This window comes from Sulfitobacter sp. G21635-S1 (genome assembly GCF_027213915.1).
In the GTDB taxonomy this organism is placed as follows: Bacteria; Pseudomonadota; Alphaproteobacteria; order Rhodobacterales; family Rhodobacteraceae; genus Sulfitobacter.
In genome coordinates this window covers 1-113488 of record NZ_JAPWGV010000005.1, presented here as the reverse complement: position 1 = coordinate 113488, position 113488 = coordinate 1, and the positions used below count along the sequence as shown (strand labels likewise).

110 protein-coding genes and 1 tRNA gene (1 of these 111 cut by a window edge) are annotated in these 113488 nt (G+C 60.7%); 57 read left to right on the top strand and 54 right to left on the bottom strand.

What is annotated here, in order from left to right:
• Positions 1-23, bottom strand: the 5' end (the start) of a protein-coding gene (locus tag O4H53_RS07400; protein ID WP_269362580.1) for a MarR family winged helix-turn-helix transcriptional regulator. 415 nt of this gene lie to the left of the window's left edge; only the first 23 of its 438 coding nucleotides appear in the window; the start codon lies at positions 21-23; its stop codon lies beyond the left edge, outside the window.
• Between the two features lie 102 nt (positions 24-125).
• Here O4H53_RS07400 and O4H53_RS07395 point away from each other — a divergent pair, with 102 nt between their 5' ends.
• Positions 126-494, top strand: coding sequence for an antibiotic biosynthesis monooxygenase family protein (locus tag O4H53_RS07395; RefSeq protein WP_269362578.1), 369 nt, complete (start codon positions 126-128; stop codon positions 492-494).
• 55 nt (positions 495-549) lie between these two features.
• Here the strand turns inward: O4H53_RS07395 and O4H53_RS07390 are convergent, their stop codons facing one another.
• From O4H53_RS07390 to ade, 3 genes are all read right to left on the bottom strand, one after another.
• The gene (locus O4H53_RS07390) at positions 550-840 is read right to left on the bottom strand and encodes an HU family DNA-binding protein (protein ID WP_067297928.1); all 291 of its coding nucleotides are present in this window, start codon (positions 838-840) and stop codon (positions 550-552) included.
• A 129-nt stretch (positions 841-969) separates the two neighbouring features.
• Positions 970-2430, bottom strand: coding sequence for an AMP nucleosidase (locus O4H53_RS07385; protein ID WP_269362577.1), 1461 nt, complete (start codon positions 2428-2430; stop codon positions 970-972).
• A gap of 66 nt (positions 2431-2496) precedes the next feature.
• Positions 2497-4293 (bottom strand): adenine deaminase, encoded by a 1797-nt coding sequence (ade, locus tag O4H53_RS07380; RefSeq protein WP_269362576.1) that lies wholly within the window; start codon positions 4291-4293, stop codon positions 2497-2499.
• Between the two features lie 87 nt (positions 4294-4380).
• Here ade and arsC point away from each other — a divergent pair, with 87 nt between their 5' ends.
• The 4 genes from arsC to O4H53_RS07360 all read left to right on the top strand — a co-directional run bounded on the left by arsC (position 4381) and on the right by O4H53_RS07360 (position 7469).
• Entirely contained in the window at positions 4381-4800 is a 420-nt protein-coding gene (gene arsC / locus O4H53_RS07375) for an arsenate reductase (glutaredoxin) (protein ID WP_269362573.1), read from the top strand.
• A gap of 29 nt (positions 4801-4829) precedes the next feature.
• Entirely contained in the window at positions 4830-5252 is a 423-nt protein-coding gene (locus O4H53_RS07370) for a VOC family protein (protein ID WP_269362571.1), read from the top strand.
• A 109-nt stretch (positions 5253-5361) separates the two neighbouring features.
• Positions 5362-6117, top strand: coding sequence for a class II aldolase and adducin N-terminal domain-containing protein (locus tag O4H53_RS07365; RefSeq protein WP_269362569.1), 756 nt, complete (start codon positions 5362-5364; stop codon positions 6115-6117).
• Positions 6118-6212: 95 nt separating this feature from the next.
• On the top strand, positions 6213-7469 hold the full coding sequence (locus tag O4H53_RS07360) for a glycosyltransferase family 4 protein (protein ID WP_269362568.1): 1257 nt from the start codon (positions 6213-6215) through the stop codon (positions 7467-7469).
• A gap of 1 nt (position 7470) precedes the next feature.
• On the opposite strand, the gene O4H53_RS07355 is transcribed toward O4H53_RS07360, so the two are convergent.
• Positions 7471-8097, bottom strand: a complete 627-nt coding sequence (locus O4H53_RS07355) for a class I SAM-dependent DNA methyltransferase (protein ID WP_269362566.1) — start codon at positions 8095-8097, stop codon at positions 7471-7473.
• 21 nt (positions 8098-8118) lie between these two features.
• Positions 8119-8637 carry a glutathione peroxidase gene (locus tag O4H53_RS07350; RefSeq protein WP_443069520.1) on the bottom strand — a complete coding sequence of 173 codons (519 nt, stop codon included), beginning with the start codon at positions 8635-8637 and terminating at the stop codon, positions 8119-8121.
• A 133-nt stretch (positions 8638-8770) separates the two neighbouring features.
• Between O4H53_RS07350 and msrB the strand changes: the two genes are divergently transcribed.
• Together msrB and msrA are read left to right on the top strand one after the other, a co-directional pair.
• Positions 8771-9214 (top strand): peptide-methionine (R)-S-oxide reductase MsrB, encoded by a 444-nt coding sequence (gene msrB, locus O4H53_RS07345; protein ID WP_269362562.1) that lies wholly within the window; start codon positions 8771-8773, stop codon positions 9212-9214.
• Positions 9211-9720, top strand: a complete 510-nt coding sequence (gene msrA / locus O4H53_RS07340) for a peptide-methionine (S)-S-oxide reductase MsrA (protein ID WP_269362561.1) — start codon at positions 9211-9213, stop codon at positions 9718-9720. Before msrB ends, msrA begins: the two co-directional genes overlap by 4 nt.
• Before the next feature lie 83 nt (positions 9721-9803).
• Here the strand turns inward: msrA and O4H53_RS07335 are convergent, their stop codons facing one another.
• The 14 genes from O4H53_RS07335 to O4H53_RS07270 form a co-directional block, all read right to left on the bottom strand.
• Entirely contained in the window at positions 9804-11066 is a 1263-nt protein-coding gene (locus tag O4H53_RS07335) for a SulP family inorganic anion transporter (RefSeq protein ID WP_269362559.1), read from the bottom strand.
• 87 nt (positions 11067-11153) lie between these two features.
• Positions 11154-13160, bottom strand: coding sequence for a hydantoinase/oxoprolinase family protein (locus O4H53_RS07330; protein WP_269362556.1), 2007 nt, complete (start codon positions 13158-13160; stop codon positions 11154-11156).
• A gap of 81 nt (positions 13161-13241) precedes the next feature.
• Complete coding sequence (gene queG / locus O4H53_RS07325; RefSeq protein WP_269362555.1) at positions 13242-14270, bottom strand: tRNA epoxyqueuosine(34) reductase QueG; 1029 nt, start codon at positions 14268-14270, stop codon at positions 13242-13244.
• Positions 14271-14332: 62 nt separating this feature from the next.
• Positions 14333-14998, bottom strand: a complete 666-nt coding sequence (fzlA, locus tag O4H53_RS07320; RefSeq protein ID WP_114273884.1) for an FtsZ-binding protein FzlA — start codon at positions 14996-14998, stop codon at positions 14333-14335.
• A gap of 58 nt (positions 14999-15056) precedes the next feature.
• Positions 15057-15788, bottom strand: coding sequence for a monofunctional biosynthetic peptidoglycan transglycosylase (gene mtgA, locus O4H53_RS07315; RefSeq protein ID WP_269362554.1), 732 nt, complete (start codon positions 15786-15788; stop codon positions 15057-15059).
• A 19-nt stretch (positions 15789-15807) separates the two neighbouring features.
• Positions 15808-16509: an SGNH/GDSL hydrolase family protein gene (locus O4H53_RS07310; protein ID WP_269362553.1), complete on the bottom strand. Its 702-nt coding sequence runs from the start codon at positions 16507-16509 to the stop codon at positions 15808-15810.
• A gap of 50 nt (positions 16510-16559) precedes the next feature.
• Positions 16560-17474, bottom strand: coding sequence for a Hint domain-containing protein (locus O4H53_RS07305; protein WP_269362551.1), 915 nt, complete (start codon positions 17472-17474; stop codon positions 16560-16562).
• 138 nt (positions 17475-17612) lie between these two features.
• The gene (gene gltB / locus O4H53_RS07300) at positions 17613-22142 is read right to left on the bottom strand and encodes a glutamate synthase large subunit (protein WP_269362549.1); all 4530 of its coding nucleotides are present in this window, start codon (positions 22140-22142) and stop codon (positions 17613-17615) included.
• A 14-nt stretch (positions 22143-22156) separates the two neighbouring features.
• Complete coding sequence (locus O4H53_RS07295; RefSeq protein WP_269362548.1) at positions 22157-22828, bottom strand: hypothetical protein; 672 nt, start codon at positions 22826-22828, stop codon at positions 22157-22159.
• Entirely contained in the window at positions 22825-23241 is a 417-nt protein-coding gene (locus O4H53_RS07290; protein WP_269362547.1) for a GFA family protein, read from the bottom strand. The genes O4H53_RS07295 and O4H53_RS07290 overlap by 4 nt, the downstream gene beginning before the upstream one ends.
• A complete protein-coding gene (locus O4H53_RS07285; protein WP_269362546.1) occupies positions 23234-23680 on the bottom strand; it encodes a GFA family protein in 447 nt (148 codons plus the stop codon). Before O4H53_RS07285 ends, O4H53_RS07290 begins: the two co-directional genes overlap by 8 nt.
• A 110-nt stretch (positions 23681-23790) precedes the next feature.
• A complete protein-coding gene (locus O4H53_RS07280; protein ID WP_269362544.1) occupies positions 23791-25227 on the bottom strand; it encodes an NAD(P)-dependent oxidoreductase in 1437 nt (478 codons plus the stop codon).
• A gap of 157 nt (positions 25228-25384) precedes the next feature.
• Positions 25385-26185 (bottom strand): undecaprenyl-diphosphate phosphatase, encoded by an 801-nt coding sequence (locus tag O4H53_RS07275; RefSeq protein WP_269362543.1) that lies wholly within the window; start codon positions 26183-26185, stop codon positions 25385-25387.
• Entirely contained in the window at positions 26185-27171 is a 987-nt protein-coding gene (locus O4H53_RS07270) for a complex I NDUFA9 subunit family protein (protein ID WP_269362541.1), read from the bottom strand. Before O4H53_RS07270 ends, O4H53_RS07275 begins: the two co-directional genes overlap by 1 nt.
• 172 nt (positions 27172-27343) lie before the next feature.
• Between O4H53_RS07270 and O4H53_RS07265 the strand changes: the two genes are divergently transcribed.
• Positions 27344-27429: transfer RNA gene (locus tag O4H53_RS07265), tRNA-Leu, on the top strand.
• 121 nt (positions 27430-27550) lie between these two features.
• Here the strand turns inward: O4H53_RS07265 and O4H53_RS07260 are convergent.
• Both O4H53_RS07260 and O4H53_RS07255 read right to left on the bottom strand, forming a co-directional pair.
• Positions 27551-28150, bottom strand: a complete 600-nt coding sequence (locus tag O4H53_RS07260; protein ID WP_269362539.1) for a PIN domain-containing protein — start codon at positions 28148-28150, stop codon at positions 27551-27553.
• On the bottom strand, positions 28147-28662 hold the full coding sequence (locus tag O4H53_RS07255; protein WP_269362537.1) for a helix-turn-helix domain-containing protein: 516 nt from the start codon (positions 28660-28662) through the stop codon (positions 28147-28149). The genes O4H53_RS07260 and O4H53_RS07255 overlap by 4 nt, the downstream gene beginning before the upstream one ends.
• Before the next feature lie 405 nt (positions 28663-29067).
• Here O4H53_RS07255 and O4H53_RS07250 point away from each other — a divergent pair, with 405 nt between their 5' ends.
• The 7 genes from O4H53_RS07250 (at position 29068) to O4H53_RS07220 (ending at position 35361) form a co-directional block, all read left to right on the top strand.
• The gene (locus tag O4H53_RS07250; protein ID WP_269362535.1) at positions 29068-30198 is read left to right on the top strand and encodes a patatin-like phospholipase family protein; all 1131 of its coding nucleotides are present in this window, start codon (positions 29068-29070) and stop codon (positions 30196-30198) included.
• Positions 30195-30938, top strand: coding sequence for an acetoacetate decarboxylase (locus tag O4H53_RS07245; RefSeq protein ID WP_269362532.1), 744 nt, complete (start codon positions 30195-30197; stop codon positions 30936-30938). Before O4H53_RS07250 ends, O4H53_RS07245 begins: the two co-directional genes overlap by 4 nt.
• A 32-nt stretch (positions 30939-30970) precedes the next feature.
• A complete protein-coding gene (locus O4H53_RS07240; protein ID WP_269362530.1) occupies positions 30971-31333 on the top strand; it encodes an STAS/SEC14 domain-containing protein in 363 nt (120 codons plus the stop codon).
• A gap of 28 nt (positions 31334-31361) precedes the next feature.
• Positions 31362-32144 carry a 3-hydroxybutyrate dehydrogenase gene (locus O4H53_RS07235; protein ID WP_269362528.1) on the top strand — a complete coding sequence of 261 codons (783 nt, stop codon included), beginning with the start codon at positions 31362-31364 and terminating at the stop codon, positions 32142-32144.
• Between the two features lie 85 nt (positions 32145-32229).
• Positions 32230-32751, top strand: coding sequence for a DUF1269 domain-containing protein (locus tag O4H53_RS07230; RefSeq protein WP_269362526.1), 522 nt, complete (start codon positions 32230-32232; stop codon positions 32749-32751).
• A 76-nt stretch (positions 32752-32827) separates the two neighbouring features.
• A complete protein-coding gene (locus tag O4H53_RS07225) occupies positions 32828-33832 on the top strand; it encodes an HlyD family secretion protein (protein ID WP_269362524.1) in 1005 nt (334 codons plus the stop codon).
• Positions 33829-35361 carry a DHA2 family efflux MFS transporter permease subunit gene (locus tag O4H53_RS07220; protein ID WP_269362522.1) on the top strand — a complete coding sequence of 511 codons (1533 nt, stop codon included), beginning with the start codon at positions 33829-33831 and terminating at the stop codon, positions 35359-35361. The genes O4H53_RS07225 and O4H53_RS07220 overlap by 4 nt, the downstream gene beginning before the upstream one ends.
• A gap of 49 nt (positions 35362-35410) precedes the next feature.
• Here O4H53_RS07220 and O4H53_RS07215 read toward each other — a convergent pair whose 3' ends face one another.
• On the bottom strand, positions 35411-36778 hold the full coding sequence (locus O4H53_RS07215) for a sensor histidine kinase (protein ID WP_269362519.1): 1368 nt from the start codon (positions 36776-36778) through the stop codon (positions 35411-35413).
• A complete protein-coding gene (locus O4H53_RS07210) occupies positions 36765-37442 on the bottom strand; it encodes a response regulator transcription factor (protein WP_269362517.1) in 678 nt (225 codons plus the stop codon). The genes O4H53_RS07215 and O4H53_RS07210 overlap by 14 nt, the downstream gene beginning before the upstream one ends.
• A gap of 201 nt (positions 37443-37643) precedes the next feature.
• Here O4H53_RS07210 and O4H53_RS07205 point away from each other — a divergent pair, with 201 nt between their 5' ends.
• Positions 37644-38207 (top strand): HdeD family acid-resistance protein, encoded by a 564-nt coding sequence (locus O4H53_RS07205; protein ID WP_269362516.1) that lies wholly within the window; start codon positions 37644-37646, stop codon positions 38205-38207.
• A gap of 56 nt (positions 38208-38263) precedes the next feature.
• Here O4H53_RS07205 and O4H53_RS07200 read toward each other — a convergent pair whose 3' ends face one another.
• Both O4H53_RS07200 and O4H53_RS07195 read right to left on the bottom strand, forming a co-directional pair.
• Positions 38264-38767, bottom strand: coding sequence for an A24 family peptidase (locus O4H53_RS07200; protein ID WP_269362514.1), 504 nt, complete (start codon positions 38765-38767; stop codon positions 38264-38266).
• On the bottom strand, positions 38764-39348 hold the full coding sequence (locus O4H53_RS07195; RefSeq protein ID WP_269362512.1) for a helix-turn-helix transcriptional regulator: 585 nt from the start codon (positions 39346-39348) through the stop codon (positions 38764-38766). Before O4H53_RS07195 ends, O4H53_RS07200 begins: the two co-directional genes overlap by 4 nt.
• A gap of 604 nt (positions 39349-39952) precedes the next feature.
• Between O4H53_RS07195 and O4H53_RS07190 the strand changes: the two genes are divergently transcribed.
• From O4H53_RS07190 to O4H53_RS07155, 8 genes are all read left to right on the top strand, one after another.
• Positions 39953-40147, top strand: a complete 195-nt coding sequence (locus O4H53_RS07190; protein WP_269362510.1) for a Flp family type IVb pilin — start codon at positions 39953-39955, stop codon at positions 40145-40147.
• 125 nt (positions 40148-40272) lie between these two features.
• Complete coding sequence (locus tag O4H53_RS07185; protein ID WP_269362508.1) at positions 40273-41733, top strand: pilus assembly protein TadG-related protein; 1461 nt, start codon at positions 40273-40275, stop codon at positions 41731-41733.
• Complete coding sequence (locus O4H53_RS07180) at positions 41730-42215, top strand: TadE/TadG family type IV pilus assembly protein (RefSeq protein ID WP_269362507.1); 486 nt, start codon at positions 41730-41732, stop codon at positions 42213-42215. The genes O4H53_RS07185 and O4H53_RS07180 overlap by 4 nt, the downstream gene beginning before the upstream one ends.
• Positions 42212-42838, top strand: coding sequence for a TadE/TadG family type IV pilus assembly protein (locus O4H53_RS07175; RefSeq protein WP_269362506.1), 627 nt, complete (start codon positions 42212-42214; stop codon positions 42836-42838). The genes O4H53_RS07180 and O4H53_RS07175 overlap by 4 nt, the downstream gene beginning before the upstream one ends.
• 10 nt (positions 42839-42848) lie before the next feature.
• Positions 42849-44129: an AAA family ATPase gene (locus O4H53_RS07170; RefSeq protein ID WP_269362505.1), complete on the top strand. Its 1281-nt coding sequence runs from the start codon at positions 42849-42851 to the stop codon at positions 44127-44129.
• 4 nt (positions 44130-44133) lie between these two features.
• Positions 44134-45525 (top strand): CpaF family protein, encoded by a 1392-nt coding sequence (locus O4H53_RS07165; protein ID WP_269362503.1) that lies wholly within the window; start codon positions 44134-44136, stop codon positions 45523-45525.
• The gene (locus O4H53_RS07160; RefSeq protein WP_269362501.1) at positions 45525-46487 is read left to right on the top strand and encodes a type II secretion system F family protein; all 963 of its coding nucleotides are present in this window, start codon (positions 45525-45527) and stop codon (positions 46485-46487) included. The genes O4H53_RS07165 and O4H53_RS07160 overlap by 1 nt, the downstream gene beginning before the upstream one ends.
• Positions 46488-46495: 8 nt before the next feature.
• On the top strand, positions 46496-47479 hold the full coding sequence (locus O4H53_RS07155) for a type II secretion system F family protein (RefSeq protein ID WP_269362499.1): 984 nt from the start codon (positions 46496-46498) through the stop codon (positions 47477-47479).
• A gap of 48 nt (positions 47480-47527) precedes the next feature.
• Here the strand turns inward: O4H53_RS07155 and O4H53_RS07150 are convergent, their stop codons facing one another.
• The 4 genes from O4H53_RS07150 to O4H53_RS07135 are packed head-to-tail and all read right to left on the bottom strand — an operon-like array spanning position 47528 to position 51802.
• Entirely contained in the window at positions 47528-48094 is a 567-nt protein-coding gene (locus O4H53_RS07150; protein ID WP_269362498.1) for a PqiC family protein, read from the bottom strand.
• A gap of 3 nt (positions 48095-48097) precedes the next feature.
• On the bottom strand, positions 48098-50563 hold the full coding sequence (locus O4H53_RS07145; RefSeq protein ID WP_443069519.1) for a PqiB family protein: 2466 nt from the start codon (positions 50561-50563) through the stop codon (positions 48098-48100).
• Positions 50538-51197: a paraquat-inducible protein A gene (locus tag O4H53_RS07140; protein WP_269362494.1), complete on the bottom strand. Its 660-nt coding sequence runs from the start codon at positions 51195-51197 to the stop codon at positions 50538-50540. The genes O4H53_RS07145 and O4H53_RS07140 overlap by 26 nt, the downstream gene beginning before the upstream one ends.
• Entirely contained in the window at positions 51140-51802 is a 663-nt protein-coding gene (locus O4H53_RS07135) for a paraquat-inducible protein A (protein WP_269362493.1), read from the bottom strand. The genes O4H53_RS07140 and O4H53_RS07135 overlap by 58 nt, the downstream gene beginning before the upstream one ends.
• A gap of 154 nt (positions 51803-51956) precedes the next feature.
• Between O4H53_RS07135 and O4H53_RS07130 the strand changes: the two genes are divergently transcribed.
• Positions 51957-52517 (top strand): type 1 glutamine amidotransferase domain-containing protein, encoded by a 561-nt coding sequence (locus O4H53_RS07130; protein WP_269362491.1) that lies wholly within the window; start codon positions 51957-51959, stop codon positions 52515-52517.
• Positions 52518-52642: 125 nt separating this feature from the next.
• Here O4H53_RS07130 and O4H53_RS07125 read toward each other — a convergent pair whose 3' ends face one another.
• The 6 genes from O4H53_RS07125 to O4H53_RS07100 form a co-directional block, all read right to left on the bottom strand.
• A complete protein-coding gene (locus O4H53_RS07125) occupies positions 52643-53614 on the bottom strand; it encodes a C45 family autoproteolytic acyltransferase/hydolase (RefSeq protein ID WP_114273915.1) in 972 nt (323 codons plus the stop codon).
• 27 nt (positions 53615-53641) lie between these two features.
• Positions 53642-55099, bottom strand: a complete 1458-nt coding sequence (locus tag O4H53_RS07120) for a biotin carboxylase (RefSeq protein ID WP_114273916.1) — start codon at positions 55097-55099, stop codon at positions 53642-53644.
• A gap of 17 nt (positions 55100-55116) precedes the next feature.
• On the bottom strand, positions 55117-57855 hold the full coding sequence (locus tag O4H53_RS07115; protein ID WP_269362490.1) for an aminotransferase class I/II-fold pyridoxal phosphate-dependent enzyme: 2739 nt from the start codon (positions 57853-57855) through the stop codon (positions 55117-55119).
• A 76-nt stretch (positions 57856-57931) separates the two neighbouring features.
• Positions 57932-59044 carry a carbon-nitrogen hydrolase family protein gene (locus O4H53_RS07110; RefSeq protein ID WP_269362489.1) on the bottom strand — a complete coding sequence of 371 codons (1113 nt, stop codon included), beginning with the start codon at positions 59042-59044 and terminating at the stop codon, positions 57932-57934.
• A gap of 163 nt (positions 59045-59207) precedes the next feature.
• On the bottom strand, positions 59208-61958 hold the full coding sequence (locus O4H53_RS07105; RefSeq protein WP_269362488.1) for a TRAP transporter permease: 2751 nt from the start codon (positions 61956-61958) through the stop codon (positions 59208-59210).
• A gap of 113 nt (positions 61959-62071) precedes the next feature.
• Positions 62072-63031: a TAXI family TRAP transporter solute-binding subunit gene (locus O4H53_RS07100; RefSeq protein WP_269362487.1), complete on the bottom strand. Its 960-nt coding sequence runs from the start codon at positions 63029-63031 to the stop codon at positions 62072-62074.
• A gap of 408 nt (positions 63032-63439) precedes the next feature.
• On the opposite strand from O4H53_RS07100, the gene O4H53_RS07095 reads away from it, so the two are divergent.
• Positions 63440-65056, top strand: a complete 1617-nt coding sequence (locus O4H53_RS07095) for an FMN-binding glutamate synthase family protein (protein WP_269362486.1) — start codon at positions 63440-63442, stop codon at positions 65054-65056.
• Positions 65057-65155: 99 nt separating this feature from the next.
• On the opposite strand, the gene gabT is transcribed toward O4H53_RS07095, so the two are convergent.
• Entirely contained in the window at positions 65156-66568 is a 1413-nt protein-coding gene (gene gabT, locus O4H53_RS07090) for a 4-aminobutyrate--2-oxoglutarate transaminase (protein WP_114273922.1), read from the bottom strand.
• A gap of 192 nt (positions 66569-66760) precedes the next feature.
• On the opposite strand from gabT, the gene O4H53_RS07085 reads away from it, so the two are divergent.
• Positions 66761-67312 carry a cupin domain-containing protein gene (locus tag O4H53_RS07085; RefSeq protein ID WP_269362485.1) on the top strand — a complete coding sequence of 184 codons (552 nt, stop codon included), beginning with the start codon at positions 66761-66763 and terminating at the stop codon, positions 67310-67312.
• A 75-nt stretch (positions 67313-67387) separates the two neighbouring features.
• Here O4H53_RS07085 and O4H53_RS07080 read toward each other — a convergent pair whose 3' ends face one another.
• The 4 genes from O4H53_RS07080 to O4H53_RS07065 all read right to left on the bottom strand — a co-directional run bounded on the left by O4H53_RS07080 (position 67388) and on the right by O4H53_RS07065 (position 70069).
• A complete protein-coding gene (locus O4H53_RS07080; protein WP_269362484.1) occupies positions 67388-67525 on the bottom strand; it encodes a hypothetical protein in 138 nt (45 codons plus the stop codon).
• Positions 67526-67633: 108 nt separating this feature from the next.
• Positions 67634-69352 carry a sensor histidine kinase gene (locus O4H53_RS07075; RefSeq protein WP_269362483.1) on the bottom strand — a complete coding sequence of 573 codons (1719 nt, stop codon included), beginning with the start codon at positions 69350-69352 and terminating at the stop codon, positions 67634-67636.
• Positions 69353-69354: 2 nt separating this feature from the next.
• Entirely contained in the window at positions 69355-69912 is a 558-nt protein-coding gene (locus O4H53_RS07070) for an RNA polymerase sigma factor (RefSeq protein ID WP_114273925.1), read from the bottom strand.
• Entirely contained in the window at positions 69905-70069 is a 165-nt protein-coding gene (locus O4H53_RS07065) for a NepR family anti-sigma factor (RefSeq protein ID WP_205388149.1), read from the bottom strand. Before O4H53_RS07065 ends, O4H53_RS07070 begins: the two co-directional genes overlap by 8 nt.
• Positions 70070-70176: 107 nt before the next feature.
• On the opposite strand from O4H53_RS07065, the gene O4H53_RS07060 reads away from it, so the two are divergent.
• The 3 genes from O4H53_RS07060 (at position 70177) to O4H53_RS07050 (ending at position 71801) form a co-directional block, all read left to right on the top strand.
• On the top strand, positions 70177-70986 hold the full coding sequence (locus O4H53_RS07060) for a response regulator (RefSeq protein ID WP_269362482.1): 810 nt from the start codon (positions 70177-70179) through the stop codon (positions 70984-70986).
• Positions 70987-71117: 131 nt separating this feature from the next.
• A complete protein-coding gene (locus O4H53_RS07055; RefSeq protein WP_269362481.1) occupies positions 71118-71432 on the top strand; it encodes a DUF883 family protein in 315 nt (104 codons plus the stop codon).
• On the top strand, positions 71433-71801 hold the full coding sequence (locus O4H53_RS07050; RefSeq protein WP_269362480.1) for a phage holin family protein: 369 nt from the start codon (positions 71433-71435) through the stop codon (positions 71799-71801). It abuts the gene before it with no gap.
• On the opposite strand, the gene O4H53_RS07045 is transcribed toward O4H53_RS07050, so the two are convergent.
• Positions 71758-72132, bottom strand: coding sequence for a hypothetical protein (locus O4H53_RS07045; RefSeq protein ID WP_269362479.1), 375 nt, complete (start codon positions 72130-72132; stop codon positions 71758-71760). The genes O4H53_RS07050 and O4H53_RS07045 overlap by 44 nt on opposite strands.
• Positions 72133-72220: 88 nt before the next feature.
• On the opposite strand from O4H53_RS07045, the gene O4H53_RS07040 reads away from it, so the two are divergent.
• On the top strand, positions 72221-72949 hold the full coding sequence (locus O4H53_RS07040; protein ID WP_269362478.1) for a Crp/Fnr family transcriptional regulator: 729 nt from the start codon (positions 72221-72223) through the stop codon (positions 72947-72949).
• Positions 72950-72977: 28 nt separating this feature from the next.
• Here O4H53_RS07040 and O4H53_RS07035 read toward each other — a convergent pair whose 3' ends face one another.
• Both O4H53_RS07035 and O4H53_RS07030 read right to left on the bottom strand, forming a co-directional pair.
• Complete coding sequence (locus O4H53_RS07035; RefSeq protein ID WP_269362477.1) at positions 72978-73904, bottom strand: YihY/virulence factor BrkB family protein; 927 nt, start codon at positions 73902-73904, stop codon at positions 72978-72980.
• Positions 73905-73907: 3 nt separating this feature from the next.
• Complete coding sequence (locus O4H53_RS07030; RefSeq protein ID WP_269362476.1) at positions 73908-74753, bottom strand: formate/nitrite transporter family protein; 846 nt, start codon at positions 74751-74753, stop codon at positions 73908-73910.
• A 133-nt stretch (positions 74754-74886) separates the two neighbouring features.
• Between O4H53_RS07030 and O4H53_RS07025 the strand changes: the two genes are divergently transcribed.
• Together O4H53_RS07025 and O4H53_RS07020 are read left to right on the top strand one after the other, a co-directional pair.
• On the top strand, positions 74887-76158 hold the full coding sequence (locus tag O4H53_RS07025) for an aminotransferase class V-fold PLP-dependent enzyme (RefSeq protein ID WP_269362475.1): 1272 nt from the start codon (positions 74887-74889) through the stop codon (positions 76156-76158).
• Between the two features lie 11 nt (positions 76159-76169).
• Positions 76170-77447 carry an acetylornithine deacetylase/succinyl-diaminopimelate desuccinylase family protein gene (locus tag O4H53_RS07020; RefSeq protein ID WP_269362474.1) on the top strand — a complete coding sequence of 426 codons (1278 nt, stop codon included), beginning with the start codon at positions 76170-76172 and terminating at the stop codon, positions 77445-77447.
• On the opposite strand, the gene O4H53_RS07015 is transcribed toward O4H53_RS07020, so the two are convergent.
• A complete protein-coding gene (locus tag O4H53_RS07015) occupies positions 77444-78700 on the bottom strand; it encodes an Hsp70 family protein (RefSeq protein ID WP_269362473.1) in 1257 nt (418 codons plus the stop codon). The two genes, O4H53_RS07020 and O4H53_RS07015, sit on opposite strands and share 4 nt — an antisense overlap.
• A 134-nt stretch (positions 78701-78834) precedes the next feature.
• On the opposite strand from O4H53_RS07015, the gene O4H53_RS07010 reads away from it, so the two are divergent.
• Positions 78835-80313 (top strand): ABC transporter substrate-binding protein, encoded by a 1479-nt coding sequence (locus tag O4H53_RS07010; RefSeq protein WP_269362472.1) that lies wholly within the window; start codon positions 78835-78837, stop codon positions 80311-80313.
• A 77-nt stretch (positions 80314-80390) separates the two neighbouring features.
• Here the strand turns inward: O4H53_RS07010 and O4H53_RS07005 are convergent, their stop codons facing one another.
• From O4H53_RS07005 to ubiE, 3 genes are read right to left on the bottom strand one after another with little or no spacing between them, the layout of a single operon-like run.
• Positions 80391-81281 (bottom strand): cation diffusion facilitator family transporter, encoded by an 891-nt coding sequence (locus O4H53_RS07005; protein WP_269362471.1) that lies wholly within the window; start codon positions 81279-81281, stop codon positions 80391-80393.
• A gap of 41 nt (positions 81282-81322) precedes the next feature.
• Entirely contained in the window at positions 81323-82855 is a 1533-nt protein-coding gene (gene ubiB / locus O4H53_RS07000) for a 2-polyprenylphenol 6-hydroxylase (RefSeq protein WP_269362470.1), read from the bottom strand.
• Positions 82856-83599: a bifunctional demethylmenaquinone methyltransferase/2-methoxy-6-polyprenyl-1,4-benzoquinol methylase UbiE gene (gene ubiE, locus O4H53_RS06995; protein WP_269362469.1), complete on the bottom strand. Its 744-nt coding sequence runs from the start codon at positions 83597-83599 to the stop codon at positions 82856-82858.
• A gap of 102 nt (positions 83600-83701) precedes the next feature.
• Here ubiE and mutM point away from each other — a divergent pair, with 102 nt between their 5' ends.
• From mutM to O4H53_RS06880, 23 genes are all read left to right on the top strand, one after another.
• The gene (gene mutM, locus O4H53_RS06990) at positions 83702-84553 is read left to right on the top strand and encodes a bifunctional DNA-formamidopyrimidine glycosylase/DNA-(apurinic or apyrimidinic site) lyase (RefSeq protein ID WP_269362468.1); all 852 of its coding nucleotides are present in this window, start codon (positions 83702-83704) and stop codon (positions 84551-84553) included.
• 64 nt (positions 84554-84617) lie between these two features.
• Positions 84618-85394 (top strand): enoyl-CoA hydratase, encoded by a 777-nt coding sequence (locus O4H53_RS06985; protein WP_114273940.1) that lies wholly within the window; start codon positions 84618-84620, stop codon positions 85392-85394.
• 239 nt (positions 85395-85633) lie between these two features.
• Positions 85634-85897, top strand: coding sequence for a 30S ribosomal protein S20 (gene rpsT, locus O4H53_RS06980; protein ID WP_269362465.1), 264 nt, complete (start codon positions 85634-85636; stop codon positions 85895-85897).
• A gap of 517 nt (positions 85898-86414) precedes the next feature.
• On the top strand, positions 86415-87776 hold the full coding sequence (gene dnaA, locus O4H53_RS06975) for a chromosomal replication initiator protein DnaA (protein ID WP_114273942.1): 1362 nt from the start codon (positions 86415-86417) through the stop codon (positions 87774-87776).
• Between the two features lie 146 nt (positions 87777-87922).
• On the top strand, positions 87923-89041 hold the full coding sequence (dnaN, locus tag O4H53_RS06970) for a DNA polymerase III subunit beta (protein ID WP_114273943.1): 1119 nt from the start codon (positions 87923-87925) through the stop codon (positions 89039-89041).
• Positions 89042-89099: 58 nt separating this feature from the next.
• Entirely contained in the window at positions 89100-90194 is a 1095-nt protein-coding gene (recF, locus tag O4H53_RS06965) for a DNA replication/repair protein RecF (protein ID WP_269362462.1), read from the top strand.
• Positions 90194-90814 carry a LysE family translocator gene (locus O4H53_RS06960; RefSeq protein WP_269362460.1) on the top strand — a complete coding sequence of 207 codons (621 nt, stop codon included), beginning with the start codon at positions 90194-90196 and terminating at the stop codon, positions 90812-90814. Before recF ends, O4H53_RS06960 begins: the two co-directional genes overlap by 1 nt.
• 78 nt (positions 90815-90892) lie before the next feature.
• On the top strand, positions 90893-93307 hold the full coding sequence (gyrB, locus tag O4H53_RS06955) for a DNA topoisomerase (ATP-hydrolyzing) subunit B (protein WP_269362458.1): 2415 nt from the start codon (positions 90893-90895) through the stop codon (positions 93305-93307).
• A 322-nt stretch (positions 93308-93629) separates the two neighbouring features.
• Positions 93630-94835 carry a 3-oxoadipyl-CoA thiolase gene (gene pcaF / locus O4H53_RS06950; protein WP_269362456.1) on the top strand — a complete coding sequence of 402 codons (1206 nt, stop codon included), beginning with the start codon at positions 93630-93632 and terminating at the stop codon, positions 94833-94835.
• A gap of 25 nt (positions 94836-94860) precedes the next feature.
• Entirely contained in the window at positions 94861-95853 is a 993-nt protein-coding gene (paaA, locus tag O4H53_RS06945; protein WP_269362454.1) for a 1,2-phenylacetyl-CoA epoxidase subunit PaaA, read from the top strand.
• Positions 95854-95926: 73 nt separating this feature from the next.
• Positions 95927-96271, top strand: a complete 345-nt coding sequence (gene paaB / locus O4H53_RS06940; RefSeq protein ID WP_082899434.1) for a 1,2-phenylacetyl-CoA epoxidase subunit PaaB — start codon at positions 95927-95929, stop codon at positions 96269-96271.
• Between the two features lie 29 nt (positions 96272-96300).
• Entirely contained in the window at positions 96301-97023 is a 723-nt protein-coding gene (paaC, locus tag O4H53_RS06935; protein WP_269362719.1) for a 1,2-phenylacetyl-CoA epoxidase subunit PaaC, read from the top strand.
• The gene (paaD, locus tag O4H53_RS06930) at positions 97017-97484 is read left to right on the top strand and encodes a 1,2-phenylacetyl-CoA epoxidase subunit PaaD (protein ID WP_269362453.1); all 468 of its coding nucleotides are present in this window, start codon (positions 97017-97019) and stop codon (positions 97482-97484) included. The genes paaC and paaD overlap by 7 nt, the downstream gene beginning before the upstream one ends.
• Positions 97485-97493: 9 nt before the next feature.
• The gene (locus O4H53_RS06925) at positions 97494-98558 is read left to right on the top strand and encodes a 2Fe-2S iron-sulfur cluster-binding protein (RefSeq protein WP_269362452.1); all 1065 of its coding nucleotides are present in this window, start codon (positions 97494-97496) and stop codon (positions 98556-98558) included.
• Positions 98559-98567: 9 nt separating this feature from the next.
• Positions 98568-100592 (top strand): phenylacetic acid degradation bifunctional protein PaaZ, encoded by a 2025-nt coding sequence (gene paaZ, locus O4H53_RS06920; protein WP_269362451.1) that lies wholly within the window; start codon positions 98568-98570, stop codon positions 100590-100592.
• Positions 100582-101358: a PaaX family transcriptional regulator C-terminal domain-containing protein gene (locus tag O4H53_RS06915; protein WP_269362450.1), complete on the top strand. Its 777-nt coding sequence runs from the start codon at positions 100582-100584 to the stop codon at positions 101356-101358. The genes paaZ and O4H53_RS06915 overlap by 11 nt, the downstream gene beginning before the upstream one ends.
• A gap of 66 nt (positions 101359-101424) precedes the next feature.
• Entirely contained in the window at positions 101425-102039 is a 615-nt protein-coding gene (locus tag O4H53_RS06910; RefSeq protein WP_269362449.1) for a ribonuclease D, read from the top strand.
• On the top strand, positions 102036-102998 hold the full coding sequence (locus tag O4H53_RS06905; protein WP_269362448.1) for a KpsF/GutQ family sugar-phosphate isomerase: 963 nt from the start codon (positions 102036-102038) through the stop codon (positions 102996-102998). Before O4H53_RS06910 ends, O4H53_RS06905 begins: the two co-directional genes overlap by 4 nt.
• 29 nt (positions 102999-103027) lie before the next feature.
• A complete protein-coding gene (lptC, locus tag O4H53_RS06900) occupies positions 103028-103612 on the top strand; it encodes an LPS export ABC transporter periplasmic protein LptC (RefSeq protein WP_269362447.1) in 585 nt (194 codons plus the stop codon).
• Positions 103613-103617: 5 nt separating this feature from the next.
• Complete coding sequence (lptA, locus tag O4H53_RS06895) at positions 103618-104112, top strand: lipopolysaccharide transport periplasmic protein LptA (RefSeq protein WP_443069518.1); 495 nt, start codon at positions 103618-103620, stop codon at positions 104110-104112.
• Entirely contained in the window at positions 104112-104870 is a 759-nt protein-coding gene (gene lptB / locus O4H53_RS06890) for an LPS export ABC transporter ATP-binding protein (RefSeq protein ID WP_269362444.1), read from the top strand. Before lptA ends, lptB begins: the two co-directional genes overlap by 1 nt.
• A gap of 250 nt (positions 104871-105120) precedes the next feature.
• Positions 105121-105684: a ribosome hibernation-promoting factor, HPF/YfiA family gene (hpf, locus tag O4H53_RS06885; RefSeq protein WP_269362442.1), complete on the top strand. Its 564-nt coding sequence runs from the start codon at positions 105121-105123 to the stop codon at positions 105682-105684.
• 45 nt (positions 105685-105729) lie between these two features.
• Positions 105730-106194: a PTS sugar transporter subunit IIA gene (locus tag O4H53_RS06880; RefSeq protein ID WP_269362440.1), complete on the top strand. Its 465-nt coding sequence runs from the start codon at positions 105730-105732 to the stop codon at positions 106192-106194.
• A gap of 7 nt (positions 106195-106201) precedes the next feature.
• Here O4H53_RS06880 and O4H53_RS06875 read toward each other — a convergent pair whose 3' ends face one another.
• The 6 genes from O4H53_RS06875 to galU form a co-directional block, all read right to left on the bottom strand.
• On the bottom strand, positions 106202-107629 hold the full coding sequence (locus O4H53_RS06875; RefSeq protein WP_269362437.1) for a nodulation protein NodH: 1428 nt from the start codon (positions 107627-107629) through the stop codon (positions 106202-106204).
• A 3-nt stretch (positions 107630-107632) separates the two neighbouring features.
• Positions 107633-109330: a DUF5927 domain-containing protein gene (locus tag O4H53_RS06870; RefSeq protein ID WP_269362435.1), complete on the bottom strand. Its 1698-nt coding sequence runs from the start codon at positions 109328-109330 to the stop codon at positions 107633-107635.
• A complete protein-coding gene (locus O4H53_RS06865) occupies positions 109327-110313 on the bottom strand; it encodes a glycosyltransferase family 2 protein (protein WP_269362717.1) in 987 nt (328 codons plus the stop codon). Before O4H53_RS06865 ends, O4H53_RS06870 begins: the two co-directional genes overlap by 4 nt.
• A gap of 75 nt (positions 110314-110388) precedes the next feature.
• Positions 110389-111570 carry a glycosyltransferase gene (locus O4H53_RS06860; RefSeq protein ID WP_269362434.1) on the bottom strand — a complete coding sequence of 394 codons (1182 nt, stop codon included), beginning with the start codon at positions 111568-111570 and terminating at the stop codon, positions 110389-110391.
• Positions 111571-111580: 10 nt separating this feature from the next.
• Positions 111581-112564 carry a UDP-glucose 4-epimerase GalE gene (gene galE / locus O4H53_RS06855; RefSeq protein ID WP_269362432.1) on the bottom strand — a complete coding sequence of 328 codons (984 nt, stop codon included), beginning with the start codon at positions 112562-112564 and terminating at the stop codon, positions 111581-111583.
• A 20-nt stretch (positions 112565-112584) separates the two neighbouring features.
• On the bottom strand, positions 112585-113478 hold the full coding sequence (gene galU, locus O4H53_RS06850) for a UTP--glucose-1-phosphate uridylyltransferase GalU (protein WP_114274435.1): 894 nt from the start codon (positions 113476-113478) through the stop codon (positions 112585-112587).
• Positions 113479-113488: the final 10 nt, after the last annotated feature.

Sequence of the window (113488 nt, the reverse complement as noted above, 5' to 3'; positions counted from 1 at the left end):
GATTGGTCCTTGAAGTGCGACATGAGGAGACCCTAACCGGAATTTCTACAGCATGCTATACAAAATCCTTGACCAGACCATCAGGCCAATATACATAGCATGCTATTCAAATCAGGAGAAATCACATGTTCCGATTGATTCCACCCGCCCTCACCACAGCCATACTGATCGCAGGAGGTGCCGCCATGGCGCAGCAGACCGTTACACTCATCAACGTCTTTGAAGTGCCCGAAGAGCGCTATGAAGAAACCGTCGCCATGTGGGAAGCCGCCCGTGATGTGATGAAGGCCCAGCCGGGCTATGTCGCCACCAGCCTGCACACCGCCCTCGATGAAGGCGCGACATTCCGACTGGTCAATATCGCCGAATGGGAAAGCCCGGCGCATTTCCAGGCAGCGGCCAAGGCACTGAAGGAAGCTGAGACGCCCAAGGTCGAGGGGCTGAAGTTTCACCCGATGCTCTATCGCATGCTGCGACAGGACCCTGAAAACTGAAAGAGCCGCCCGAAGGCGGCCCAGTCAATTGTTCAAGTCAGCGTAAGGTGACGGCTTAGCCGTTCACGCTGTCCTTAAGCGCTTTCGCGATGGTCATCTTGACCACCTTGTCCGCGTCTTTCTTGAATTGTTCGCCGGTGGCGGGGTTGCGCACCATACGCTCGGGGCGTTCGCGGCAATAGATCTTGCCGACGCCGGGCAGGGTCACTGCGCCGCCTGCGGACACTTCCTTGGTGATCAGGTCGCAGACTGCTTCCAGTGCGGCGCCTGCCGATTTCTTGTCAGAACCCATCTGTTCCGCCAGCGCGGCGACGAGCTGAGTCTTTGTCATTGGTTTGGTTGCCATGTTCTTATCTCCTTAGACTGCCCGAATTTGGGGCCTCGTGTGCAGAATGTAACGGTATGTTGTGGGGCAACACAACGCGTTGTAGGTCGAAAATCCTTATTTTCTTCGCTTTTTCGCGGTTTTTCGCCGTCAAAGGAAGGCCGTTTCGTCAAATGACCGCAATTTCCGGCTGTGAATCCGCTCCAGGGGGGTGCTTCGCAGCGTTTCCATGGCCCGGATTCCGATCATCAGATGCCGTGAAACCTGTGTCTTGTAGAAGTCTGACGCCATACCGGGCAGTTTCAATTCGCCATGCAGCGGCTTGTCCGAAACGCACAAAAGCGTGCCATAGGGCACCCTGAACCGGAAACCGTTCGCGGCAATGGTCGCGCTTTCCATGTCCAGCGCGATGGATCGCGACTGGCTGAGCCGCTGCACCGGGCCGGACTGGTCGCGCAGCTCCCAATTGCGGTTGTCGATGGTGGCAACGGTGCCGGTCCGCATGATCCGCTTCAGCTCATAGCCTTCAAGCTGGGTCACTTCGGCCACGGCCTTTTCCAGCGCGATCTGGATTTCCGCCAGCGCCGGGATCGGCACCCAGATCGGCAGGTCATCGTCCAGAACATGGTCTTCGCGCAGATAGGCATGGGCCAGCACGAAATCGCCCAGCGCCTGGGTGTTGCGCAGCCCGGCGCAATGGCCGACCATCAGCCAGGCATGGGGCCGCAACACCGCGATGTGATCGGTTGCCGTCTTGGCGTTGGACGGGCCGACACCGATGTTGACCAGCGTGATCCCCGACCCGTCCGCCCGCTTGAGGTGATAGGTGGGCATCTGCGGCGTCTTGATCGTATCCGGAATGGCTGTGTCGCCATCCGTGATCTCCACGTTTCCGGTGCTGACAAAGGAGGTATAGCCGCTGTCCGGGTCGTTCAGCTGCGCGCGGGCAAAGGCTTCGAACTCGGTCACGTAGAACTGGTAGTTGGTGAACATGACATGGCATTGGAAATGTTCGGGGGCCGTGGCGGTGTAATGCGCCAGACGCGCCAGCGAATAATCCACGCGCTGCGCGGTAAAGGGTGCCAGCGGGCGCACCCCGTCGGTTTCGACGAAGGTGCCGTTCACGATATCATCGTTTGTCGTGCTCAGGTCCGGCACGTCAAAGACATCGCGCAGGATGAAATTGCCCGCCCCTTCCTGCGGCAGGTTGATGGCAGTTTCCGAGGTGACAGCGAAATGGATCGGGATCGGCGTGTCCGAGGTGCCGATGACAACCGGCTGGCCGTGGTTCTCGATCAGCAGGCCGATCTGCTGGATCAGGTAGTGCCGGAACAGGTCCGGCCGCGTGATCGTTGCCGAAAATGTGCCCGGCGAGGACACATGGCCAAACGAAAGCCGGCTGTCCACATGCGCATAGCTTGAGGTGGTGAACCGCACCTCGGGGTAATAGGCGCGAATGCGGGTGCCATCCTCCGCTGCCTGTGTCACGGTTTCAAAGCTGTCGCGCAGAAAGGCCGTTGCCTGATTATAAAGTGCTGTCAGCCTGTCCACGGCTGCGGTGGCATCGGTAAAGGCCTCGGCCTTCGGGGTATCTGGTGTTTTCAGTTTCATATCGGTTCCTTCTTTTGTTTTTGGGGCGGTCCTGCCCTCGTTTCCCGGCGTGATACCTGCGCGATGTTACGACACGATCACATCGGTAAATTCAAATCTGCGCACGTCCACCAGCCCCAGGTCAGAGATCCTCAACTCGGGGATCACCACCAGCGCCAGCAGGGAATGCTGCATATAGGCATTGTTCAGTTTGCAGCCGCAGTCTCGCATGGCCTGCATCATCGCCTGGGTCTTTGCCGCAACCTCCGCTGCCGGGCTGTCCGACATCAGGCCCGCGATGGGCAGTTCCACCAGCGCCAGCTCCTGCCCGTCGCGAAAGATCACGATGCCGCCGCCGACGCCGCGCAGCCGGTTCGCCGCCAGCGCCATCTGGTCGGCATCGGTGCCCACCACGATCATGTGGTGGCTGTCGTGGGCCACGGTCGAGGCCATCGCCATCCGCCCCTCATAGCCAAAGCCCGAGACAAAGGCATTGACCACGCCGCCCGTCGCCCGGTGCCGTTCGACCAGCGCAATCTGGCAGACTTCGCCGGTGGCCTGAACCCGGCCTTCCGTCACCGGCAGCTCGAACTGCAGCGCCTTGGTGGGGGCCTGGTTTTCGACCACGCCGATCACATTGGCGGTGACACCATTGGCCCCCTCCGGTGCGGGAATGGCGAAATCATCGCCCACCAGGTCGCGCGCCATTTTCACCGTCTGCCGGGCCACTTGCGGCCAGTCATAATGCGGGCATTCGGTCAGGCATACGCCGTCCTGCGCCACGATCTGCCCCCGCGCAATCATCAGTTCGATGGGCAGGGTCTTCAGATCCGACGTCAGGATCACATCGGCCCGCCGCCCCGGCGTGATCGACCCGATCTCACGCTCCAGCCCGAAATGCGTTGCCGTGTTGATCGTTGCCATCTGCAGCGCCACCAGCGGGTCGCAACCGCACTCAATGGCATGGCGCACCACCCGGTTCATATGCCCGTCATTGACCAGCGTACCGGAGTGGCAATCGTCGGTGCACAGGATCATGTTGCGCGAATCCAGCCCCTTTTCCGTGATCGCGGTGATCTGGCTTTCCACATCATACCAGGCGCTGCCCAGCCGGATCATCGAGCGCATGCCCTGCCGCATCCGCGCCACCGCATCTGCCTCGCAGGTGCCTTCGTGATCGTCCGCAGGCCCGCCCGCCACATAGGCCGCAAAGGCCGGGCCAAGATCGGGCGAGGCATAATGCCCGCCCACCGTCTTGCCCGCCTTCTGGGTTGCCGCGATCTCGGCCAGCATCTGGGGGTCGGCATTGGACACCCCGGGAAAGTTCATCATCTCGCCCAGCCCGATGATGCCGGGCCAGGCCATTGCCTCGGCCACATCCTCGGCGCTGATCTCGAAACCCGTGGTTTCCATTCCCGGCGCAGAGGGCGCGCAGGAGGGCATCTGGGTGAAGATGTTGACCGGCTGCATCAGCGCCTCGTCATGCATCATGCGCACGCCGGCCAGTCCCAGCACATTGGCGATCTCATGCGGGTCGGTGAACATCGAGGTGGTGCCATGCGGGATCACGGCGCGGGCAAATTCCGCCGGGGTCAGCATCCCGGATTCGATATGCATATGTCCGTCGCAAAGACCGGGGATCATGTAGCGGCCTTCGGCCTCGATGATCCGCGTGTGCGCGCCCCGGCAATGCCCTGCATCCGGTCCGACAAAGGCGATCCGCCCCGCCACGATGGCAATGTCATGGTCGGCCAGGGTTTCGCGGGTATGGACATTGACCCAGACACCCCCCCGGATGATCGTGTCGGCAGGGGCGCGACCGGCGGCTACATCGACCAGTTGCGCGGCGCTATCGGGCCATGATGGAAAAATATCTTGCGTCATGGCGTAATGGATCAAGAATCGCGACCGCGTGCAAGGGGCGACGCCGGGTTTCTTGAAACTGTCATATTACCCGCCTATGCAGGCCGAATGGACATCGTGATCTTTCATAACCCCGACTGCGGCACATCGCGCAACGTGCTGCAGATCATCCGCGACGCGGGCTATCAGCCCGAAGTCATCCCCTATCTCGATACCGGCTGGACCCGTGGCCAGCTTCTGGCGCTTTTTGCGGCGGCGGGGCTGACGCCGCGCACCGCCCTGCGCACCAGCAAAAGCCCGGCGGCGGAGCTTGGGCTGCTTGACCCCGACGTCAGCGACGACACCCTGCTGGAGGCGATGCTGACCCATCCCGTGCTGGTCAACCGCCCGATCGTCGCCTGCCCGCAGGGCGTCCGGCTGTGCCGCCCCTCCGAAACCGTACTCGACCTGCTGCCGACCTGGCCCGAGGGCCCCTACCACAAGGAAGACGGGGACTTGTTGATAGACGCCCAAGGCAACCGCGCCTAGACTGTTCGGGCAACAACCGGCAGGGCACCATGAACTACGACGACATTACCCCGGAAGATTTCGGTGCTTCCCTGCGCGGACTTGGGCTGAACCTGCTGGTGCGCGATGTGGCGCGGCAGGTCTCCTTCCTGGAACAGGTTTTCGGCATGAAGGCTTTTCAGCCCACCGCTGACTTTGCGATCATGACCTACGGCAATCAGGTGTTCCAATTGCACAGCGATGGCACCTATCACAGCAATCCGCTGCTGCGCCTGTTGCCCGAAAGCCCCCCGCGCGGCGGCGGCATCGAGATCAGGCTCTATGACAGCGACCCCGAAGCCAGCTGCGGCAAGGCAGAGACAGCGGGCGGCACCGTCCTGCAGGCCCCCACCGACAAACCCCACGGCCTGCGCGAAGCCTATATTCTGTGCGAAAACGGCTATGCCTGGGTGCCCAGCCGACCGCTGACCTGACCAGAACGCCGCCTTTTTCCGAGGCGCGGATCACAAACGACATGACCTGCCGGGGCGGGCCTTGGAAAATCTGTGTCATCGTCTAGTGTCAGCCCGAAGGAGCCGCATCATGACCGTTACCCAAATGAAACCGAACATGGAGTACTGGCAGGAACGCGTGGACCTCGCCGCCGCTTTTCGCTGGACTGCAAGGCTGAACATGCACGAGGGGGTTGCGAACCATTTCTCTCTCGCCGTGGATGATGCCGGCACGCAATTCCTGATGAATCCCAATCAGGTGCATTTTTCGCGGGTCAAGGCCAGTGACCTTTTGCTGATTGACGCCAATGATCCTGAAACCCTGTCGGGGCCGAACGCACCGGACCCCACGGCCTGGGGCCTGCACGGCGGCGTCCATCGCGCCTGCGCCCACGCGCGTTGCGTGATGCATGTCCATTCCATCCACGCCACGGTTCTGGCCTGCCTGCAGGACAGCCGCCTGCCCCCCATCGACCAGAATTGTTGCACCTTCTACAACCGTATCGTGATCGACGAGGATTACGGCGGCCTTGCCTTTGAAGACGAAGGCGACCGCTGCGCCGCCCTTCTGTCAGATCCGAAACACAAGGTCATGGTCATGGGTTCGCACGGGGTCATGGTGATCGGCGACACGGTGGCCGAGACGTTCAACCGCCTCTACTATTTCGAGCGTGCGGCAGAGACCTATATCAAGGCCCTGCAAACCGGCATGCCGCTGCGCCGCATCCCGGATGACATCGCGGAAAAGACCGCGCAGGAACTAGAAAACTATCCCGAACAGGATGCGCGGCACCTGACCGAACTCAAGGCGATCCTTGACTCGGAAGGGTCCGATTACGCGCGGTAACATCTGCCCTGTCAGCCACAGCGATGCCGCACGCGTTGCCATTGCCGCCCGGCTTTGGTTATCTGCCTGAAATCACGCGCTGACAGGGCCCGCACATGAACATCCTTTTCGTCCACCAGAACATGCCCGGCCAGTACCGTGAACTTGTGCAATGGCTGGCGGCGACCGGCGAGCACCGCATCTACTTCCTGACGCAGCGCAAGAACGCGCCAGACCTGCCGGGGGTCGAGACCCGCAAGTACCAGACCCACCGCACCCCGGCGAAAGACGCCTATGGCCTGTCCCGTGTCTGGGAGGAAGCCACCGGCGCGGGCTTTGGCGCAGCGGTGGCCGCCCGCCGGATCGAACTGCAGGAAGGCTTCAGGCCCGACATCGTGGTCGGTCACGTTGGCTGGGGCGAACTGACCTTCTTCAAACAGATCTGGGCGGATGTGCCGATCATCGGCTTTTTTGAATACTACTATAACCTCACAGGCGGTTCCGTCGGCTTTGACCCCGATGAACCCATATCGGATCACGCCCCCTTCATGATGCATGCGCGCAATGCCGTGCCGCTGGCCAATATCGAAACCGTCGACCTGGGCCATTGCCCCACCTACTGGCAGCGCGACCGTTTCCCGCGCAGCTTTCATGACCGGATGTATGTCTGCCACGACGGGATCCGCACCGACAAACTGCGGCCCGACCCCGATGTCAGCCTCGGCCTGGGGCGGCTGTCCCGCGAACTCACCCGCAAGGACGAGGTGGTGACCTATGTGTCCCGCAACCTCGAACGCACCAGGGGATTTCACATCTTCATGCGCTCCCTGCCGCGCATCCTGCGCGAACGCCCGGAGGCCCGCATCCTGATCGTCGGCGGCAATGACGTCTCCTACGGCGGCAAAAGCCAGCACCCAGGCGGGCTGCGCGCCGAGATGGAAGCAGAAGTGGGCAAGAACCTCGACTGGGACCGCGTCCATTTCCTGGGCAATATCCCCTACCCCCTGTACCAGAAAATGATCCAGCTCAGCCGGTGCCACATCTACCTGACCATGCCTTTTGTGCTGTCCTGGTCGCTGCTGGAATCCATGTCGATGGGGGCCACCATCGTGGCATCGGATGTGGCCCCGGTCCGCGAGGCGATCACCCACAACGAAACCGGCCTGCTGGTCGATTTCTTCGATCCCGACGCGGTGGCGGCACAGGTGGTCAAGGTGCTGGCCAACCCGCAGGATTATGCCCATATCGGCAAGGCAGCGCGGGACCACGTGGTGAAGGAATATGATTTCCTCACCAAATGCCTGCCGGAACACATCGCGCAGATCAATGCGCTGGTGCCTTTGGACAAACAGATCAGAATGCCGGGGAGCTGAGTTAACGCTTCCGGAAAATGGCGATACTTGCCTGGTCGTCGCGGTGCTCCTTGGCCGCCTTGCCCCCGTAGATATTGACCAGCCGGTGCTCCACCTCCGCGATGGCCGGCGCCAATTGCTCGAATTTCGCTGCAAAACCGCGTGCCTCGAAATGTTCGGCGTTGATGGTCAGCACAAAAGCCGCACCGGGACGGGCGATCCTGATGACCTCGTCCAGCGCATCCGGCCCCACATGCCCATGGGTAAAGGTGCCTGAGCTGATCACCGCATCATAGGTCGCATCAGGAATGTCCAGCGGCCCGGTCAGATCCGCCTCGATCGTCCGGCGGTAATGGCCCTTGGAGGCGGCCGTGGCCAGCATCTGCGGCGAGATATCCAGCGCATCAATTGCCATCGTTCCGCGCATCAGCATGTGATCCGCGATCAGCCCGGTGCCAGCACCAAGGTCCAGCACCGGCCCCGCCCCCTGATAGGTCTCGGCCAGGATCAGCGCCACCATACGCGGCAACTGATAATCCATCTCCCTGGCAAATCCGCTGTCATAGCTGTCGGCCCAATCGGCATAGAGCTTGCGGTTGTCGTCAGGTGTCTGCAGCGCATAGGCCTTTTCAAGGTCGGGATCGGTCATGAACACTCCTTTTCCACGACCCTACCGCGACTTTAACAATGCCTCAATCGCACCGACAATCGCGGGGGATTCCGGCTTTACCGGCGCGTCCCATGTGCCAGCCACCCGGCCATCCGGCCCGATCAGAACCTTGTTGAAGTTCCAGCGCGGCTCAAACCCCGTCTCGGTCTTCACCGCCTGGTAGAACGGATGCGCCTTGCTGCCCCGAACCGGGGTGATGTCGGTCATCGGCAGGTCAAGGCCAAAGGAAACCTCGCAGAATTCCTTGACCTCCGCCGCGCTTGCCAGCTCCTGATTGAAATCATCGGAGGGCACCGCCAGAACAACCAGCCCGCGCGCCCTGTAGCGGTCGTAAAGCGCCTGCAACCCGTCATATTGCCCGGTGTAGCCGCATTGCGACGCGGTGTTCACCACCAGCACCGGCTGTCCGGTCCATTGGCTGAACCGGTGTTCACCCCCGTCGATATTCGAAAACACCACATCGCGCGGCGCCGCCTGCGCCAGCGTCGCACTCAGGATCAAAGCCAGGAACCACCGCATGATCATTCTCCGTTCAGCAATCTGCACCATCAGACACGGCGCGGGATCACATTGAGTTGCACGGAAAGGTAAAGCCTTTCATTCTTGCGCGAAAACACCATCTATTGCACTGAGAGTTTCACGGAGGGATTGCATGCCAACCTACACCAAAAACCCCGACGCCATTGCAGCACTTAGTGCGGAAGAATTCTATGTCACACAGGAAAGCGGCACGGAACGCCCCGGCACTGGCAAGCTGCTGGGCAACAAGGAGCCGGGCATCTACGTTGACATCGTGTCAGGCGAACCCCTGTTCGCCAGCGCCGACAAATACGAAAGCGGCTGCGGCTGGCCCAGCTTCACCAAACCCATCGACAATGTGACCGAACACCGCGACGTCACGCTCGGCATGGTCCGGACCGAGGTGCGGTCCAAACATGGCGACAGCCACCTTGGCCATGTGTTCCCTGACGGCCCCCGAGACCGCGGCGGCCTGCGCTATTGCATCAATTCCGCCTCGCTCCGCTTCGTCCACCGCGACGACATGGAGGCCGAGGGATACGGTGATTACCTTGACCAGGTGGAGGACGTGGCATGAGTACCGAACGCGCAGTACTGGCAGGCGGATGTTTCTGGGGCATGCAGGACCTGATCCGCAAACGGCCCGGTGTGGTTTCGACCCGGGTGGGCTACACGGGTGGCGATGTGCCTAATGCAACCTATCGCAATCACGGCACCCATGCCGAGGGGATCGAGATCATCTTCGACCCGGAGAAGACATCCTATCGCGCGCTGCTGGAGTTCTTCTTTCAGATTCACGATCCCACCACGCTGAACCGGCAGGGCAACGACCGCGGGATGAGCTATCGCTCGGCGATCTACTACGTCAACGAGGCCCAGAAAGAGACCGCGCTGGAGACGATTGCCGACGTCGAGGCCTCTGGCATCTGGCCCGGCAAGGTCGTGACCGAGGTCGAACCCGTCAGCGATTTCTGGGAGGCCGAGCCGGAGCATCAGGATTACCTGGAGCGCATCCCGAACGGCTATACCTGCCACTTCCCCCGCGCCGATTGGGTCCTGCCCAAACGCGCCGCAGCGGAATAGACCGCGATCACAAGTCAAATCCGACAGACCCGGGAACCATCCCGGGCCTGCTGGCCGTGCCGCCAGGATATTACCGTTTTGATCTAGCGATCCGGCTCGGACCAGTCTGACGCGGCGCTGTTGCTGCGTTGCAGTCTGAAGGCCAGCCCCAGCGCAACGCCGACCCCGATGGCAACCGTCAGATCAGCGAGCACCGTCAGCACCAGGGTCAGGAACAGCAGGAAAACATCGGATTTCCGGGCCGACAGATAGCCCCGCCACTTCTGGGGCTCGCTCATGTTCCAGGCGGTCAGGATCAACAGCCCGGCAAGCGCGGGCATCGCCATGTATCCGACCAGCCGCGATGCCAGCAGCATGACAACCAGAATCGTCACCGCATGGATCAGACCGGCCACCGGTGTCTTGCCGCCCGCCCTAATGTTCGTGGCCGTCCGCGCGATTGCCCCGGTTGCGGGCAACCCGCCAAAGAAGGAGGATCCGATGTTTGCGGCCCCCTGGGCCAGCAGCTCTGCATTGGGGCGGTGATGCCCGGAAATCATCCTGTCGGCCACCATGGCGGACAGCAGCGATTCCACACCGGCCAGAAACGCGATGATGACAGCCGAGGGCAGCAGCTCGATCACCCTGTCAAATCCCACGACAGGCAGTGTCGGCCAAGCCGGGGCACTCGGCAACTCCCCGAACTGCGACCGAATGGTCTCCACCGGCAGGTCGAGGATCGCCACACATGCGGACGTGCAGGCAACCGCGACGATCAACCCCGGTAGTTTTGGCGCCGCCCGGCGGAAAAGCACGATCAGCACCATCGTGACACACCCGATCATCGCCGAAGCGGCAGAGAAACTTGAACCAGCTTCCCAAAGGACCTCCAGCTTCGCAAGAAACGCCGCAGGAACCCCCGCCACATCCAGCCCGAAAAGATCCTTGAGCTGACTGGTCGCGATGATGATGGCAATGCCGATGGTGAACCCGTTGATCACAGGCTCCGGAATATGCCGGATCAGGACCCCGGCCCGGAAATATCCGGCCACCAGCAGGATCAAACCGGCCATGAAGGTGGCCATGACCAACCCGTCATAGCCATGTTCCGCGATCACCCCGAACACGACGACGATGAACGCCCCAGTCGGGCCACCGATCTGAACCCGGCTCCCGCCCAGCAGCGAGATCAGGAAGCCGGCGACAATGGCGGTCACCAGCCCTTTCGCCGGATCAGCGCCGGAGGCAATCGCGATGGCAAGGCTCAGGGGCAGCGCCACCATCGCAACGGTCACGCCCGCAATCGCATCCTGAATCAGAAGCGATCCCGTATAACCCCGCATTGTCGTCAGTATCTTCGGTTTCATGAGCAGAGGTTAGGACTCCGACAATCTGTTGTCATTCAAAAGCAGAGCGCCAGATTGCCGCGCCCGCAGGGCATGCACGCCCGGGGGTCAGCCCTCCGCCACCCTTGGCCGCCCAGAGGCCTCCACCGTCACCACCGCTTCGATGAACACTTCGCGCGCCTCGACACCTGCGGTGCGAATGTCGCGGTTCACGGAAATCTGGATGTCAGCGGCACCCGCAGCCTGCGCATCCGCCATCGCATGGCCGCGCAGGACCTCTTCCAGACGGTCCAGTGCCGCATGCTGATCGCCAAAGTCCTGCGGCCCCTCCACCAGATGCACCCGGTACTTCCCCTCGCTGGGTGCCGTCACGGTGCCGCTCTGACGCATCGTCACGCGCCCCACCACCGCCCCGATGGCATTGGCGACACCGGCATGCTCCGGCAGGATCATCTCGCAACCCAGCCGCGCACCCACCGCCGGATAATAACTCGCGGCAGAGGCCCCCAATCCGATCACCGGCACATCCAGCCCGGTCTGCAACCGCACCAGCCCGCGATGCCCCGCCATGCCGCGTTGCATCAGCACATGTTGCGCCAGCACCTCCGGCGCGATCCCGAAAGCCGTATCTTCCTCGGCAAACGCGGTTTCGAGAAGCGCCAGACAGGTCTGATGGGTCAGCCGGTCCACGATCATCTGCGCCACATCCTCGGCGCTGTTGGACAGCACATCGCCCGCCCCGGTCCGCCTGCGCCCGAACAATTGCAACGCCTTGCGCGCGGCGGTGGTGTCCCACTCCAGCACCCGGCCCAGCACGTGGCTGGCATCAGAGGGCGTGACCCCCGCAATCTGCACCAGCCCCCGCTCCACCAGCCGCTTCAGCGCGCCCTGCTCGATCCGCGCACGCAACACGTCGCCAAGGGGATGCACCCCGGCCCCGATCCGCTCCAGCAAGGCCGCCTCGCGCGGACCCAGCCCCTCTGTGGTCTGGCCGGGCACCGCCAGCACAAACCGCGCGTCATGTTCGCCCGGCGTCACCGCCCGCAACTGCGCATCCAGCGCATCATGAACCACTTCCGGCGCATCGACCGCCACCAGTGACACCGGCAACAACCGGCGCGGCCCCAGCGTGACGCCGCCGCGCAGCCCCTCGCTGATGAAATGCACCTCGCTGTCGCCGCCCAGACCGGTGGTGCGCATCGCCACCGCCTCGACCATCGTGCGGTAGGGGCCGACCCGCGCCCCCGCCGGATCAATCGCCGGCCTGCCGCCGCGCAACAGCGCCACATCCGTCGTTGTCCCCCCGATGTCGCTGACCAGTGCCAGTTCAGCCCCGGTCAGCCAGCGCGCCCCCACGATAGAGGCGGCAGGCCCGCTCAGGATCGTCTCGATCGGGCGCTCGCGGGCCTGGGCGCTGGAAATCAGCGCACCATCGCCCCGCACGACCATCATGGGCGACGTGATCCCCAGCGACTTCAGCTCATCCTCGGCGCGTCCGATCAGCCGGTCGATCATCCCGATCAGCCGCGCATTCAACACAGCCGTCATCGCGCGCTTGGGGCCGTTCAGCTTTGCCGACAACTGATGCGAGGCCGAAACCGGCCGCCCGGTCACCTGCGCCACCAGTTCCGCCGCCCGCAGTTCATGTGCCGGGTTCCGGGTGGCAAACTGACCGGCCACGGCAAAGCCGCTGACATCCTGTCGGTGACGCTCCAGAAAGGCGATCAGCCCGGCCTCGTCCAGCGCCTGCACTTCCGCGCCAGCGTGATCATGACCACCCGCCAGCACGATTGCCGGATCCCCCTTCAAAGCGTCGGACAGCCCATGCGCCTCAAGATCCCGCTCTCGGAAACCGATATAGATCAGCGCAACGCGCCCGCCCTGCCCCTCTACCAGCGCATTGGTGGCAAGCGTGGTCGACAGCGATGCCAGCGAAATCTCCGACGGCGCGATGTCGGCCGAGGCAAGCACCGCACGGACGGCACCGCCAATCCCTTCGGCCAGGTCATGCCGGGTGGTGAGTGACTTGGCCGAGGCGACCACCAGCTCATCATCGCGGATCAGCACCGCATCCGTATAAGTTCCACCCGTGTCCACGCCCAACAGCAACGCCATGCCAGTCTCCACTCTGTTCCGCTAACGGTGTACCTGACCCCGCGCCGTGGTCCATACCCCAGGGCTCAGGCCGCGTTAATCCTACGCAGACTCCAGACGCGCAACCGCCCAGCGCGCAGCATCGGCCACCGTGGCATCCGCGTCCTCGCACAATGCCTGCGCAGCCTGCCGCAATTCGGGCAGGCCAGAGTTCCCGATGGCGTAAAGCACGTTGCGCACAAACCGGTCCCGGCCGATCCGCTTGATCGCCGAACCTGAAAAACGCGCGCGAAAGGCCGCGTCGTCAAGTGCCGCCAACGCCACAAGATCCGCCGCGCGCGCCTCTGGCCCGTGATACCGCAGATCGCTGGCGGCGACGGCGAACTTGTTCCAGGGACAAACCGCAAGGCAATCGTCGCAGCCATAGATGCGGTTGCCCATCAGGCCGCGCAATTCGAGGTCCACCGGGCCCTTGTGCTCGATCGTCAGATAGGAAATGCAGCGTCGCGCATCCAAACGGTAAGGGGCAGGAAAGGCACCTGTCGGACAGATATCCAGACAGGCCCGGCAAGACCCGCAATGGTCAGCCTCCGGCGCATCCACCGGCAGGTCCAGTGTGGTGAATACCGACCCCAGAAAGGCCCAGTTCCCCCAGTCCCGGCTCAACAGGTTGGTATGTTTGCCCTGCCAGCCCAGCCCGGCGGCCTGCGCCAGGGCCTTTTCCGGCACCGGGGCAGTATCGACAAAGACTTTCACCTCGCAAGGCTCCTGCGCGATCAGCCAGCGCGCCAGCCGTTTGAGCCGTTTCTTGACAATATCATGATAATCGCGCCCCTGGGCATAGACCGAAATCGCCGCCTTTTCCGGGTGTTCCAGCACCGCCAGCGGGTCCTGCTCCGGCGCATAGCTTTCTGCCAGCATGATCACCGACCGCGCCTCCGGCCAAAGCGCCGCAGGGTTGCCGCGCCAGTGCATCCGCTCAGCCATCCAGCCCATCTGCCCGTGATATCCCGCCTCGACAAAGGCCTGCAGCCGCCCCGGTACCTCAGGCACGGCATCGGGCCTGCAGATCCGCGCGGAGACGAACCCCTCGCGCAGCGCCTCTGCCACCAGCTTCGCCTTCAGGTCCATTCTTTTTGGCCTCAAATATCCGCGGGGGGGTCCGGGGGGCAAAAAGCCCCCCGGGGCGCGGCTTAAAAATCCAGGTCGTTGTAATGTTTCGGAGGCGGGAAACCGGGCACCTGATCCGCCAGCAAGGCGCGGAACGCAGGCCGCGACTTGATCTTGGCATACCAGTCCTTGACCACATCACTGCGGTTCCAGTCCACGTCCGAAATATAATCCAAAGACGACAGATGCGCCGCCGCGGCGAAATCCGCCAGGGTCATCACATCGCCTGCCAGCCAGCGGCGATGGTCCAGCAGCCAGGCCATGTAGTCCAGATGGTACTTGATCGCCTTGGCACCCGCCTTGACGTTGGTGCTGTCCGGGTAACCCTGTTTCATCACCTTCTTGTTGACCCGCTCATAAAGCAGTTTGGAGGTCACTTCGCGGTGAAACTTGTCATCGAACCAGCTCACCAGCCGCCGCACTTCAAGCCGCTGCACCGGGTCGACGGGCATCAGCGGCGGCTCGGGGCGGGTTTCCTCGATATATTCGCAGATCGCAGCACTCTCGGCCATCATGATCCCGTCCAGCCGCAGCACCGGCACCTTGCCTGCCGGATTGCGCCGCATGAAATCAGGGTCCTGTTCCCAATAGCGTTCCTCGACCAGTTCCACCTCGATCTTCTTTTCGGCGAGGCTCAGGCGGACCTTGCGGCAAAAAGGCGATAGCGGGACGTGAAACAGACGGGCCATACTCAGCTTTCGGATAATAAAGGAGTGGAGCCATCCATGCCCCTAATCCCGGTGGTTTTCAACTCTCGAAACAGGCCGCACGTCCGTCATTGCGGATCGTTGCCGCCCCGTCGCGCACCTGCCGGGCGCGTTTGAGAACATAATCACTGGGCTTTGCCGCGGACCTCTTCTTGGGCGCGGGCAGGATCGCCGCCAGCCGTGCGGCCTGGGTTGCAGACAGATCGGAGGCCGGGACACCAAAATAATGCTGCGCCGCAGCCTCGACCCCGAAGACACCCTCGTCGAATTCGGCAATGTTCAGATAAACCTCGACAATCCGCCGCTTGGACCAGACTGCCTCCATCACCGGGGTGATCAGCGCCTCCATGGCTTTGCGCAGCCAGGTGCGGCCATGCCACAGATAGACGTTCTTGACCGTCTGCTGGCTGATCGTCGATGCGCCCCGGTTCGACCCCGCCGCGATCGCCTTACGGATCGCGATCATGTCGAACCCCCAGTGCTGACAGAAATTCGCATCCTCCGCCGCCACGGCAGACCGCGCCATCACGGGTGCCATCCTGTCCAGGGACACCCAGGTCTGCTTGACCCCGCCCAGCCGACGGCTTTCAGAGAACATATAGGCTGTCGTCGGCGGATTGATCACCGCGCCCAGCACCACCAGGAATACCACCAGCAGAAACACCGCCGATATCGCCCGCAGCACCAGCCGCGTCACCCGCTTTTTGAACGAGCGCCGGGCGGGCGGCTTTGACGTGGTCTTTTTCAGTGTGGTTTTCGATGCGCGGGCCATCCCCCAGCTATAGGGGGGCTCAGGGGTTTTGTGAACGCCCCGCTTGTGCAATCTGCCGCGCCAGGTAGGCCCCGATCAGCGCCGAGGCCCGGGCCGATGGATGGGTGTTGTCCGCGGCGTAGTTCCCCGGTTCGGTCGGGTCGATCACATCCTCGGAATCCACGAACAGGACATGGGGGCTGGCATTGGCAAACCGCGCAAGGCGTGTTTCCATCCGCACCAGATCGTCGCGACAGCCGTTGAACGACCCTTTGCCGTTGCCCGCGTAATAGCCCATCCACAGGATCCGCGCGCCACTTTCTGCCCGAAGCCTGCTGACAAAAGCCGGAATCGCACCGGACATCCCGTCTGCCCCGATCAGCCTGTCCACAACCCCGGCGCAAGCGCCGCAACCACAGTCGGACCCCAGATCATTCGCACCGCCGTTGATCACGATCCAGTTCCACCGCCCGCCGGGAAACTGCCGCCTGATGTCAAAGCCCACCGCCCCGGCCAGACCGGAGTCATTGTCGAACTGTGCCCCCGGCACCGCCTTGCTGACCACATTGCGGCCCAGTGCCGCCTGCATCGCATCGGGAATCGCGGCATCGCTGCCGCCGTTCCAGGCCATGACGGAATCGCCCAGAACCAGAATGTCCCCGCCGCCGCGCCGGGTCGCGTCGGTGCAGGCCGTCAGCAATGCAACAGCCAGAAGGAAAAGGGAAAGCAATCTGATCATCATGCAAGGCAGCTAGCCTGCCCCGGCCCGAGGTAAAGGGCGGGGGTGTCGGTTCAGGCGGCGATCATCTGCGCCTCTGCCCGCCGCAGAACCCTGCGCACGGCACGCCCGTCATCCGCCGGACCTGCAATCTGGTCGGGGAAAAGCGCCAGCAACTCCGCCTGTGCCGCCGTCCCTGCCGCATCCAGCGCATAGGCGGGCAGACAGCTTTCCGACGGGATGCCCTGGCCAAAAATGATCTGATGGCGGTCAAAGACAAGATGGACATAGGTCACCACACCGCCGGACACCTGCCGCACGGTATCTCCGTTGACCAGATGTTTGGCCGCAACCAGCACTTCGTCCTGGCCAAAGTACAATTCCGCCCGCCACCCGGACACAAGTATCCGGTGCTGCGGTGACACCAGCAGAGGTGCCGTGTTTCCGATGGCCCCAAGCGCAAAGCGGATCGGCGCGACATCGCCCGCCGCCCGAAACCTGTCCGCCAGAATCTGACGGATCGGCTGTGCGCCGTGGTCCAGCGTCTCGACCTGATCTCCGATCTCCAGGGTCTCGATGGACCGCAGCCCACCAGGCGTCCGGATCATCGTGCCGGGCGTAAAACATGTGGGGCCGAAACTGCCCACCGGCGTCTGTGTGCTGTTGGTGACGAAGGTGGAGGAAACGAAGGTCCCGTTCTGCAAGACCTGCCCGTCTGTCGGAGTAAAGACCGGGGCGCCGGAGGCGAGGTAGAAGGTCACGCCGGTATATGTCACCGTGGAATTGTCCGGCAACCGGATGGTCAGCGTATCGCCCACCCAGACATCGGTGATCGCCGTGCCGTTGAACGTGTCGCCCGAGTTGTTGCGGATCAGACCATCGTCATTCTGATCGGTGAACGTCACCAGCTGGAAGGTCAGCGGCGTGCCCACGGGCGGTGCGGCGCCGGGATCGACGGTGAAAAACTGGTCCTGATAGGATGCGGGCATGGATACACCTTCGGCTCTTGCGGGCTTTGTGTATCGCCGGAAAATCAGGTCTCATTATGACCGGATTTTAGTCAATTATGACCTAATAAAGGGTCCGCGCGCCCCAATTCAAAGCGGGGCGCGCGGCATTTCGCAGCCTCATTCGGCGGGGACGGCTGCCTTGTCCAGGCTCAGCGGCGCAGGCAGATGCGCCAGCATCTCCTTGGGGCAAACCTGGATAAAGTTGTGCTTTTCGGTGTCCCAATGCTGCAGGATCTCCTCTGCCTTGCGGCTTTGGGTTTCCTCCAGATGACGCTCCAGCAGCTCTTCCAGCTCGCCCAGCCAGTGGTCGACCGTGACCGGGCAGGTCACAATCGTCTCCCGGTTCATCAACGCCTTAACGGTATTTTCAGGGTCATAAAGATAGGCCATACCCCCGGTCATCCCGGCCCCGAAATTCGCGCCGATCTCGCCCAGGATCACGGCGACGCCACCGGTCATATATTCGCAACCGTTGCTGCCGCAGCCCTCGATCACCACTTTCGCACCGGAGTTCCGCACGGCAAAGCGCTCACCGGCGCGACCGGCTGCAAACAGATAGCCGGATGTCGCCCCGTAAAGCACGGTATTGCCGATGATCGTATTCTCCGAGGCCACAATCGGGCTGGCCATATTGGGCCGGACCACAATCGTGCCGCCCGACAGGCCCTTGCCGACATAATCATTGGCATCGCCCGATACTTCGAGCTTCAGGCCCTTGGCCGCGAATGCACCCAGCGACTGCCCGGCCGATCCGGTCAGTTTCACCGTCAGGTGATCCGCCTGCAGCTTGTTGCGCATGCCGAACTTCTTGATGATATGGCTGGAAACGCGAGTGCCCACGGTCCTGTGCGTGTTCTGCACCGCATAGGACAATTGCATCTTCTCGCCATCCTCAAGGAAGCGCGCCGCATCGCGCACGATCTGGGCGTCCAAAGTGTCCAGCACCGCCTGCCGGGGCTTGTCCCGGTCATAGACATTGTGCTGCGCGCCATCGACCGCGATCAACAGCGGGTTGAGGTCCAGGTCGTCCAGATGCGCGGAGCCGCGGCTGACCTGCGCCAGCAGATCGGCACGCCCGATCACCTCGTCCAGGCTGCGCGCCCCGAGGCTTGCCAGGATCTCGCGCACTTCCTGCGCGTAGAAGGTGATCAGGTTGACCACCTTGTCGGCACTGCCGGTGAACCTGCCACGCAGCGCCTCGTCCTGGGTGCAGACACCCACCGGACAGGTGTTGGACTGGCACTGGCGGACCATGATGCAGCCCATGGCAATCAGCGCGGCGGTGCCGATGCCATATTCCTCGGCCCCCATCATCGCCGCCATGACGATGTCACGCCCGGTGCGCAGCCCGCCATCGGTCCGCAGGGTCACACGGTCGCGCAGGTTGTTCATCGACAGCACCTGATGCGCCTCGGTCAGGCCCATTTCCCAGGGCAGACCCGCATATTTGATACTGGTCGCGGGGGATGCCCCGGTGCCGCCATTGTGGCCCGAGATCAGGATGATGTCCGCCTTGGCCTTGGCCACGCCGGCGGCAATCGTGCCGACACCGCTTGAGGCCACCAGTTTCACCGTCACCTTGCAGCGCGGGTTGATCTGCTTGAGGTCATAGATCAGCTGCGCCAGGTCCTCGATCGAATAGATGTCGTGGTGCGGCGGCGGGGAAATCAGCGTGACCCCCTTGGTCGAATGCCGCAGCCGCGCGATCAGGTCGGTGACCTTCATCCCCGGCAACTGACCACCTTCGCCGGGCTTGGCCCCCTGCGCCACCTTGATCTCCAGTTCTTCGCACTGGTTCAGGTATTCCGCCGTGACGCCGAAACGCCCGGACGCCACCTGCTTGATCTTGGCCGAAGGGTTGTCGCCATTGGGTTCCGGCACGAAATGCGCCGGATCCTCGCCACCTTCGCCCGAATCCGATTTTGCCCCGATCCGGTTCATCGCCACGTTCAGCGTCTTGTGCGCCTCAGGGCTGAGCGCGCCCAGCGACATGCCGGGCGTCACGAAACGCTTGCGGATCGACGTGATGCTTTCCACCTCTTCCAGCCCGATCGGTGCGCCCAGGGGCTTGATGTCGAGCAGATCGCGCAGGTGAATCGGCGGGTTCGACTTCATCTTGGCCGAATATTGCTGCCACATCTGATAGGATGCCTTGTTGCAGGCCATCTGCAGCATATGCATGGAAGAGGCTTCCCAGGCGTGGGTCTCGCCGGATTTGCGCGCCTTGTAGAAGCCGCCGATGGGCAGAACGCTGCCATCGCCCGACCAGCCCCGCGCATGGACCTCTTCGGACTTGCGCTGGATACCGGTCACGCCGATGCCGCTGATCCGGCTGGTCATGCCGGGGAAATACTCCGCGCACATGGCCCGGGACAGGCCCACGGCCTCAAAGTTCAGACCGCCGCGATAGGAGGACACCACACTGATGCCCATCTTCGCCATGATCTTGAGCAGCCCCTGGTCAATCGCATTGCGATAGCGCGCGATTGCGGTGGTCAGCGAGATGTCCAGCAGGCCGCGCTCGATCCGGTCGGCCAGCGAATCCTCTGCCAGGTAGGCGTTGACCACGGTCGCACCGCAGCCGATCAGAACGGCAAAGTAATGCGGGTCCACACATTCCGCCGACCGCACGTTCAGCGATGTAAAGGTCCGCAGCCCCTGACGGGTCAGATGGCTGTGTACCGCCGAGGTGGCCAGGATCATCGGCATGGCGACCCTGTCCTTGCCGCTCAGGTGATCGGTCAGCACCAGATGCCCCGCACCGGAACGCACGGCGTCTTCCGCCTCTGCCCGGATGCGTTTCAGGCCCGCGCTGAGGCTGCCCTCACCCGGGGCGAAGGAACAATCGATGGTCACCACGTCCGCGTTGAAATGGCTGAACAACGCGTCGAACTGCGCATTGCCGACAAAGGGGCTGTCCAGCACCAGGATCTCGGTCTGGCTGCTGTCCTCGTCCAGCACGTTCTTGAGGTTCCCGAACCGCGTCTTCAGGCTCATCACCCGGTATTCGCGCAGGGAGTCAATCGGCGGGTTGGTCACCTGGCTGAAGTTCTGGCGGAAGAAATGGCTCAGCGGCCGGTACTGGTTCGACAGCACGGCAGAGGGCGTGTCATCACCCATCGAGGCCAGCGCCTCCTTGCCGTCCTCGGCCATGGGTGCCAGGATCTGCTCAAGATCCTCGATGGAATAGCCCGCAGCCACCTGCCGCCGGCGCAGTTCATTGCCGGTAAAGACCGGCTTTTCGGTCACCTGCGCAAGCGGCTCGTCCAGTTCCACGATCTTGCCGACCCACTCGCCAAACGGCAAAGCCGCGGCCAGCTTGTTCTTGATCTGGGCATCGCCGTAAAGCTTGCCCTTCTTCATATCGACGGAAATCAGCTGTCCCGGCCCCAGCGCGCCCTTGCGCACCACATTGGCCTCGTCCAGCGGAATCATCCCCGCCTCGGACCCTGCGATCAGCATGCCGTTGCTTGTCACCACATAGCGCATCGGGCGCAGACCGTTCCGGTCAAGTCCCGCACAGACCCAGCGGCCATCGGTCATCGCCAATGCTGCCGGGCCGTCCCAGGGCTCCATCACCGAGTTGCAATAGGAATACATGTCGCGCCAGGCCTGTGGCAGTTCCACGGCCTGTTTGGACCAGCTTTCAGGCACCAGCATGGTCTTGGCCATCGGCGCGGAGCGCCCTGCCCGCACCAGCACCTCGAACACCGAATCCAGCGCCGCACTGTCGCTGGACCCCGCCGCGACGATCGGCTTAATCTCATCCGCCATTTCCCCAAAGGCGGCAGAGGCCATCCTGATCTCGTGGCTCTTCATCCAGTTCATGTTGCCGCGAAGCGTGTTGATCTCGCCGTTATGGGCCAGCATGCGGAAGGGCTGGGCCAGCCACCACTGCGGGAAAGTGTTGGTGGAATAGCGCTGGTGATAGATCGCAAAGGCGGAAATGAACCTTTCATCCTTCAGGTCGGGATAGAATTCCGCCACCTGCTCGGCCAGCATCATCCCCTTGTAGATGATGCTGCGGCAGGACATCGACGCGATGTAGAAATTCGGCACCTGTGCCGCGATCACGGCCTTCTCCACCCGGCGACGGATCACGTAAAGCTCCCGTTCGAAGGTTTCCTCGTCCACGCCCTTGGCGTTGGAAATCAGGATCTGCTCGATCTCCGGGCGGGTCGCATTGGCCTTTTCACCCAGCACCGAAATGTCCACCGGCACATGCCGCCAGCCATAGATGTAATAGCCCATCCGCAGCACTTCGGCTTCCACGATGGTCCGGCATGTCTCCTGCGCGCTGAAGTTCGTGCGCGGCAGGAACACCTGGCCCACGGCAATCAACTCGTTCTCGCGCGGGGTATGGCCGGTGCGCTGCACCTGATCGTAAAAGAACGGCACCGGGATCTGCACATGGATGCCCGCGCCATCGCCTGTCATCCCGTCCGCATCCACGGCGCCCCGGTGCCAGATCGCCTTGAGCGCCTTGATACCGTTCTCCACCACCGCGCGCGACTTGGACCCGTCGATATTGACCACCAGACCCACACCGCAGGAGGAATGCTCCTCGGCTTCGCTGTAAAGCCCGTTCTCGGCCAGATACGCACGCTTGGCGGCCATGTCCTCGGCCCATTTTTCATCATAGATCATGGTATCGGATCCTTTCATTCGCTCACAAAGCTGGCCGCAAGCGCGTCACAGCCAAAAAGGGGGGTATCGGACAGAAAACCTTTCTGACCGGGATAGATAAAATCGACAGGCCGGCTGTCATAGGAAAACGTCGTATCGGGGCGGGTCACATCGCCGGTGCCGGAAAAGAACCTGCCATGGGTTTCCGACACGAACTCCGACCCTTCGGCCTCGTAGATCATCGCGCCATCCGCATCTGTCTTGCGGATGGAATATTCGGTGCGGTGCAGCCGCTCGCCATCAATCATGACGTTGCGCTCCGCTATGCGGTCGAACCCGACCACCCGGTGCGTGCCCTCCGCCGTGTCGAGGCTGAAGTCATAGGTATCCAGCCCGCTTTGCAACAGGCCACTCAGGCTCGCCGGATCTGTCGCCGGGGTGATCAGGCTTTCCCGCTCTCCGCTGGTCAGGAAGAACGACTGGACCCATTGCGCCTCTGCGTCGATCTGACCGACATAGACCAACCCGCGCTGGTCGATCTCGCCACGCCATTGCAGACCGGGGGCATCGGCAGCACAGGTCCACAGATGCTCCACCACGCAACTGCGGGTCTGCACGGTAAGATGCGCGGTGCAGCCCTGCGGCGGGGTGAATGTACCGGCGGCCGCCGGGCCGGCCAGCAGGATCAGGGCAAGGGCGCGCATCATGCATCGCCTCCGCTGAACATCGCGATGGTTTCCTCGGTGCTCAGGCGCTTGTGGTCCCCCGCCAGCCGGTAGCCCTGCGGACACATATCGGCAAAGAATTCCATCTTCAGCGGCGCGCCGCCGCCATCCGCAAACAGGCCCGCCGCCAGGTTGCGGCGCCCGTCATGGAGAGTCTCATACCAAAGGGTCGACCCGCAGGTACTGCAGAACCCGCGCTGCGCCCATTCGGAGGACCGATAGACCGAAGCGTCACCAGATACCTCAACGCTGCCAGGCACCGTTTCGATGGAAAAGAATGCGCCGGAGGTATGCCTGCGGCACATGTCGCAGTGGCAGGCCCGCAGGATCGGGTCTTCTGTGCGTGCGGTCACACGAACCGCGCCGCACAGGCATTGGCCGCTGATTTCAGACATTGTCGGTCACCTCCTGCGCGCGGGGATATTTTGCACGATACTGCTCTGCCGTGGCCTTGCGGTGATCGCCTTCCAGCGAAAAGGCCGCCGGGGCCTCGTCACAATAGATTTCGCTGCGCAGCGGCCAGTCTTTTGCCGCCTCGAAAAGACCCGGCATCAGATCGTATTCGGCGGTCTCTTCGCGGTCGCGCATCCACAGATGCGAGCCGCAGGTGCCGCAGAAGGCGCGTTCCGCCAGCTGGGACGATGCATGAACCTTGACCGGTCCGCTGACCGTCACCGTTTCGGGCGCGGCGGGGAAGCTGGCGAAGACCGATCCGCTCCACCGCTGGCACATGGCACAATGGCAGACGCCGACCCAACCCGACGGGTCGGTCACGGTGATCTTCACCGCCCCACAGAGGCACTGACCGCTGATCACGTCGCTCGGCATTGTCATTCTCCCTGATCCCATACAGGTCTGATTTGCGGACCTGTCGTGTTTCCGATGTCACCGCAGCGGTGTACCGCCTGAGCACGGATGGTGCTCAGGTTGCGCCTGCTGCTTTCCTACTCCGCAGCGACCGCGGTCGCGCCCTGATCCAGCCGCTTCAGGATCGCCTCCGCACAATCGCGCCCGTCCTTGATGGCCCAGACAACAAGGCTCGCGCCCCGGACGATGTCACCCACCGCATAGACCCCGTCGAGCGCGGTCTGCCCGGACACATAATCCGCCTTGATCGTCCCCCAGCGGTTCACCGGCAGATCGGCCTCGCCCCAGAGGGTCGGCAGGTCTTCGGGCTCGAACCCCAGCGCCATGATCACCAGATCGGCCTCTTCGACATAATCCGAACCCTCGATCAGCTCGGGCGCCTGGCGGCCTGTCGCGTCGGGCTGGCCCAGGCGCATCTTCTGCACCATCACGCCGGTCACCGGATCGCCGACAAAGCCCTTGGGCGCCGAGAGCCATTCGAAAACGACCCCCTCTTCCTCGGCATTGGCCACTTCGCGCTGGCTGCCCGGCATGTTGGCCCGGTCCCGGCGATAAAGACATTTGACCGAGGTCGCACCCTGCCGGATCGAGGTCCGCACACAATCCATCGCCGTGTCGCCGCCACCGATCACCACGACCTTCTTGCCGGAGGCATTCAGCCGCCCGCTGTCGAAATCCTCCACCGCATCGCCAAAGCTCTTGCGGTTGCTGGCGGTCAGGAAATCAATCGCCCGCTCCAGCCCGGGCACGCCACTGCCGGGCGCCTGAATTTCCCGCGTCTTGTAGACACCGGTGGCAATGATGACGGCATCATGCCTGGCCCGGATATCGGCAAAGGAGATGTCCACGCCGACATTGCAGTTCAGCTCGAAGTTGACCCCGCCCTGCGCCAGCTGATCGTTGCGGCGCATCACCACGTCCTTCTCCAGCTTGAAGCCGGGGATGCCATAGGTCAGCAGCCCGCCTGCACGGTCATAACGGTCATAGACCGTCACCTGCACACCGGCCCGGCGCAGCACATCCGCCGCCGCCAGACCGCCGGGGCCTGCGCCGATGATGCCCACGCTCTCGGGGCGCTCCCTGCCCGGTTTGATCGGCTGGACCCAGCCTTCCTCCCAGGCGGTGTCCGTGATGTATTTCTCGACCGACCCGATGGTGACGGTGCCATGGCCGGATTGCTCGATCACGCAATTGCCTTCGCACAGACGGTCCTGGGGGCAGATGCGGCCGCAGATTTCGGGAAAGGTGTTGGTCGCCTGGCTGACTTCATAAGCCTCCTGCAACCGCCCCTCGGCGGTCAGGCGCAGCCAGTCCGGGATATTGTTGTGCAGGGGGCAATGAGACTGGCAATAGGGCACGCCGCATTGGCTGCAGCGGCTGGATTGCTCCTTGGCCTTGGCATCCGCGTATTCTGCATAAATCTCGTTGAAATCTGTCCGGCGCAGATTGGGCGGACGTTTCTCGGGCATGTCCCGTTCGATTTTCACGAATTTCAGCATCGGCTGCTCTGCCATGATCATGCCCTTCCAGAATTACTGCGAGACCTTCCCTCTATCCTAGCATAAATTGGAAATAAAGTCAGACATGCTGACCTATATATCAGTTTCTGAGCCCTGCTCGCGATTTTCCGGCAAATATCACCTCAAATTAGTTCCGATCCGGACCTAACTGTCAGTAACCCGCCCACAACGCAGCAATCGCACCCAGCCCGACGATGATTCGCCACCAGCCGAACAGCGCATAGCCATGCCTGCTCACGTAGTCCAACAGCCAGCGCACCACGAGCACAGCCGCGATAAACGCCGTTACAAAGCCAACGGCGATCTCGCCCATGGCCGAAGCATCCAACACGTCCCGATTCTTGTAAAGGTCATAGGCAAAGGCACCGGCCATGGTCGGCATCGACAAGAAGAACGAAAATTCTGCCGCCGCCCGCTTGCTGGCCCCCAGCATCAACGCGCCCACGATGGTGGCCCCTGACCGCGAAGTGCCCGGAATCATGGCAAGACATTGAATGAATCCGATTTTAAGTGCCATCGACAGGGGAAAGGCCATGGCATCCTCGTGCCGGGGTTCCGGCGCGATCCGGTCCACGAACAGCAGGACAATCCCCCCCAGAACCAGCATGACCGCGATCAGCATCGGTGTCTCGAAAAGCACCGTTTTGATGAAATCATGGGCAATCACACCAATCACCACGGCAGGCAGAAAGGCCACCAGCACCGACAGGATGAACCGCCGCGCCGCCGGATCACTGGGTGCGGCGGCAAATACCGCCCACAGACGCGCCGCGTAAAGCGTCAGGATCGCCAATACCGCCCCGAGCTGTATCACCACCTCAAAGGTCTTGCCGGCACTTTCGAATCCCAGAAAATGCCCGGCAAGCAAGAGATGGCCGGTGGAAGACACGGGAATGAACTCCGTCAACCCTTCCAGCAGGCCCAGAAAGGCCGCGACGATTGTGATATCCATCAGCTGTTGCGCAGATTGCGGGCGGAATCCTTGATCGCATCATACTGGCCCGACGGGCGGAAGCGCCACAGGTAGTCAGGCAGGACAGATGCCATGGAGACCGGCTTGATCCCCAGATCGGCAAAGGTTTTAGCGCCGTCGGACACGACATTGTCCTTGGCCAGATTCCTGATCTGGTCGCGGGTGATCATCCGGTTGGTGAACAGCCCCAGCGTGATGGATTGCAGCAGGTCAAAGCCCCCGGCCATGATCCGCGCGATCCAGTTCGGCAGGTTCAGAATCAGCCGGCGGCGGTGGATCACATCCAGCATCCGCCCCATCAGACCCCTGAAGGTATCGACCTCGGGCCCGCCCAGTTCGTAGATGCCGCCCTCCGCCTTGCCCATCACACCCAACACGGCAGCCTGTGCGACATCGTCAACATAGACCGGCTGAAACCGAATGTCCTGGCCGACAACGGGCAATACCGGGCTGTTCCGCGCCATGCCCGCGAAACGGTTGAAAAAGTCATCCTCGGGCCCGAAAACAATCGACGGCCGCAGGATAACCGCATCGGGCATGTACTTCTGCACGGCCATTTCGCCTTCGCCCTTGCTGGCGGCATAATCGCTGGGCGCATCGGCATCCGCCCCAATGGCGGAAATCTGCACCATCCGCGCGACGCCTTCCTCGGCGGCAAGCCGGGCCACCCGCGCGGCACCTTCCGCCTGCACGGGATCGAACCTGTTACGGCCCTTTTCGACAAGGATGCCCACGCAGTTCACAACCGCCTCGGCCCCCTGCATCGCGGCGCGCACGGAGGCGTCATCGCGAATGTTGCACAGGACCGGCTCCACCTGCCCGACAACACCATAGGGACGGACAAAGATGGCCTCGTTGGGATTGCGCACAGCAACGCGGACGCGCCAGCCTGCCTTTGCCATGCGGCGCGCGATATAGCGCCCGATAAACCCGGAACCGCCGTAGATCGTAACCAGCCTGGACATGATAAAGCACCTCGCGCGATCAAATTCACGTAGCCGGTTTAACGATACCCCCATCCTCGGACAAGGCGCAATCACCAGCCACCCCCGGCTGAACCCCGCAAAGTTCAATTTCATGCCAGAATGCAATTGACACCCGCCCGTTGCCCCCTTACATGCAGCGCTCACGTGACCTGCCCAGGTGGCGGAATGGTAGACGCGCTAGCTTCAGGTGCTAGTACTGGCAACGGTGTGGAGGTTCGAGTCCTCTCCTGGGCACCAAATCCTCAGATTTATTTCGGCGAGACAGAGCTTTAAGCGCAAGCGGCGACGTCACTGTTCACTAAATAGTCCACCCCCTGACTGGCGACGAGCCGACACCGCCATGCCATTCAAGGGTCGATTAAAGGCTAAGTTTATACTCTTCCATCAGGCTAGCCGTTTCAAACATGGCTTCCTTCTCTGCTGACCTGATAAGCCATTCGGGCGACATTTCGGGCTTTTTCAAGCGCGTTCGCATCAAATGTATGGTCTGGATCGCAGCAACCGGATGAAGTGTGATTATGTTCGCAATAAATTCATCTGTCGAAAGCGGCTCTACATCAAAATTTTCGCAATAGTCACGAGGAAAATGCTTCAGGTTATCGGTCACGATTGCCGCGGCCGAAGTCTGAATTGCCGCAGCTAAGACATGGCGGTCCTTTTCGTTTATTCCCTTAAGTCCTGATTCCAAATCTTGAAAATCTTCGACACAAACATCGTCAAACGCGACCCTCATCGACTTTAGCTTTGCCGCTGCCTTGATCTTTGCGATATCAAACGCAACGCCCTTACGCGTGATCAATTTTGCGAGCGCTCGCTCTGTTTCATTCAATATCTTTTCAGACCACCTCAGTCTGAAGTACTCCGCTTCGGCAAAGCTAAGAATGAAGTTACATTTCAAAGCGCTGACCAACACACATGCATCGATCAACGCAGTGTATCGGTTGGGTCGAAAACTCACAGAAGATCGTTCTCGACATCAAACGCGGCGATTTTTTCTAGTTGCTTTGCTCGTTCCTGATCACGCCTCTCCTTGTAGGCGAATAGATCGCTGGCCTTGATACGTCGATGCCGACCAACGAAGCCGTGCTCAATATCGTCACGGCCAAGCAGCTTTATCAGATGCGGACGGGAGACATTCAAAATGTCCGCCGCATCTTGTGTAGTGAGCATTGTATCTAAGGGGATAAGTTCAAACCCACGGCCATCAGATACCAGCCGTAGCAAATCCATAAATGATGCTGCCAACGCAGGAGTAAGCGTAACTTTTTCAGTTTTTCCCTCTTTCCCAGAAAGACTAATGACCGTATCGCCGTCTGGATTGAGTTGATTGGCCATTATCTGCCTGAGTTGTGCAGCGTTTGAGACTTCTATCTGTGTTGGAAGTCGGCCCTTGAGCGCCGACACTTCTTGTGCAGCGTGCATGCTTATTTTCCCGCTTTGTACTTTATTGGTTTTTCTGATCGTGGTCATCTAGTTTGGGCTTCACCGGCTTCAGTTCACCTACATACAGCATATGGGCATAAACGAAATATTCGCAACAAAATTATCGACTCGCGTTCAATTTTATGTTAATTAGCCAACCGCTCCCTTCTGCAACCCATTAAAAACTATAAATTATTTAAGAATCGACCCGTTTCACAATAATTTGGACCTCAAGATGAGTGTCGAGCACCCTCGTATTGTAAGATCATATTTTTGCCATTCTGACGCCAGTTGATCAACGCCTCGGTCAGGCATTTTCGCCCCGCGTCCTCTGAAAATCCAAACCTTACAAAGAAGTAAGTTTCGCACAACTCCTGCGCGCCATGCCCTGCATATATGTAAGGCCACGGAACGCCAGAAAACGATCTGGCGAGGTACCGGAGGTCTTATTCGATGTCTGAAATCAGGGAAAATATCGTTCTTGTCTTGCAGGGCGGCGGTGCGCTGGGCGCTTATCAGGCGGGTGCCTACGAGGCGCTTGCGGCGGCGGGGCTGGGCCCGGACTGGGTTGCCGGCATTTCGATCGGCGCGATCAACGCCGCGCTGATCTGCGGGAATCCGCCCAAGGACCGTCTGGGTGCCCTCACCGGTTTCTGGGACAGGGTGACATCGCGGCTGAGCACGGCGCCGATGTTGGCAGCGCCGTTTTCGCGCATGTTCTACGGCGAGGCCGCTGCGATGAATGTCATGGCGACCGGCGTGCCGGGGTTCTTCAAACCACGGTGGCCCGCCGCTTTCTTTCCGATTTCCGCCCATCCGGCGATCAGCGTCTATGACACCTCGCCATTGCGCGAAACGTTGCTCGAATTCGTCGACTTCGATTATCTCAATGCAAAAGGCCCGCGCCTGAGCGTGGGAACTGTCGACGTCGAAACAGCAAACTTTGCATATTTTGACAGCGCCAGGATGGAGATCAAGCCAGAGCACATCATGGCCAGCGGTGCCCTGCCACCGGGTTTCCCGCCTGTAGAGATTGACGGCCACTTCTACTGGGACGGGGGCCTGGTTTCGAACACCCCGTTACAATTCGTCATGGATAATCTGGGGTCCGGCGATCCGGCCCTGATTTTCCAGATCGACCTGTTCAGTGCAAGGGACGCCGTGCCCGCGACCATGTTGGACGTTGGCCAGCGCGAGAAAGATATCCGCTATTCCAGCCGCACCCGCCTGACCACGGACCGCTATCGTCAGTTGCACAACCTGCGCATGGCGGCGAACCGGCTTGCGGCGCGGCTCCCGAAGGAACTGAAAGACGACCCGGACCTGAAGACATTGCAGGCAACCGGGCCGGACTGCCCGATCACGCTGGTCGAGCTGATCCACCGCAAACAGAGCTTTGAAGGCGGTGCCAAGGACTACGAATTCTCCCGGCTTTCGATGACGCAACACTGGAACGAAGGCCACGAGGACGTGGAGGTCACCCTGAATCACAAGACCTGGAAGGCACGCAAGATCGGCCAGGACGGTTTGCAGGTGTTCGACCTTGGTGCAGCTGAAACCACCAGCAAAGGAAAATCGAAATGAAAATCTCCGACGTCACCGCCCGGGCATTCTCCATGCCACTGACCAGTCCGTCGTATCCGCGCGGCCCCTACCGTTTCGTGAACCGTGAATTCCTGATCATCACCTACCGCACCGACATGGACGCCCTGCGCGCCGTGGTGCCCGAACCGCTTGAGATCACCGACCCGCTGGTCAAGTTCGAATTCATCCGGATGCCCGATTCAACCGGCTTTGGCGACTACACCGAATCCGGGCAGGTGATCCCGGTCAGCTACAAGGGCGAAAAGGGCGGATACGTGCACGGCATGTACCTGAATGACGATGCCCCGATCGCCGGGGGCCGCGAGATCTGGGGCTTTCCCAAGAAGCTGGCCGAACCCGCGCTGCGCGTCGAAAGCGAAACCCTGGTGGGCACGCTGGACATGGGGTCGGTACGGGTGGCCACCGGCACCATGGGTTACAAGCATCACGCTCTGGACCATGACGCGGTGATGCAAAGCCTGACCACGCCCAGCTTCCTTCTCAAGATCATCCCCCACGTCGATTGCACGCCGCGCATCTGCGAACTGGTCCGCTACTACATGACCGACATCACGCTGAAAGGCGCATGGGAAGGTCCCGCAGCACTGGATCTGCACGCCCATGCACTCGCCCCCGTGGCCGACCTGCCGGTGCTTGAGGTCGTCAGCGCGGTGCATCTGGTGGCCGATCTGACACTGGGGTTGGGCGAGGTCGTGCACGACTACCTGACCGAATCCTGATCCCCGCAATCAACAAGAAAGGAGCGCTTCCCATGCTGGAGCACATTCAACCGACATCTCAAAACCTCATCGCTGTCAAAGCCATCGGCAAGATCGAGGACGCAGATTACAAGACCGTCCTGACCCCCGCCGTGGACAAGATGGTCGCAGAACAGGGCAAGGCGCGGCTGGTCCTTGAAATCGGCCCCGAATTCGAAGGCTTCACCGCCCATGCCGCTTTGGATGACGCGGCGCTGGGGCTCGAACACTGGTGCGATTTTGAAAAGATCGCCCTCGTGACCGATCACGCCTGGATCAAGGGCACGGTACGGGCCTTTGCCCCCTTCATGCCCGCCCAAGTGAAATTCTTTGACCTGACCCGGCGCGCAGAGGCGCTGGCCTGGGCCGCCAACTGAACAACTTGCAACCGAAAGGAATCAAATCATGAACCTCAAGGACAAAGTCTGCATCATCACCGGCGGTGCCAGCGGCATCGGCCTGCAAATCGCGAAACGATATATCGCCGACGGCGCGCGTGTGGTGATCGCCGACCTGAAACTGGATGCGGCGCAAAAGACCGCCGATGACCTTACCAAGACCGGCCCCGGCAAGGCGATGGCCGTCGAAATGAACGTGACCGATGAGAAACAGGTCAACGCGGGCGTGGCCAGGGTCGTCGAGGAATGGGGCGGGGTGGATGTGCTGGTGTCCAACGCGGGCATCCAGATCGTTCACCCGATCCAGGACTTTCCCTTCGACGAATGGAAAAAGCTGCTGTCGATCCACCTCGACGGGGCCTTCCTGACCTCCAGGGCCTGCATCCCGCATATGTACAAGAAAGGGTCCGGGTCGATCATCTTCATGGGTTCGGTCCATTCCAAGGAGGCTTCGGCGCTCAAGTCGGCCTATGTCACCGCGAAGCACGGCCTGCTCGGTCTCGCCCGGGTGATTGCCAAGGAAGGCGGCGACAAGGGTGTGCGCGCCAACGTGATCTGCCCCGGCTTCGTCAAGACACCGCTGGTGGAAAAGCAGATCCCCGAACAGGCGAGAGACCTTGGCATCTCCGAAGAGGAAGTCGTCAGCAAGGTCATGCTGGGCGAGACCGTGGATACCGAATTCACCACCGTCGAGGATGTGGCGGAGGTTGCCTGGATGTTCGCGGCCTTCGAAACCAACGCCCTGACCGGTCAGTCGCTGAACGTCAGCCATGGCTGGTCGATGACCTGAACCGGTCAACACCCATCCCGGGGCCGGCATCGCAAACCGACCTCCGGCATCAACCAGGAACCCAGGAAAACCGAAAGGAAATCAAATGTCTGAACTTGTTGTAATCGGGTATGAAACACCTGAACAGGCCGAAGCCGCGCGCAAAGAGCTTTTCGGCATGTCGAAAGAATATCTCGTCGATGTGGCCGATGCCGTTGTCGCGACGGCGGACAGTGACGGCCATGTCAAACTCAACCAAATGGTGAACATGTGGACGGTCGGGGCCACGGGCGGCGCATTCTGGGGCGTCCTGATCGGGTTTTTGTTCTTCAACCCGCTTCTGGGTCTCGCTGTGGGTGCCGGGGCCGGGGCGCTGTCCGGCGCATTGACCGACTATGGGCTCAACGATGACTTCATGAAAGACGTCGCCCATGTGCTCAAACCGGGCCAGGCCGCGCTGTTCATGATGATGCGCACCGAAGCCTCCGACAAGGTGATCACCCGGCTGGGGATGAAAGGCGGGCATATCCTGCGCACCAACCTCGACACCAGCGCCGAAGACCACCTGCGCCGCGCCTTCAACAAGGCGCATGCCGAAATCCACAAGGATCAAAGCGCAGCCGCATGACCTGTCGCTGACTTGATCACGCGGCGGCAGGCTGACAAACCCTGCCGCCGCCAACATTCATCCGAAAGCCTGCCACATGAAGAATTTCAAACTGATCGGACTTGCCATTGCCGCCGTGATCGCCGGGGGTGGCCTGTATTGGTGGTACCAGAACGGGCTGATCTACCCCAGCACCGACGATGCCTATCTGCGGGCCAATATCCTGACAATAGCACCGCAGGTTTCCGGGCGCGTGACCGAGGTTTCCACCGGCGAGAACAAATATGTCAGGGCAGGCGATCTGATCTTCAAACTTGACACCGCGCAGTTGCAGGCCGCTGTTGAAACTGCGCAGGCCAATTATGACCAGGCGCGGCGCAATGCAGGCTCCACCAGTGCCGATGTCCTCGGCGCCCGGGCGCATGTGGCAGGCGCGCAGACGGCACGGGATGAAGCCCAGACCAGTTATGACCGGCAGAAATCCCTGTTTGAAAAAGGCGACGTATCACAGGCCGCGCTAGACCAGGCATCCACCGCACTGGATCAGGCCACCGCGACACTTCAGGCAGCGCAATCGGCACTTGCAGCAGCGCGTTCGCAGGCCGGTGAGCCGGGTGACAGAAATGCGGTGGTGCGCGCGGCCCTGGGGCAGCTGACACAAGCGCAGATCGCACTGGACCATGCAACTGTGACGGCACCTGTCCACGGCTGGGTGGCGAATATCACGCTTCGGCCCGGACAGGTGGTGGCAGCCGGACAGCCGCTGTTTTCCATCGTTGAGGATGGCCACTGGTGGGTCGATGGCAACTTCAAGGAAACGGACCTCATGCGCATCCGTCCCGGTCAGCCGGTTTCGATTTCCATCGACATGTATCCGGACACCAGGCTGAACGGTAAGATCGAGAGCATCGGCGCAGGATCCGGCGCGGTCTTTTCCCTGTTGCCGCCTGAAAACGCGACCGGGAACTGGGTCAAGGTGACCCAACGGTTCCCGGTGCGCATTTCGCTGGAGGACAAACCCGGGAATCCTGCGGTTCAATTGCGGGTCGGTGCAAGTGTCACCGCAACTGTCGATACCTCTGCCGACGAAGCCGGACAATGAGCACCGCGAACATCTCTACGCCCGTGCAGGCGGCACGCTGGCCGATCATCCTCGCGGTGGTCCTGACTGCTGTGCTGGAGGTTCTGGACAGCACCATCGTGAACGTCGCCCTGCCGCATATGAAGGCGGCATTCGGCATCACCAACGACCAGACTGTCTGGATCCTTACCAGCTATATCGTGGCCTCCGTCGTGGTCATGCCGCTGACCGGTTTCTTCGTGCGCATGTTCGGTCGCAGGCGGCTGATCACCACGGCGATCCTGGGGTTCATGACCTTCTCCGGTCTTTGCGGGCTGTCGCAAAGCGTCGAGATGATCGTGTTCTGCCGCCTGGGCCAGGGGCTTTTCGGCGCCTTCCTGATCCCGTTGTCGCAATCGATCCTCTTCGACAATTTCCCGCGCGAGAAACGCGGCCAGGCCATGGCGCTGTTTGGCCTGGGCGTGGTGGTCGCCCCGGTCCTGGGCCCGACGCTGGGAGCCATCCTGACCGAGACTTTCTCCTGGCGTGCGGTGTTCTATGTGAACCTGCCGATTGCCGCCTTCGCGCTGCTGATGTTGTCAGGCGAGCTGAAAAAGGAAGACACCAGGCACGTCCGGATTGACTGGATCGGGCTGGGGTTGATGGTCTTTGCCATCGGCGCCTTGCAACTGATGCTGGATCAGGGGCAATCACGCGACTGGTTCGCGTCGCCGCTGATCCAGATCTGTGCCTTTGTCGCCGTGTTTTCCGGTGCGTTCTTCTTTGTTCGGGGCTGGGGCCTGAAGACAAACATCATCGACTTTTCCCTGCTCAGGGACCGCAGCTTTGCCGGGGCGAACATGGCGATCATGGGCTTCGGTGTGGCGATGTTCGGCACCATTGCCGTGCTGCCGCTGTTCGTGCAGGGGTTGCTGGGCTATCCGGTCCTTGATGCCGGTTATCTCTTCATGCCGCGCGGGCTGGCGGCCGGGTTCTCCATGGTTTTCACCGGGGCGGTGCTGGTCAACCGCTTTGATCCCCGTCTTCTGGTGGCAGCCGGGCTGGTGTTGACGGGATACGGCAACCTGATGCTGGGTTCGGTGAACCTGAACGCCGGCTTCTGGGATCTGGCGACACCGGGGGTCGTGGCCGGGCTCGGGATGGGCCTGTTCTTTGTGCCCATGTCCACGCTCGCATTCCAGAACATCGGACCCGACAAGCAGGACGAAGCATCCGGCATCTATGGCGTGACCCGGTCGCTGGGATCTTCCATCGGGATCGCCATCATCGGTTGGCAGGTCGCGGCGCGATCCCAGGTGCATTGGGCCACGCTGAGCGCGGGGATCACGCCCTTCAACCCCAACGTCCTGTCCTGGCTTGCCCCTCTTGGACTGGATGTAAATTCCCAGATGGGCGCAGCGCAGCTTTCGGGACAGGTCATGGCGCAGGCCAGCATGCTGGCCTTTCAGGACGCCTTTACGCTGACAGGCTGGGCTGCATTCCTGATGTTGCCGGTCATCCTGATCATGCAGAGACCCAGGGCGGGCGCGGCAAATGCCCCGGTGCATTGAAGGATCGGATGGCAACCGCGCCTGACGTCTTGCAGGCGCACCGGCGGGATCAGCGCACCGACCGGGGAAACTGAACGGAAAGCCGCAGCCCGGGCGCGTTGTCAGATAAGGTGATCCGCGCGCCATGGCGATCCGCCACGCTTTTCACCAATGTCAGCCCCAGGCCGTTGCCCGGTGTACTGCGGGATAACTCGGCGCGATAGAAAGCGTCAAAAACCCGGGCGCGATCCGCTTCGGGAATGCCGGGGCCCGTGTCGCTGACCTCAAGGATCGGCCCCGCCGGGTCGTCCAGAAGGGCGAGACAAATGCAATTGCCCGGCGGCCCGTGATTGACCGCGTTCTGCAGCAGGTTCGCCAACATCTGGGTCAGCATGCCCAGGTCACCCCGCTGAAACAGGGTGTCCCCTTCGGGCAGGACCAGCTTGAACGACTGGCCGCTTTCCTCGGCAACCACTTCGAAGGTCTCTGCGAGGTCTTTCACGAGGGCAACAAGATCGACGTCATCGCGCAATCGCGCACCATGGCCTGCATCAATGCGTGAGATCCGCAGAATGGCTTCGAACACGGCGTTGAGGTTGGACAGTTCGGCCTGAACGTCTTCCAAAGCGGCCTGCGGTGCCTCTCCCCTCTCCGCGGCATCAAATGCCCTCTCCACGCTCAGCACCGCGCGGCCCAGGGGGCGTTTGAGATCATGTGCGATGGAGGTGGCGCTGGCCTGGGTTTCGAACAGGAGCGTGGACACACGCTCAAGCTGGCCATTCATGGTCTGTGCAACCCGGTCGATCTGATCGTTGGCTGTGGTAACGGGCAGGCGTATGGCTGTATCGCCATCGGCAAACCGCCGCAAAGCCCTGCCCATGTGCTCCAGTTTTATCTGGGTGGCCCTGCTGGCAAAATACCCCAAAGCCACAAAACAGGCCGCGAGGAAACTGCCGATGATCATCAAGGTCCGGATGAAGATCGCCTCGATCCGGACAAGCGGTGTCAGATCTTCGCCAACGACAAAAGTATGCGTGCCGATCTTGACCGACTGCAAATAATATTCACTGGATTGACCGCTGTCCTCTTCGGGAACGATGGACCGGACATGCCAGCTTTGCGGGGCGATCCTGAGCTTGAATGCACCGCCAATGACGTCGCCGGACTCGCGGTATACGCTGAGCAAGCGGCTCGCCGGATCCTGCCAGTCGGCCATATGCCGGACTCGTTCGGCAACAGCGGCATCGCCACCTTCTGCATAGAGGTTCTGAAACATCCCGATCACCGGTTGTGCCCAGTTCCGCGCGTGTTCGTATTGCGCCTGTTGCAGGTAGCGGTATCCGACAATGCCGGTCAGTACGAAGACAGTCAGAAGTGTCGAGGTCGCATAGACCGTGACGCGAAACGCGCCGCCGGAGAAGATGTTACCGCGGTCCATGCATCGAATATCCCGCATTGCGAATGGTATGGATCAACGCGGTGTCAAAAGGTTTGTCCACCTTGGACCGCAGTCGGCTCATATGTGTTTCCACAACGCTGGTGTTGGGGTCGAAGTTGAAGTTCCAGACCTTCTCAAGCAGCATCGTGCGCGTCACCACACGACCGGAATTGCGCATCAGGATTTCCAGCATGGCGAATTCCTTGGCCTGCAGTTCAATGTTCTGATCCTGCCTTCGGGCTGTTCGGGTCAGCAGATCGAGAGTCAGGTCATGGACAACAAGTTCAGTCTGGGCCGCATGATCGGTTCTGCGCCGGGTCAGCGACATGACCCGCGCCATCAGTTCCGAGAAATGAAACGGTTTTGCGAGGTAGTCGTCGGCTCCCGATTGCAAGCCCTCTACCCGGCTATCGACATCACCCAGCGCGGTCAACATGAGCACAGGCAGGGATTTTCCCGCAGCCCGCATTGCCTTGAGCGCGGACAGGCCATCCATGCCCGGCATCATCCTGTCCAGCACGGCAACGTCGCATTCATTGTACAAAAGATAACTCAGCGCATCGCGCCCATCGGTCACGTGGTCGACGCTGTGGCCGTTTTCTTCCATCCCGGCAATCACGAATTTCGCAATCTCGGCGTCGTCCTCTGCCAGCAATATCTTCATGGCGGTCCCTTACCCAGCCGCAACCGGTTTCGGCTGACAGATCATGTTCATCCCCCGATCATCGGGGCAGTCGGGCAGATAAACAAGACTGCGGGGCCTTTCTGACAAAAAAGTAAGATTGGCACAAAGCTGGAGGCGAACCGCGGTCGTATCTGGTCAGATATCCATCCCGAAACCAGTGGAAAGCAAGGATCACTAAAGATGGCGACCGATATTTCAGCGCTGCACAAATCTGAAATCGCGAGAATGCGAAACCGGTTCCGCGCCGTCGGACTGGTTTTTGCCGTTCTCGGGACGCTGGCGATTGTCCTGCCTTCCGTCGCGACGGTGCTGGTCGAGGAATTTATCGCCTGGCTGATGCTGCTCTGGGGGCTGGCCGGTCTGCTGTTCGCCCGGTCTTTCAAGGCCTTTTCCGAATGGCGGATCGTCGCTGTCGGATTTGCAGTGGTTGCAGGCACCGGATTGTTATTTGTCCTGGTTCCGGGCTGGGGCGCATCCTTCATCACCGCGATCCTCGTCGGTGTTTTTATCCTTGAGGGGGTGTTGTCCGTCCTGCTGGGGCTCAGGATGAGCGGTCAGCTCGAAAAATGGCAATGGATCGTGGCAAGCGGCGCCTGTTCCTTCATTCTGGGCATCGTCATCATGCTGCAATGGCCTTCGACAGCCCGATGGGTCCTCGGCTTTCTCACCGGGCTGAACTTTTTCGCCACAGGCATTGCCATGCTTCTCGTGTCCAGGGCGACCCTGACCCGATTTTCCCGGTGAAGCGGCTTTCGTTTCGCTGTCTTTGATCCCCTTATCAATGAGGTAAGCAGCCAGGGTCAGGCGCCGAAGGCCAGCGTCAGCTGTTCCCCGAAGGTCGCAAAAACCAGACCGGCCATACCGATGCTCAACCCCAGGGGAAACCGTCCGTGTTCACGCAGGCTGTGCCAGCGGGTTTGGTTCCTGTCCGCCAGCCGCCGCATGACCATCAGCCCCAGAACGCCCAGCACAATTCCAACCGAAAACAGCAATCCAAAGACCGGCAGTGCCGCTGTCGGGATCAGCAATGTCAGCGCCGCCATCAGTTTCACGTCACCGCCGCCCATCAACCGCGCAGCAAACAGCGCCAGCCCCGCCCCGAACACGGCCAGCGCCGCCAGCAACCGCCACAGGATTTCAGACAGGGGTTCCGTCAGCGGCAGGCTGACGAGTGCAACAACCAGGAACAATCCCACCAGCACGTTGGGAATGCGCATCAGTCGCAGATCGTAAAGGATAACCGCAATCAGCAAGGGCGCCACCAGCCAGGCCACCGGGATCTCCATATTCGCCAGCGCCGTCATTCGAGAAGGCCCTGAGGATCGTTCACCAGTGCGATCAGATCGACCTGACCGCCGGTCTGGGTTTTGGAGTAAATGTTGCGCAGATGTGTCCGCACCGTCGGAACCGACAGGCGTAGCGTTTCGCCGATTTCCTTTGCCTTCTTCCCGGTCACCAGCAACTGGCAGACCCGCTGTTCCGCCCGGCTCAGACCGCAGGGATTGTTGCTGCTCAATATGCTGGAGGCGGCAGCCTGTGTCACCGATGCACGGCTCCGGGTGTTTGACAGGATTATTCTGGTAATCAGCCCCGGTGCGCGCAGGGTCCATGCTTCGGCCAGCGCCATCGCAAGCAGCGTTACCGGCACTTCCGGGCTGGTGACAGGTACGGCGTCGTACATGATCTCGAACACATCCAGCTGACCGGGTTGATCGGCGAGAACCACAAGAGCGACATCAAGGATATTCTTGCGCGCATCCCATTCGGCAGCTGCGTCGCTTTGGGCAAAGCCCGCCTCCTGTCTGAGCTCGCTCAGCGTCAGGATCGTTCCTGGCACAATTGACGCGGTCCGGGTGGCGCGCAGGTATTTTGTCAGGGTGCCCATGCTCTTTTCCGGGCCAGATACCTCACCTTGTCGTGCGGATGCCGCGATGTGTATGGCCCGGTCATCCTTGTAGCGATAAAAAGAAATGTTTCGGGCCGAGAGCAGGCGCGTGAGAACGTCGATCACATCACCAAGAGGCGCGTTCCCTGAAATCGCTGCGTGCCAATCGTTGAGCAGTCCGAAACTGCAGGCAATCCGAATTTGCGTATCCGTCGCGCCGTGAAAAGGGACGAGATCGGTTCGGTCCTTGACGTTATACCTGTGCATTGCGGTCTCCGGCATTTCTTCCCCGACCTGACGTTAGACGGGGTGTTTGCCCCATCGACCATCAGAATGTGGCGAAAATTGGGAAGGTGCGCCCGTAAAAGTCGGCAATTCTGCTGCTTATATAGTATCGTGGTTTCCTTGCACCGCAGGCCCCTATTGGAACGCGAAATCACCCCATTCTGGGCAGAACAGCCTCGAAATGGCCTTGAACACTCATCGTCCTGAACGATGTGTTAACCAATAAGCTTGGGTAAATATCCTTTCATCGACGGCCCAAATGGACCGCGGGCCATAATGATTTCGGCCAGTTTCGGCCACTTTTAAAGGAACCAAGTAGATGACGAATACCCTGAAAAAACTGATCGCCCGGCTGCAAAGCTGTGACGAAGGCGCGACCCTTGTTGAATACGGTATTGCACTGGGCATCGCCGTCAGCGTCGGTGCTGGCGCCCTGCTGACACTGGGTGGCGACGTGAACACCAAGTTCAGCGACGCCAAGGATGCCCTGAATCAGCCAGCTGAGGCAGACTAACTACGTTAGGTTTCCTGCCTGAACTCACTGTTGAGGCGCGCCAATCACAGCCGGTTTCGGCCAAGGATTGGCGCGGCTCCCCCTTCCGTAAGGAATGTTTAACGATTTAACGAAGGTGCCTCCCAATGACTCCGGCTGCGACACTCCAACGCTTTCGCAAGAACGAGCACGGGGGCGTACTTTTGCTTTGGGCCGTTTGCGTCGTCATGATTCTGGGCTTCTTCGGCCTGATCTTTGACGTGGGCCGCCTGGCGGCAACCCAATCCGAACTGCAATCCTATGCTGACAGCGTCAGCCTTGCCGCAGCCGCAGAGCTTGATGGAAGAGCCGATTCGATTGCCCGTGCCACTTCAGCCGCTTCCAGCCTGATCAGCGATTCGCAGACCTTTGGCGACGGCGCACGCGCGCTGGATTTCGCAAATGACGTGACGCTGGTGTTCTACAAACCCGGCTCAGACGGCAAGTTCCAGCGCTCAGCCGCGCTCGAAACCACCAACAGCTATGCCGCCCGCTTTGTCGAAGCCCGTATCCGCGACCGTGATGTCAGGGCCGCCGTTACAGCCGCCTTCAGCTCCCTCACCGGTGAAGAAACACCCGACAGCAGCGCATCCGCCAGCGGGGTCGCGGGATTTTCGCTTGAGGCCTGCAACGTGGCCCCTGTCGCCATGTGCCTGCCCGCCGTCGATTTCGACGCCGCCTCCAACATCGGCAAGACACTGGAGGTCAAGCTGGACGTGAACGTCAGCCGCCTGATCCCCGGCCAGCTCAGAGCGGTGCACACTTTGACTGATTCCCTCGACGGGCTGCAAATCTGTGCGGGCCTCCTGGGCAAGAGCCTTGCCGCTTGCCTGCTGGCCGCGCGTCAGCCTGAAACAGCCTGTGCCGGTGGCGGTGGCCTGCATATCACCGCCGATGTTTCCGCCAATGATCTGGCCGATGCTATCAACACACGGTTCGACAAGTTCAGCGGTATCGCGTCGGGTTTCCAGAACAACCCCAACTTCAGCGCCGCGCCCAATGTGCTGACCGGTCTGCTGAACGCAGCCGGGCTCTGCCTGCCGGTGGGCAACCTGCTTGGCCTTGGCAATGACGACATCGGCCTTCCGACCGACGATTGCCTTGCCACGGGCGGGTGTTCAGTGCAGGGAAACGGGGTCTGGGATGCCGGGCGCACCGCCTATATCGAAGCGCATTACGGCGGCGAAGACCCCCATCCGGAGGCGCAGACGCGGTTTGAGTTCTACCAGGCTGAAATCGAAGCTGCCATAGAAATGGAAGGCACCCCCCTGCTGGGTGCTGTCGGCGGCCTGTTGGGTGGCATCGCATCCGAGCCCCGCATGTGCGCCCCCCAAGCAAACAAGGACATCAAACGCCGTTTGATGGTTGTGGCAGGCATTGATTGCCTGTCGGCAGAGCTGGATGCCGCCGTGACCGTGCCACCGGTGCAGCAATTCTTTGAGGTCTTCGCCCTTGGTCCTGCCGAAAACGGATTGCTCAACGTAGAAATTACCGCCTGCCTTGGTGGAAACTGCGGTGGCGGGAACCTGGATACCGAAGTTGTCGATGTGGTGAGGTTGGTTGAATGATCCGCACCCTCCACAGCTTCTGGCGCGATGAAAACGGCGCGGCGCTGGTCGAATTTGCGATGCTCCTGCCCACTTTGTTCCTGTGCGTCGGCCTCTGTGTCGAGGGCACGCGCACCTATTGGTCCTACCAGACCACGATCACCGGCGTGCGCGACGCAACCCGCTATCTCAGTCGGGTCGTGGATCATGACGTGTGCCTGAACGGCGGCTCGATCAGTGTCTGGGACGACAAGCTGACCGAGATCGTGCGCACCAGCCAGTCGGGCGAAGGCATGTTTCCCCGCGCTGTTTCTATCAGCGGTGTCAGCGCCAGCCTGAGCTGTCAGAATTCCGGCTTTCGGGGTGGCATCACTGGCGTGGCCACCGTCAGTGCCAGCCTGCAGATCGGCGTGCCCTTCGCCTCGCTGTTCAAACTGGCAGGCATCACCGCGAAATCCGTCAATGCACAGGTCACGGACAGCACAAGGATCCTGGGCCTTTGAGACTGCTTGCCCGGATAAACCTGCCCCGGTTCGCCCGCGAAGAGGAGGGCGCGACGCTGGTCGAATTCGCCGTGGTGCTGAGCATCTTCATCTTCATGATTTTCGCATTGATCGACTTTGCCCGTCTGGGGTTTTCCAACGTGATGGCGGAAAAGGCGACCGAGAAAGCGGTGCGGATGGCCGTTGTGCGCGCGCCCGCCTGCCCGGATGTGCCACGGGTCAATCAGCGCGGGCTGATCGGCGTCGTGTCGCTGGACCTGCCCAACGGGACCTCCTGCACCGCCCGCACCGGTCTGTGCCAGGATGTCGGCACCATTTCCTGCAATGGCTCGCTCGACAATCCGACCGCGCAGTTGATCTGGAGCCGGGTCAGACCGCTGCTGCCCAACACCGCAAAGCCTGAAAACCTGCGCTTCAGCTACACTTATGATCGCAGCCTCAACCGCGTTGCGGCGGCCTATACGCCGATTGTCACTGTCGAATTGGCCTCGCTTCGGTTCGATTTCATTTCGCCCCTCGGCGCGCTGGCGGATTTCGCCAGCAATTCCAGCGGCAGCACGCTGGGGGAAGGGTTCACCTTTCCCGCCATGAGCGCATCCCTGCCCGCAGAATCCATCAACTAGGAATCCTCCCATGACCATCGCCCATCATGACATCGAACAACAGGTTGCAGCCGCCGTCGCGGAGCAGAGCAGCCTGGGACATGCGCATCGCACGAAGGTCATCATCGCCGTTCAGACCCCCGAGCTGGGCCAGAACCTGAGCGATGAGATGGGGCAGGATCCAGGCGTGGACGGAACAATTGTGCAGGGGGATCTGGCTTCCGTGCTTCGGTCCGTTGAAATGGATCTGGGCAAGATCGACATCATCGCCTTTGAGGTCAGCGACGACCCGGAGGCGGATATTGCCGCCCTGGCAAGAATGCAGGACATCCTTACGGTGCCGCAGTTCATCGCCGTATCCACCCGCGCATTGGCGGACGACACCCGGGCGGCGCTGAAAGACGCCGGAGTGCAGGATCTGCTGGTGATGAAACTGCAGCAAACCGATCCGACAGCCGAACCGGAGCCGCAGGCGGCAACCCCCGCACCCGAAACACCGGCAATCGCGCCGACTGCTTCTGCTCCGGCCGAAATCGAAGCGACCCCTCACATGATCGCAAAGGGCCACGGTGACGTGACCGTCATGTTGCGGGCCCGCGGGGGGGCGGGCGCATCAACCATCGCGGTCAACCTCGCAGCATCCCTCGCCAAGGGCAGCGAAGCAGGCAAGACCGCATTGGTTGATCTGGATATTCAGAACGGTGCCATCGCCCTGATGCTGGACCTGCCCGATTCCGAAGAAGCGACCCGATTTGTCCAGGGCAATGCCACGCCTGACGCCGCCTTCCTGGACAAGGCGATGGTGCGCCACGCAAGTGGGGTCGATGTGCTGACCGCGCCCGATATCTTTGCGCCGCTATCGGCAATCGCCCCCGAGGACATGATCACCCTGATGAGCGCGCTCAAGTCCCGTTATGATCATGTCATCATCGACATGCCGCAAACGATTGTCGACTGGATGGATCCGGTTCTGGCCAACGCATCCCGCGTTCTGGTGGTCGCGGATATGTCCCTGCCCTCGGTCAAGCGGACGCGCCGGCTGATCAACCTGATCGCCGAAGAACATATGACCCTGCCGATCAAGGTTGTGATGAATTTTGAGAAAAAACCGCTGGTCACCAGCGAAGCACAAAAGGAAGCGGCGCAGCTGATCGGTCGCCCGCTGCTCTATTGGATACCCACCGATGCCCGCGCGGCCAAGCGCGCCATTGATCTTGGCACGCCACTGATCACCAGCGCCAAACGCTCCGCACCGGCCAAGGCGATGGCGGGCCTGCACAAAACGCTCTTTGCCGCCACCCGGAAAGGATAAGCAGATGTTCAAATCCTTCAACGCCTCCTCCAGGCCCGCCAAGACAACACCGCCTTCCGCCGCACCGGCATCGCGCCAACCGCGCCCCGAGCCCGAGGAACGGCCCGTGGCAAGACCGGTTGCGGACCCGAACAATGGCTTGAAAACCGAACTTCACACCTTGCTGCTGGAGCAGTTGAACCTGACCGTTTTGGATAAGGTCAGCAAATCCGATCTGCGGCACGAAATCGCCGGTCTTTCCGCGCAGTTCCTGCAGGACCGGGGCCAGCAGATGCCATCCGCCGCCTTCCAGGCGCTGATGGATGAACTGCTGGACGAAGTGCTGGGCCTGGGCCCGCTGGAGCCGCTGCTGGCAGACCCCACGATCAGCGATATTCTCGTCAACGGCACCGACAAGGTCTTTGTCGAACGGCGCGGGCTGCTGGAGCGGACGGACGTGCATTTCCGGGACGAGCGCCACCTGCTGCGGATCATCGACAAGATCGTATCAAGCGTGGGTCGCCGCATCGACGAAAGCCAGCCCTGGGTTGATGCCCGTCTTGAGGACGGCAGCCGCGTGAACGCGATCATCCGCCCCTGCGCCATCGACGGGCCAAGCCTGTCGATCCGCAAGTTCTCACGCAGCCCGCTGCACATGGACAAGCTGCTGGAGCATGGTGCGCTGTCCAAACCCGCGGCGCTGTTCCTGGAAGCCGCCGTGAAGGGCCGCATGAATATCCTGATCTCGGGCGGCACCGGATCGGGCAAGACAACGATGCTGAATGCATTGTCCGCGTTCATCGACCCGCGCCACCGGATGGTGACGATCGAAGACGCGGCCGAACTGCAGTTGCAGCAGGAACATGTCGTCCGCCTTGAAACCCGCCCGGCAAATGCCGAAGGCACGGGCCGCATCACCCAGCGGGATCTTCTGATCAACGCGCTGCGGATGCGCCCGGACCGGATCATGGTCGGCGAGGTCCGCGGCAATGAAGCCTTTGACATGTTGCAGGCGATGAACACGGGCCATGACGGGTCGATGACCACGATCCACGCCAACACCGCCCGCGATGCGATCAGCCGGTTGGAACAGATGGTCACCATGGTCGGCGGCGATTTTCCGATGCAAGCGGTCCGGTCGCAGATTGCTGCCGGCCTGCAGCTGGTCTTGCAGCTGAACCGCCTGTCGGACGGGCGCCGCAAGGTCACCAGCATCTCGGAGATTGTCGGCCTCGAAGGCGACACCGTGATGATGCAGGACATTTTCGTTTTCAAGAAGATGGGTGTCGATGACGACGGCAATGTCAAAGGCCGGATGATGGCGACAGGTGTCCGCCCCCGCTGCTTTGAGGCGCTGATGTCTTCCGGCGTCAAACTGGCGACCGATGCCTTTTCGATGATGGACGAGGTGGCATGATGCCCATCGACAGCTCTCTGACGCTGATCTGGTATCTGGCCGGTGCAGGCATCCTGCTGCTGGCAATCGTGGCGTTCAGGATGATCTTTGCCCCGGAAAACGCACAGGAGCGGACCGCGGCAAAGCGGCTGAAAAAGATGCGTCCCAGGACAGGCCATGGCATCGCCGAGGCCATGGTTCGCAAACAAAGCCGGCGGCCCACCGGCCGGTCCATTCCGCTGATCGGTGATCCGGCCCTTCTGGTGCGCCGCGCGGGGCTGGAAGGCAAGGAGCCCCTTATCCTGGTCGCAATCGCGGTGCTGGCGCTGGGGCTGGGCTTTGCACTGTCACTGCGGTTGAGCGCCGTTGTGGCCTATCCCGCCGGGATCATCGCCTCGGTGTTCATGGTGAAATCCTTTCTGCAGAAGCGCCATGCGAAACGGGTCGACGCCCTGACCCACCAATTGCCCGATGCGCTTGACCTGATGATGCGCGGGCTGCGGATTGGCCATCCGGTCAGCGCCACCATCGCCAATGTCGGACGGACCATGCCGGACCCGATTGGTGCCGAATTCCGCCAACTGGCCGAACAGGTCAGCCATGGCGATTACCTGACCGATGCTTTCACCGATCTCGCGGATCGCGTGGGCCAGGAGGATGTCGAATATCTGGCCGTTTCGATCCGCATCCAGCACGGTACGGGCGGCAACCTGGCCGATATGCTGGGCACGCTTGCCAAGGTCGTCCGCGACCGCATCGTGATGCGGCGCCGCGTCAAGGCAATCTCTTCCGAGGGGCGCATGTCGGCCTATGTGCTCTCTGCGCTGCCTGTGCTGATCTACGGTATCACATCCTACACGGCACCGGACTACTATGGCGCAATCAGTGACGACCCGATGTACCAGCCCATCGCCATAACCATCATTGCCCTTGTCCTGGCCAATTTTCTGGCACTGCGCAAACTCGTAACCTTCAAGATTTAGGGCATCTCATGCTGACCGCATCCACCCTCACCGACGCCACCCTGTATGGGTCACCGCAGACGCTGATCATGCTCGCCGCGCTCGGGGGGTTTGCGATGCTGTTGTTTGCCGCCTATGGCCTGATCCAGACCCGCGATCATTCAGCGGCGCGGATGCGCAGCCTGTCCGCAGCCATGAACGAAGGCAAATCAACCCTGACCAAAGGCAAGGAATCCGCCCCGCGCGGGCTGAAAAAGGCACTGATACCCGAAGATCCCTCCGAACGGGCGCAAATCCGGTTTCAACTTGCCAAGGTCGGTTTCGAGCGTGCGGATTCAGTCGAGATTTTCTTCTTTGTGCGGCTGTGCCTTGCCCTGGCTCCGCCGGTCGCCGTCTTTGCCGCAATCTTTCTGGCGCAGGCCGGCCTGTTGCCCCCGTTGCTCGCCGACAAGATCGAAGCGACCTCGAAACTCCGGCTTTTGCAGGTTGCCGCCATCGGGGCGGGTGTCGGTTTCTATGGGCCGGGCATGTGGCTCTATTCCCGGATCAAGGCCCGCAAGGACAAGATCTCCAAGGCTTTCCCCAACGCTCTGGACCTGGTGCAGATCTCGGTCGAGGCGGGGCTGGGTTTTGACGCTGCGATCAACCGTGTCGGCAACGAGCTGGGGGGCGTGGCCCCGGAAATTGCCTATGAATTTCTGCTGCTTCAACTTGAAATTCAGGCCGGGCGGGACCGGGAAAGCGCCCTGTTCGACATGGCCGAACGGATGGGCATTGACGAGGCGCGCTCCTTTGCCCTGGTGATCGCGCAATCCCTGCAATTCGGCACCAGCCTGACCACTGCGCTCAAGACATATGCCATCGAGATGCGTCAGATGCGCGAACTGGCGGCGCAGGAGAAAGCCAACAAGCTTCCTGTCCAGATGTCCGGCGTGATGTCGGTGCTGATGCTGCCGGCGCTGTTTCTGATCACCCTGACACCAATCATCATCCGCTACATGGCGATCTACTGATCGTTCAATACAGACCGTCGATGGGGGGGTCCCTTTCCGGGAAAAACCCTATTTCATCCCGTCGCGCGCGATGAAACGTGCAAGATCCAGGATCAGCTGCCCCCGCGCTGCGGCGATGGCCCCCGGTCCACCGGCCGGATCGAAAGCCACGCTCAGGTCGAACAACCCGGAGCGTTCCCGCCCGCCGTCCAGCACGGCGACGAAATACTGCCCCGACGCGCGGAATGATCCCGAAGACATGGCCACCAGATCGGCAAAACGCACCTCAAGCCGTGCATCGGGAAAGGCCTGGAAGGGCCAGGGTTCCGATGCGATGCGGCGCCCCGTCATCCGGGCAAGGTTCTGGCTCAGCTCCAGCGCGATCGCGCGCTCGGGCGCATCGGCCCAAAGGACATCAGAGGAGCTTGTGAGCGTCCCGTCTGCGGCCTGAACAGCGATTTCATCAGATGCGGCATAGCTGGGCAAAGAGACATCGCGCACTTCGACAGAGGCAAAGGCAATGCGCTCACTTTGCGTCACGGCAGGGGTATTGACCGCAAAGCGGGTCGCGTTGCCACCACAGGCTGCCAGGATCAGGATCAGGCCGAAGCCCAGTGCGCGTTTTACAAATACCATCTGTTATCTTCCCAGCAAAAGAGAATTGGGGTTGCGTTCAATCGCCCGCGCCAGCGAGGTCAGCGCATCGGCGGCCTTTTGAATGTCGCGCAGCGTGTCCTGGGCCGTGCGGCTCAGTTGATCGCCCTTGTCATAACCCTGGATGGTCCGGCTGGCCTGGGCAAACAACCCTGTCAGCCGTTCCATGATCTGCGGCAAGTCCCGTGCCGTCACTGCGATATTGTCCGCTGCATTCCGTGCGGAGGCCAATGTCTGGTTCACATTGTTGATCGCCCCGCCTTCACGCAGCTCTTGCAAGGTATAGTTGACCTCGTCCAGCGCCCGCTTCAACGATCCCGGCAGCGCCTTGGCGTCTTCGGTGCCGATCAGCTCATCCGCCGTCCGCGTCAGGGTTGTGAGCTCGGACAGCAGTTCCTCGACTTCCAGAGACTCGGCCTTGTTCGCAACCGCCTCGAACCGGGCAATCAGCTGCGGCACACCGGCCACGGAAGAATTGACCGCATCGGTTGCCTTGGCCGCATCATCCAGAACCTTGCTGATCTTGGCGGAAATCTCCGGCAGGTCGTTCGTTGCCGTTGCGACATTGGCGGCGGCCTGACGGGCGGAGGCAAGCGTCTGGTTCAGATCACGAACCGCACCGCCGTCACGCAGCTCCTTCAAGGTCGCGTTCACCTGGTCCACCGCATCTTTCAAGGCAACAGGCAGCGCTGCGGCCTCTTCCGATCCGATAACAGCCTCTGCCGTATCGACCAATGCGGTCACTTCGGTGATCAGTTCCTCTACCTTCAGCGCTTCGGCCTTCTGTGCCACGGCACGAATGTCGTTGATCAGGTCGGGAACCCCTTCAATCGACGTGGAAACCGAATCCGCGGTATCGGCAACCGTGTCGATGGCAGCGACCAGCTTGGCCGACAGCTGCTGTTCCTCCAGTTCCGCAACCAGAGTCTCGATCCGCTTGAGAGTTGCGTTCAGGGCCACCGGAATATTGCGCACGTCTTCAGAAGCGACAAGGCCCTGAATTTCGGCCAGCAGGTTGCGTACATCCTGCGGTGTTTCGCGCAGGGCCTGATCGGAAACCAGCGCCTCGGCAGAGTCGAGGAAGGTGATCGCAGAATTCAGCAACTCCTCGATCGGCAGGCTGTTGATGCGGTTGAACACCCCTTCAACCGTCGCAGCGGCATCCGACACTTCACTTTCGGTGGTCGGCATCTGCGGCGACATCCCGTTTTCGCTGACAAGCTGCGCTTCGGTTGCGTCCGGCACATCCACGAATTCGATCTTGAGCCCGCCGGTCAGCAGGCTTGCTGACGCAAGCCGCGCCCGCAGGCCGGTGGCCACACGCTCTTTGAGGAAGGCCAGAGCGGTTTGCGCCGTCACCTCCCCGGGCAGGCCCAGTCGCGCCGGCTGGACCGAGATATTCACGCTCAGACGGACCCGGCTGTCGCCATAGACATCGTAGTCCACGACACCTGACAAGGCTTCAACCTCGCCAATTTTGAGGCCCGACATTTCAACCGGCGCTCCGACCGCAAGGCCGGATATATTGTCCTCAAACACCACGCTCAGTTTCAGCGGATCAACCTCGGACGCATTGAAGAGTGAATTGCGCGCGGATTCCTTGTCCGGGTAAATCTCGAACACGGATCCGTCCTGCACCCGGCCGCCGCCAGAGACGAAAGTGTCGAAAGTGACGCCGCCGCCAACAAGGGTTGCCAGCGAGGAAAAGTCGATCTCGGCGCCTGAGGGGCCGATGTTCACACTGAACCCGGAGGCATCCCAGAACCGCGTATTTTCATTCACAAGTGATCTGTGTTCTTCGAATATCAGCGCCTCGACGATGGCGTAATTGCCGCGCGGAGCAATCTTGGCACGTCCGACGCGACCAACTTCGATCCCCTTGAACAGGATCGGCGCGTTGTCGGTCAGCTGGCCATTGGCCACGGTGCGAAAGGCAATTTCAAGCCCCGCCTGGCCCGACCGGATCAGCGGCGGCTCTGCCGCGCCGACAAACCGTTCCGTCGACGTACCGATCTGGTCATCCCATGACCCTTCGATATGCACGCCGCTCAGCACCGTGGACAGCCCGGTAATGCCCTGGGCCGTCACCTCGGGCTGGACAATCCAGAACACCGAGGAACTGTCGATATAGGGTGCCACGTCCTTGTCCACACGGATGGAGGCGACCACTTTTCCCAGACCTTCGGTAAAGCCGACGTTTTCGACTTTGCCCACCGTGATGTCGCGGTATTTCAGCTCTGTTTCGCCTGCCTTGATACCTGCGCCGTTCTCGAACTCGACAATGATCAGCGGACCACGGGAATTGTAGGATTGCCAGGCAACACCCAGTGCAACCACCAGTGCCAGGATCGGCAGGATCCAGATAAAGGACGCACCGCTGAAAAAAACCTTGCGCACAGGTGATACCGATACATCCGGCAACTCGTCATTCATCGCGTCCTGGACCCCCATCCTTGACTTGCGCATCCCAGATCAAACGGGAATCGAAAGCTTGCGCTGACAGCATCGTGAAAATCACCGACAATGCAAAAAATATGCTCGCCGGGCCGGGATTTATGGACGCCAGTGTCTTGAGTTGCACCAATGCGGACATAATCGCAACGACAAATATGTCGATCATCGACCAGCGACCGATGTATTCGACCACCTCATACATCATCTGCCGGCGGTTCATGCTGATCCGGGAACCGGCCTTGATGCTGATCGCAAGATAGGCCACCGCCCAGAATTTCCCCAGCGGGATAAAGACGGAGGCGAAGATGATGATCGCCGCGATTCCGAAGTTGCCGTAATGCGCCAGTTCGACCGCGCCGCCGATGATGGTACTGTCCTCCTCCTGAAACAGGGTGCGGGTTTTCAGCATCGGAAAGATGTTGGCGGGGATGTAGCACATGAACCCGATCACCCACAGCGCCCAGACGCGGCTCAGGCTTTGGGAATCGCGCGACACCAGCTTGTGACCGCAACGCCCGCATGTGCTGGCCGAAACCGGCCAGACCTTTGCGCATCGTGTGCAGGCAACAAGGTTCAGGTCCTTGGCGCTGACGACGTTCTGGGGTTTTCCAGTGAGTTCCATACAGACCATTTACACATAAAGCTGTCCTGCGCGATGACAAGCACAACGAGGATGCCGAACATCCAGAAAGCGGGTCCAAATCCGACATGGGCCAGATCCGAAACCTTGACCAGCGCAACCGCACAGCCGATCGCGAAAATCTCTGCCATGGACCAGGGGCGCAGCGCCTCTGACAGGCGGAACGCCTGCATGGCATGCGGGGCCGGGTCGCGGTCCAGCACCACGGGCACAAGGACATAAAGCGTGAGGCAGGCGCGCAGCAGCGGCACGATGATGATCAGCCCCGCCGTTGCCAGCGACAGAAAGATCATCGGTCCACCTGAAAAGGCCAGCGCCGCATCCAGCACCGAAACAGCATTTTGCGTGCCCGCCGCATCAATCGACAGAAAGGGAAACACGGCCGCCCCGATGATAAGAACCAGGACCGCAAGCGCGACGGCAATAATGCGCAGCCCGGCGTTCTTCCTGGGCGCAATCAATACCTTATGGCATCGCTGGCACTGCGCACGCTCTCCCACGCGGGGCCGTTTGAGGTGATAGACGGCGTCGCATTGCGGACAAACAATCAGTTCGTCCAGCGGCGTGCGCGTCATGGGTTCGACTGTGTCCTTCATAAGCGATTGATATAGGAAGGTTTGGCGGCATTACACGCCTATTTTCACGACAGATGTCAGGTGCGGTTTTCTGCCGCCCCTCGCGTCAGGGTGGAACAACAACCAGTCGGAGGCGTTTTTACGGTGAAACATCATTCAATTGAGGACTCACCAAATGACACAGATCAACAACGCCAGCATCCTGATCCTGGCCACCAATGGTTTTGAACAATCCGAACTGGAGAAGCCGCGTGATGACCTGCGGGCGAAAGGCGCCACGGTTCATGTGGCGACACCGGACGGCGCGGACATCAAGGGTTGGGATGCAGATGACTGGGGCAATACGGTGCCCGCCGATCTTGCCCTCTCGGACGTGGATATCCAGAGCTACGATGCGATTGTCCTGCCCGGCGGCCAGATCAACCCCGATCTGCTGCGGGTCAATCATGATGCCGTGAAACTGATCCGAGACTTCGCCGACGCCGGCAAAGTGGTTGCCGCCATATGTCACGCACCCTGGCTGCTGATCGAGGCCGGTATCATCAAAGGCCGCAAGGCAACGTCCTATGGGTCAATATCCACCGACATGAAAAATGCCGGTGCGCTTTGGGAAGACAGCGAAGTCGTTGCCGATCAGGGCATCGTGACCAGCCGCCAGCCCGGCGACCTGGACGCTTTCGTCGCCAAGATCGTCGAAGAAATCGAGGAAGGCAAACACGAACGCAAGGCGGCATAGACCTGCGTCGCCCCGGAGGCTGAGCCCTGCAACCATGGCCCCGCTCAACCTTGGGCGGGGCCATTTCTGGTTAAAAGCGTCGTGTGAACCCTTGCCAGCGGTCTGTCAGCGCGCTTTCCGGCAGGTCACGCAGCACCCGGCAAAAGCACTTCGCGCGCGCCTTCGGTGAAATCACTCAGCGACAACGCCCAGGTCGTGCCGGGCCAACGCAGCTCCATTTCGCGCTTCCGCGGCCGGTAGACCGCCGTATAAAGCGTGCCGAACCCGGCATTGAAGGCCGTCGAATAAAGCGGCGGCTTCAGAAATGCATTGATGAATTTCTCTTCAGGATCCTTGTGCAGCCGCAGGCGTTGCAGCAGGAACCGCTCGCGTTCGACCGTTGCCGTGAACCTGGCGTGGCTGACCCATTCCACGTTCTCCTGATGGTTTGTTGCCACGGCTGCGCGGGTGATCAGCGCCTCGCGGTCCGGGCCCATCATGGCGGTCGCATACTTACGCTTCCTGTCCAGCACGGTCACATTATAGCTCATATGCGTGGGCACCCGCGCCAGAACCGCCGTCGCCTCATCCGTGGTTGTACAGGTCTGCAGGACATAGCGCAGGATCAGCGGCACGCCAAAGCCCTGCCCGACAATCCGCCGGCCACCGAAGGTGAGCGAAATTGCCAGCCCGGCATCATTCACGCCATCGACCAGCCCCCAAAGCCCGTCCGAGGTGCCCATGACCCTGCGGCCCTGCCAGTTGGTCCGTAGGACCAGCTGGTCAAATGCATTCGGGTTGTAGTCATAGTTGCGCACCATGACCGGCTCCTTGCCGGCCCAGATCGCCTGCGAACAGCCCGAAAGGTAAGGCGGCGGGTTGTAGAAGCTGAGAAACCGCGCGGCATTGTCGCCACCGCCCGCAAGCGCGCAAAGGTCGTCGTAAAGCGGCAGCATCTCGGGCATATGTTGACCCAGGGCGCGCCTGCACTCCGAATAGGTCGGCCGGGCAGACGCACCTTCCTTGAGCCACCAGTTACGGTAGTCAGGCCAATATTCGGCGAAAAGCCCGGACCATTTCGATCCGGGCATTTCGATATCAAGTGCGCGCCAGTACATCGCAGCCTTTCAGGGGTGAAAGTTACATCAGAGGATCTTGAAAGCCGGGTCTGACAGTTCCGGACCGGCCTGGGCGGTCGGCAGGGGTTTGCCGTCCACGCCGCTTTTGATCCCGTGAATCCACTTTTTCGCGCGCTCGTTCAACTGGAAACTTTTTGTCATCGACCGGCCACGCGTCACGAGGATGCCGATATCCGCTCCTTCGTAACGATAATCGCCGGGTTGCAGGATGCGCAGGAAGAAGGCTTCGTTCTCCGATTCAACGGCACGCCGGTGATAGTCGAAGCGGTCAAAGACCACGCGCCCGTCTTCCAGCATCTTGTAGATGCCGGTTTCCGGGGACGCCGTGCAGATGTCCACACTGTCTTCGGTATGTTTGATCACCATCTGCGACCAGCCGTCGATCATCTCCGGATCGGCCCAGCGGCTGTTCAGCTCATCCACATCAAGGTCGAACTTCTTCTTGGAAAATTCAAGCAGGTGGAACAGGAACAATGGCGCATCCGCATGGGCAAAGGCAGCGTGGTTCGTCATGGAGGACGCGCCGGTGATGCGTGGATTCAACTCGCCCAGCCAAAGATCGCCGGTCTTCTTGTCGATCAGGAAATCGAGTTCGAAATAACCGCGATAGCCTTCTTTCCGCAGCTGCTCACCGAATTTGAAGGTCAGGTCCCGCGCCTTCTCCCGCACCTTGGGCGGGAACGCAGTGGCAAGGATCTCGTTGCCACACCAGCCGCCGCGATAGGGGGTCAGCTCCTTGAAACCGACCAGTTCCGTCATCAGCGGGCCGACGATCGTGCCCTCCTTGGTGGCGCAGGCCTCGATCGCCGAACCACGGCAGTCGATCCGCTTCATGATCTTGATCTCGCCCTGGCCCACGATCTCGCTCTCGTGGCGGCGGAAATCGGCTTCGGACTTGATGAAGAACGTCGTGTGCCCACTGTCGCCAAAGGCCGATTGCAGCACCAGGTCGTGGCCCAGGTTTTCCTTCTCGCAAATCTTCTTGAGGTGGTCGTAATCCTTCACCTCCGACAGGGCGTTGGGCACCGATGGCACCCCGGCCTTGTTGCCGATGCGGACGGTCTCGATCTTGTTGTCCATCGCGGTGCGCAACTTGGCTTTCGGGAACCAGACCGTCGCGCCCAGCTCCTTGGAAAGGCGTTCGGTTTCCTCGTCGAACATCAGGAAAACGAACTTGGGCTTGCCGCCACGCCGCTTGATGAAGTCGATGACTTCCTTGTGCTGCAACAGGTAGTTGTTGATGTCTTCGATGGACTGGAATTCCGCATGCGGCTGCTCAGAAGGGCAGAACACGTTCGGGTGCTTGCCGCCATAGCAGTCAATATAGCAGATGTATTTGAAATTCTTCACCCATTCGTCCAGACCCAGAAGGTTGAAGTTCGTCGCCGAGATGAAATAGACGGGGTCTTCGTTCCGGTGAAAGAACCGGCGGATTTCAGAGATATTCTTGAGAATAGTAGCCATGGTATTGGTCCTTTTCCTTAGTCCGAAGTTGCAGCAAGCCGGTTGGCGCTGACGCCATCCAATGCCTTTTGGGTAAACACACGCAGGCCAAGATCGGGCCGGTAGCCATGGATTTCGCTGACATCCAAAGCGCGCATGAAATCAAGAATTTCCTCAGAGATCACCTGTCCGGGGACAAGGATCGGGAAACCCGGTGGATAGGGGATGATGAAGCTGGCGGAGACCAGCGTCTTGCCCTCTTTCATCGCATCCTTGAGCGAGCCATCAAGCTCAAGGTAGTCGCAGTTCTCATCGTCGTAGCTGAGGTAATACGCCGTGCGGATATCCCCCTCCGGCGTGTCCTGCGCAGCGCGGAAGGCATCGTGGAAGCGGCTGAAGTCAGGCAGCGGCGGGTAATGCTCCATCAGGTTGGTGACCCGCTTGTCGAAGGACAGACGCTCCATCCGGCTGGCATCATCCAGACGCTCATCCAGGCTCTTGGCGATTTCCACCAAAACCTCGATCAGATAGGCGACAGAGGACCGCGTGGTGCCGATATTGGTCATGAACAACACGGTATTGCGCGAGGTCTTGTTGATCTGGATGCCGTATTTATCCATCAGGATCTCGGTCTTGAACGTGTCACCGTCCCAGCCCGTGCCGCCGACCGCCAGTGTCACCCGCGTGGGATCAAGGGCGAATTCGTCATTTTCCCAGCAATCCCACATATCGGTCCAGCCTTGCTGGGTGTCGAAATAGCTGGTCACGCCGCTTTCGCGGTGGGCTTCCGGGATCATGTCCCCGGCCGTCAAAATCTTGAAATATTTGGTTAACAGAGGATGCTCGGAAATGGCCCGGCGCATCGACATCGCGGCTTCGACCTGTCGTTGGACAAATTCAAAGCCTTCCAGTTCGACCTGTCGCCGGCCCACGTCCAGCGACGCGATGATCTGGTAGTTGGGCGAGGTCGAGGTATGCGTCATATAGGCTTCGTGGAAGGATTGCTCCACTTCGCCTTTGAAGTCCTGATCGTTGACGTGAATCATCGACCCTTGCCGCAACGAGGTCAGCGTCTTGTGCGTGGACTGCGTGGCATAGGCCCGCACCCGCGCATTGGGTGGCGGGATCAGACGGGTTTTCAGCAATTTCTCGACATCGGCATTTTCCAGCTTTGCCTGCTGGGCTGCATATTGCTGCGCGTGCTCGTCAGAGCGCAGCTTTTCACGCAGCACGTTGGCGGCATTCATCGCGGTCCGCTGCCGGTACGTCGGGCTGAAACGGGCAAAGGCAAACCATGCCTCGTCCCAGAGGAAGATCAGGTCAGGCTTGATCGCCAGACATTCCTCCATCACGCGTTCGACGTTATAGACCAGCCCGTCAAAGGTGCAGTTGGTCAAAAGCAGCATGCGCACCTTGTCCAGCTTGCCCGCAGCCTTCAGTTCGAGCAATTGCCGCTTGATGTCATGCAGCGGCACCGCGCCATACATCGAGTATTTGTTGAGCGGATAGCTATCCAGATAGCAGACCTGCGCGCCCGCCAGCACCATGCCGTAATGGTGCGACTTGTGGCAGTCGCGGTCGACCAGGACGATATCACCGGGCTTGATCAGCGCCTGCACAACGATCTTGTTGCAGGTCGATGTGCCGTTGGTGGCAAAGAAGGTCTGTTTCGACCCGAATGCCCGCGCGGCAAGTTCCTGTGCTTCCTTGATGGGTCCATGCGGCTCCAACAGGCTGTCCAGCCCGCCCGAGGTCGCAGAGGTTTCCGCCAGGAAGATGTTCGGCCCGTAAAACGCCCCCATGTCCTGGATCCAGTGCGACCGGGAAATGGACTTTCCCCGGCTGATCGGCATGGCGTGAAAAACGCCGGTGGGTTGCTTGGAGTATTCAACCAACGCCGTGAAGAAGGGGGATTTGTTCCGCGACTGCACACCCCGCAGGATGTTCAGGTGCAGCTCCATGAAGTCTTCCTGATTGTAGAAGACCCGGCGGCAGATTCCCAGATCCAGGCCTGCGATGTCTTCGACCGAACGTTCGGTGACCAGATAGGCATCCAGTTCCGGGCGCACCTTGGCGATCATCCGGCACAATTCGGGGCCATAGACCTCGGGCGACAGCGCGCTGATTTCCTTGCGCCCGCCGGCACGGGCCAGGTAGCGCGTCAGGATCTGCAGATCCATCGAGGATTTCAGCGTCAGACCGGGCCGCACGACAATCGCCTGAATGTTGTGGTTGAACATCACCGCGATCAGCGCGTCCTCGATGCTTGGCACGACAACCGCTTCATAGATGAAAGGGTCCTCGCTGCGCCGCATGCGGGCCATGTTCGCCTTGAGCCAGCGTTCCTGATGTTCGTTCACGTTGTCGACGATCAGAACCTCGAAATATGGCTTGGCCAGCGCGCGCGCCTCTGGCGGCAGCATGGCCTCGTCGTCATGTTCGTCCTGGTCGATGCTGTCGCGTTCCAGCGGGATGTGCCGCCGCCTGTAGGCCCCTGTGGTCAGCGCCCGGGTCACCCGGTTGATCGCAAATGCGACATCTTCGAATTTTTCATGTTCGAGCTGCCTGCGCATATGCTCGAAGGCGGCCATGCCCGGAAAGGCCCAATAAGGTTCGACCATCGCCAGCGAGGCAAACAGCTCCCTGGCGGACTTGGTCAGCCTGTTCTTTTCGGCAGGTTTGGGATCGCGCGTGAGGGCGGAAGTCGCCTCTCTCAATGCGCTCCACCGATCAGAGCGCATTTGGATCGCCGAGGAATAATCGTTCAAGGAATGCATTGTGTTCTCCGTTGTAGCGGGGTCACCAACGACATTCCGCCCCGGCGCTTCTGCGCCAGGGCAAACGTATGGCGGATTACCCGCTGGATGTTTCTTCGGTCCCGGTCAGAATGCCAGGTTTGACAGGTGGGTTTGGTACCCCCCCGGCGGCCGCCGCGGGGATTTGTGATTCAGCCGCGGGAACTGCGGTTCCGGCGGTAGGGTTCGGCATCGGTTCGGGCGCGAAACCGCCCGGGGTGTGCGAAAAGGCAGACATTGAATCCTGCCCCTTGAAGCTCGGAGCCTCCGGCACCCGCTGGGCCGGTACATCCACATGCAATCCCGCCCGTGTGCCCTGATGCGGGATCTCAAGCGGGCCAAGCGTATGCAGAAAGGCATCTGTCCCGCTGGCACGGTCATAGACCGGGAAATCGGTGGATCGGTCGCGGAACGACTTCAGCACCTGGCCCAGCCCCTTCATCCCCGTCTCGCGCTGACGGCGCACCATGGACAGGTCGACCTCGATCGGGAACATGTCTTCCTGCCCCGCCGACTGGTGCAGCACCATTGAGGTCGGATCGACAACGCAGGATTTGCCGACGCCGCCCGCGCCCAGGCCATTCACGTCGAAAATGTAGCACTGGAACTGCGCCGCGGTCGCCCGCGCGATGGCCAGTTCGGCATCGCGGTCCGTCGTGCCGGTGAGCACCGGGTGCAACAGCACTTCGACGCCCTGGCTGGTCAGCTGGCGCGTGGTTTCCGGGAACCACATGTCATAGCAGATCGACAGGCCGAAACGGCCCACCTCAGGCACATCGAACACACAGAATTCGGTGCCTGCGGCGATGCCGGTTTCATAGGGCCTGAACGGGAACATCTTGGCGTAACGGCGGATGACTTCGCCTTCCGGGTTGATCACCACGGACGTGTTGTAGACGCGGCCATCTTCCGGGTTCTTGAGGAACATGGAACCCGGTATCAGCCAGACCCGGTGCTTTTTCGCAGCTTCCTGAAACTTGCCGATGGTTTCGTTTTCGGGCGGCAGGGCAAAGCGGTCCAACGGACCAAAGGGCGCCAGTTCAGAGAACAGCACCATCTGGGTCCAGGGGAACCGTGCCATCAGGATATCGAGCCGCTGGATCATGCCGTCGACGTTCGATTGCAGCGCATTGACGTACATCTGTACGCCGGCAATTGCGAATGGGGTCATAACTTGTCACTCCGTGAAAGGCGGTGCGAGGGCTGGGAGAGGCCCTTGAAAGCACCGGATTGCACGTCCCTTACGCCCATCAAAGCGGAAGGGGAACAGGTGATGTGACCCCTGCCTGATACGCCCTGCTCAGGCCGATATGACTGCTGTGCCAGGATGACAGTCAGGCCGTCTGAGGTCCGCGCACGGGGCGGCCGTTGCGGCCCCGTTGCAGGAAGACCACCAGCGCCAGCAGCAACAGCGCCGGGATGAACATGATGTACTTCGTCGGCTGCGAAACCGGCTTGAGCACGCGCAGCACCTCCTGGTCCCAATCCAGACCGGCATTTTGCGCTGCGCTGTCGAAACCAACATCGTCGATGATCATCTTGTCGCCATCCTCGCGGAACAGCAGACCTGCGGCCTCCAGCTTTTCCTCACCTGTCGCGCCTTCCCCGATGGGCAGGATCGCCACGAATTCGATGGGATCGCCCAGATCGTTGACCCCGGCGACACGCAGGCGCAGATCGTTGCCCGGCAGCGTGTCGGCCGCAGCCTGTGTGATCTCGGTGGGTGCGACCTCATCATAGGGTGGCGATACCATGTCCATCCAGAACCCCGGGCGGAACAGCGTAAAGGCAACCAGCAGCAGCGCGATGGTCTCGTAGAAACGGTTCTTCGCCAGGAACCACCCCTGCGTTGCCGCCGCGAACAGCAGCATCGCAACCGTGGCCACGACAAAGACGAATATGCCCTGCCCCCATCCGACATTGATCAACAGCAGTTCGGTGTTGAAGATGAACAGGAAGGGCAGCGCCGCCGTGCGCAGCGAATAGAAGAAAGCGACCACGCCGGTCTTGATCGGATCGCCGCCCGACACCGCAGCAGCGGCAAAGGAGGCAAGGCCGACCGGCGGCGTCACATCCGCCATGATCCCGAAGTAGAAGACAAACAGGTGCACGGCGATCAGCGGAACGATCAGCCCGTTCTGCTGACCCAGGGTCACGATCACCGGCGCCAGCAGCGCGGACACCACGATATAGTTCGCAGTGGTCGGCAGCCCCATCCCGAGGATCAGCGAAAGCACCGCGGTCAGCGCCAGGATGGCAAGGATATTGCCGCCCGAAAGCACTTCGACCACATCGGCCAGGGCAGAGCCCACGCCGGTCTGGCTGACTGCGCCCACGATGATACCGGCGGTCGCCGTGGCGATGCCGATGCCGATCATGTTACGCGCGCCCGTCACCAGACCGTCGATCAGGTCCAGGAACCCGTCCTTGATATCTGACGCCAGTTTGCTCTCGCCCCGGAAGATCGCCATCAGCGGACGTTGGGTCAGCAGGATGAAGATCATGTAGGCCGAGGCCCAGAAGGCCGAGAGACCCGGCGACAACCGATCCACCATCAGCGCCCAGACCAGCACGACAACCGGCAGGATGAAATGCAGGCCGGAGCGCGCGGTCGGCCCGGGCATCGGCAGGGCTGTCACCTCGTCGTTCGGATCGTCCAGCTTCAGCGGCTCTTCCTTGCTCGCCACATAGAGCAGCGCAACATAGACGATCGTGAGGAAGGCAAAGATGATGTAGGAAGCCGTTTCCGGGAAGGCCGGGCGGACCCAGCCCATGCCGTAGTAGACCACGAAAGACAGGACACAGATCGCCGCGATGGCAAAGGCCATGCCGATCAGGCGCTGTACGATGGGCTTGGGCGTATAGGCACGGGGCAGACCCTGCATGCCGGCTTTCAGCGCCTCAAGATGCACGATGTAGACCAGGGCGATGTAGGAAATCACCGCCGGCAGGAAGGCGTGTTTGACCACATCGAAATAGGGGATGCCCACGTATTCGACCATCAGGAAGGCCGCAGCCCCCATCACCGGCGGCATGATCTGACCATTGACCGAGGAGGCAACTTCGACCGCGCCCGCCTTTTCAGAGCTGAACCCGACCTTCTTCATCAGGGGGATGGTGAATGTGCCGGTCGTCACCACGTTGGCAATGGACGACCCGGAGATCAGACCCGTCATGGCAGAGGCGACAACAGCGGCCTTGGCCGGTCCGCCCTTCATGTGGCCCATCAGGCTGAAGGCAACCTGGATGAAGTAATTGCCCGCGCCGGCACGGTCCAGCAGGGAGCCGAACAGCACGAACAGGAACACGAATGAGGTGGAAACACCCAGCGCGATGCCAAATACACCTTCGGTGGTGATCCATTGGTGGTTCACGATCTCGGACAGGCTGTTGCCCTTGTGCGCGATGATCGACGGCATGTTCGGGCCAAGCACGGTATAAAGCAGGAAAACCGACGCCACGATCATCAGGGCCGGCCCCAATGCGCGGCGTGTCGCTTCCAGCAGGATCAGGATGCCGATGACGGCAACCACATAATCCTGCGTGATCGGCGCGCCGACCCGGTTGGCGATTTCACGGTAGAACAGGAAGAGATACAAGGCAGCAAGCGCGCCGATGATGGCCAGCGCCCATTCCCAGATCGGGACCCGATCCTTGGGAGAGCCGAGTATGACCGTCGCGGCAACCCCGATTGCCGGGAGCGGGATCCACCAGGTCGCGATACCCTGCTTGGCCGCAACCATGAACAGCGCCGCCAGCGCCAGCGGTACGATGATGCCCAGTGCAACCTGGAACTTGGTCCGCGCTGCGGGGAACGCCATGATCCCCAGAAAGACGGCAAAGCCCAGATGGATCGAGCGGGCAAGCGTGTCGTTGAACAGGCCGAATGGCGATGCGATGTAAAGCTGGAACAATGACCATGCCAGGGCGACCAGCATCAGCAAGGTGCCGATGGGTCCGCCAACAGACCTGCCACCCGTGTCGGAGGATGCGACAAGTTCGTCCAGTTCTGCCTGGCTCAATCCACCACGGCCATCGGCGGCGGCTTCAACCGCGGCGGCCTGCTGCTGATCATTGTTGGTCATTATAGATCGTCCCTGTCTGAGCCCCGCATTTGCGCAGGTGCTTGTTATATGCCCCTTCGGGCGCTCCGGCGGCGATCAGGACCGCCACCGGAAAAAGCATGGAACAGGTTGGCTTATTCGATCCAGCCACGCTCCTTGTAGTACTTCGCGGCGCCGTCATGCAGCGGCGCGGACAGACCGCCCGTGATCATTTCCTCTTCGGTCAGGTTCTCGAAGGCGGGGTGCAGACGCTTGAACCGGTCAAAGTTGTCAAAGACCGCCTTGACCACCTGATAAACAACATCTTCGTCCACATCGGCGGAGGTCACGAATGTCGCCTTCACACCAAAGGTGTTCACGTCATTGTCGGTGCCCTTGTACATGCCGCCCGGCACGGTGGCGGCTGCATAGTAGGGATTCTCCGCGATCAGCTTGTCGATCTCGGGGCCTTCGACGGGTACAAGGCTGGCATCAATGGTTGAAACCGCTTCCTGGATCGAACCGTTGGGGTGGCCAACGGTATAGATGATCGCGTCAACCTTGTTGTCGCCCAGCGCGGCGGCCTGTTCTGCCGGCTTCAGCTCGGAGGCCAGCGCGAAATCGTCCAGCGTCCAGCCTTTCGCATCCATCACGACTTCCATCGTGGCACGCTGACCGGAACCGGGGTTGCCGATGTTGACCCGCTTGCCCTTGAGATCGTCAAAGGAGGTGATGCCGCTGTCGTTGCGGGCGATCACGTTGAACGGTTCACCATGTACGGAGAACACCGCGCGCAGCTTGTCGAACTTGTCCCCTTCGAACTGCGAGGACCCGTTGTAGGCATGGAACTGCCAGTCGGACTGGGCCACACCCATGTCCATGTCACCCGCCTTGATGGCGTTGATGTTGGCGATGGAACCGCCGGTCGAGGGCGCGGTGCATTTCAGATTGTGATCGGCAGTGCCGCGGTTCACCAGACGGCAGATCGACTGACCGACGACAAAGTAGACACCGGTCTGACCGCCGGTCCCGATGGTGATGAACTTCTCTTGTGCGGTGGCCGCAGTACCGACCGCAACGGCCCCGGCAAGTGCGAGTATCTTGAACATATTCATATAAGTAACTCCCTTTTTATTGTTTCGACGCCCGCCTGATTTCGGCGGACACCGTACCGTCTCGGCAATCCGTAACTGCCCAGAGCAATTTTCGGGCGCATGCGCATTGCCATGCTCCGATCCATGCCGCGGAAAGTCTAAGGCACGGATTAGCGGAATCTCATTCCACGTTAGGCACGTTTGAAATTAGGTTCAAGCAGGCATTACGAAACCGCAGTTATTGCACCTAACTACCTGTATGAATTAACTTATAGATCCTGGCTCACCCAGGGCGACGGTCAGAACCCGGGCGATTTGTCTAGTATATTAAACGCGCAACTGTGTTTCCCCAGACTAGACCTTGCACGAAATCCCAAACCGGTGAAACTGGCATGGCCCCGGATTAGTACATGCAGGACGCAGATATTCATGCCAGATTTTTCCGACTACACCCGCTTTGCCTCCCTGGTCGCGGTCGCGATCCTTTCCTTCGTCAGCCTGGTGTTGAGCGCAAGCTGGTCGGGCTGGTTCCTGTTGCCATTCCTCGTCTTTGCCGGGCTGAGCCTTCTGGGCATTTACGATCTCTTTCAGACCAAACATTCAATCCTGCGCAATTACCCGATCCTGGGGCACATGCGCTTTATCTTCGAAGGCATTCGGCCCGAAATTCGCCAGTACCTGATCGAATCCGACCAGGATGAAGAACCCTTCAGCCGGGATGACAGGTCATTGGTCTATCAGCGCGCCAAGGGACAGGAAGATGCCCGGCCCTTCGGCACCCGCCAGCGGGTCTACGATGCCGGTTATTCATGGATCACCCATTCCATCCAACCGGTTCACATCGAGGATTTCGATTTCCGGATCACCATCGGCGGCCGCGCCTGCAAGCAGCATTATTCCGCCTCGATCTACAACATTTCCGCCATGAGCTTCGGATCGCTCTCTGCCAATGCAATCGAGGCGCTCAACACGGGTGCGAAACTGGGCAATTTCGCCCATGACACCGGCGAAGGCTCGGTCAGCCGGTATCACAAGGCAGGGGGCGGTGATCTAATCTACCAACTTGCATCGGGCTATTTCGGCAGCCGCGCAGCTGATGGATCATTTGACCCCGAAAAATTCCGCCAGACCGCGTCGCTCGACCAGGTCAAGATGATCGAACTCAAGCTCAGCCAGGGGGCGAAACCCGGCCACGGCGGCATGTTGCCGTCTTCCAAGATCACGCCGGAGATCGCGGAGGCGCGGGGCGTGCCGATGGGCAGCGATTGTGTCTCTCCTGCCGCCCATTCCGCGTTTCACACCCCGATCGAGATGATGCAGTTCCTGCAGCAGCTGCGGGATCTGTCTGGCGGCAAACCAGTCGGCTTCAAACTCTGCATCGGGCACCGGCGGGAATTCATGTGCATGGTCAAGGCGATGCTGGAAACAGGGATCGTACCCGATTTCATCGTCGTCGACGGGGCCGAAGGCGGCACCGGTGCCGCGCCCGTCGAATTCTCCAACCACGTCGGCATGCCGATGATCGAAGGTCTGACATTCGTCCATAACACCCTGCGAGGCGCAGGTTTGCGCGATCAGGTCAGGGTCGGCGCGGCAGGCAAGGTTGTATCCGCCTTTGACATCGCCCGCGCGCTGGCGCTGGGGGCGGACTGGTGCAATGCCGCGCGCGGTTTCATGTTCGCCATCGGCTGCATCCAGGCGCAGGCCTGCCATACCAATCATTGCCCTGTCGGTGTCGCGACCCAGGACAAGACCCGGATGCGCGCGCTCAACGTCACGCACAAGAGCGAACGCGTCGCCCGGTTTCACCGCAATACCATGGAGGCGCTGGCAGAAATGACCGGTGCCGCCGGCCTGAGCCATCCCAGTGCGTTCCTGCCCCGTCACCTGATGCTGCGACAGGGCGACAAGAGCATGGTCGAAGGCAACGAGGTCTATGCCTATCTTCCCGAAGGCTATCTGCTGGATGACAACGCGGAGGATTATCACGGGGACAAGACCCGCTGGGCCCGCGCAAGGGCCGACAGTTTCGCGCCCATTGACTAGCAGGTTCAGAATTTCCGGACCGATTTGTCCGAAAAATTCGACACCAAACGCAAAACGCGCGCGGCGAACCGCGCGCGTTTCAGTCCAGGACCGTTAAGTTCAGGCTTCTTCGGCAAGCGCCGCCTGAACAGCCGCTTCAAAGATCGACAGACCTTCCTCGACGACCGCATCAGATGCCGTCAGCGGCACCATCACACGCACCGCGTTACCGTGCATGCCACAGCTCAGCAGCAGCAGACCACGCTTGAGGGCATGGGCAATGACCCGCTTGGTAAAATCCGCATCCGGTTTTGCACTGTCAAAATCGGTAACGAACTCGACGGCAATCATCGCGCCAAGACCACGGATGTCCCAGAAACGGTAGGGGGCAGAACGCGCGCCGATTTCGGCAAACCGGGCTTTCAGGGTTTCACCCATCGCCGTGGAACGTGCCAGCAGACCTTCGTCCTCGATCGCTTCGATTGCCGCCAGCGCCGCAGCGCAGGCGACGGGGTTGCCCCCGTATGTGCCACCCAGGCCGCCCGGCTCCATGGCGTCCATCACATCGGCACGGCCGATCACACCCGCCAGCGGATAGCCGCCCGCCATGGATTTCGCCACAGTGATCAGGTCCGGCACAACGCCGGAATGCTCGATTGCAAACCATGTGCCAGTCCGGCCAAAGCCCGCCTGCACCTCGTCCGCGATCAGCAGGATACCGTGCTGGTCGCAGATTTCGCGCAGCTGATGCATCATCTCGAAAGGTACGGGCGTATAGCCACCCTCGCCCAGCACGGGCTCGATGATGATCGCTGCCACGCGGGACGGCTCTGCATCGGTCAGGAACAGGTTCTTCAGCCCGGTGATCGCATCCTCGACGGTGATCCCGTCACGGACAGAGGGGAAAGGCGCGCGGAAGACATCCGCCGGGAAGGGGCCGACGCCCTTCTTGTAGGGGCTGACCTTGCCGGTCATGCCCAGCGTCAGCAGGGTGCGGCCGTGGTAGCCGCCGGTAAAGGCGATGACGCCGGGACGGCCGGTAGCCGCACGCGCGATCTTGACCGCGTTTTCGACGGCTTCCGCGCCGGTGGTGACCAGCAGGGTCTTCTTGGGCGCATCGCCGGGGGCGAGAGCGTTCAGCTTTTCAGCCAGTTCGATGTAGGGACCATAAGGCACAACCTGAAAGGAGGTATGCGTGTAATGATCTTCCTGTGCCTTGGCCGCCGCAATCACCTTGGGGTGACGGTGGCCGGTGTTCAGCACGCCAATGCCGCCCACGAAGTCGATGTAGCGGTTGCCCTCCACATCCCACAGTTCGGCATTTTCAGCGTATTGGGCATAGATCGGTGCGGCAGAGGCAACGCCGCGTGCAACAGCGGCATTGCGCCGTGCAATCAACTGGGCGTTGGTGACATCTGCGCCTGCAACAGCGGCGGAAACGATGTTCTTCACGACGGCCTGCGCGGATGCAGCAGACTTCGTGGTTTTTTTCTGGGCAACCTTGCGGCGCGGTTTCTTGGCGGTATCGGACATTGAAAAGGTATCCTTTCGATTGAAAACGCGCAGAGCCGCGTTTAAAAATTGCTATCCTTCCGTTTAATATAATTGTCAATCACAGATTTGCGTATTAAGGGATTGCCAACGGTATCTGGGCCGGATTTTGCTTGTGGCAGACATCGTTTTCGGTGCTTGCAGAACATGTGAAACAGCATAAGGGACGCTGACTTGGACATCGGCCATAAACTGAAAACCATCCGCAAACAGCGCGGTTTGTCACAACGGGAGCTGGCCGCGCGCGCCGGCCTGACGAACGGTACGATCTCCCTGATCGAGATGAACAGAACCAGCCCGTCTGTGGCATCGCTGAAAAGCCTGCTGGACGCTATCCCGATCAGCATGGCCGAGTTTTTCTCGACACTGGAAAACAACGATCAGCCCAAGTTCTTCTATGCGGCGGACGAGTTCACCGAAGTTGCCCCGGCATCGCCGGGCCAGGTCTCTCTGCGCCAGTTGGGAAACATCGAGAACCACAGCCTGCAGGTCCTGCATGAAACCTACCCGCCCGGCGCGGATACCGGGCCGGAATCGCTTTCTCATCAAGGCGAAGAGGCAGGAATTGTGGTCAAAGGGTCAATCGAGGTGACTGTGGATGGCAACGTCGCTGTTCTGAACGTCGGCGATGGCTATATTTTCGAAAGCCACCTGCCGCACAGGTTCCGGAATATCGGCACCGAGGTCTGCGAAGTGGTCAGCGCCTGCACCCCGCCAAGCTTCTGATAATAAACGCGAAGGGCGGCGCGGCGTCTTGCTGCGCCACCCTCCTTCCTTCGATTGGTGGTCTCTCGATCGCCTCTATCCTTGCGATTTCTCGTCGGGATCCTGCTTTGATCCGAATGACCGGATGGTTGAACCACCCGAGGTCATTGCAACGATAACGATTGCCGCGAGGGTTAGTACGGCCAAGCCACCAAGGAACAGATCGGCATCCATCTCATGTCCTTTCAGCAGCTTCTGTCACGGAACAAACGGAGCGACGGCACAATTGGTTCCATGTCGCTCTGCAACTGCCGTCGTCCGGCCCACGCCGGGCTCACGAGTTTAGTAGTCATATATCTGTTTGGCGGTTTTCGGGACGTGGAAGGTGACGTTCAAAGTGTAGGTACTGTCGGTTTGTTCAACTTCGACCTGACCGTTCAACTGCCGGGCAAAGGCATCTATCAAGCGTGACCCAAGGCCGGTGCCCGTTACGCTGGGCACCCTACCCAGTGAATTTGTGACGGTCAGCCTTGCCTCTTCGGGACCGATCAGCCGCAGGTTCGCCTCAAGACGGGCGTCATGCGAAGACTGCGGCAGGTACTTCAATGCATTTGTAATGGCCTCTGACGTGAGCAGCGTCAGCGGTGCGGCATCATCGGCATCAATGCTGATCCGTTCGAAATCCTGGGTGATCTTCACATGGCCGCCCGGCCCCAGGCCGACTTTCAGCAGTTGCCCCATGACCTCTTCCAGCAGCACCTTGGCATCGACCCGGACCAGATTGTCATCCTGGTACAGGTTCTTGTGTACCGTCGCGAGGCTCAGAATACGTTCCTGAAGCCGTCTCAGCACGAAACGCGCATCCTCGGTCTTGGCCTGCCGGATCTGCATGTTCATGATCGAAGAGATAAGCTGCAGGTTGTTCTTGACCCTGTGATGCACTTCTTTCAGCAGAATGTTCTTTTCCCGCAGGCTGTCTTCCAGCGTCGCCTCGTCGCGCAGAATGGATTCCGCCATCGCCACAAACGCCGTTTCCATCTCTGCCAGTTCGGTGGGAATTGAGGGAGACAACGTGTCACGCGGCAGCGTCCTGCTTAACGCGAAACGTCTCATCTGGCGGCCGAGTTTGCGGATATGCCGGATCGCCAGCCGGTTCAGCGCCCAGAAAGCAACGATCAGGCTCGCAGCCCACATCGCGACAGGCAGCAGCGTGCTGAGCCGCGTTGACAGATCCATCTGCAAGAATGGCGTGTTTTCCGGCCAGACAGACAGCGCATAGACGGTGTCAGGTACAATCGGCAGGACAGCATAGGCGCGGTTCACGGCCTTGGCGTTCTCGGCAAAGAAAACCTTGGTGTCGGTTCCGGCAAAGACCGACAAAGAGATGTTCTCCGGCATTTCAACGCCGGAAACATCCATGCCCCGTTCCGAGGTCAGTATGTCGCCCTTGGCGTTGAAGGTAACCATGGCCAGCGGCGTGAGGGACAGTTCAGGTTCTTCCTCGGACGCGATGACATCCGCCGGGATGGAAATTGCCATGAATCCGATCAGTTCTTCATCCTCGTACACCGGCACCTGAACCACCGTTACAGATTTGCGGGACACTGCCCCGGAATCCACGGTGGTCGCGGCCCGGATCGGGTTCGCCATGGCTGATTTGAACCAGGCCCTTTCCGAAAGGTCATAGGTGCCACCTGAGGACGAACACTCCATTTGCCCATCCACCTGAACAAAGCCCACAACCTCATAGTTGCGGGTGGCATTCCGGTATTCGCGAAACAATTCGCTGCATTCCACAGGGTCATCACGGTACAGCCTGACCAATGCGCTCAGGGCATCCACGGCACCGAATGCTTCCTGCAGGACGCGCCGCTCGGCGGATGAGGCCTGTTCCGTCACCGCCAGCAGCGACAGTTCCGCGCTTGTCTGGTTCTGTCTGGAAATTTCCCAGGTCTGGACGATTGCGATCAACCCGATAGGCATCAGGGCGAGCGACAGGAAGAACAGGACCCTGACCGCCAGCCCTTTCAGGAGGCTTCCGGAAAAGAACCCGGAAGTCATCGTCAGAAACTGGCGACCTTGGAGGCAGAGATAACGGACATCGTTGCATCGTCCGTCATTTCAAGCGACTCGTTTTCGCCATGCTCCATCAACTCTGCCAGCTGTGCCCTTGCACGGTTGACCCTGCTTTTGATTGTCCCGACGGCAACGCCGCACATCTGGGCCGCTTCCTCGTAAGAGAAACCGGAGGCACCGATCAGCAGCAAGGCTTCGCGCTGTTCGACTTTCAGCTTGCCCAGCGCCTTGCGGAAATCGTTCATCTGCATGTGACCATCGTGTGCGGGTTTCTCTGCCAGGCTTTCGGTGAACACGCCGTCGACATCTGCGACTTCGCGTTTGGATTTCCTGCGAGACGAATAATAGGTGTTCCTGAGGATGGTAAAGAGCCACGCACGCATGTTCGTTCCCGGCTCGAACTTCTCGATATTCGTCCAGGCCTTCACCAGGGTGTCCTGCACCATGTCGTCGGCCAGTGACCCGTTCCGTGTCAAACTGATTGCAAATGCGCGCATGGCAGGCAGATGCTCCACCAGCTCGTCGCGGGGACTCTTGTCAGTCATTTTCGGAACCGCGCTGGGATTCCTGCTGCTTCAACTTACTCAGCAAGTCCTTGAATCGATCCGGGATTCCTTCTTCCAGCGTCTCGTTGAAAACCTTCTTCAAATTTTCATCAATAACGCTTTCGCGATCCTCATTCTTCGCAGATTTCACAAACATACCTCTGGTTCTTCAACCTTAATCATAGATATTTTATACCCACACTGGAACTTAACCAGCGCGCGCGGCGTTTGGTTCCAAGAATTATTAAATAAAGGACTGCCGAAATGAGTGATGCCAATGAGCCACGCAACATCAGTGATGAATTGGGAGAAAACATTCCATACCTGCGCAGATTTTCCCGCGCGATGACCGGCAGCCAGCAGAGCGGTGACATGTTCGCCGCAGCAGCACTGGAAGCGATTCTGGCGGATCGGTCCGTTCTTGACGGCACCGATGTCAGAACGGGTCTGTTCAAGGTATTGTATGGCATCTGGGCCAGCGCGGGCGCGCCGATCGAAGAAGGCGAAAGCGGTGCACGTGCCAAGGCGCAAGTCCGGCTTGCGACGCTCACCAACAATTCGCGCGAGGCATTGCTGCTTCACACCATCGAGGGTTTCTCCTTTTCTGCGATTGCCCAGATCATCGGCGTCGAGCAGGCAGAGGCCGAAGAACTTGTCGAGATCGCGCGCCGTGAAATGGCGGACAGCGCGACAGGGTCGGTGATGATCATCGAGGATGAGGCAATCATCGCGATGGACATCGAAAGCATCGTGGCCGAGATGGGTCACCGGATCACCGGCGTGGCCCGCACCCGGAACGAGGCAGTTGCACTGGGCCGTCAGGATCCGCCCGATCTGATCCTGGCCGACATTCAGCTGGCGGACAATTCATCCGGCATCGACGCGGTGAACGACATTCTGACAGAGATGGGCACCCGCCCGGTGATCTTTATCACCGCCTTCCCCGAAAGGCTGCTGACCGGCGACAAGCCGGAACCGGCCTTCCTGATTTCCAAGCCCTACACGGTGGAGCAGGTTGTTTCATCCGTATCGCAGGCGATGTTCTTCTCCTCGACAGAGACGCTCAACGCCTGACCGTTTCGACAACCGAAAAATGAACAAAGCCCTGCAGCCTTCTGCGGGGCTTTTCCTTTGCACGGAACATTTGGCCGCGCGCGACGTTAACTCCCAGACAAATGATCACAAAATCAAACAGGAGTAATGATATGTCGAACGTTACCAAAGCAATCCACAACAAGGCCGGTGACGTCACGGTCGAGGACCTCTCCAAACAGTTGCAGGTGTTGAAAGACGACATTGCATCACTGACCTCCACGATCGGAGCATACAGTCAGAACAAGGCCGCCGAAGTCCGCGACACCGCGCAATTGAAAGCGTCTGAACTGGGTGGTGCGGCGCAGGCGCGGGCCAGGGAAACCCAGAAGCAGGCAGAAGATTTCATTCGCACCCAGCCTGCGACCGCAATCGGCATCGCCGCCGGCGCGGGGTTTCTGATCGGCCTGCTGACGGCACGCCGCTGAATGTTGGATCACCTCGCACAAAAAGCACAGGTGAAAGCCACCCAGGCCGCACAGACCGCTGTGCTTGGTCTGGGTGCTTCCTTGCTGCTTGTCGTTGGCCTTGGTTTTCTGACGGCCGCTTTCTGGATTTATCTGGCAACCGTATCGACCGCCCTGACCGCCGCGACGGTCATCGGCGGGATCTATTTCGGGGCGGGCCTGATCGTGATCGCCATGATTTCAGCCAGGAACCGATCCGCCCGGCGGGAACTGGAAAGGCTGGAACTGGCAAGACAACACAAGAGCGGTGATCTGCAGGGCACCCTGTATCAGATCATTTTGGCGTTCATGTCAGGGATGCAAGCTGGTCAGAAAGGCCGTCGCGGATAGCGGCGATCAGTCCATGCGTGCTGAAGGGTTTGGACAGGTACACGGCGTCGCAACGTCTTGGGAAATCCGGAGGCATTTCATCCGCGAGGATCACCAGACGACCGACCGGTGCCATCCTGGAAAGCCATTCCAGTTCCGCCTCCGATTCCTCGGCCGAAACCGCAAAGGCAACGCAGGTCTGCTGCAGCCGGTCAGAATACACCGCCAACCCCTGTTCGAGGCTTTCCAGAGTGTCGCATTCCACAACAGGCTTGCCCTCAAATTCGCCGACCAGCGCTTCGCAGATGTCGACGCGAACAAAGGGGTCGCGCTCGTAAACAAGGTAAAACATGGCAGTCTGACTTCCGGCCTAAAAACCACGACATACAGCAGAGCATCCTACACTGCATTAAACTATGACATAACGAGGTAGTGATCGAATGGCGACCAAATGCAAGAATTGTCCGCTCAGGCAAAAGGACCTTTTTATCGCTCTTTCCTCGGACGAAGTCGATTTCATGCAGAAATTCAAAGCCGGTGAACTGACCATCGACCCCGGCACGCCGATTCTGATGGAAGGATCGAACGCACCCCAGCTGTTCACGGTTTTGTCAGGCATGGGTATCCGCGACAAAATGCTGGAAAACGGAGAGCGTCAGGTGGTGAGCTTCGTTTTTCCCGGAGAATTCCTTGGCCTACAGGCCGGCCTGATGGGAAAGATGGGGCATTCCGTCGAAGCGCGGACGCGCATGCGGCTCTGTGTCTTCGACCGCTCTGAATTCTGGAACTTTTTCCGGTCCCACCCCAGCCGCGCCTTTGACATCACCTGGCTTGCAGCAATCGAGGAACATTTCCTGGGTGAAACAGTCGCGACGCTGGGCCAGCGCACTGCCACGCAATCCCTGGCCTGGGCGCTGATCAAGGTCTACCAGCGCGGTCTGGCGCTGGGCATGGTCGAAAACAATCAGATGGCGCTGCCCTATACCCAGCGTGATCTTGCCGATGCGCTGGGTCTTTCCCTTGTTCACACCAACAAGACGCTCGCCAAGCTGAGAGAGGCGCAGTTGGTTTCCTGGAGCAACGGGTCACTGCACATCATGCAACCTGAAGAATTGGCCAGGCTTGGAATGACATCCTTTCACGCACTCCGGCCCAGACCGCTCATGTAATTTGACATCCCGGTGGTTAGGCCCTGATCTACTCGGAGACTTCCACGATTTCATCTGCCACGACCGCGCCACGCTGCCCCATGGGTCTGGATGGGCCGACGGTTGAATCCTCCCAGGTCCGCAGTTCGATCTGGGCATTCAGTGAGGCCCCGAACAACACCAGAAAGCTAGAGATCCACAGCCAGATCAGCATCGCGATTACCGCGCCGATGGACCCGTAAACCTGATTGTAATTGCCAAAATTCGCCACGTAATAGGAAAAGCCGAAAGACAGGATCGCCCAGGCGACAACCGCAAGAACGGCACCGGCAGACAGCCAGGGCAACCGCGCCGCCTTCCGGTTCGGGCCGAACCGATAAAGCACGCCGACACCGGCGAACAGAACGGCAATTGCGATCACCCAGCGGATCAGTTCGACCACCAATGTCCCGAAGGGACCCAAGGGAAAGAACGCCAACACAACCGGCGTCACGACAAGCGCCAGCATCGCGACGATTGCAACCACAACCAGCATGACCGTCAGCATGAGCGCACGCAAATAATGCCAGGCCGTGTTCCGGTTTCGTTGTTTATAGACGTTGTTGAGTCCGACCATCATCGCGCCGACACCTGCCCGTGCTGACCATAGGGCAAAGAACAGTGACAAAAGCCCCGCCCAGCCCAGCGTTTCGCTGCTGGCGGTGATCAGCGACGTGACCTGACCATTTATGATCTCATAGACATCGTTGGGCAGGAAACTGCGCATGTCCTCAAGCTGCGGCAGGACAACTGCCGGGTCCGAGATGAGCCCCAGAATGGCGATGACAGCAGCAAGAGCCGGAAACAACGATAACATTGCAAAGAAGGCGACGCCGGCAGAGACAAGGGAAAGGTCGTTTTCCGCGACATGGCTCAGGCTCGCCTTGAATGCCTCCCAATACAATCGGGGGCTTCTCGGCAGTTTGAGCGTTCCCATAAGCTATCCTTCCTCAACATCGTCGCGCACCTGCCCCCATGCGACGAGGGTGAAGATAATCGTCCCACCGATGATGTTACCAGCAAGAACCGGCACGAAAAACCCGAAGATTGCCTGCATGCCGGCAAGCTCGCCACGCAACAGCAACACGGCCATTTCGACGGACCCGGCAACAATATGCGTGAAATCACCCGCAGCGATCAGCCATGTGAACGTCAGTATCAGGAAAAACGCCGCTTCGTCCGCCTGCGGCAGCATCCAGACGATAAGGGCGACAATCACCCCTGCGGGAATGGCGCGCCAGAAACTTTCCGATGCGGGCATCCCGGTGGCATGTTCCGACAGCGCCAGGATGGCCGCCATCGTCTCGCCCGGAATGGCCGGAGTAAAGACGAAGAGCGACGCCGCCGCAAAGGCTCCGATGACATTCGCGGTCAGCACGATCGTCCACAGCCGCGCCATGCAGAGCAGCGAATGCACGGACCTTTGATGCATGATCGGCAGAACTGTCGTGATGGTATTTTCCGTGAACAATTGCATTCGGCCCATGATCACGGCCAGAAAGCCCAGCGAATAGCCCAGATTCTCCAGCAGTGGCCGCCAGGACGCATCAGGCAGATGCGCCCTGAATATCGCCTCGCCCAGCACCGAGAGGCTGATCAGCATGCCCGCGGCGATGCCTGACCAGATCAGGGATCTCTTGGTGCGGGCCAGTTCCTCTTCACCATCCCGCCGGATGACCTCATAGATCATCCGCGGCGACAATGCCGCCGCTTCGTGGACCGATTTCTCTTCCGCCGCGTCTTCGAATTCTTTTTCACTGGGGTGATGCCGTATCAGTGGCGCCATGGCGATCATCCTTTAAACCGATTTCTGTGGGAACTAGTGCAGTTCTTCGATGCGGACAGCGCCTTTGCGCAATTAGCCTTCTTGCACCTGCCGCGTGGAGCTTTCAAAACAATGCTCAGCAAAGGAAGAATCCATGAAACCTCACTCCGACCGTCTTAGCGATGAAATCCGTGCAAGATTTGCACATGTCGATACCTGCCCGTTCTCGGGGCCGCGCATCTTCTTCGAGAACGCGGGCGGCGCGCTTACCCTGAAATCCGTGGTGGAGACTTCTGCAAAGTTCGCTGCGATCCCGGACAATCAGGGCCGGGACAACCCGGCCTCTGCCGCACTGGTAAAGGTTATCGCCGACGCCAAGGCGGACATGGCCCTGTTCTTCAACGCAGACTCGGGCCGCTTCTTTGTCGGTGAATCGGGGACCGAACTGCTGTTCAGGCTGATACGGACCGCGATCATGGGGCCTGCAAACCGCGGCGCGGTGATCGGATCAACGGTCGAGCATCCCGCGTCCCGCAGCGCGGCACAGCATTGGGCGCAGCAAGCGGGTGTTGAATACCTCAGTGTGCCGCATGACGACGCGACCGGCCAGGTCACGGCCTCCGCCTATCGCGATGTCATGCGCGAAGATGTCACTGTGGCGACCATCCTGCACACCTCGCCTGTCACAGGTATTGCCAACGATGTGGCCGCCATCGCCAGGGCGATCCGCGCCGAGGCACCGGATGCCTTCATCATCGTGGACGGCATCCAGCACGCCAGCCACGGGCAGGTCGACATCGCCGCCTATGACATCGACGGCTATGTCGTCTCGCCTTACAAGATGTTCTCCCGGCACGGCTATGGCGTGGCCTGGGCCTCCGACAGGCTGACCGCGCTCAAGATCGAGACGCTTGCGGGCGGACCTCAGGGCAACTGGGAAATGGGCACCCGCGACACCGGAGCCTACGCCACGTTCTCAGATGTCGTGCGCTATCTGGATTGGCTGGGTGGCGAGGTATCGGACAAGACCGACACCCGCAGCCGGATCATCGCTGCCGGTGCCAGCATCCATGCCCATGAAAAGGCGCTGACGGATGCCCTGCTCTATGGCTTGGGCAACCTGCCCGGACTTACCTCGCTGCCGGGTGTCACGATACTGGGCGGGGCCGAAAATGAAGATCGCGAGGGACTTGTCTGCTTTGCGCTTGACCGGCTTCCCGCCGACCGGATCGTGGCGAATTTGAACGACAACGGAATCCGCACCCACATCCGCCGCGCCGATCACTATTCGGGGAATGTCCTGACCCCGCTTGGCCTTGACGCTGCGGTGCGTGTCTCGCTTTGTCACTACAACACCCTCGCGGAAGTCCGGGCGCTGTTGCTGGCCATGCAAGAGATGACCTTGCCAATCGTCTCAGACCAGTGAACGATGCTGGTATGAACACATCGCTCCGCACTGCCATCTCTGCCAAGCGTGATGACCTCATCGCGCTGACCCGGGACCTGATCCGCATTCCCACCCTGAATCCGCCGGGCCGGGACTATCGCCTGATCTGCGAATATCTGGACAATCGCCTGCGCAAGCATGGTTTCGAGACGGAACTGATCCGCGCCACCGGCACCCCTGGCGACAGCGACAAATATCCGCGCTGGAACATCGTCGCCCGGCGCGAGGGTACGCGGCCCGGCGACTGCATCCACTTCAACAGCCACACGGACGTGGTGGAGGTCGGCGCGGGCTGGACTTTCGATCCCTTCGGCGGGGACATCGCCGATGGCAAGATTTACGGACGCGGTGCATGCGACATGAAAGGCGGGCTGGCCGCCTCCATCATCGCGGCCGAGGCCTTTATCGAAACGCATCCCGACTTCGCAGGTGCGATTGAGATTTCAGGTACTGCAGACGAGGAAACCGGCGGCTACGGCGGCGTCGCCTACCTGGCGGAGCAGGGCTATTTCAACCCGAGCCGCGTTCAGCACGTCATCATCCCCGAACCGCTGAACAAGGACCGCATCTGCCTGGGCCATCGCGGTGGCTGGTGGGCCGAGATCGAGACAAAGGGCGAAATCGCCCATGGTGCGATGCCATTTCTGGGCGACTGCGCCGTCCGCCACATGGGCGCGGTCCTGCAGGAGTTCGAGGACAAGCTGTTTCCCGCGATGGCTGCCCGCTATACCGACATGCCGGTCGTGCCAGAGGGCGCGCGGCAATCGACGATGAACATCAACTCCATCCACGGCGGAGAGGCCGAACCGGAGGAAGGTTTCACCGGCCTGCAGGCCCATTGCGTCCCCGACAGCTGCCGCATCGTGATCGACCGGCGGTTCCTGATCGAAGAGCCCCTGGACCAAGTCCGGAGTGAGGTCATGGATCTGCTGGAAGGGCTGCGCGCCACACGCGCCAATTTTGACTTTGAACTGACCGAGCGGAACTCGGTCCTGCCTTCCATGACGGACCGTGACGCGCCGGTGGTTCGCACCGTGGCAGACGCCATCGAACAGGTCATGGGCAAGGCGCCTGAATATGTCGCCTCGCCCGGCAGCTATGACCAGAAACACATCGACCGGATCGGCACCCTGAAGAACTGCATCGCCTACGGGCCGGGGGTGCTGGAACTGGCCCACAAACCCGACGAATGGATCGGCATAGATGACATGATCGACAGTGCCATGGTCATGGGTGCCGCGATGGAAAGCCTGCTGCTGAAAGGCTAGCCGTCAAAGGCGGTCGCGGCGCCGATGGCCAGACCATCGACAATCGCCGTCAGCGCCGCACCCCGGTGGATCTCGGCATTCGGAAGACGCATGCGCAGGGCGTTTTCGACCACCTGCATCAGGCTGGAGCCGCCGACAAAGATCACCTTGTCGACCTGTTCCGGCGCAACCCCTGCCGTGGCCATCGCATCAGAAGCCGCCGCGCCGATCTCATCCGCGAGCGGGGCCAGCCGTGCCGTCATCCAATCCGCAGGCAAGGGCAATGTGGCGCCGGGTTTCAGCATCCCGACCTTGACCACCGGGTCGGCGACCCCCGGCGTATTCGCCATGATCTTTCCCGCCTCGACGGCAAAGGCGAGATCATGGCCCAATTCATCTTCCAGCACCTTGACCAGACGGCCCAGCCTCTTGGGATGCACCGCAAATTTCTCCAGCTCCGCCGCCGCCTTTCGGGTATCGGGGCCATAGAGAAACGGGATCTTGGCCCAGGTGGCGAGGTCATTGAAGATGGCATTCGGCGCGATATGCGTGTCATCGCCAAAGGCATGGCGGATCGGACTGCCCATGCCGAGCTGCGGCATGACCCGCCCGATACTCAGATGGCGGTCGAAATCGGTGCCGCCGATGCGAACGCCGTGGCTGGCCAGAATTTCGATCTCTGCCGTGCCCTTCTGCCGGAACAGCGTGAAATCCGACGTGCCGCCACCGATGTCCACGATCAACGCCAGATCGCCGGGGGCCAGCACCTCGCGGTTTGCCAGCGCCGCCGCCTCCGGCTCGTTCATGAACCGCACCTCTGCAAACCCGGCGCGGCGGTAGGCTTCTGTCAGGTCCAGCAATGCCTGGGCGTCGCGCCTGGCATCAGCGGAATGAAACCGGACCGGTCGCCCGGAAAGCGCCCGATCAAACTGAAATCCGGTTGCCGCCTCGGCCCTTGATTTCAGCTCGGCCAGGAACCGCGCAACGATGTCGATGAAATCCAGCCGCTCACCCAGCAGCATCCTGCTTTCGCGCATCAGCCTTGTGCCCAGCAGGCTTTTCAGCCCGCGCATGTAGCGCCCCTCATCACCCGCAAGCAGGGCGGCGCTCGCCCGCTCGCCCACCACCATCTGACCCGCCTCGAAATCGAAAAAGACCGCTGTCGGCAAGGTCTGCGCATCTGCTTCCAGCGGAATCAAATGCGGTCTGCCATCCACGAGGATCCCGGCGGCAGAATTCGATGTGCCGAAATCTATACCCAATGTCGCTGACATGCCGCCGCCCGCCCCTGAATCAAAGGTCGCTGACTAAGCGCTCCGAGAATGAATGGCAATTGACCGATTAAGAACGCTGGCAAGAAGTCTGCGATTTGGCTAGCCTTTCACCATAATCAAAAGGGAGACCACCCATGTTCCACCTTCGCCACTTGCTGCTTGGCGTCAGCACCGCCGCCCTGATGGCAGGCGCGGCTGTTGCCAAGGACGACATCACTGTCGCGCTGCAACTTGAGCCACCTCACCTTGACCCCACATCAGCTGCTGCCGGGGCCATCGATTCCGTGCTCTATTCCAATGTGTTCGAGGGGCTGACGCGCTTCATGTCCGACGGCTCCGTCGTGCCGGGCCTCGCCGAAAGCTGGGAAATTTCCGAAGACGGGCTGACCTATACTTTCAAGCTGCGCGAAGGCGTCACCTTTCACGACGGCACCGCCATGGACGCAGAGGATGTGAAATTCAGCCTCGACCGCATCAATGCCGAGGACAGCGCAAATGCGCAAAAGGCGCTTTACTCAGCCATTTCCGAAGTCAACGTGATCGACCCCGCGACGGTCGAGGTCAAGCTGAGCGAGCAGAACGGCAGCATGCTGTTCAACCTTGCATGGGGTGACGCGGTGATCGTGGCACCCGAAAGCATCGACAACATCAAACAGCAGCCGATCGGGACCGGCGCCTTCAAGTTCGACAGCTGGACACAGGGCGACAAGATCGTACTGTCGAAGAACCCCGATTACTGGGGCACGCCCGCGCAACTTGAATCGGCAACGTTCAAGTTCATCTCCGACCCCACCGCCGCCTTTGCCGCGATGATGGCCGAGGATGCCGATGTCTTCGCGGGCTTCCCTGCGCCGGAAAACCTGCCCCAGTTCGAGGCTGATCCGCGCTTTCAGGTGATCGTAGGATCGACCGAGGGTGAGACTATTCTCTCCACCAACAACACCCGCGCGCCTTTTGACAACGTAAAAGTGCGCGAGGCGATGGCCCATGCGATTGACCGGCAGGCGATCATCGACGGCGCGATGTTCGGCCTTGGCACGCCCATCGGCACACATTTCGCCCCGCACAACCCGGCCTATGTCGATCTGACCTCGCTGAGCGCATATGACCCCGAAAAGGCCAAGGCGCTGTTGGCCGAAGCAGGCTTCCCTGACGGTTTCGAAACCACGCTGCACCTGCCGCCCCCCTCCTACGCCCGGCGCGGCGGAGAGATCATCGCGGCGCAGCTTGCCGAAGTGGGCATCAAGGCGGAAATCACCAACGTCGAATGGGCGCAATGGCTGGAAACCGTGTTCAAGGGCAAGGATTTCGGCCTGACCATCGTCAGCCATACCGAGCCGATGGACATCGGGATCTATGCCAATCCCGACTATTATTTCCAGTATGACAACCCCGATCTGCAAGCGCTGATGGCCGATCTGAACCGCACCACCGACCCGGACAAGCGGAACCAGATGCTGGGTGATGCGCAGCGGATGATCTCGGAGGATTACGTGAATGGCTACCTGTTCCAGCTGGCCTTGCCGACGGTGGCCAAAGCCGGGATCGAAGGCCTGTGGGAAAACGCCCCGACACAGGCGACCGACCTGACGGCCGTTCGCTGGACCGAATGATCTGACGACAAAACAGAAGGCCTCCGCACCGGCGGGGGCCTTTTCATGTCCGGCGCTGAGCTGCGAACAGCATATGCTCAATCGACGATGAAAATGCCCGTGCTCTTCGACTTGTGCTCGGGCTCCACGTGAATGGTGATCTGCGCCTCGCCAAGTTCGGACCGCAACCTGTTCTCCACACGGTCGCAAATCTCATGCGCCTCAAAGACGGAGGTCTCTCCCGGCACCACGAGATGAAAGTCGATAAAGGTGATCGCGCCAGCGTGCCGGGTGCGCAGGTCGTGTGCCTGCGTCGCGCCGCCCGCTTCGGTCGCGATGATTTCCCTGATCTGGTCCAGCTCGCTCTCCGGCACCGCTTCGTCCATCAGACCGCTCAGCGATTCCTTGACCACCTTCGAGCCGGACCAAAGGATATTCAGCGCCACCACCACCGCCATCAACGGGTCAAGCACCCAAAGGCCGGTGGCAAAAGCGAGCAATATCCCGAATGCAACGCCGAATGACGTCAGCACATCGGTAAACAGATGCCTGCCATCCGCCACCAGCGCGGGCGATTTGTAGCGACGCCCCCGCGTCACCAGCAGCCAGGCCCAGACACCGTTAAGCGCGGTGGCACCAAGATTGATCAACAGCCCCTCGATCGGCGCATCCAGCTCACGGGGGGATGCGAAGGCGGCATAGGCCTGGTTCAGGATGATCAGGGCGGCGACGATGATCATCACCCCCTCCAGTACCGCGCTGAAGAACTCGGCCTTGTGATGACCGAAGGGATGGTTCGAATCCGGGGGCCGCGCCGCAATCCGGATCGCGATCAGTGCGGCAATGGCCGTGGCCACGTTCACGGTGCTTTCCAGAGCATCGGAAAACAGCGCGACAGAACCGGTAATCCAATAGGCAATCACCTTGAGCAGCAGCACGACAATGCCAATCGCAATACTGCCTGTGGCCAGTTTCATCGTAGGGCTCATCGCGCGGTCTCTTGTATTTGTCTGTCGCAGGGTGCGACGGATCAGGTCAGGGCTTCAACCAGAACGATCAGGCCCGCCATTGCGGCGGCCCCGCCCAGCGCGGACAGGGCGATCCAGCGTTTGCGCGGCGGGCGCACAATCGTCGTCTCGTTGCTCTGCCGCAAAAGCGCCGCTTCCACCAGACCCGGCAACCGTGGACCAAACCGCGCCAGCACCTGCGCCGTGCCGGCAAGATCGCTGAGCAGCGCCCTGGGTCCGATGGATTTGGAAATGTAATTGGTCACGATCGGGCTGGCCACTTCCCAGATGTTGATGTGCGGGTTCAACGAGCGTGCAACCCCTTCGACCACCACCATCGTCCGTTGCAGCAGGATCAGTTCGGTCCGGGTTTCCATCCCGAACCGCTCGGTCACTTCAAAGAGATAGGTCAACAGCCGCGCCATGGAAATCCGCGTGGCATCCATGCCAAAGATCGGCTCGCCCACCGCGCGCAGGGCGCGGGCGAATTCGTCGACGTCCTTGTCGGCAGGCACATATCCCGCCTCGAAATGTACCTTGGCCACGCGCATGTAATCGCGGCGGATGAATCCATAGAGGATCTCGGCATAGACGCGGCGGGTATAGGCGTCGATATGGCCCATGATCCCGAAATCATAGGCGATGATATCGCCGTTCGGCGCCACCTTGAGGTTCCCCTGGTGCATGTCGGCGTGAAAGAAGCCGTCGCGCAGCGCATGGTTCAGGAACAATTGCAGCACCCGGTTGCTCAGCGCGACCCTGTCATGGCCGGCGGCATCAATGGCGTCATTGTCGCCCATCGACACGCCATCCGCCCAACCCAGGGTCATCACCCGCCGCGCCGAAAGGTTCCACTTGATTGCAGGTAGCTGGAATCCTTCATCATCCTTGGTGTTGGCGGCGAATTCCGACGCCGCAGCGCTTTCCAGCCTCAGATCCAGCTCGCCCCGCACAACGCCATCGAAATGCTCGATCACATCCATCGGGCGCAGGCGGCGCGAACCGGGAGAGAACATTTCAACCATGCGGGCCGCCAGATAGAAGGCATCGACATCCTTGCGGAAGGCGCGTTCGATGTTCGGGCGCAACACCTTGACCGCAACCTGCTCGCCCGTATCCGCCAATGTCGCCTTGTGCACCTGCGCGATGGAGGCCGCGGCCACCGATTCGCTGAAATCGGAGAACAGATCACTCACCGGCTCGCCCAGCTCACGCTCCACCTCGGCCTTGGCTTCTTCGATGGAAAAGGGCGGCAGCTTGTCCTGCAACACGCGCAATTGCACCGCAAGCTCATCGCCCACCACATCGGGACGGGTGGACAGGACCTGCCCGAACTTGATGTAGGCCGGTCCCAGCGCCGTCAGCGCGCGGGTCGCGGGCGGCATCGACGGATCGCCCTTGTAGCCCAGCCATTTGAACGGCAGGCCAAGCGCACGGGCCACAAACCGAAGGGTCGGCGTCGCCTCGAAGGCATCCAGCACCAGGTTCATCGCACCTGTCCGCTCAAGCGTGGCACCGGTGCGGATCAACCGCCATATGTTATGGGGCCCACGCACCTAAAGCTTCCAGCCTGAATGCAGGGCGGCAATGCCCATGGTCAGATTTCGGTACTTGGCCTGTTCGAATCCCGCGGCGCGGACCATGTCCAGAAACGTCTCCTGGTCGGGGAAGTTGCGGATCGATTCCACCAGGTACTGATAGCTGTCGCGGTCGTTGGCTATGACCTGCCCCATGCGCGGGATCACGTTGAAACTGTAAAGATCATAGGCCTTTTGCATCATCGGGTTCGGCAGCTGGCTGAACTCCAGCACCATCAGCCGCCCGCCGGGGCGCAGCACGCGGTAGGCCTCGTTCAGCGCCTCTTGCGGGCGCGTCACGTTCCGAATGCCAAAGCTGATGGTATAGACGTCAAAGCTGTTGTCGTCGAAGGGCAGGTTCATCGCGTCGCCGACAACCCAGTCCAGACTGTCGGCCAATTGCTCTGCCTCGGCGCGCTTGCGCCCCTCGACCAGCATCCCCTCGGTCAGGTCGCAGACGGTGGCATGCCCCTGCCCTGCGCGTTTGAGGAACTTGAACGAAACGTCACCCGTGCCACCCGCCACATCCAGCAGCCGCTGCCCGGCGCGCGGGGCAAGCCAATCCATCATCGCCTCTTTCCAGATGCGGTGGATGCCCATGCTCATCACATCGTTCATGATGTCATATTTGTTCGCCACATCGGAAAACAGGTTGCGGACCATTCCGGCCTTGTCATCTTCGCGCACGGTCTGCGCGCCGAAATGCGTGGTCTTGTCTGTCATGTTCAGCGTCCCGATATTATCAAGGCGGAGATATAGCCTAGACACGCGGGATACAAACCGCCAATTGCCGCAGGCCCCGACTGCCCGTGAAAAGGAGGCCAGATGCCCGAACTGCCAGAAGTCGAAACCGTGCGCCGCGGCCTTGCCCCGGCGATGGAGGGCGTTGTGATCGAACGGGCGCAGGTGAACCGCCCCGACCTGCGCTGGCCCTTTCCCGCCGGAATGGCCGAAAGGCTGACAGGGCAGATGGTCGAGCGTCTGCGCCGCCGGTCGAAATACATACTGGCCGATCTCGCATCGGGGGAATCGCTGTTGATCCACCTCGGGATGTCGGGCCGCATGCTGGTTTCCGGTGACCCGCTGGGCCAGTTCGTGCACAGCCATCCCGCGCCCGAAAAACACGACCACGTGGTGCTGCACATGGCCAATGGTGCGCGGATCACCTTCAACGACCCGCGCCGCTTTGGCGCGATGGACCTGATGCAGACCGCCCGGGCCGATCAGCACAAGCTGCTGGCCATTCTGGGGCCGGAACCTCTGGGCAACACCTTCAGCGAGGCGCATCTGATTGCCGCGCTCAAGGGGCGCAACACGCCGATCAAATCCGCGCTGCTGGATCAGCGCATCGTCGCGGGATTGGGAAATATCTATGTCTGCGAAGCGCTTTACCGCGCCCGCATCCATCCCGCACGCAAGGCCGGCCGTATCTCGGCCGCGCGGATTGCCACCCTGGTTCCGATCATCCGCAACGTGCTTTCAGAGGCGATTGAGGCTGGCGGATCCTCCCTGCGCGACTTTCGTCAGGCGGATGGCGAACTGGGGTATTTCCAGCACAATTTCGATGTCTACGGGCGCGAAAACGCCCCCTGTCGCACGCCGGGCTGCGGCCAGGTCATAAGACGCATCGTGCAGTCCGGACGCTCTTCGTTCTATTGCGGTGAATGTCAAAGATAGCTTGAAACGTATTTTGCCCGTGTTATGCGTGGCGACCTGAGCGCAACGATAGAGAGACCCTCTGATGGCATACGAAACGATCATCGTGGATGTGGAAAACCATGTGGCGCTTGTCACGCTGAACAGACCTGATGCCCTGAACGCGTTGAACGATGTTCTGATGTCCGAGCTTGCCGACGCGCTGAAGGGTGCGCAGGACAATGAAAAGGTCCGCTGCATCATCATCACCGGCTCTGAAAAGGCTTTCGCCGCCGGTGCCGATATCGCCATGATGCGCGACAAGACATTCGTCGAAGCCTTTTCCGGAGATCTTTTCACACCCGAAACCGAACAGATCATGCGCGTCCGCAAGCCCATCATCGCTGCCGTATCCGGCTATGCGCTGGGTGGCGGCTGCGAGCTGGCGATGATGTGCGACTTCATCATCTGCTCCGAGACCGCGAAGTTCGGCCAGCCCGAGATCAACCTTGGCGTCGTGGCCGGGATCGGCGGCACCCAGCGGCTGACCCGCCTTGTCGGCAAATCCAAGGCGATGGACATGAACCTGACCGGCCGCTTCATGGATGCAGAAGAGGCCGAACGTTCCGGCCTGGTCTCGCGGGTTGTCCCGGTAAAGAAGCTGATGGAAGAAGCCATGAGCGCCGCCGCAAAGATCGCGGAGAAATCCATGATCTCCGTCATGGTGGTCAAGGAGGCGGTCAACCGCGCCTACGAAGTGCCGCTGCGCGAAGGGCTGTTGTTTGAACGCCGGATGTTCCACTCGCTGTTCGCGACCGAGGACCAGAACGAAGGCATGTCCGCCTTCCTTGAAAAGCGCGAAGCACAGTTCAGAGACAAATAAGGCCGTCCTGCTTCGGATGGCCCGCCAACCGGCCGGTGCCTTGCAATTGCCTGAACGCCGCCGCGCCGTTGCGGTCTGACGTTCCGATGTCTTTACAACCGGCTGCATTTCCCGCTATAGCCCGCCCGATACATGCGCGTGCAGCCCGCTCAGGCTAGAATCACCTTCCCGGTACATCCGGCACGGGTTTGGCGTCACGCGCCTTGAACCGAAATTGAAAAACCCGAAGGCTGATCCTCATGGCAAACACAGAACAATCCAAGAAGCGCGCACGTCAGAACGAAAAGCGTTTCCAGATCAACAAGGCGCGTCGTTCGCGCATCCGCACATATCTGCGCAAGGTCGAAGAAGCGATCGCTTCCGGCGACAAGACAGCAGCGACCGAAGCGCTGAAAACAGCACAGCCCGAGCTGATGCGCGGTGTGACAAAGGGTGTGTTTCATAAAAACACCGCATCGAGAAAAATGTCGCGCCTCGCGGCACGGGTCAAAGCTCTGGGTTGATTTTCAGGGTTCTCGCGAACCGAATCGACTATCTGCTTGAATCAAAAGGCGTCGCATAGCGGCGCCTTTTTTCGTGTCTGAGGTCTCAAAAAACCAACATAGATTCTTTCCCGACAAAAAAGTGAGTCAAGTCGGAAGATATGTTGAAGCGCGGCCTCTGTCCTTGCTACCTACATAGAGCGATTCATTTCGCGTGGGGGGACAGGCCCTGTAAATAGGCACTTTCGGAATCGGATAGTATCTATTTTGGGACGCGGGTGGATGTGGTTTGGTCACGTCACACCCGTATTGCGAATGCTGCTGCTAGCGCGTTTGCCCTGTTCGTTTTGATACGGACGGCTTTTGCCAAGACCGATGCACCTGGCTGCATCGATTGGCGAAATCCTTGTTTGAAAGGTCCAGATGCTTGGGTCGGTTTCCGTTTGGGACCGGACAATCGATCTGTGTTCTGGATTGTGTGTAGTGCCGGACTGCTCCGGCGCTTGTTAGAAACCTGGCTGGGGACGAGTTAGAAAAAATGACGCAGGATCAATGGGGCGAGATCAGACAAAGGCTGCTGAAAACAGTTGGACAGAACAACTTCACAACCTGGATTGAACCGATGGTTGCGGGCAAGGTGGCAAGCGGAATCGCGACATTGCATGTCCCGACAAACTTTTTCGGCAACTACGTCAGCCAGAATTTTTCGGATCTGATCCTGCATGAGATCAACGCCGAGGGCATCGAGGTTTCCCGCCTGAATTTCGCGCTGCAGCCCCGCGTTGCAAATGACGCCGCCAAACCTTCGGACCCGCCCCGCAAACCCGCCGTTGCCGCCACGGCCAGCGCCACCAGCGTCATGGCAACAGCCCCCCTCGACCCCAGGTTCAGCTTTGACAATTTTGTCGTCGGCAAACCCAACGAACTGGCCCATGCAGCCGCCAAACGGGTGGCCGAGGGCGGCCCCGTGACCTTCAACCCGCTGTTTCTCTATGGTGGCGTCGGCCTGGGCAAGACCCACCTGATGCATGCCATCGCCCGCGAACTGGCCGAACAGAAACCCCAGATGAACGTCCTTTATCTGTCGGCCGAACAGTTCATGTATCGTTTCGTTCAGGCCTTGCGTGACCGCAAGATGATGGACTTCAAGGAAATTTTCCGCTCCGTTGATGTGCTGATGGTCGATGACGTCCAGTTCATTGCCGGCAAGGACAGTACCCAGGAAGAATTCTTTCACACCTTCAACGCCCTTGTAGACCAGCGAAAGCAGATCATCATCTCTGCCGATCGCGCACCCGGCGAGATCAAGGATCTGGAAGACCGTGTGAAATCCCGGCTGCAATGCGGTCTGGTCGTGGACCTGCACCCCACAGACTACGAACTGCGCCTGGGCATCCTGCAAAGCAAAGTCGAAGGGCAGCGCGAAAACTATCCCGACCTTGAGGTCGAGGATGGCGTGCTTGAATTCCTCGCCCACCGGATCACCTCCAACGTCCGGGTCCTTGAAGGCGCCCTGACACGTCTGTTCGCCTTCGGCTCCCTTGTCGGTCGCGAGATCAACATGGAGCTGACCCAGGACTGCCTGGTGGACGTATTGCGCGATTCCGAACGCAAGATTTCCGTCGAGGAGATCCAGCGCAAGGTCTCCGAGCACTACAATATCCGGCTGAGCGACATGATCGGGCCGAAGCGGCTGCGCAGCTATGCCCGCCCGCGCCAGGTGGCCATGTACCTGTGCAAACTGATGACCAGCCGCTCCCTGCCGGAGATCGGGCGCCGGTTTGGCGGGCGTGACCATACCACGGTCATGCATGGCGTCCGCCGGATCGAAGAGCTGAAAACGACGGATGACCAGATCGCCGAAGATCTGCAACTGCTGCGCCGCGCGCTGGAGTCCTGAACGCGGTATCAATGTCACGGCTGTCAGGTGATTGAGGGGCCCTTGCGGCCCCTCTTGCATTTGGCCCGCCAAAGCATGAAAAGTCTTGTTAAAACGAGGGAACCGGGTAGTTTGCCCCTCCCGACGGGTCTGACGGAGAAGCCATCATGAAATTCAGCATCGAACGCGCCGCATTGCTCAAGGCGGTCAGCCAGGCCCAATCCGTTGTCGAACGGCGCAACACCATTCCGATCCTCGCCAACGTGCTGATCGAGGCCGAAGGCAGCGACGTGTCCTTTCGCGCCACCGACCTGGATATCGAAGTGGTGGACAAGGTTGGCGCCCAGGTGGAACGCGCCGGTGCCACAACGGTATCGGCAACCCTGCTGCATGAAATCGTCCGCAAACTGCCCGATGGCGCATTGATCAACCTGACCGCAGACACCGCGGCAGGCCGCCTGACGGTGGAAGCGGGCCGCTCCAATTTCAGCCTCGCCACCCTGCCCCGCGAGGATTTTCCGGTGATGGCATCGTCTGAGTACGCTTCGAACTTCAGCGCGCCCGCACCCGTGCTGCGCCGCCTTTTCGACAAGTCGAAATTCGCCATCTCCACCGAAGAAACCCGGTATTACCTGAACGGCGTCTATATGCATATCGCCGACGGCGATGGCGGCAAGATGCTGCGCTGCGTGGCCACGGACGGACACCGGCTCGCCCGGATCGACGCCGACATGCCCGAAGGGGCGGCAGAGATGCCCGGCGTCATCGTGCCCCGCAAGACGGTTGGTGAACTGCGCAAGCTGCTGGAAGACGACGACATGAAAATCGCCGTATCCGTGTCAGAGACCAAGGTCCGCTTTGCCACACCGGAGATCACCCTGACCTCCAAGGTCATCGACGGCACCTTCCCCGACTACACCCGCGTGATCCCGCAGGGGAACACCCGCAAGATGGAAGTGGACGCCGCCGAATTCGCCCAGGCCGTGGATCGGGTCGCCACTGTCAGTTCGGAACGCTCCCGCGCGGTCAAGCTGCAGCTGGACGAAGATCGCCTGATCCTCTCGGTGAATGCCCCTGACAGCGGCGCCGCCGAGGAGGAGCTTGCCGTGGCCTACGGCGACGAGCGTCTGGAGATCGGGTTCAACGCGAAATACCTGCTGGAGATCGCAAGCCAGGTGGACCGGGAGAACGCCGTGTTCCTGTTCAACTCATCGGGTGACCCGACACTGATGCGCGAAGGCAATGACATGTCGGCCGTCTATGTCGTCATGCCAATGCGTGTGTGACGCGTCGGAGTTTTCGAAAACTCCGGCCCGATATTATTGAAAATATCGGCGCTGACCCATGACCGGATTGTTCCTGTCCCAACTTACATTGTCCCACTTCCGGTCGCACCGGCGCAGCGTGATCGACTGCGACGCCCGCCCGGTGGCGCTGCACGGGCCAAACGGGGCGGGCAAGACCAACATTCTCGAAGCGGTCTCATTGTTCTCTCCCGGACGCGGCTTGCGCCGCTCCAGCGCGCAGGACATGACCCGCAGACCCGAGGCGCTGGGTTGGAAGGTCACCGGCATTCTGCACGCACAGCGTCAGGTGCATGAGGTCGAAATCTGGTCAGAAAACGGGGCCGCGCGCCAGACCCGGATAGATGCCAAGGCCACTGCCCAGAACACGCTGGGCCGGATTGCGCGGGTGCTCTGGCTGGTGCCGGCAATGGACAGGCTCTGGATCGAAGGCGCAGATGGCCGCAGGCGGTTCCTGGACCGCATGACGCTCAGCTTCCTGCCCGATCACGGGGACCAGACCCTGCGCTATGAAAAGGCGATGCGTGAACGCAACCGGCTGCTCAAGGATATGGTGCGCGAACCCTCCTGGTATCTGGCCCTGGAAAACGCCATGGCCGAAGCGGGTGCCGCGATCCACGCCAACAGGCTGAACGCGCTGCAGGCCATCGCCCAGGCCCAGGAACAGGCCGAAACCGCATTTCCCACCGCCACGCTGGAACTGCTCTGCGACATGCCCGACACCGCAGAGGGCCTGCGCCAGGCATTGGCCGACAACCGGATGCGCGACCTCACCGCCGGACGCACCCTGATCGGCCCCCACCGCGCGGACCTGAATGGCGTCTATGCAGCCAAGGATGTCCCGGCCAGGGATTGCTCCACCGGAGAGCAGAAGGCACTGCTCGTCTCGCTCATCCTCGCCAATGCCCGCGCCCTCGCAGCCGACTTTGGCGCGCCGCCCCTGCTGCTGCTGGACGAAGTCGCAGCCCACCTCGATACAACCCGCCAGGCGGCCCTGTATGACGAGATCACCGCACTGGGATCACAAGCCTGGATGACGGGAACCGGGGTGGAACTGTTCACGGAACTCGGCGACCGTGCCCAGATTCTGGAAGTGACAGAGGTCGACGGCGTGTCAGCGGTCAGGAGACCATGATGACCATCCCTTATTACGACCTCCTGCTTTATGCCGGTGCGATGGTGGCGCTGTTTGTCACCCCCGGCCCGGTCATGGTGGCGATGATGGCGCGGGCGATGTCGGGCGGCTTTCGCGCGGCCTGGCCGCTGGCCCTGGGGGTGTCGATCGGTGATCTGCTCTGGCCGCTGGTGGCTGCGCTGGGGATTACCTGGATTCTCGCGGTATTCGATGTCTTCATGGTCGTCCTGCGCGCTGTGGCCTGCCTTGTCTTTCTGGTGATGGGCTTCCTGCTGATCCGCCACCGGGATGCCGCACCGGACCGCGACAGCCGCCTGACACGGCCTGGCATGTGGGCCGGGTTTGTCGCCGGGGTCATCGCGATCCTGGGCAATCCCAAAGCGGTGCTTTTCTATGTCGGCGTCCTGCCGGGCTTCTTCGACCTGCGCAATGTCACCTGGCAGGACCTGGCTGCAATCGTCGCGATTTCGGTCGTCGTGCCCCTGATAGGCAACCTGACCCTGGCCGCATTCGTCAGTCATATCCGAAGCCTTCTGACCAATCCCCGCACCCTGCGCCGGATCAATGTGGTATCCGGTTCGCTGCTGATCTGCGTGGGCCTTTTGATCCCGTTGATCTGACACAAAATCTTGTGTCAGGCGCGTGACATTCTTCGCTGAAAACACTATAAATCGGGCAAAAGAAAAAGGTTTTCCTGAATGTCCGAAACTGAGCAGATGCCGGAAGAATACGGCGCGAATTCCATCAAGGTTCTCAAAGGCTTGGAGGCGGTTCGAAAGCGTCCCGGCATGTACATCGGGGATACCGATGACGGCTCTGGTCTGCACCACATGGTCTACGAGGTCGTGGACAACGGCATTGACGAGGCGCTGGCCGGTCACGCGGACGCCGTGACCGTCACGATCCACGACGATTCCTCCGTTTCCGTCAGCGACAATGGCCGCGGGATTCCCGTCGGCATCCACGAGGGCGAAGGCGTGTCGGCGGCCGAAGTCATCATGACCCAGCTGCACGCAGGCGGCAAATTCGACAGCAATTCCTACAAGGTGTCGGGCGGCCTGCACGGCGTGGGTGTGTCGGTGGTCAACGCGCTTTCCGACTGGCTGGAATTGCGGATCTGGCGCGAGGGCAAGGAACATGTGGCCCGCTTTGAGGGCGGCTTCACCAAGGAGCATCTCAGCGTGGTTGGCCCCACCGACCGCACCGGCACCGAAGTCCGCTTCATGGCGTCGACCAGCACCTTCTCCAACCTCGAATACAGCTTTGAAACGCTGGAAAAACGCCTGCGCGAACTGGCCTTTCTGAACTCCGGCGTGCGGATCATCCTGCGCGACGAACGGCCTGTGGAAACCCTGCAGACGGAGCTGTTTTACGAAGGTGGCGTGAAAGAGTTCGTGAAGTACCTGGACCGGCACAAGTCGTCCGTCATGCCCGAACCGATCTTCATCACCGGCGAAAAGGACGACATCGGCGTCGAAGTCGCGATGTGGTGGAACGACAGCTATCACGAGAACGTCCTGCCCTTTACCAACAACATCCCTCAGCGCGATGGCGGCACCCATATGGCGGGCTTTCGCGGCGCCCTGACCCGGACCATTAACAACTACGCCCAGTCCAGCGGCATCGCGAAGAAGGAAAAGATCAACTTCACCGGTGATGACGCCCGTGAAGGGCTGACCTGTGTCTTGTCCGTCAAGGTGCCGGACCCCAAGTTCAGCAGCCAGACCAAGGACAAGCTGGTCTCTTCCGAGGTGCGCCCCGCCGTCGAAGGGCTGGTGAACGAAAAGCTGGCCGAATGGTTCGAGGAGAACCCGAACGAGGCCAAGATCGTCGTTGGCAAGATCATCGAGGCCGCCCATGCCCGCGAGGCGGCGCGCAAGGCGCGCGACCTCACCCGCCGCAAGACCGCGATGGACGTGAATTTCCTGGCCGGCAAGCTCAAGGACTGCTCCGAGAAAGATCCTTCCAAGACCGAAGTCTTCCTTGTCGAGGGTGACAGCGCCGGCGGATCGGCCCAGACCGGCCGCGACCGGCAGACCCAGGCGATCCTGCCGCTCAAGGGCAAGATCCTCAACGTGGAACGTGCCCGTTTCGACCGGATGCTGGGCAGCCAGGAGATTGGCAACCTGGTCATGGCGCTCGGCACCGGGATCGGACGCGATGAATTCAACCTGAGCAAGCTGCGCTACCACAAGATCGTCATCATGACCGACGCCGACGTGGACGGCGCGCATATCCGCACCCTGCTGCTGACATTCTTCTACCGCCAGATGCCCGAACTGATCGAACATGGTCATCTCTACATCGCCCAGCCACCGCTTTACAAAGTGTCGCGCGGCAAGTCCGAGGTCTACCTCAAGGACCAGGCAGCGATGGAGGAATACCTGATCGAACAGGGCATCGAGGGGGCTATGCTGCGTCAGGGCAACGGTGAGGAAATCATCGGTCAGGACCTCGCCCGGGTGGTCGATCTGGCACGCCAGATGCGCCGCGTTCTCGAAGCCTTCCCGACACATTATCCACGCCATATCGTGGAACAGGCTGCCATCGCCGGTGCCTTCGTTCCCGGCGCGGTGGACCGCGATCTGCAAGGGGTGGCGGACAAGGTCGCCAAACGTCTGGACCTGATCGCGCTGGAATACGAACGCGGCTGGCAAGGCCGCATCACCCAGGACCACGGCATCAAACTGGCCCGTATCCTGCGCGGCGTCGAAGAAGTGCGGACACTGGACGGCAAGATGCTCCGCTCTGGCGAGGCCAGGAAATCCGGCACCTTCACCGAACACCTGCAGGATGTCTATGACCTGCCGGCCACACTGGTGCGCAAGGACCGCTCGCAACTGATCCATGGCCCGATGGACCTGCTGGAAGCGATCCTGGCCGAAGGTGAAAAGGGCCTGTCCCTGCAGCGCTACAAAGGGCTGGGTGAAATGAACCCGGACCAGCTTTGGGAAACCACCCTGGATCCGGAGGCGCGCACCCTTCTGCGCGTCAAGGTCGAGGATATGGCAGAGGCCGACGATCTGTTTACCAAACTGATGGGCGACGTCGTCGAACCGCGCCGCGAGTTCATCCAGCAAAATGCATTGAGCGTCGAAAACCTCGACTTCTGAGCTGTTGTCAGGGAAGCGGTTCCGTCGTGACCCTGACACCCCAACTCTGTCTTGTGACCGGTGCCGCTTGCGGCGGCTTTATCAATGGCCTGTCCGGCACCGGAAACGCACTTTTTCAGCTGACTTTCCCCCCAATCGTCCCGGACCCTGTGACAGCGGTGACCATCGTTGCGCTGATATCGGTCCTCGCAGGCCTTCAGGGCCCGTGTCAGGACGTCCAGATCCAATATGTTACTTAATTCTCATGATATGACCAAACAAGTAACATTTACCTTGTTCCGAATCGCAACCAGAGTTAAAATCAACCAAAGAGGAGAACTACATGCAGGCTTTCATCTGCGACGCGCAACGCACGGCAATTGGCCGCTTCGGTGGCGCACTGGCATCCGTCCGCGCTGACGATCTGGCTGCGGCCCCCATCGCGGCACTGATGGCGCGCAATCCGGATGTGGATTGGTCGCGCGTCGATGACGTGATCATGGGCTGCGCCAACCAGGCTGGCGAAGACAACCGGAACGTGGCGCGTATGGCCGCCTTGCTGGCGGGGCTGCCCGTCGACGTTCCGGGCGCAACCATCAACCGGCTCTGCGCCTCCGGCATGGACGCCGTTGGCTCTGCCGCGCGTGCAATCCGCGCGGGCGACATCGATCTTGCCATCGCCGGTGGCGTCGAAAGCATGACGCGCGCGCCCTTCGTGATGCCCAAGGCAGAAACCGCTTTTTCACGCAGCAACGCTGTCTATGACACGACCATCGGCTGGCGCTTCGTCAACCCGAAGATGAAGTCGCAATATGGTGTCGACTCGATGCCCGAAACCGCCGACAATGTCGCTGCCGACCATGACGTCAGCCGTGCCGACCAGGATGCATTTGCCCTGCGCAGCCAGGAACGCTGGGCTGCTGCAGATGCCGCTGGCGTCTTTGCCGATGAAATCACGCCGGTCACGATCCCCCAGCGCAAGGGTGACCCGATTGTCGTGGACCGCGACGAACATCCGCGTCCCCAGACCACCGCAGAAGCCCTGGGCAAGCTGCGCGCGATCAACGGGCCGGATCTGACCGTGACCGCCGGCAACGCCTCTGGCGTCAATGACGGTGCCGCGGCGTTGCTGATTGCATCCGAACAGGCCACCAGGGATCACAACCTGACGCCGATCGCCCGTGTCGTCGCCATGTCCGCCGCCGGTGTGGAACCGCGCGTCATGGGCATTGGCCCGATCCCCGCCTGCAAAAAGGTGCTGGCCCGCGCCGGGCTGACCATCGACCAGATGGATGTGATCGAACTGAACGAGGCTTTTGCCTCCCAGGGGCTCGCCACCCTGCGCGCCCTCGGCGTGGCGGACGACGCGCCGCATGTGAACGCCAATGGCGGGGCCATCGCCATCGGTCATCCCCTGGGCATGTCCGGTGCGCGCCTTGTGATGACCGCTGCCTTGCAACTGAAACGCACGGGCGGACGTTATGCCCTGTGTACCATGTGTGTGGGCGTTGGTCAGGGTGTCGCCCTGATCCTCGAACGCACAAGCTGAATGTTAACCTGAAAGGACGGATTCTATGTATGCACAGATGATCAAGTCTACCGGTGAAGGCGTCAAATCCCTTGACGATATGGAACCGGATGAACGCGCCTTTCAGGAACGCATCAACGCGGGCGGCAAGATCGAGCCGAAGGACTGGATGCCGGAAGGCTATCGCAAGAACCTGATCCGCCAGATCGGCCAGCACGCCCATTCCGAAATCGTCGGCCAGTTGCCCGAGGGCAACTGGATCACCCGCGCCCCGACGCTGGAGCGCAAGGCGATCCTGCTGGCCAAGGTTCAGGATGAGGCCGGTCACGGCCTCTACCTCTATTGCGCGGCGGAAACGCTGGGCGTGACCCGCGACCAGCTGACCCGCGACCTGTTGTCGGGCAAGATGAAGTATTCGTCGATCTTCAACTATCCGACCCTGACATGGGCCGACATGGGCGCCGTCGGCTGGCTGGTCGATGGTGCCGCGATCATGAACCAGGTGCCGCTGCAGCGCACATCATACGGGCCCTACGCCCGCGCTATGGTGCGGATCTGCAAGGAGGAATCCTTTCACCAGCGCCAGGGCTTCGACATCATGATGAAGATGGCCAGGGGCACCGAGGCACAGCGCAAGATGGCACAGGATGCGCTGAACCGGTTCTGGTATCCATCACTGATGATGTTCGGCCCCTCGGATGCGGAATCGGTGCATTCCGCGCAATCCATGGCCTGGAAGATCAAGATGAACTCCAACGACGAGCTGCGCCAGAAATTCGTCGATCAGACCGCGCCGCAGGCCGAATACCTGGGCCTCACGATTCCCGACGAGAACCTGAAGTTCAACGAAGAAACCGGGCATTACGAATTCTCCGAACCCGACTGGGACGAATTCTTTGACGTGCTCAAGGGCAATGGCCCCTGCAACACCGAACGGCTGGAAGCCCGCAACCGCGCCTGGGACGAAGGCCGCTGGGTGCGCGAAGGCCTGCTCGCCCACGCTGAAAAGAAACGCAAAACCGCCATCGCGGCGGAGTGACCAATTCCTTGAAAGGAATTGGTCAAAAGTTTTCGAAAACTTTTGACGCCACCCCTGACAGGAGGACGCCCAGATGAGCAGCCCCGAATCCAGTCCCTATTCCGACACCGATGCCGCGCCCCACGGCAAGGCACGGGCAACCGAATGGCCGCTTTGGGAAATCTTCATCCGCGGCCAGCACGGGTTGAGCCACAGGCATGTGGGCAGCCTTCACGCCGCCGATGCAGAGGGCGCAATTAAGAACGCGCGCGACGTTTACACACGCCGCAACGAGGGTGTCAGCATCTGGGCCGTCCCGGCCAGCGCCATTGCCGCCTCTTCCCCGGAAGAGAAAGGCGCGCTTTATGAACCGGCGAACGACAAGGTCTATCGTCACCCGACGTTCTTTGACATTCCAGACGAAGTGGGGGCGATGTGAGCAACGCCCTCTTTGAATATCTCTGCCGGATGGGCGACAACACCCTGGTCCTGGGGCATCGCATCTCTGAATGGTGCGGCGTTGCACCCGTGCTTGAGGAAGATATCGCGCTGGCCAACACGGCGCTGGATCTGATCGGGCAGACGCAGCTTTGGCTCGGGCTGGCGGGCGAGGTCGAGGACAAGGACCGCGATGCCGACCGCCTCGCCTTTCACCGGGATGTCTGGGATTTCCGCAATCTGCTGCTGGTCGAACAGCCCAACGGTGACTTTGGTCGCACCATGATGCGCCAGTTCCTGTTCGACGGCTGGCATCTGGCGCAACTCAAGGGGCTGATGGGTTCCAGCAACGACCAGGTTGCGGCGATTGCAGAGAAATCCGTGAAGGAAGTCACCTATCACCTTGAGCGGGCCACCGATACGGTGATCGGCCTGGGCGACGGGACCGAAGAAAGCCACAAGCGGATGCAGGCCGCGCTGGACCGGCTCTATCCTTTTGTGGGCGAAATGTTCATCGCGGACGCGGTGGACAAGGAGATGGTCAGCGCGGGCATCGCACCCGATCCGGCATCACTGCGCCCCGGTTACGACGCGATGCTTGATGCCGTCCTGGCCGAGGCGACATTGCAGAAACCGGCAGACGATTTTGCCCACAAGGGCGGGAAATCAGGCGCGCGGCATACCGAGCATCTGGGCCATATGCTGACCCAGATGCAATGGCTGCAGCGGGCCTACCCGGATGCCACATGGTAACCGAAAAACCCTCGTTAGAGACTGTTTGGTCCTGGCTTTCTGCCGTGCCGGACCCGGAAATCCCGGTGATTTCCCTGACCGATCTGGGCATCATCCGAGATGTGCAATGGCGGGACGACACACTTGAGGTCACGGTGACACCGACCTATTCCGGCTGCCCGGCCACCAGCATCATCAATCTGGACATAGAAACCGCCCTGCGCGCGAAGGGAATCGAGAAACTGACGCTGAAGCGGCAGCTTTCTCCGGCCTGGACCACCGACTGGCTGACCGACACGGGCAAGGCCAGGCTGGAGGAATACGGCATCGCCCCGCCCCGGCCCGCCGGTGGCCCGCAACACTGCCCGCGCTGCAAATCGACCCAGGTGGAAAAGATCAGCCAGTTCGGGTCCACCCCCTGCAAGGCGCAATGGCGCTGCCAGTCCTGTCTTGAACCCTTCGACTATTTCAAATGTATCTGAGGCACTGACATGAGCCAGTTTCACCCCGTAACAGTGACTGATATCCACCACACGATCCGTGATGCCGTGGTGCTGACGCTGGAGCCGGAAAACCCCGACGCCTTTGCCTTTACCCAGGGCCAGTACCTGACCTTCAAGCAGGATTTCGACGGCACCGAACTGCGCCGCAACTATTCGATCTGCGCCGGTCTGGACGACGGCAAGTTGCAGGTGGGGATCAAGAAGGTGGATGGCGGTGCCTTTTCCACCTTTGCCAATGAGACTCTCAAGGTCGGCGATACGCTGCATGTCATGCCGCCGCAGGGCAAGTTTTTCACTGCGTTAGAGCCTGATCGCGCCAAGAATTACCTCGGCTTTGCCGGTGGGTCCGGCATCACGCCGGTCTTGTCGATCCTCAAGACCGTGCTGAAACGTGAACCGAAATCCACCTTCACGCTGGTCTATGCCAACCGCGCGGTGAACACGATCATGTTCCGCGAGGAGCTGGAAGACCTCAAGAACCGTTACATGGGGCGGTTGACCATCATCCACATGCTGGAATCCGGGCAGGACATCGACCTGTTCACCGGCCGCGTGGATCAGGAAAAATGCACACGCCTATTCAAGCAATGGATCGACGTTGACAGCATCGACACCGCCTTCATCTGCGGCCCCGAACCGATGATGCTGGCCATTGCCGACAGCCTGAAAGGCCACGGGTTAGAGCATGATCAGATCAAGTTCGAACTGTTCAGCGAAAGCCAGCAGGGCCAGCTTGCCAAAAAGGAGATGGCCAAGCGCAGCGAGGGTCAGAAGGGCACCGAGATCACCGTGATCATCGAAGGGGCCGAGCGCAGCTTTACCATGCAGAAGGGTCAATCCGTGCTGGAAGCCGCGCTGGAGAACGGGCAGGATGCGCCGTTTTCCTGCAAGGCCGGTGTCTGTTCCACCTGCATGGGCAAGGTCCTTGAAGGCGAGGTCGAGATGATCAGCAACCACGCGCTTGAGGATTATGAGGTGGAGCGCGGTTATGTGCTGACCTGCCAGTCCTACCCGCTGAGCGACAAGCTCGTCATCGACTATGACACACATTAAGGAGCCGATATGCTCGACGTTTCCAGTTACGCCGCCGGACAATGGATCGTACCGGGGGCCGGCGCCCGCACCATCGCCAGCGCCATCACCGGCGATGTGATCGCCCATGCCGGAAACGACGCGCTGGATGTGCAGGCCATGCTGTCCTACGCCCGCGACATCGGCGGGCCCGCGCTGCGCAAGATGACGTTCCATGACCGCGCGCGGATGCTGAAGGCACTGGCGGGCTATCTGAACGACGGCAAGCAGGCGCTCTACGACCTCAGCTACGACACCGGCGCCACGCTGTCGGATCACAGGATCGACGTGGATGGCGGGATTGGCACGATGATGGTCTTTGCCGCCAAGGGGCGGCGCGAGATGCCGGATGCGCAGGTCTATCTGGACGGTCCGCCCGAACAACTGGGGCGCGGCGGGCAGTTCTTTGGCCGCCATATCTGCACACCGTTGCAGGGTGTCGCGGTGCATATCAACGCCTTCAACTTCCCGGTCTGGGGGATGCTGGAGAAGCTGGCGCCGACCCTGCTGGCCGGGGTGCCCGCCATCGTGAAGCCCGCCACCGCCACCTGCTATGTGACAGAGGCCTGCGTGCGCATGATGCTGGACAGCGGCCTGCTGCCAAAGGGGGCCTTGCAACTGGTCACTGGCGGTCTTGGCGACATGCTGGATCATCTCGACTGCCAGGATGCGGTCGCCTTTACCGGATCCGCCGACACCGCGCTCAAGCTGCGCGGCAATCCCCGGCTGATGCAGAATTCCGTGCGCTTCGCCTCGGAACAGGACAGCCTGAACGCCAGCGTCCTGGGCCCCGATGCCACACCCGGCACGCCGGAATTCGATCTCTTCGTCAAGGAAGTGCAGCGCGAGATGACCGCGAAGGCGGGTCAGAAATGCACGGCGATCCGGCGCATCATGGTCCCGAATGCCTTGATAGAGCCTGTTATCGCGGCCATCAGCGAAAGACTGGGCAAGATCGCCATCGGGGATCCCCGGCTTGACTCCACCGGTATGGGCGCGCTGGTTTCCGCCAGCCAGAAACGCGATGTGCTGGAAAAAGCCGCCACCATCGGCGCAGAGGCCGAGCGCGTGTTTGGCAACCCCGACGACTTCGCGGTCGAAGGCGCAGACCGGGACAAGGGCGCATTCCTGCCGCCCATGTTGTTCCACTGCGCCGATCCCGACAGCGCGGTCAGGGTGCATGACACCGAAGCCTTCGGCCCGGTTTCGACAATCATGCCTTACCGCGATCTGCCCCATGCGGTCCAGCTTCTGAACAAGGGCAAGGGATCGCTTGTTGCATCCGTCATCACCAATGACGGCGATGTCGCGCGCGAGATCACGCTGGGGGCCGCTGCCTTCCACGGGCGGCTCTACTTCAACAACCGCGCTTCGATGAAAGAGGCGACCGGTCACGGCGCACCCCTGCCCCACATGGTTCACGGCGGCCCCGGCCGCGCAGGCGGTGGCGAAGAGCTGGGCGGCATCCGTGGCGTCATGCATTACATGCAGCGTACCGCCGTGCAGGGCAGCCCCGACATCCTGACCGCCATCGGTCAGCAATGGGTGCCCGGAGCGACTGAGATTTCGGACCGGGCCCATCCCTTCACCAGGACATTTGATCAGCTTGATCTGGGCGAGACCTTCAATTCGCCTGCCCGCACCGTGACACTGGACGATATCGAGACATTTGCCCATTTCACCGGCGATACCTTCTATGCCCATATGGACGACGAAGCCGCCAGGGCGAACCCTTTCTTTCCGGGCCGCGTGGCACATGGCTACCTGTTGCTCAGCTTTGCCGCGGGGCTGTTCGTTCAGCCCGATCCGGGGCCGGTTCTGGCCAACACCGGTCTGGACAACCTGCGTTTCATGGAACCCGTGGCGGCAGGCGACAGCATCAAGGTGCGCCTGAGTGTCAAGCACAAGACACCGCGCAACGACGACTATGGAGAGGTGCGCTGGCATGTTACCCTCACCAATCAAAACGACAAACCCGTTGCCGAATATGAACTGCTGACCATGAATGCGTACTGAGAATTTCATCACGCTGACGGCCCCCCTGCGCGCCGTTGGCGGCGGGCGGGTGTGGTCCCTGATGATCAGTCTCTTCGGTGATCTGGCGCAGGAGCAGGGAACCGCCATCGACGGTCCGGTGCTGTCCGCGATGATGACCCTGCTTGAGGTCAAGCCCGAAGCCGCCCGCGTTGCCCTGCATCGGTTGCGCAACGATGGTTGGGTGAGTTCCGACAAGGTCGGGCGCATCAGCCGCCACAGCCTGACCGAAAAAGGACGTGCGGAAAGCGCGGCGGCCACCCCGCGCATCTATTCCACTCCCGACGACGGATCCGGCGGCTGGCAACTGGTCCTGCTGGAAACGGCCGAGGATCAGACCGTTGCGCGCATGGGCCACCTGGGCTTTACCCCGCTCGCGCCGCGCCTTTTCGTGGGGCCTGCCGATGCAGTCTCGCCCCCCGGCGCGCTGAGCCTTCCTGGCACCACCGCACCGGACTGGCTGCGCGCGCAGCTTCACGCAGAGCCGCTGGTCACCGCCTATGCCAATCTGGCCCGAACCCTGAAAAAGCTGGCAGCAGACCTGCCGGAAAGCGACACGATGACCCCGTTGCAGATTGCCGTGCTCAGGGGATTGATCGTGCACAACTGGCGGCGCCTGGTCCTGAAAAACCCGCCACTGCCCCTGATTCTGACGGACCCCGACGGACCGGCACGGCAATCTCATCTGATGGTCGCCGATCTTCTGGCCCGTTTCCCCCGCCCGTCCCTGCGTGATCTGACCACCTGATCCGCCACCAGCAGGCCGGAACGCAACGCGCTTTCCCCAGAAGCGCAGGCAGGATATAGCGTCTGCATGACAAACACACTCCATCAGAACGATCTGCCTGATGACCTGGATCTTGGACCGGTTGTCGCCATCGACTGCGAGACAATGGGCCTGAACCCGCACCGCGACAGGCTCTGCGTGGTGCAGCTTTCTGCAGGGGACGGCAACGCCCACCTGGTCCAGATTACCAAAGGGCAGACCGAGGCACCGAACCTCTGCAAACTCCTGCAAGACCCTGAGGTGCTGAAGCTGTTTCATTTTGGCCGTTTCGACATTGCCGCCATGATGAATGCCTTTGGCGTCCTGACGGCGCCGGTCTATTGCACCAAGATCGCCAGCCGTCTTGTGCGCACCTACACCGACCGGCACGGGCTGGCAAAACTGCTTCAGGAGCTGCTGGGCATCGACATTTCCAAGCAACAGCAATCCAGCGACTGGGGCGCTGCCAAACTGACCAACGCGCAGCTTGACTATGCCGCATCCGACGTCCTGTACCTGCATCAGCTGCGTGACCGGCTGGATGAGATGCTGGAACGTGAGGGCCGGATGGATATTGCGCAGGCCTGCTTTGATTTTCTGCCCTCGCGCGCAAAGCTCGATCTGCAGGGCTGGCCAGACACGGACATCTTTGCACACATATGACAACACCCTTTCTGGATACCGCACGCCGGGTGATCCGCGCCGAATCCGCCGCGCTTGAAACCCTCGCCGACAGCCTCGATGACCGTTTTCGCGTCGCCATCGACATGATGCGCGCCTGCAAGGGCCGCGTGATTGTCACCGGCATCGGAAAATCCGGCCATATCGCCAAGAAGATCGCGGCGACCCTGGCCAGCACCGGCACGCCAGCCCAATTCGTCCACCCGGCCGAGGCCAGCCATGGCGACCTGGGCATGATCACTGCCGCTGACGTCGTGCTCGCGATCTCGAACTCCGGCGAAGCGCCGGAGCTTGGCAACCTCATTGCCTATTCGCGGCGCTTCGACATTCCGCTGATCGGCATGACCAGCCGCCCCGAGAGCGCATTGGGCAGCCAGTCGGACGTGATACTGGCATTGCCGCAACTGGGCGAAGCCTGTGGCACCGGGGCGGTGCCGACGATTTCCACGACCATGACACTGGCACTGGGCGATGCGCTGGCGGTCGCCCTGATGGAAAACCGCGCCTTCACCGCCGAACATTTCCGCAACTTTCATCCCGGCGGCAAACTGGGCGCACAGTTCAGCCGGGTGCGGGACCTCATGCACAGCGGTGACGCCCTGCCGCTGGTACATGAAGACGTGGATATGTCCCGCGCATTGGCAGAGATCGGCAGCAAGGCCTTTGGCGTCACCGGCGTTTCCGACGACGAGGGGCGGATCATCGGCATCATCACAACAGGGGACCTGGGCCGCCACATGGAAGGGATGATGGCACTGAAAGCCCGCGACGTCATGACACGCAATCCCATCACCGTCGGTCCGGACGACCTGGCCGAACGCGCCGTCGGCATCATGAACGCCCGCAAGATCACCTGCCTGCTGGTGGTGGAGCCGGCCGCGCCGGACATCCTCATCGGCCTGCTGCACATCCACGACTGCCTGCGCGTCGGGCTGGGTTGAACACCATGCAGGCCGACCGCCATTCGCGCATGGTATCCTTGCTCAAGGTGCTGTTTCCGCTTCTGGCACTGGCGCTGTTGTCGACCCTCTTCCTGCTGTCCCGCGTCATCGACCCGGAAACGGCGATACCCTTTGCCGACAAGGAAATTCAGGATCGCCTGCGCGACCAGCAGGTGACCGGCCCCTTCTTTTCCGGTGCCACCGCCAACGGCGATCTGATTTCCTTTTCCGCGGAAAAGCTGACCACCCCGCAGAACGAGGTCGGCGCGAACCGTGCCGAGGATGTGCGGGTGGTCATGGATCTGCACGGCGGCACCACCCTGACGCTTCAGGCCAATGTCGCCCATTTCGAAATGCCCAAAGACCGTGCTGATCTTGAGGGCAACGTGGTGATCGAAACCTCCAACAACTACATGATTGAAAGTGACCGGCTGACCACCCAGATGACCAATCTGGATGTCAGGTCCCCCGGGCCGGTCCAGGCACAAACCCCGATAGGCACTCTCAATGCGGGAAGCATGGTCATCAGTACCTCAAACGAGGGAGAAGCCACCCAATTGATTTTCAAAAACGGCGTGAAACTGATATACGACCCCAAACTGGTAGAAGAGTGACCCACGTGAACCATCTAAGATCCCTGTTGCTGCCCGTCTTTCTGATCGTGTTTGCCGGGCCGCTTCTGGCACAGGGGGCCAGCGTCGCCTTTGGCACCATCCGACAGGACACCAAACAACCGGTGGAAGTGACCGCCGACAACCTCTCCGTGGATCAGGAGACCGGGACCGCGATCTTTACCGGGAACGTGATGATCGGTCAGGGCGATCTGCGCCTGTCCGCCGCCCGCGTCCTGGTGGTCTACCGCAATCAGAACAAGGGCATTGCGCGGCTGGAAGCGACTGGCGGCGTCACGCTGGTATCCGGCCCGGACGCCGCTGAATCGGAGCGGGCGGATTACAACATCGACACCGGCACCATCGTGATGACGGGCAACGTGCTGCTGGCACAGGGCCCCAGCGCGCTTTCCGCCGACAAGATGAGCGTTCGGCTTTCGGACGGCACCGCACAGATGTCCGGCCGGGTGCGCACCATCCTGCAGACAGGTAGCGACAACTGATGGCATCCCCTGACCTGAAGGTCGCGGAAGGCAGTTCCGGCCTTAAGATAGATCACCTGCGCAAATCCTACCGGAAAAAGACGGTGATCCGGGATTTCTCGATGCACCTGAACCGGGGCGAAGTTGTTGCCCTGCTGGGGCCGAATGGTTCGGGCAAGACCACGACATTCTACGCCGTTGCCGGGCTGGTCACACCCGAAGGCGGCAGTGTCACCGTGGATGGCAAGGACGTGACCCTGCTGCCCATGTACCGTCGCGCGCAGCTTGGCATCGGTTACCTGCCGCAGGAGATGAGCATCTTTCGCGGCCTCAGCGTGCAGGACAACATCGCCGCGATTCTCGACATCGCCGTGCCGCACCGTCACAAGCGGCGCGAACGGCTTGAGGAACTGCTGTCGGAGTTCTCCATCGAGCACCTGCGCCGCGCGCCGGCATTGGCCCTGTCGGGCGGGGAACGCCGCCGGGTCGAGATTGCCCGCTGCCTGGCCGCAAACCCCAAGTACCTTCTGCTTGATGAACCTTTTGCCGGGGTTGATCCGATTTCCGTCGGCGACATCCGGTTGCTGGTCGCGGATCTGAAAACACGGGGCATCGGCGTTCTGATCACCGACCATAACGTCCGGGAAACGCTCGAAATCGTGGACCGTGCCTATATTCTGCACGAAGGCAAGGTGCTGATGTCCGGCAGCCCCGACGAGGTGGTGCAGAACGAAAACGTGCGACGTGTTTATCTTGGCGAGAATTTTCGGATTTCCTAAAATTTCGCAAACTTCAGGCAGCGATATTCGGCTGGCGCAGATGGGATCACCATTGACTTTGCAGCGCATTCTTGGCCTCATGAAGACATGGCAACACTGCGTTCCTGTTTGAGACTGCACCGGCCTTCACGCCAAGGCACGGTCAAGAACTACCTGGACGCACGGCCATTTTTCCGCATTTGAACATCATCTTGCCCCACTCTGGTGGTCCGCTTGGCGTTGTTCAAACAAGAGATAACAAGGAGAACCTATGCGGTACCAAATCAGCGGCAAACAGATCGACATCGGCGAAGCATTACAAACCCACGTTCAGGAGGAATTGGGCGCGGCGGTCGGGAAATATGCACAACGTCCGACGGACGCACAGGTCATTTTTTCAAAGTCGGGACACGAGTTTGTCTGTGAGGCGACCGTCCACCTTTCCACCGGGCTGACCGCATCGGCCAAGGCGCACAGCACCGAAATCTATGGCGCCTTCGATGCCTGCAGCGAAAAGATGGAAAAGCAGCTGCGCCGCTACAAACGCCGCCTGAAAGATCACCACCAAGACCGTGCCGTACCGGTTGAACTCTTCGGTGCCTCCTCGTATATCCTTGCCTCTACAAGCGATTCTGACGCGCAGGAACCCGATACCCTCCAACCCATGATCATCGCGGAAATGCAGACCAAGATCGCAACCTTGTCTGTCGGCGAAGCTGTCATGCAGATGGAACTCGCGGGGGCGCCAGTGTTGGTGTTTCGCAAAGAGGGCAAAGAGGGACTGAACGTCGTGTATCGCCGCGAAGATGGCAACATCGGCTGGATTGATCCCTGAAAAAGGTGCTCGGGGTAACCCGTTCAAGAGAGCAGGACAAACCGAATGGAACTTGCAAAACTACTCAAGCCGGAAGCGGTTAAAGTCGTTAACGCTGCCTCCAGCAAGAAGCGGCTGATGCAGGATCTCGGCGACCTGGTTGAATCTGTCTATGGCTTCAAATCAGGCATTGTCGTTGATGCCCTGATGGCAAGAGAAGCTCTGGGACCAACGGGTGTGGGCCACGGTGTGGCCCTGCCCCATGCCCGGCTTGACGGATTGGAATCGGTGGTGGGCGCATTCATCCTTCTGGATCGGCCTGTCGATTTCTCATCCGTTGACCGGCAGCCGGTGGACATCGCCTTTGCACTCTTTGCCCCCGAAGAAGCGGGCGTCGAGCACCTCAAGGCGCTTGCTCTGGTGTCGCGCACCCTTCGCAACCAGACGATATGCAGCAAACTGCGCGCGAACCCGGACCCCGCAACGCTATACACCATCCTGATCGAAGAACCCTCGGTTCAGGCCGCCTGACCGCCCGCTATCTCCAGGCGGAAAAGCCGAAGGTTATATAGTCGCGCTGATAGGCCTGCGCGCCAAGTTTTTCAATTTCATCGTCATAGATCGCATCCAGCGTGAACGGCTGATCGGCATCCGGCAAGGGTGGCGGCGGCGCGTCTGCAATCCCGACCGAAGCCGCCAGCGCAGCCAGGTCCTGCACCATGTCCTCTTCGCGGATGATCCGGTCAGGCAGGCACAGCTCCCCGAATCCCTGGATCGCCTGTGCCTGCGAGCACCACGCCGCATCCACCCGAATGGCCGTCTGACCCGCGAGGTTCCCCTTGAGCCAGACCAGAAAGGCCGCAAAGGCAGCGCGGTGTTCCGCAAGGCCATAGCCTGCATCCGGCCCCTCGGCGGGCAGCGGCATGTTATAGCGGCGCATCATGGTCTTGCGCAGCTGCACAAAACTGCCCTTCTCCGTCGTCAGAATGTGACGACAGAAGGCATCATGCGCCCGTGCCAGCGGGTGCCGTATCACGGTAAAGCTGCGGTGGCCGGGATGATCGCGCTTCCATTCACGCAGCTCTTTCTGCGTCATCTTGGAGCGGAGCGCGCCCCGCCCGACACCGTCCAATGCCGCCAGCCACTGCAAGATCTCCACCCGCGGTGCAGAGCGCAGAGGCAGATACAGCAGCGGCGCCTGCGCGGCGGCAAAATAGGACGGCACATTGGGCCCCCGCCGCGGTTCGAAATTCGGAGTACGGGTCAGATCGAAACGGTCGAGCCGGGACAGCGCCGCCGTCATCTCGTCGTAGTTGCGGACCTTCGCCGAGATCGGGCTCGGGTTTTGCTTTTTCAGATTGCTGTCCAGCGCGTCCAGCGTCTCATCCACCCCCAGGTAGCGCGCCAGCCCGTTCATCACCCCGACGCTTTGCAGATCGTCATAGGCGACATAGAAAGCCGTCTGCCCGCTGACCTGCAGCCTGTTCAGCAAAGTCACCTGAAACGCCTGCAACGCCTCAAGATGCGCCTCGAATTCGCGCGCGTCAAAGACCGCCTGCGCCGTCTTCTGCGCCTTGACGTCGGTCAGCTTCCACTGCCCTGTCTCCTGCGCAATCTTCCAGCTGACATAGCTGTCCACCGGGTTGCGGGTCAGGATGATCTTGGCGCATTTCGGATCGTCCATGATCGCATCGAAAACGCGTGGATCATGATCGTGGAAATACCGGAAACCGCTGAGCCGCGCCGTGTTTCCGCGCATGGCTTTCAACAGCAGATGCGGATCCCGGTCGCGGGTTTTCTGATCAATCCCCAGGATCGGTTCATTGTGCGGGTAGCCCAGAAAATGCGGGTTGAACGCCTCCCCATGACAGGAGATACCGCCAAAGGCATTCAGGTTGGTTTCCAGAAAATTCGACCCCGTGCGCATCTCTGCAAACACGACAAAGCTGTGGAATTTCTCGGCCATGTCTTACTGTACCAGATAGGGTTTGCGCTGGGTTTTCTGATTTGACGCGACACCGCGCTCGGCCGGAAAATCGCCCATCAGATAGGGGTGCATCCCCTGGTTCTTCAGGTTTTGCAGGAACTGGCCGAAACCACTCAGATCAACCATCTTGGGGGCTTCGGACAGGCGGCGCAATTTGGTGCGCCCGATCTCATCCAGTATCCCCTGCAAAGGCTCCATCGGTGCCTCGATGAATTCCGCCATGGTCCAGATGCGCACGCGGGCCTTGGAATAGGGCGACCGCAGGATATCCATATGTTCGCTTTCGACCTTTTGCAGATGCGCGGCAATTGTGCGGATCTTTGCAAAATCCAGGTTGGACCGGAACAACGGCACCGCCCAGGCCCCGGTGATAACGGAAACCTGCGCGTTCGGGTCCTTTGCCACCCGCCAGTTGATATCCTGGTTGTCTGCCGGGCCGAATTGGAAACACTGCCGCTCACCCCGGGTGTTCCAGATCAGATTGGTCAGGAACGCCTTGCTGTTGTAATCGCGCAGCGTCGCGGATTGCGACAAGGCCCCGTTGATGGCTGTCTGCCCGTCCGCGTAATGCACACCATCCGCGGCAAACAGATGGCCATGCACCCGCGCGCCGGTTGCCTTGGCCAGCCAGGGTTCGAAATTCTCGAACAATTCGGCAAAGCCCTGGAACATCGAATAAGGTGCCGCCGTGACACCGTTTTCCCAGTCTTCGTTGGGAAAGCGGCTTTGCATATACAGACCCGACCGCCCGCGCGTCCGCCGCTCCACCGCCTTGGAGAAGATCCTGTCGATCTTGCCGGGGTTCGGCTCCGTCTTTTTCATGGCACCCGCAACATCGGTCAGAAATGCCTCGTACAGGCGGTCGGCATAGGGCCAGATCTTGCGCGCGACAAAGCAGTCTGACCGCCGCAGCAATTGCAGGTGGTCGTCGTAGAAAATATGCGGCTTACCCTGAAAATCGAACTTGGACAGCGTCAGGGAACGGCTTTCGATCTTCTCGGAATACAGCCGTGAAAGCGTTTGGAAATAGGATTCGTCCGGAATCCAGACATGTCTGAAGAACCGGTCGTATGCGGGTCTTTCCGGGTCCTGCAGGATCGCGGACAGCGTGCGGCGTGACAGGCACCACCATTGCGAGCCCATATGCGGCACGATCCCATGCGGCATCTTGCGTTTGAGCCCGAGAAAGCGCTGTACCGCCACCGCCTTGTCAAAGAAATAGCGCCGCTTTTTCCAGGAGAACGGAAAATGCATGGTAAACCGCTCTTCGTCCAGCCCGCCCACGGTCCAGGGCACATCGGCTGTTGTCGCGCTTTCGATGAAATCGGTGTTGGGGCGTTCGTCCAGATAATCAATCAGCTCCTGCACCGGACGCAGCGGCAGACAGGACCCGGACGCCAGGTAGACATGTTTGATCTCCGGATAGCTGGCCAGCAGCTGTTCCGACGCGCTTTGCGATGCGGCGACAATGCCCCAGGTGCCCCATTCGCACCGGTAGCGGGTGCTGAAGGAGACATCCTTCCGGTCAGCCATCGCATTGACAAAGGCATCATAGGTCCGCCGCGGAACGCCCTTGTCGACATGGATCACAACGGGGCAGCCTGCCGCCGACCAGTGGCGCGCCACCTGCTCGGCCCGGCCCAGTGCGGTATGCACCAACATGACAATCCCGACCGTCATGCCCAGTTTCCCTTCGACATCAGGCCGAGAATCTCAAGCTGTCGCCAGTTGATGTAACGTTCTGACCATTTGCACCAAAGCTGCGGGTCGTGCTTCAGCCGGTCGGCATAGGCCTTGTATTCGACGGAACCGGCATAGTGCTGCGACCGCTCCAGCTCCTCGGCGGCCTTGGCACCGAAAGTGTCAATGAACTTGGCATGCAGCAACACGCCCGATGCCTTTTCACCACCCCATTCGTCATAGACCTGGTTCAGCCCGCGCGGCAGCAGCATGTGGGTGGAGCTGACATAGGTATAGCGTTTGTCCCATTTCACCAATGGCACCTTGTTCAGGGCTGGTGCCTTTGCCGGCGCGTCGGGGAAGAAGACACGCGCACGCGGCCCCCCCTGAATCCACAGGTTGGTGAACAGGTGATTGCGCGAAATGGTGTAATTGCCGCTGTCGAACCAGGTGGCAATCTCGATCGGGTTCTGACCCGCCTGATAGGGCTGCTCGTCCAGCCGCCCCTTGGGGTACATATCCAGCAACATCGCAGAGAACGACTTGATCGAAGAGGCATCCAGCCAGTCCGTCAGGGCCCGCAGCGGGCGGGTATCGCAGAACGGATAGACCAGGAATTCATCGGGATCGACGGTCAGCGCCCAATGCCCATGGGCGTATTTGCGGGCCAGCCAGTTCAGCCAATCCACACCGAAACGGGCGCGTTTGTAGCTTGCCGTCGTGCTCCACACCGAAACATCCGGCTGATCCGCAAGATAGTCGAGGGATCCATCGGTGCTGTCATTGTCGACAAAGAAGAAATGGCCGATGCCCATTTCCCGGTAGTAATCCAGAAAATAGGGCAGCCGGATACCTTCGTTCCGCTGGGTGCAGAACAACAGCAGATCGTCGGGCCGGATTTGTCCGGTCCGATTTGCGACCCGCTTGAGTTCGCGACGTTTGCGCAGGGCACGGACACGCCATCGCTTCCGCTGCACCCTCAGCCAATATGACTGCAAAACACCCAATAACCGCCCTCTACCTTGCCGATATGGCCGCGTTTCTAGGCGCTACCATCTCTAACTTAACACGGTCTTGAAGTGTTTGTCCCAATCAGGGCCAACAAACGAAATCTTCCTTCCCGCGCCTACCGGCATCTCTGCCCACTGGTTAAGCATATCCAGCCACAAATACCGATCCGAAACCGACGCGTAAACGGCATTCTCCCCCAAAAATTCGCGTAATACCTCCAGATCGTTGCATAAAACCCGCGATCCGAGCTGTACCGCCTCCAGTGGCGGCAGACCAAAACCTTCCGCAAGACTTGGAAACAGCGCGCCCGCAGACCCCTGAACAAGGGCTGCAAGCGCCTTGTCTTCCAGGCCGGGCAGCTCCCGAACCGGGTGGCCCATGGGCAGGGCATCAAGGCGCGCGAACAAGGCCTCGTTGTTCCAGCCCCTGCTGCCACACAGCAGCAGCGGCGGCGCGGCGGGGCCCAATTCCTCCCACAGGTCGAGCAGGAATGCATGGTTCTTGCGCGGCTCCAACGTGCCGACAGTCACGAAATAGGGTCCCTCGGGCGGCAATCCCGCCGGCAGCGCCGTTACATCCGGGCGCGGCAGATCCGTGCCAAGGTAGGCCACAACCCCCGGCGGCACCCGCCCCATCGCGTCAAGATACCTTTCCGTCCGGTCCCGGGTGTCGTTTGAATTATAGATGATCCTGTCGGCCCGCGCGCTGACCCGGCGCAGCTTGGCCTCAAAGGTTTTCACACTACCCGCGCGCTGGAATGCAGGATATTCCAGCGGAATCACGTCATGAATCAGCACATGGACAGTACCGCCCGCGGCTTTGACGGCCTCCAGGACGCGCTCCGTCAGATTGCTGTGCCCGGTGTTGAAATAGTCAAAACCCCCAGGAAAATGCCGCCGCAACATGCCCGGCAGGGCCGACCGCCAGGACCGCGCCAGGGCAAGCCGCCGCAGATCGCTTTCCGCCCGCCGGACCGCATCCGGCCGCGACCGACCCAGCCGGGACAGGATACCGCTGCGGCCCCAGGGCCTGCGCCCTTCCAGCCGGGCGAGGAAACCTTCCAGCCCCTCCCGGTCCAGCAGTACATAGCCCAGCGCGGTGCGCGCCAGACCGAAACAGGGAGAGTCTTCTTGCAGGAAACGGCGCAGATACGCCTGTTCGACACGGTCCACACCCGTCGCGACCCGGCCTGCCCGCCGCAATGAGCGGGTCAGGTCCAGCAGCCGCACAGGGGCAGTATTATGTATCGTAATGGCCAGTTTGGTGCCATCTCCACGCGTCGGTGATCATTTGCCTGAGCGTGGACCGATGCGGTTTCCAGCCCAGTTCCGTCTCTGCCCGCTGTGAACCTGACACCAGCTTGGTGCAATCCCCCGCACGGCGCGGCCCTTCGACATGGGGCACCTCGTGGTTGGTCACCTCGCGGCTGTGGGTCAGCACCTCACGCACCGAAAACCCCGACCCGGTGCCAAGGTTGAACACCCGGCTGCCTTTGCCATCTTCGAGCCATTTCAGACCCAGAACATGCGCATCGACCAGATCGCAGACATGCACATAGTCGCGGATGCAGGTGCCATCGGGCGTATCGTAATCGGTGCCATGGATCGTCAACGCATCGCGCTTGCCCGCAATCGCATCCAGCATCAGCGGCACCAGATGCGTCTCCGGCCGGTGGAATTCCCCGACTTCGCCATCCGGGTCCGCCCCGGCCACGTTGAAATAGCGAAAGATCACATGGCGCAGACCATCGGAAGCTTCGAAATCGCGCAGAATATCCTCGATCGCACGTTTCGACGCGCCATAGGCGTTCAGCGGGTATTGGGCCGAATTTTCATCCAGCACCACATTGTCCTGATCGCCATAGGTGGCGCAGGTCGAGGAGAATACAAAATCCTTGCAGCCCGCCGCCACTGCCGCCTCGATCAAGGTCAGCGATCCCGAGACATTGTTGCGCCAGTATCTGCCGGGCTGGGCCATCGCCTCGCCCACCTGGCTCAGCGCCGCGAAATGCATCACCGCAACCGGCGCATATGTCGCAAACACCGCGTCCAGACGCGCCCGGTCCAGCAGATCGCCCCGTTCGAACGGGCCGAACTTGACCGCATCCTGCCAGCCGGTTTCGAGGTTGTCATAGGTAACGGGCGTATATCCCGCATCCCGCAGCGCCTTGCAGGCATGCGACCCGATATAGCCCGCACCGCCTGTCACCAGAACATTGCTCATGTCTTTCCTTTCCGGTGCGGCTATTGCGCGGCCTTGTCCACCTGCATGATGCTGCTGAGGTAGGAATGCAGATCGTCGCGCAGCTCTTCACGGGCAAGGCCAAAGGCGACGGTCGCCTGCAGGAACCCTGATTTGGAGCCGCAATCGAACCGCTGACCCCGGAAACGATAGCCGTAAACCGCATTGCCCTGCTCAATGTCGCGGGCAATCGCATCTGTCAGTTGAATTTCGCCACCGGACCCGGATTTCAACTGGTTCAGATTGCGCAGCACCGATGGCTCAAGGATATAGCGCCCGATCACCGCGAGGTTGGAGGGCGAATCCTCCGCCTTGGGCTTCTCCACCATGCCCTTGACCTTGACCATGTGGCCCATGTCTTCGGATACATCGAGCATCCCGTAAGACGACGCGCGCTCCGGCTCCACCTCCATCGCGGCGACCATGTTGCCGCCGGTTTCCGCATAGGCTTCGACCATCTGCTGCAGGCAGGGCTTTTCCGCCGCGATCACGTCATCGGGCAACATCACCGCAAAGGGCTCGTTCCCGATCAGCCGCCGCGCGCACCACACCGCATGACCCAGCCCCAACGCCTTGTGCTGGCGGATATATGCAATCGCGCCGCTTTCCATGTTGGTGTCCTGAAGGGCCTGCAACAGGTCTTCCTTGCCCTTCTTGCGCAGCTCCTGTTCCAGCTGCGGCGCGTGGTCAAAGTAATCCTCCAGCGCACCCTTGCCACGGGATGTGACAAAGATGAATTCCTTGATCCCGGCGGCCCGCGCCTCGTCGATGGCATATTGCACCAGCGGCCGGTCCACGAGGGTCATGATTTCCTTTGGTACCGATTTGGTTGCCGGCAAGAACCGGGTTCCGAGGCCCGCGACGGGGAAAATTGCTTTTGTGACCTTTTTACGCATCTTGATCCTA

Coding starts and splice junctions, on each gene's coding strand:
- O4H53_RS07245 (WP_269362532.1), top strand. CDS start 30,195: ATGAAAATCTCCGACGTCACCGCCCGGGCATTCTCCATGCCACTGACC.
- recF (WP_269362462.1), top strand. CDS start 89,100: ATGACCGGATTGTTCCTGTCCCAACTTACATTGTCCCACTTCCGGTCG.
- hpf (WP_269362442.1), top strand. CDS start 105,121: ATGCGGTACCAAATCAGCGGCAAACAGATCGACATCGGCGAAGCATTA.
- O4H53_RS07110 (WP_269362489.1), bottom strand. CDS start 59,044: ATGACCCCATTCGCAATTGCCGGCGTACAGATGTACGTCAATGCGCTG.
- O4H53_RS07390 (WP_067297928.1), bottom strand. CDS start 840: ATGGCAACCAAACCAATGACAAAGACTCAGCTCGTCGCCGCGCTGGCG.
- dnaA (WP_114273942.1), top strand. CDS start 86,415: ATGACGCAGGATCAATGGGGCGAGATCAGACAAAGGCTGCTGAAAACA.
- O4H53_RS07310 (WP_269362553.1), bottom strand. CDS start 16,509: ATGATGATCAGATTGCTTTCCCTTTTCCTTCTGGCTGTTGCATTGCTG.
- O4H53_RS07190 (WP_269362510.1), top strand. CDS start 39,953: ATGACGAATACCCTGAAAAAACTGATCGCCCGGCTGCAAAGCTGTGAC.
- O4H53_RS07365 (WP_269362569.1), top strand. CDS start 5,362: ATGACCGTTACCCAAATGAAACCGAACATGGAGTACTGGCAGGAACGC.
- O4H53_RS07385 (WP_269362577.1), bottom strand. CDS start 2,430: ATGAAACTGAAAACACCAGATACCCCGAAGGCCGAGGCCTTTACCGAT.
- O4H53_RS07015 (WP_269362473.1), bottom strand. CDS start 78,700: ATGTCAGCGACATTGGGTATAGATTTCGGCACATCGAATTCTGCCGCC.
- O4H53_RS07200 (WP_269362514.1), bottom strand. CDS start 38,767: ATGACGGCGCTGGCGAATATGGAGATCCCGGTGGCCTGGCTGGTGGCG.
- paaC (WP_269362719.1), top strand. CDS start 96,301: ATGGGCGACAACACCCTGGTCCTGGGGCATCGCATCTCTGAATGGTGC.
- O4H53_RS07330 (WP_269362556.1), bottom strand. CDS start 13,160: ATGGCGTTGCTGTTGGGCGTGGACACGGGTGGAACTTATACGGATGCG.
- O4H53_RS07095 (WP_269362486.1), top strand. CDS start 63,440: ATGCCAGATTTTTCCGACTACACCCGCTTTGCCTCCCTGGTCGCGGTC.
- O4H53_RS07225 (WP_269362524.1), top strand. CDS start 32,828: ATGAAGAATTTCAAACTGATCGGACTTGCCATTGCCGCCGTGATCGCC.
- O4H53_RS07130 (WP_269362491.1), top strand. CDS start 51,957: ATGACACAGATCAACAACGCCAGCATCCTGATCCTGGCCACCAATGGT.
- O4H53_RS07275 (WP_269362543.1), bottom strand. CDS start 26,185: ATGGATATCACAATCGTCGCGGCCTTTCTGGGCCTGCTGGAAGGGTTG.
- O4H53_RS07030 (WP_269362476.1), bottom strand. CDS start 74,753: ATGGCGCCACTGATACGGCATCACCCCAGTGAAAAAGAATTCGAAGAC.
- O4H53_RS07150 (WP_269362498.1), bottom strand. CDS start 48,094: ATGGTATTTGTAAAACGCGCACTGGGCTTCGGCCTGATCCTGATCCTG.
- O4H53_RS07355 (WP_269362566.1), bottom strand. CDS start 8,097: ATGACCGATCCCGACCTTGAAAAGGCCTATGCGCTGCAGACACCTGAC.
- O4H53_RS06915 (WP_269362450.1), top strand. CDS start 100,582: ATGCGTACTGAGAATTTCATCACGCTGACGGCCCCCCTGCGCGCCGTT.
- O4H53_RS07050 (WP_269362480.1), top strand. CDS start 71,433: ATGTTGGATCACCTCGCACAAAAAGCACAGGTGAAAGCCACCCAGGCC.
- O4H53_RS07020 (WP_269362474.1), top strand. CDS start 76,170: ATGAACACATCGCTCCGCACTGCCATCTCTGCCAAGCGTGATGACCTC.
- rpsT (WP_269362465.1), top strand. CDS start 85,634: ATGGCAAACACAGAACAATCCAAGAAGCGCGCACGTCAGAACGAAAAG.
- O4H53_RS07055 (WP_269362481.1), top strand. CDS start 71,118: ATGTCGAACGTTACCAAAGCAATCCACAACAAGGCCGGTGACGTCACG.
- paaD (WP_269362453.1), top strand. CDS start 97,017: ATGGTAACCGAAAAACCCTCGTTAGAGACTGTTTGGTCCTGGCTTTCT.
- O4H53_RS07290 (WP_269362547.1), bottom strand. CDS start 23,241: ATGTCTGAAATCAGCGGCCAATGCCTGTGCGGCGCGGTTCGTGTGACC.
- O4H53_RS07180 (WP_269362507.1), top strand. CDS start 41,730: ATGATCCGCACCCTCCACAGCTTCTGGCGCGATGAAAACGGCGCGGCG.
- O4H53_RS07295 (WP_269362548.1), bottom strand. CDS start 22,828: ATGATGCGCGCCCTTGCCCTGATCCTGCTGGCCGGCCCGGCGGCCGCC.
- O4H53_RS07080 (WP_269362484.1), bottom strand. CDS start 67,525: ATGGATGCCGATCTGTTCCTTGGTGGCTTGGCCGTACTAACCCTCGCG.
- O4H53_RS07220 (WP_269362522.1), top strand. CDS start 33,829: ATGAGCACCGCGAACATCTCTACGCCCGTGCAGGCGGCACGCTGGCCG.
- O4H53_RS07140 (WP_269362494.1), bottom strand. CDS start 51,197: ATGGTCTGTATGGAACTCACTGGAAAACCCCAGAACGTCGTCAGCGCC.
- O4H53_RS07040 (WP_269362478.1), top strand. CDS start 72,221: ATGGCGACCAAATGCAAGAATTGTCCGCTCAGGCAAAAGGACCTTTTT.
- O4H53_RS06925 (WP_269362452.1), top strand. CDS start 97,494: ATGAGCCAGTTTCACCCCGTAACAGTGACTGATATCCACCACACGATC.
- O4H53_RS07185 (WP_269362508.1), top strand. CDS start 40,273: ATGACTCCGGCTGCGACACTCCAACGCTTTCGCAAGAACGAGCACGGG.
- lptB (WP_269362444.1), top strand. CDS start 104,112: ATGGCATCCCCTGACCTGAAGGTCGCGGAAGGCAGTTCCGGCCTTAAG.
- pcaF (WP_269362456.1), top strand. CDS start 93,630: ATGCAGGCTTTCATCTGCGACGCGCAACGCACGGCAATTGGCCGCTTC.
- O4H53_RS06985 (WP_114273940.1), top strand. CDS start 84,618: ATGGCATACGAAACGATCATCGTGGATGTGGAAAACCATGTGGCGCTT.
- O4H53_RS07335 (WP_269362559.1), bottom strand. CDS start 11,066: ATGAAACCGAAGATACTGACGACAATGCGGGGTTATACGGGATCGCTT.
- O4H53_RS07170 (WP_269362505.1), top strand. CDS start 42,849: ATGACCATCGCCCATCATGACATCGAACAACAGGTTGCAGCCGCCGTC.
- fzlA (WP_114273884.1), bottom strand. CDS start 14,998: ATGGCCCGTCTGTTTCACGTCCCGCTATCGCCTTTTTGCCGCAAGGTC.
- ade (WP_269362576.1), bottom strand. CDS start 4,293: ATGACGCAAGATATTTTTCCATCATGGCCCGATAGCGCCGCGCAACTG.
- mutM (WP_269362468.1), top strand. CDS start 83,702: ATGCCCGAACTGCCAGAAGTCGAAACCGTGCGCCGCGGCCTTGCCCCG.
- queG (WP_269362555.1), bottom strand. CDS start 14,270: ATGGACCTGAAGGCGAAGCTGGTGGCAGAGGCGCTGCGCGAGGGGTTC.
- lptC (WP_269362447.1), top strand. CDS start 103,028: ATGGTATCCTTGCTCAAGGTGCTGTTTCCGCTTCTGGCACTGGCGCTG.
- O4H53_RS07270 (WP_269362541.1), bottom strand. CDS start 27,171: ATGTCCAGGCTGGTTACGATCTACGGCGGTTCCGGGTTTATCGGGCGC.
- O4H53_RS07250 (WP_269362535.1), top strand. CDS start 29,068: ATGTCTGAAATCAGGGAAAATATCGTTCTTGTCTTGCAGGGCGGCGGT.
- paaB (WP_082899434.1), top strand. CDS start 95,927: ATGAGCAGCCCCGAATCCAGTCCCTATTCCGACACCGATGCCGCGCCC.
- O4H53_RS07060 (WP_269362482.1), top strand. CDS start 70,177: ATGAGTGATGCCAATGAGCCACGCAACATCAGTGATGAATTGGGAGAA.
- O4H53_RS07160 (WP_269362501.1), top strand. CDS start 45,525: ATGCCCATCGACAGCTCTCTGACGCTGATCTGGTATCTGGCCGGTGCA.
- O4H53_RS07235 (WP_269362528.1), top strand. CDS start 31,362: ATGAACCTCAAGGACAAAGTCTGCATCATCACCGGCGGTGCCAGCGGC.
- ubiE (WP_269362469.1), bottom strand. CDS start 83,599: ATGACAGACAAGACCACGCATTTCGGCGCGCAGACCGTGCGCGAAGAT.
- O4H53_RS07230 (WP_269362526.1), top strand. CDS start 32,230: ATGTCTGAACTTGTTGTAATCGGGTATGAAACACCTGAACAGGCCGAA.
- O4H53_RS06905 (WP_269362448.1), top strand. CDS start 102,036: ATGACAACACCCTTTCTGGATACCGCACGCCGGGTGATCCGCGCCGAA.
- msrB (WP_269362562.1), top strand. CDS start 8,771: ATGCCAACCTACACCAAAAACCCCGACGCCATTGCAGCACTTAGTGCG.
- O4H53_RS07210 (WP_269362517.1), bottom strand. CDS start 37,442: ATGAAGATATTGCTGGCAGAGGACGACGCCGAGATTGCGAAATTCGTG.
- O4H53_RS07105 (WP_269362488.1), bottom strand. CDS start 61,958: ATGACCAACAATGATCAGCAGCAGGCCGCCGCGGTTGAAGCCGCCGCC.
- O4H53_RS07035 (WP_269362477.1), bottom strand. CDS start 73,904: ATGGGAACGCTCAAACTGCCGAGAAGCCCCCGATTGTATTGGGAGGCA.
- O4H53_RS06880 (WP_269362440.1), top strand. CDS start 105,730: ATGGAACTTGCAAAACTACTCAAGCCGGAAGCGGTTAAAGTCGTTAAC.
- gyrB (WP_269362458.1), top strand. CDS start 90,893: ATGTCCGAAACTGAGCAGATGCCGGAAGAATACGGCGCGAATTCCATC.
- dnaN (WP_114273943.1), top strand. CDS start 87,923: ATGAAATTCAGCATCGAACGCGCCGCATTGCTCAAGGCGGTCAGCCAG.
- O4H53_RS06875 (WP_269362437.1), bottom strand. CDS start 107,629: ATGGCCGAGAAATTCCACAGCTTTGTCGTGTTTGCAGAGATGCGCACG.
- O4H53_RS07240 (WP_269362530.1), top strand. CDS start 30,971: ATGCTGGAGCACATTCAACCGACATCTCAAAACCTCATCGCTGTCAAA.
- O4H53_RS06910 (WP_269362449.1), top strand. CDS start 101,425: ATGACAAACACACTCCATCAGAACGATCTGCCTGATGACCTGGATCTT.
- O4H53_RS07005 (WP_269362471.1), bottom strand. CDS start 81,281: ATGAGCCCTACGATGAAACTGGCCACAGGCAGTATTGCGATTGGCATT.
- O4H53_RS07165 (WP_269362503.1), top strand. CDS start 44,134: ATGTTCAAATCCTTCAACGCCTCCTCCAGGCCCGCCAAGACAACACCG.
- O4H53_RS07350 (WP_443069520.1), bottom strand. CDS start 8,637: ATGCGGTGGTTCCTGGCTTTGATCCTGAGTGCGACGCTGGCGCAGGCG.
- O4H53_RS07125 (WP_114273915.1), bottom strand. CDS start 53,614: ATGTACTGGCGCGCACTTGATATCGAAATGCCCGGATCGAAATGGTCC.
- O4H53_RS07010 (WP_269362472.1), top strand. CDS start 78,835: ATGTTCCACCTTCGCCACTTGCTGCTTGGCGTCAGCACCGCCGCCCTG.
- O4H53_RS06870 (WP_269362435.1), bottom strand. CDS start 109,330: ATGACGGTCGGGATTGTCATGTTGGTGCATACCGCACTGGGCCGGGCC.
- O4H53_RS07195 (WP_269362512.1), bottom strand. CDS start 39,348: ATGGGCACCCTGACAAAATACCTGCGCGCCACCCGGACCGCGTCAATT.
- O4H53_RS07070 (WP_114273925.1), bottom strand. CDS start 69,912: ATGACTGACAAGAGTCCCCGCGACGAGCTGGTGGAGCATCTGCCTGCC.
- O4H53_RS07045 (WP_269362479.1), bottom strand. CDS start 72,132: ATGTTTTACCTTGTTTACGAGCGCGACCCCTTTGTTCGCGTCGACATC.
- gabT (WP_114273922.1), bottom strand. CDS start 66,568: ATGTCCGATACCGCCAAGAAACCGCGCCGCAAGGTTGCCCAGAAAAAA.
- O4H53_RS07065 (WP_205388149.1), bottom strand. CDS start 70,069: ATGTTTGTGAAATCTGCGAAGAATGAGGATCGCGAAAGCGTTATTGAT.
- O4H53_RS07305 (WP_269362551.1), bottom strand. CDS start 17,474: ATGCCCGCATCCTATCAGGACCAGTTTTTCACCGTCGATCCCGGCGCC.
- O4H53_RS07360 (WP_269362568.1), top strand. CDS start 6,213: ATGAACATCCTTTTCGTCCACCAGAACATGCCCGGCCAGTACCGTGAA.
- O4H53_RS07120 (WP_114273916.1), bottom strand. CDS start 55,099: ATGGCTACTATTCTCAAGAATATCTCTGAAATCCGCCGGTTCTTTCAC.
- O4H53_RS07280 (WP_269362544.1), bottom strand. CDS start 25,227: ATGGCAGAGCAGCCGATGCTGAAATTCGTGAAAATCGAACGGGACATG.
- O4H53_RS07145 (WP_443069519.1), bottom strand. CDS start 50,563: ATGGGGGTCCAGGACGCGATGAATGACGAGTTGCCGGATGTATCGGTA.
- O4H53_RS07135 (WP_269362493.1), bottom strand. CDS start 51,802: ATGAAGGACACAGTCGAACCCATGACGCGCACGCCGCTGGACGAACTG.
- mtgA (WP_269362554.1), bottom strand. CDS start 15,788: ATGGCCCGCGCATCGAAAACCACACTGAAAAAGACCACGTCAAAGCCG.
- O4H53_RS07395 (WP_269362578.1), top strand. CDS start 126: ATGTTCCGATTGATTCCACCCGCCCTCACCACAGCCATACTGATCGCA.
- gltB (WP_269362549.1), bottom strand. CDS start 22,142: ATGATCTATGATGAAAAATGGGCCGAGGACATGGCCGCCAAGCGTGCG.
- O4H53_RS07115 (WP_269362490.1), bottom strand. CDS start 57,855: ATGCATTCCTTGAACGATTATTCCTCGGCGATCCAAATGCGCTCTGAT.
- msrA (WP_269362561.1), top strand. CDS start 9,211: ATGAGTACCGAACGCGCAGTACTGGCAGGCGGATGTTTCTGGGGCATG.
- O4H53_RS07370 (WP_269362571.1), top strand. CDS start 4,830: ATGAACTACGACGACATTACCCCGGAAGATTTCGGTGCTTCCCTGCGC.
- O4H53_RS06960 (WP_269362460.1), top strand. CDS start 90,194: ATGACCATCCCTTATTACGACCTCCTGCTTTATGCCGGTGCGATGGTG.
- galE (WP_269362432.1), bottom strand. CDS start 112,564: ATGAGCAATGTTCTGGTGACAGGCGGTGCGGGCTATATCGGGTCGCAT.
- O4H53_RS07255 (WP_269362537.1), bottom strand. CDS start 28,662: ATGACCACGATCAGAAAAACCAATAAAGTACAAAGCGGGAAAATAAGC.
- O4H53_RS07215 (WP_269362519.1), bottom strand. CDS start 36,778: ATGGACCGCGGTAACATCTTCTCCGGCGGCGCGTTTCGCGTCACGGTC.
- O4H53_RS07100 (WP_269362487.1), bottom strand. CDS start 63,031: ATGAATATGTTCAAGATACTCGCACTTGCCGGGGCCGTTGCGGTCGGT.
- O4H53_RS07075 (WP_269362483.1), bottom strand. CDS start 69,352: ATGACTTCCGGGTTCTTTTCCGGAAGCCTCCTGAAAGGGCTGGCGGTC.
- paaA (WP_269362454.1), top strand. CDS start 94,861: ATGTATGCACAGATGATCAAGTCTACCGGTGAAGGCGTCAAATCCCTT.
- paaZ (WP_269362451.1), top strand. CDS start 98,568: ATGCTCGACGTTTCCAGTTACGCCGCCGGACAATGGATCGTACCGGGG.
- O4H53_RS07025 (WP_269362475.1), top strand. CDS start 74,887: ATGAAACCTCACTCCGACCGTCTTAGCGATGAAATCCGTGCAAGATTT.
- O4H53_RS07205 (WP_269362516.1), top strand. CDS start 37,644: ATGGCGACCGATATTTCAGCGCTGCACAAATCTGAAATCGCGAGAATG.
- arsC (WP_269362573.1), top strand. CDS start 4,381: ATGGACATCGTGATCTTTCATAACCCCGACTGCGGCACATCGCGCAAC.
- galU (WP_114274435.1), bottom strand. CDS start 113,478: ATGCGTAAAAAGGTCACAAAAGCAATTTTCCCCGTCGCGGGCCTCGGA.
- O4H53_RS07285 (WP_269362546.1), bottom strand. CDS start 23,680: ATGACAATGCCGAGCGACGTGATCAGCGGTCAGTGCCTCTGTGGGGCG.
- O4H53_RS07155 (WP_269362499.1), top strand. CDS start 46,496: ATGCTGACCGCATCCACCCTCACCGACGCCACCCTGTATGGGTCACCG.